The sequence below is a fragment of the Sphaerisporangium krabiense genome (assembly GCF_014200435.1).
In the GTDB taxonomy this organism is placed as follows: Bacteria; Actinomycetota; Actinomycetes; order Streptosporangiales; family Streptosporangiaceae; genus Sphaerisporangium; species Sphaerisporangium krabiense.
In genome coordinates, this window is record NZ_JACHBR010000001.1 from 4,331,026 (window position 1) to 4,444,058 (window position 113,033).

Annotated in this window: 108 protein-coding genes and 1 tRNA gene (2 of these 109 only partly in view); 70 read left to right on the forward strand and 39 right to left on the reverse strand. The window is 72.6% G+C overall.

The genetic code is table 11. The features are described 5' to 3' along the window. Positions 1–212 carry the beginning of a DMT family transporter gene (locus BJ981_RS19185; protein ID WP_184612685.1) on the reverse strand. Its footprint begins 670 nt before the window's first position, so the window shows 212 of its 882 coding nt (coding positions 1–212); the start codon lies at positions 210–212; the stop codon falls past the left edge of the window. A 254-nt stretch (positions 213–466) separates the two neighbouring features. On the opposite strand from BJ981_RS19185, the gene BJ981_RS19190 reads away from it, so the two are divergent. Continuing rightward, a complete protein-coding gene (locus BJ981_RS19190; protein ID WP_184612686.1) occupies positions 467–826 on the forward strand; it encodes a VOC family protein in 360 nt (119 codons plus the stop codon). 300 nt (positions 827–1,126) lie between these two features. Beyond that, the gene (locus BJ981_RS19195) at positions 1,127–1,993 is read left to right on the forward strand and encodes a DMT family transporter (RefSeq protein ID WP_239139235.1); all 867 of its coding nucleotides are present in this window, start codon (positions 1,127–1,129) and stop codon (positions 1,991–1,993) included. Here the strand turns inward: BJ981_RS19195 and BJ981_RS19200 are convergent. Next, positions 1,968–3,113: an FAD-dependent monooxygenase gene (locus BJ981_RS19200; RefSeq protein WP_184612688.1), complete on the reverse strand. Its 1,146-nt coding sequence runs from the start codon at positions 3,111–3,113 to the stop codon at positions 1,968–1,970. The genes BJ981_RS19195 and BJ981_RS19200 overlap by 26 nt on opposite strands. A gap of 70 nt (positions 3,114–3,183) precedes the next feature. On the opposite strand from BJ981_RS19200, the gene BJ981_RS19205 reads away from it, so the two are divergent. From BJ981_RS19205 to BJ981_RS19215, 3 genes are all read left to right on the forward strand, one after another. Next, positions 3,184–3,819: a TetR/AcrR family transcriptional regulator gene (locus BJ981_RS19205; protein ID WP_184612689.1), complete on the forward strand. Its 636-nt coding sequence runs from the start codon at positions 3,184–3,186 to the stop codon at positions 3,817–3,819. Positions 3,820–3,880: 61 nt separating this feature from the next. Then, the gene (locus tag BJ981_RS19210; RefSeq protein WP_184612690.1) at positions 3,881–4,867 is read left to right on the forward strand and encodes a phosphotransferase family protein; all 987 of its coding nucleotides are present in this window, start codon (positions 3,881–3,883) and stop codon (positions 4,865–4,867) included. Next, positions 4,867–6,078: an acyl-CoA dehydrogenase family protein gene (locus BJ981_RS19215; protein ID WP_184612691.1), complete on the forward strand. Its 1,212-nt coding sequence runs from the start codon at positions 4,867–4,869 to the stop codon at positions 6,076–6,078. The genes BJ981_RS19210 and BJ981_RS19215 overlap by 1 nt, the downstream gene beginning before the upstream one ends. A 24-nt stretch (positions 6,079–6,102) precedes the next feature. Here BJ981_RS19215 and BJ981_RS19220 read toward each other — a convergent pair whose 3' ends face one another. Beyond that, entirely contained in the window at positions 6,103–6,756 is a 654-nt protein-coding gene (locus BJ981_RS19220; protein WP_184612692.1) for a TetR/AcrR family transcriptional regulator, read from the reverse strand. Between the two features lie 225 nt (positions 6,757–6,981). Here BJ981_RS19220 and BJ981_RS19225 point away from each other — a divergent pair, with 225 nt between their 5' ends. Continuing rightward, complete coding sequence (locus tag BJ981_RS19225) at positions 6,982–7,746, forward strand: nuclease-related domain-containing protein (RefSeq protein WP_184612693.1); 765 nt, start codon at positions 6,982–6,984, stop codon at positions 7,744–7,746. Between the two features lie 160 nt (positions 7,747–7,906). After that, complete coding sequence (gene pdhA / locus BJ981_RS19230; protein WP_184612694.1) at positions 7,907–8,998, forward strand: pyruvate dehydrogenase (acetyl-transferring) E1 component subunit alpha; 1,092 nt, start codon at positions 7,907–7,909, stop codon at positions 8,996–8,998. A 127-nt stretch (positions 8,999–9,125) separates the two neighbouring features. Here the strand turns inward: pdhA and BJ981_RS19235 are convergent, their stop codons facing one another. Beyond that, positions 9,126–9,701, reverse strand: coding sequence for a TetR/AcrR family transcriptional regulator (locus tag BJ981_RS19235; RefSeq protein ID WP_184612695.1), 576 nt, complete (start codon positions 9,699–9,701; stop codon positions 9,126–9,128). Between the two features lie 127 nt (positions 9,702–9,828). On the opposite strand from BJ981_RS19235, the gene BJ981_RS19240 reads away from it, so the two are divergent. Further along, positions 9,829–11,268, forward strand: coding sequence for a DHA2 family efflux MFS transporter permease subunit (locus BJ981_RS19240; protein ID WP_184612696.1), 1,440 nt, complete (start codon positions 9,829–9,831; stop codon positions 11,266–11,268). A gap of 104 nt (positions 11,269–11,372) precedes the next feature. Beyond that, positions 11,373–11,449: transfer RNA gene (locus tag BJ981_RS19245), tRNA-Lys, on the forward strand. Positions 11,450–11,630: 181 nt separating this feature from the next. Here the strand turns inward: BJ981_RS19245 and BJ981_RS19250 are convergent. The 3 genes from BJ981_RS19250 to BJ981_RS19260 are packed head-to-tail and all read right to left on the reverse strand — an operon-like array spanning position 11,631 to position 14,788. Beyond that, on the reverse strand, positions 11,631–12,272 hold the full coding sequence (locus BJ981_RS19250; RefSeq protein WP_184612697.1) for a hypothetical protein: 642 nt from the start codon (positions 12,270–12,272) through the stop codon (positions 11,631–11,633). A gap of 12 nt (positions 12,273–12,284) precedes the next feature. Beyond that, complete coding sequence (locus tag BJ981_RS19255) at positions 12,285–13,157, reverse strand: 5'-methylthioadenosine/S-adenosylhomocysteine nucleosidase family protein (protein WP_184612698.1); 873 nt, start codon at positions 13,155–13,157, stop codon at positions 12,285–12,287. Further along, on the reverse strand, positions 13,154–14,788 hold the full coding sequence (locus BJ981_RS19260; protein ID WP_184612699.1) for an AbeC-like domain-containing protein: 1,635 nt from the start codon (positions 14,786–14,788) through the stop codon (positions 13,154–13,156). Before BJ981_RS19260 ends, BJ981_RS19255 begins: the two co-directional genes overlap by 4 nt. Before the next feature lie 163 nt (positions 14,789–14,951). Between BJ981_RS19260 and BJ981_RS19265 the strand changes: the two genes are divergently transcribed. The 6 genes from BJ981_RS19265 to BJ981_RS19290 all read left to right on the forward strand — a co-directional run bounded on the left by BJ981_RS19265 (position 14,952) and on the right by BJ981_RS19290 (position 22,174). Next, positions 14,952–15,683, forward strand: coding sequence for an NUDIX hydrolase (locus BJ981_RS19265; protein WP_184612700.1), 732 nt, complete (start codon positions 14,952–14,954; stop codon positions 15,681–15,683). Between the two features lie 168 nt (positions 15,684–15,851). Further along, positions 15,852–16,595: a vWA domain-containing protein gene (locus BJ981_RS19270; RefSeq protein WP_184612701.1), complete on the forward strand. Its 744-nt coding sequence runs from the start codon at positions 15,852–15,854 to the stop codon at positions 16,593–16,595. Between the two features lie 23 nt (positions 16,596–16,618). Then, the gene (locus BJ981_RS19275; protein WP_184612702.1) at positions 16,619–17,566 is read left to right on the forward strand and encodes a protein phosphatase 2C domain-containing protein; all 948 of its coding nucleotides are present in this window, start codon (positions 16,619–16,621) and stop codon (positions 17,564–17,566) included. Next, entirely contained in the window at positions 17,563–19,059 is a 1,497-nt protein-coding gene (locus tag BJ981_RS19280) for a protein kinase family protein (protein WP_184612703.1), read from the forward strand. The genes BJ981_RS19275 and BJ981_RS19280 overlap by 4 nt, the downstream gene beginning before the upstream one ends. Continuing rightward, on the forward strand, positions 19,056–20,540 hold the full coding sequence (locus tag BJ981_RS19285; RefSeq protein ID WP_184612704.1) for a DUF4407 domain-containing protein: 1,485 nt from the start codon (positions 19,056–19,058) through the stop codon (positions 20,538–20,540). The genes BJ981_RS19280 and BJ981_RS19285 overlap by 4 nt, the downstream gene beginning before the upstream one ends. A gap of 8 nt (positions 20,541–20,548) precedes the next feature. Next, entirely contained in the window at positions 20,549–22,174 is a 1,626-nt protein-coding gene (locus tag BJ981_RS19290) for a serine/threonine-protein kinase (protein WP_184612705.1), read from the forward strand. On the opposite strand, the gene BJ981_RS19295 is transcribed toward BJ981_RS19290, so the two are convergent. After that, entirely contained in the window at positions 22,089–23,273 is a 1,185-nt protein-coding gene (locus BJ981_RS19295) for a helix-turn-helix domain-containing protein (RefSeq protein WP_184612706.1), read from the reverse strand. The genes BJ981_RS19290 and BJ981_RS19295 overlap by 86 nt on opposite strands. A gap of 461 nt (positions 23,274–23,734) precedes the next feature. Here BJ981_RS19295 and BJ981_RS19300 point away from each other — a divergent pair, with 461 nt between their 5' ends. After that, entirely contained in the window at positions 23,735–24,868 is a 1,134-nt protein-coding gene (locus BJ981_RS19300) for an acetate and sugar kinases/Hsc70/actin family protein (protein WP_184612707.1), read from the forward strand. A 127-nt stretch (positions 24,869–24,995) separates the two neighbouring features. On the opposite strand, the gene BJ981_RS19305 is transcribed toward BJ981_RS19300, so the two are convergent. The 4 genes from BJ981_RS19305 to BJ981_RS19320 all read right to left on the reverse strand — a co-directional run bounded on the left by BJ981_RS19305 (position 24,996) and on the right by BJ981_RS19320 (position 27,173). Continuing rightward, positions 24,996–25,340 (reverse strand): TraR/DksA family transcriptional regulator, encoded by a 345-nt coding sequence (locus BJ981_RS19305; protein WP_184612708.1) that lies wholly within the window; start codon positions 25,338–25,340, stop codon positions 24,996–24,998. Positions 25,341–25,495: 155 nt separating this feature from the next. Beyond that, positions 25,496–26,287 carry a rod shape-determining protein gene (locus BJ981_RS19310; RefSeq protein ID WP_184612709.1) on the reverse strand — a complete coding sequence of 264 codons (792 nt, stop codon included), beginning with the start codon at positions 26,285–26,287 and terminating at the stop codon, positions 25,496–25,498. Continuing rightward, entirely contained in the window at positions 26,284–26,607 is a 324-nt protein-coding gene (locus BJ981_RS19315) for a hypothetical protein (RefSeq protein WP_184612710.1), read from the reverse strand. Before BJ981_RS19315 ends, BJ981_RS19310 begins: the two co-directional genes overlap by 4 nt. 191 nt (positions 26,608–26,798) lie before the next feature. Then, positions 26,799–27,173, reverse strand: coding sequence for a hypothetical protein (locus BJ981_RS19320; protein WP_184612711.1), 375 nt, complete (start codon positions 27,171–27,173; stop codon positions 26,799–26,801). Between the two features lie 345 nt (positions 27,174–27,518). Here BJ981_RS19320 and BJ981_RS19325 point away from each other — a divergent pair, with 345 nt between their 5' ends. Together BJ981_RS19325 and secD are read left to right on the forward strand one after the other, a co-directional pair. Next, positions 27,519–27,875, forward strand: coding sequence for a hypothetical protein (locus BJ981_RS19325; protein ID WP_184612712.1), 357 nt, complete (start codon positions 27,519–27,521; stop codon positions 27,873–27,875). 34 nt (positions 27,876–27,909) lie between these two features. Further along, on the forward strand, positions 27,910–30,156 hold the full coding sequence (secD, locus tag BJ981_RS19330) for a protein translocase subunit SecD (protein WP_184612713.1): 2,247 nt from the start codon (positions 27,910–27,912) through the stop codon (positions 30,154–30,156). A 46-nt stretch (positions 30,157–30,202) separates the two neighbouring features. Here secD and BJ981_RS19335 read toward each other — a convergent pair whose 3' ends face one another. Then, on the reverse strand, positions 30,203–30,943 hold the full coding sequence (locus tag BJ981_RS19335; protein ID WP_184612714.1) for a metallophosphoesterase family protein: 741 nt from the start codon (positions 30,941–30,943) through the stop codon (positions 30,203–30,205). Positions 30,944–31,244: 301 nt separating this feature from the next. On the opposite strand from BJ981_RS19335, the gene BJ981_RS19340 reads away from it, so the two are divergent. Next, positions 31,245–32,591: a M20/M25/M40 family metallo-hydrolase gene (locus tag BJ981_RS19340; RefSeq protein WP_204070261.1), complete on the forward strand. Its 1,347-nt coding sequence runs from the start codon at positions 31,245–31,247 to the stop codon at positions 32,589–32,591. A gap of 166 nt (positions 32,592–32,757) precedes the next feature. After that, entirely contained in the window at positions 32,758–35,415 is a 2,658-nt protein-coding gene (alaS, locus tag BJ981_RS19345; RefSeq protein ID WP_184612716.1) for an alanine--tRNA ligase, read from the forward strand. A 95-nt stretch (positions 35,416–35,510) separates the two neighbouring features. Here the strand turns inward: alaS and BJ981_RS19350 are convergent, their stop codons facing one another. Continuing rightward, positions 35,511–35,753, reverse strand: coding sequence for a hypothetical protein (locus BJ981_RS19350; protein ID WP_184612717.1), 243 nt, complete (start codon positions 35,751–35,753; stop codon positions 35,511–35,513). A gap of 207 nt (positions 35,754–35,960) precedes the next feature. On the opposite strand from BJ981_RS19350, the gene BJ981_RS19355 reads away from it, so the two are divergent. Beyond that, positions 35,961–37,169, forward strand: coding sequence for an exonuclease domain-containing protein (locus BJ981_RS19355; protein WP_184612718.1), 1,209 nt, complete (start codon positions 35,961–35,963; stop codon positions 37,167–37,169). A 12-nt stretch (positions 37,170–37,181) separates the two neighbouring features. Here BJ981_RS19355 and BJ981_RS19360 read toward each other — a convergent pair whose 3' ends face one another. The 7 genes from BJ981_RS19360 to BJ981_RS19390 all read right to left on the reverse strand — a co-directional run bounded on the left by BJ981_RS19360 (position 37,182) and on the right by BJ981_RS19390 (position 44,880). Continuing rightward, positions 37,182–38,876: a DUF2326 domain-containing protein gene (locus BJ981_RS19360; protein ID WP_184612719.1), complete on the reverse strand. Its 1,695-nt coding sequence runs from the start codon at positions 38,874–38,876 to the stop codon at positions 37,182–37,184. After that, positions 38,866–39,117 (reverse strand): ABC-three component system middle component 6, encoded by a 252-nt coding sequence (locus BJ981_RS19365; RefSeq protein WP_184612720.1) that lies wholly within the window; start codon positions 39,115–39,117, stop codon positions 38,866–38,868. The genes BJ981_RS19360 and BJ981_RS19365 overlap by 11 nt, the downstream gene beginning before the upstream one ends. After that, on the reverse strand, positions 39,101–40,033 hold the full coding sequence (locus BJ981_RS19370; protein ID WP_184612721.1) for an ABC-three component system protein: 933 nt from the start codon (positions 40,031–40,033) through the stop codon (positions 39,101–39,103). The genes BJ981_RS19365 and BJ981_RS19370 overlap by 17 nt, the downstream gene beginning before the upstream one ends. A gap of 83 nt (positions 40,034–40,116) precedes the next feature. Beyond that, entirely contained in the window at positions 40,117–41,835 is a 1,719-nt protein-coding gene (locus tag BJ981_RS19375) for a class I adenylate-forming enzyme family protein (RefSeq protein WP_184612722.1), read from the reverse strand. Continuing rightward, a complete protein-coding gene (locus BJ981_RS19380; protein ID WP_184612723.1) occupies positions 41,808–43,145 on the reverse strand; it encodes a cytochrome P450 in 1,338 nt (445 codons plus the stop codon). Before BJ981_RS19380 ends, BJ981_RS19375 begins: the two co-directional genes overlap by 28 nt. Next, the gene (locus tag BJ981_RS19385) at positions 43,142–43,807 is read right to left on the reverse strand and encodes a sulfotransferase family protein (RefSeq protein ID WP_184612724.1); all 666 of its coding nucleotides are present in this window, start codon (positions 43,805–43,807) and stop codon (positions 43,142–43,144) included. Before BJ981_RS19385 ends, BJ981_RS19380 begins: the two co-directional genes overlap by 4 nt. After that, positions 43,804–44,880 (reverse strand): alpha-hydroxy acid oxidase, encoded by a 1,077-nt coding sequence (locus BJ981_RS19390; RefSeq protein WP_184612725.1) that lies wholly within the window; start codon positions 44,878–44,880, stop codon positions 43,804–43,806. The genes BJ981_RS19385 and BJ981_RS19390 overlap by 4 nt, the downstream gene beginning before the upstream one ends. A 110-nt stretch (positions 44,881–44,990) precedes the next feature. Here BJ981_RS19390 and BJ981_RS19395 point away from each other — a divergent pair, with 110 nt between their 5' ends. Next, the gene (locus BJ981_RS19395; RefSeq protein WP_184612726.1) at positions 44,991–45,476 is read left to right on the forward strand and encodes an RNA polymerase sigma factor; all 486 of its coding nucleotides are present in this window, start codon (positions 44,991–44,993) and stop codon (positions 45,474–45,476) included. 6 nt (positions 45,477–45,482) lie between these two features. On the opposite strand, the gene BJ981_RS19400 is transcribed toward BJ981_RS19395, so the two are convergent. Together BJ981_RS19400 and BJ981_RS19405 are read right to left on the reverse strand one after the other, a co-directional pair. Continuing rightward, entirely contained in the window at positions 45,483–46,004 is a 522-nt protein-coding gene (locus BJ981_RS19400) for an SgcJ/EcaC family oxidoreductase (RefSeq protein ID WP_184612727.1), read from the reverse strand. A 13-nt stretch (positions 46,005–46,017) separates the two neighbouring features. Beyond that, positions 46,018–46,626, reverse strand: coding sequence for an SgcJ/EcaC family oxidoreductase (locus tag BJ981_RS19405; protein ID WP_184612728.1), 609 nt, complete (start codon positions 46,624–46,626; stop codon positions 46,018–46,020). Between the two features lie 271 nt (positions 46,627–46,897). On the opposite strand from BJ981_RS19405, the gene BJ981_RS19410 reads away from it, so the two are divergent. Together BJ981_RS19410 and BJ981_RS19415 are read left to right on the forward strand one after the other, a co-directional pair. Beyond that, positions 46,898–47,791 carry an NAD(P)-dependent oxidoreductase gene (locus tag BJ981_RS19410; RefSeq protein WP_184612729.1) on the forward strand — a complete coding sequence of 298 codons (894 nt, stop codon included), beginning with the start codon at positions 46,898–46,900 and terminating at the stop codon, positions 47,789–47,791. A 58-nt stretch (positions 47,792–47,849) separates the two neighbouring features. Then, positions 47,850–48,605 carry an SDR family NAD(P)-dependent oxidoreductase gene (locus BJ981_RS19415; protein WP_239139236.1) on the forward strand — a complete coding sequence of 252 codons (756 nt, stop codon included), beginning with the start codon at positions 47,850–47,852 and terminating at the stop codon, positions 48,603–48,605. Between the two features lie 53 nt (positions 48,606–48,658). On the opposite strand, the gene BJ981_RS19420 is transcribed toward BJ981_RS19415, so the two are convergent. Then, positions 48,659–49,348, reverse strand: coding sequence for a hypothetical protein (locus tag BJ981_RS19420; protein ID WP_184612731.1), 690 nt, complete (start codon positions 49,346–49,348; stop codon positions 48,659–48,661). A gap of 827 nt (positions 49,349–50,175) precedes the next feature. Between BJ981_RS19420 and BJ981_RS19425 the strand changes: the two genes are divergently transcribed. The 12 genes from BJ981_RS19425 (at position 50,176) to BJ981_RS19480 (ending at position 65,160) form a co-directional block, all read left to right on the forward strand. Continuing rightward, the gene (locus tag BJ981_RS19425; protein ID WP_184612732.1) at positions 50,176–50,832 is read left to right on the forward strand and encodes a DUF11 domain-containing protein; all 657 of its coding nucleotides are present in this window, start codon (positions 50,176–50,178) and stop codon (positions 50,830–50,832) included. A gap of 73 nt (positions 50,833–50,905) precedes the next feature. Further along, positions 50,906–51,580 (forward strand): UdgX family uracil-DNA binding protein, encoded by a 675-nt coding sequence (locus BJ981_RS19430; protein ID WP_184612733.1) that lies wholly within the window; start codon positions 50,906–50,908, stop codon positions 51,578–51,580. Positions 51,581–51,790: 210 nt separating this feature from the next. After that, the gene (locus BJ981_RS19435; RefSeq protein ID WP_204070263.1) at positions 51,791–52,804 is read left to right on the forward strand and encodes an AAA family ATPase; all 1,014 of its coding nucleotides are present in this window, start codon (positions 51,791–51,793) and stop codon (positions 52,802–52,804) included. Further along, entirely contained in the window at positions 52,804–54,672 is a 1,869-nt protein-coding gene (locus BJ981_RS19440; protein ID WP_184612734.1) for a hypothetical protein, read from the forward strand. Before BJ981_RS19435 ends, BJ981_RS19440 begins: the two co-directional genes overlap by 1 nt. Continuing rightward, positions 54,669–56,057 carry a CHAT domain-containing protein gene (locus BJ981_RS19445; protein WP_184612735.1) on the forward strand — a complete coding sequence of 463 codons (1,389 nt, stop codon included), beginning with the start codon at positions 54,669–54,671 and terminating at the stop codon, positions 56,055–56,057. Before BJ981_RS19440 ends, BJ981_RS19445 begins: the two co-directional genes overlap by 4 nt. Continuing rightward, positions 56,054–58,897, forward strand: a complete 2,844-nt coding sequence (locus BJ981_RS19450; RefSeq protein WP_184612736.1) for a tetratricopeptide repeat protein — start codon at positions 56,054–56,056, stop codon at positions 58,895–58,897. Before BJ981_RS19445 ends, BJ981_RS19450 begins: the two co-directional genes overlap by 4 nt. Positions 58,898–59,079: 182 nt before the next feature. Beyond that, on the forward strand, positions 59,080–59,598 hold the full coding sequence (locus BJ981_RS19455) for a DUF6879 family protein (RefSeq protein WP_184612737.1): 519 nt from the start codon (positions 59,080–59,082) through the stop codon (positions 59,596–59,598). Between the two features lie 148 nt (positions 59,599–59,746). Continuing rightward, a complete protein-coding gene (locus BJ981_RS19460) occupies positions 59,747–60,271 on the forward strand; it encodes a truncated hemoglobin (RefSeq protein ID WP_184612738.1) in 525 nt (174 codons plus the stop codon). Next, positions 60,268–61,956 carry an FAD-dependent monooxygenase gene (locus BJ981_RS19465; RefSeq protein ID WP_184612739.1) on the forward strand — a complete coding sequence of 563 codons (1,689 nt, stop codon included), beginning with the start codon at positions 60,268–60,270 and terminating at the stop codon, positions 61,954–61,956. The genes BJ981_RS19460 and BJ981_RS19465 overlap by 4 nt, the downstream gene beginning before the upstream one ends. Before the next feature lie 52 nt (positions 61,957–62,008). Next, complete coding sequence (locus BJ981_RS19470) at positions 62,009–63,127, forward strand: GNAT family N-acetyltransferase (RefSeq protein WP_184612740.1); 1,119 nt, start codon at positions 62,009–62,011, stop codon at positions 63,125–63,127. Then, positions 63,124–64,392 (forward strand): MFS transporter, encoded by a 1,269-nt coding sequence (locus BJ981_RS19475; RefSeq protein ID WP_184612741.1) that lies wholly within the window; start codon positions 63,124–63,126, stop codon positions 64,390–64,392. The genes BJ981_RS19470 and BJ981_RS19475 overlap by 4 nt, the downstream gene beginning before the upstream one ends. A gap of 36 nt (positions 64,393–64,428) precedes the next feature. Then, positions 64,429–65,160, forward strand: coding sequence for a PIG-L deacetylase family protein (locus tag BJ981_RS19480; protein ID WP_184612742.1), 732 nt, complete (start codon positions 64,429–64,431; stop codon positions 65,158–65,160). Positions 65,161–65,481: 321 nt separating this feature from the next. Here BJ981_RS19480 and BJ981_RS19485 read toward each other — a convergent pair whose 3' ends face one another. Next, the gene (locus tag BJ981_RS19485) at positions 65,482–65,859 is read right to left on the reverse strand and encodes a hypothetical protein (RefSeq protein WP_184612743.1); all 378 of its coding nucleotides are present in this window, start codon (positions 65,857–65,859) and stop codon (positions 65,482–65,484) included. 256 nt (positions 65,860–66,115) lie between these two features. Between BJ981_RS19485 and BJ981_RS19490 the strand changes: the two genes are divergently transcribed. Together BJ981_RS19490 and BJ981_RS19495 are read left to right on the forward strand one after the other, a co-directional pair. Further along, positions 66,116–67,375 carry an alpha/beta fold hydrolase gene (locus tag BJ981_RS19490; RefSeq protein ID WP_239139237.1) on the forward strand — a complete coding sequence of 420 codons (1,260 nt, stop codon included), beginning with the start codon at positions 66,116–66,118 and terminating at the stop codon, positions 67,373–67,375. A gap of 153 nt (positions 67,376–67,528) precedes the next feature. After that, complete coding sequence (locus BJ981_RS19495) at positions 67,529–67,825, forward strand: hypothetical protein (protein ID WP_184612744.1); 297 nt, start codon at positions 67,529–67,531, stop codon at positions 67,823–67,825. Here the strand turns inward: BJ981_RS19495 and BJ981_RS19500 are convergent. Beyond that, positions 67,813–69,303: an MFS transporter gene (locus BJ981_RS19500; protein ID WP_184612745.1), complete on the reverse strand. Its 1,491-nt coding sequence runs from the start codon at positions 69,301–69,303 to the stop codon at positions 67,813–67,815. The two genes, BJ981_RS19495 and BJ981_RS19500, sit on opposite strands and share 13 nt — an antisense overlap. Positions 69,304–69,413: 110 nt before the next feature. On the opposite strand from BJ981_RS19500, the gene BJ981_RS19505 reads away from it, so the two are divergent. From BJ981_RS19505 to BJ981_RS19520, 4 genes are all read left to right on the forward strand, one after another. Continuing rightward, the gene (locus BJ981_RS19505; RefSeq protein ID WP_184612746.1) at positions 69,414–69,854 is read left to right on the forward strand and encodes a MarR family winged helix-turn-helix transcriptional regulator; all 441 of its coding nucleotides are present in this window, start codon (positions 69,414–69,416) and stop codon (positions 69,852–69,854) included. Between the two features lie 160 nt (positions 69,855–70,014). Then, on the forward strand, positions 70,015–70,506 hold the full coding sequence (locus tag BJ981_RS19510) for a MarR family winged helix-turn-helix transcriptional regulator (RefSeq protein WP_184612747.1): 492 nt from the start codon (positions 70,015–70,017) through the stop codon (positions 70,504–70,506). A gap of 332 nt (positions 70,507–70,838) precedes the next feature. Next, the gene (locus BJ981_RS19515) at positions 70,839–72,281 is read left to right on the forward strand and encodes an MFS transporter (protein WP_184612748.1); all 1,443 of its coding nucleotides are present in this window, start codon (positions 70,839–70,841) and stop codon (positions 72,279–72,281) included. Continuing rightward, positions 72,278–72,841, forward strand: a complete 564-nt coding sequence (locus BJ981_RS19520) for a MarR family winged helix-turn-helix transcriptional regulator (RefSeq protein ID WP_184612749.1) — start codon at positions 72,278–72,280, stop codon at positions 72,839–72,841. Before BJ981_RS19515 ends, BJ981_RS19520 begins: the two co-directional genes overlap by 4 nt. Here BJ981_RS19520 and BJ981_RS19525 read toward each other — a convergent pair. The 3 genes from BJ981_RS19525 to BJ981_RS19535 form a co-directional block, all read right to left on the reverse strand. Beyond that, complete coding sequence (locus BJ981_RS19525; protein ID WP_184612750.1) at positions 72,822–73,856, reverse strand: family 2 encapsulin nanocompartment cargo protein polyprenyl transferase; 1,035 nt, start codon at positions 73,854–73,856, stop codon at positions 72,822–72,824. The two genes, BJ981_RS19520 and BJ981_RS19525, sit on opposite strands and share 20 nt — an antisense overlap. 172 nt (positions 73,857–74,028) lie before the next feature. Next, the gene (locus BJ981_RS19530; RefSeq protein ID WP_184616244.1) at positions 74,029–75,414 is read right to left on the reverse strand and encodes a family 2B encapsulin nanocompartment shell protein; all 1,386 of its coding nucleotides are present in this window, start codon (positions 75,412–75,414) and stop codon (positions 74,029–74,031) included. A gap of 109 nt (positions 75,415–75,523) precedes the next feature. Then, entirely contained in the window at positions 75,524–76,912 is a 1,389-nt protein-coding gene (locus BJ981_RS19535) for a family 2B encapsulin nanocompartment shell protein (protein ID WP_184616245.1), read from the reverse strand. Between the two features lie 680 nt (positions 76,913–77,592). Between BJ981_RS19535 and BJ981_RS19540 the strand changes: the two genes are divergently transcribed. From BJ981_RS19540 to hypE, 16 genes are all read left to right on the forward strand, one after another. After that, complete coding sequence (locus tag BJ981_RS19540) at positions 77,593–79,605, forward strand: erythromycin esterase family protein (RefSeq protein ID WP_184612751.1); 2,013 nt, start codon at positions 77,593–77,595, stop codon at positions 79,603–79,605. A gap of 30 nt (positions 79,606–79,635) precedes the next feature. Beyond that, positions 79,636–80,316, forward strand: coding sequence for a dienelactone hydrolase family protein (locus BJ981_RS19545; protein ID WP_184612752.1), 681 nt, complete (start codon positions 79,636–79,638; stop codon positions 80,314–80,316). Positions 80,317–80,473: 157 nt separating this feature from the next. Then, positions 80,474–81,184 carry a D-sedoheptulose-7-phosphate isomerase gene (locus BJ981_RS19550; RefSeq protein WP_184612753.1) on the forward strand — a complete coding sequence of 237 codons (711 nt, stop codon included), beginning with the start codon at positions 80,474–80,476 and terminating at the stop codon, positions 81,182–81,184. Then, complete coding sequence (locus tag BJ981_RS19555) at positions 81,181–81,447, forward strand: HypC/HybG/HupF family hydrogenase formation chaperone (protein WP_184612754.1); 267 nt, start codon at positions 81,181–81,183, stop codon at positions 81,445–81,447. The genes BJ981_RS19550 and BJ981_RS19555 overlap by 4 nt, the downstream gene beginning before the upstream one ends. Beyond that, a complete protein-coding gene (locus BJ981_RS19560; protein ID WP_184612755.1) occupies positions 81,440–82,177 on the forward strand; it encodes a D-sedoheptulose-7-phosphate isomerase in 738 nt (245 codons plus the stop codon). The genes BJ981_RS19555 and BJ981_RS19560 overlap by 8 nt, the downstream gene beginning before the upstream one ends. An 81-nt stretch (positions 82,178–82,258) precedes the next feature. Further along, positions 82,259–83,335, forward strand: a complete 1,077-nt coding sequence (locus BJ981_RS19565; protein WP_184612756.1) for an NADH-quinone oxidoreductase subunit B family protein — start codon at positions 82,259–82,261, stop codon at positions 83,333–83,335. 1 nt (position 83,336) lies between these two features. After that, positions 83,337–85,121 (forward strand): nickel-dependent hydrogenase large subunit, encoded by a 1,785-nt coding sequence (locus BJ981_RS19570; protein ID WP_184612757.1) that lies wholly within the window; start codon positions 83,337–83,339, stop codon positions 85,119–85,121. Continuing rightward, a complete protein-coding gene (locus BJ981_RS19575; protein ID WP_204070666.1) occupies positions 85,111–85,683 on the forward strand; it encodes a NifU-related iron-sulfur-binding protein in 573 nt (190 codons plus the stop codon). Before BJ981_RS19570 ends, BJ981_RS19575 begins: the two co-directional genes overlap by 11 nt. Beyond that, positions 85,680–86,327 carry a DUF5947 family protein gene (locus BJ981_RS19580; protein ID WP_184612759.1) on the forward strand — a complete coding sequence of 216 codons (648 nt, stop codon included), beginning with the start codon at positions 85,680–85,682 and terminating at the stop codon, positions 86,325–86,327. The genes BJ981_RS19575 and BJ981_RS19580 overlap by 4 nt, the downstream gene beginning before the upstream one ends. Next, positions 86,320–86,979, forward strand: coding sequence for a DUF6084 family protein (locus BJ981_RS19585; RefSeq protein WP_184612760.1), 660 nt, complete (start codon positions 86,320–86,322; stop codon positions 86,977–86,979). The genes BJ981_RS19580 and BJ981_RS19585 overlap by 8 nt, the downstream gene beginning before the upstream one ends. Then, complete coding sequence (locus tag BJ981_RS19590) at positions 86,976–88,307, forward strand: hypothetical protein (protein ID WP_184612761.1); 1,332 nt, start codon at positions 86,976–86,978, stop codon at positions 88,305–88,307. Before BJ981_RS19585 ends, BJ981_RS19590 begins: the two co-directional genes overlap by 4 nt. Beyond that, positions 88,304–88,990, forward strand: coding sequence for a hydrogenase maturation protease (locus BJ981_RS39770; RefSeq protein ID WP_204070667.1), 687 nt, complete (start codon positions 88,304–88,306; stop codon positions 88,988–88,990). The genes BJ981_RS19590 and BJ981_RS39770 overlap by 4 nt, the downstream gene beginning before the upstream one ends. A 2-nt stretch (positions 88,991–88,992) precedes the next feature. After that, a complete protein-coding gene (locus BJ981_RS19600) occupies positions 88,993–89,385 on the forward strand; it encodes a hydrogenase maturation nickel metallochaperone HypA/HybF (RefSeq protein WP_184612762.1) in 393 nt (130 codons plus the stop codon). Continuing rightward, a complete protein-coding gene (locus BJ981_RS19605; protein WP_372437025.1) occupies positions 89,360–89,611 on the forward strand; it encodes a HypC/HybG/HupF family hydrogenase formation chaperone in 252 nt (83 codons plus the stop codon). Before BJ981_RS19600 ends, BJ981_RS19605 begins: the two co-directional genes overlap by 26 nt. 6 nt (positions 89,612–89,617) lie before the next feature. Then, positions 89,618–90,787: a hydrogenase formation protein HypD gene (gene hypD / locus BJ981_RS19610; RefSeq protein WP_184612764.1), complete on the forward strand. Its 1,170-nt coding sequence runs from the start codon at positions 89,618–89,620 to the stop codon at positions 90,785–90,787. Continuing rightward, complete coding sequence (gene hypE, locus BJ981_RS19615; RefSeq protein WP_275422333.1) at positions 90,784–91,848, forward strand: hydrogenase expression/formation protein HypE; 1,065 nt, start codon at positions 90,784–90,786, stop codon at positions 91,846–91,848. The genes hypD and hypE overlap by 4 nt, the downstream gene beginning before the upstream one ends. On the opposite strand, the gene BJ981_RS19620 is transcribed toward hypE, so the two are convergent. The 6 genes from BJ981_RS19620 to BJ981_RS19645 all read right to left on the reverse strand — a co-directional run bounded on the left by BJ981_RS19620 (position 91,778) and on the right by BJ981_RS19645 (position 97,467). Then, entirely contained in the window at positions 91,778–92,596 is an 819-nt protein-coding gene (locus tag BJ981_RS19620; RefSeq protein ID WP_184612765.1) for a glycosyltransferase family 2 protein, read from the reverse strand. The genes hypE and BJ981_RS19620 overlap by 71 nt on opposite strands. After that, entirely contained in the window at positions 92,571–93,884 is a 1,314-nt protein-coding gene (locus BJ981_RS19625; protein ID WP_184612766.1) for a hypothetical protein, read from the reverse strand. The genes BJ981_RS19620 and BJ981_RS19625 overlap by 26 nt, the downstream gene beginning before the upstream one ends. Continuing rightward, positions 93,881–95,554, reverse strand: a complete 1,674-nt coding sequence (locus tag BJ981_RS19630; RefSeq protein ID WP_184612767.1) for a PEP/pyruvate-binding domain-containing protein — start codon at positions 95,552–95,554, stop codon at positions 93,881–93,883. The genes BJ981_RS19625 and BJ981_RS19630 overlap by 4 nt, the downstream gene beginning before the upstream one ends. Next, positions 95,542–96,525, reverse strand: a complete 984-nt coding sequence (locus tag BJ981_RS19635; protein ID WP_184612768.1) for a hypothetical protein — start codon at positions 96,523–96,525, stop codon at positions 95,542–95,544. The genes BJ981_RS19630 and BJ981_RS19635 overlap by 13 nt, the downstream gene beginning before the upstream one ends. A gap of 65 nt (positions 96,526–96,590) precedes the next feature. After that, positions 96,591–96,731: a hypothetical protein gene (locus BJ981_RS19640; RefSeq protein ID WP_184612769.1), complete on the reverse strand. Its 141-nt coding sequence runs from the start codon at positions 96,729–96,731 to the stop codon at positions 96,591–96,593. A 22-nt stretch (positions 96,732–96,753) separates the two neighbouring features. Beyond that, a complete protein-coding gene (locus BJ981_RS19645) occupies positions 96,754–97,467 on the reverse strand; it encodes a nucleotidyltransferase family protein (protein ID WP_184612770.1) in 714 nt (237 codons plus the stop codon). A gap of 318 nt (positions 97,468–97,785) precedes the next feature. Between BJ981_RS19645 and BJ981_RS19650 the strand changes: the two genes are divergently transcribed. The 6 genes from BJ981_RS19650 (at position 97,786) to BJ981_RS19675 (ending at position 102,547) form a co-directional block, all read left to right on the forward strand. Continuing rightward, positions 97,786–98,223, forward strand: a complete 438-nt coding sequence (locus BJ981_RS19650) for a hypothetical protein (RefSeq protein ID WP_184612771.1) — start codon at positions 97,786–97,788, stop codon at positions 98,221–98,223. 93 nt (positions 98,224–98,316) lie between these two features. Continuing rightward, entirely contained in the window at positions 98,317–99,351 is a 1,035-nt protein-coding gene (locus tag BJ981_RS19655) for an LLM class flavin-dependent oxidoreductase (protein WP_443729022.1), read from the forward strand. A 105-nt stretch (positions 99,352–99,456) separates the two neighbouring features. After that, positions 99,457–100,326 (forward strand): DUF4328 domain-containing protein, encoded by an 870-nt coding sequence (locus BJ981_RS19660; protein WP_221314734.1) that lies wholly within the window; start codon positions 99,457–99,459, stop codon positions 100,324–100,326. 60 nt (positions 100,327–100,386) lie between these two features. Next, entirely contained in the window at positions 100,387–101,043 is a 657-nt protein-coding gene (locus BJ981_RS19665) for an SDR family oxidoreductase (protein ID WP_184612773.1), read from the forward strand. A gap of 100 nt (positions 101,044–101,143) precedes the next feature. Then, positions 101,144–102,019, forward strand: coding sequence for an alpha/beta fold hydrolase (locus BJ981_RS19670; protein ID WP_184612774.1), 876 nt, complete (start codon positions 101,144–101,146; stop codon positions 102,017–102,019). A gap of 18 nt (positions 102,020–102,037) precedes the next feature. Next, positions 102,038–102,547, forward strand: coding sequence for a 2-thiouracil desulfurase family protein (locus BJ981_RS19675; protein WP_184612775.1), 510 nt, complete (start codon positions 102,038–102,040; stop codon positions 102,545–102,547). A gap of 13 nt (positions 102,548–102,560) precedes the next feature. Here BJ981_RS19675 and BJ981_RS19680 read toward each other — a convergent pair whose 3' ends face one another. After that, positions 102,561–103,793, reverse strand: coding sequence for a DUF4032 domain-containing protein (locus tag BJ981_RS19680; protein ID WP_204070668.1), 1,233 nt, complete (start codon positions 103,791–103,793; stop codon positions 102,561–102,563). Positions 103,794–104,253: 460 nt separating this feature from the next. Between BJ981_RS19680 and ngcE the strand changes: the two genes are divergently transcribed. From ngcE to BJ981_RS19710, 6 genes are all read left to right on the forward strand, one after another. Further along, complete coding sequence (gene ngcE / locus BJ981_RS19685) at positions 104,254–105,705, forward strand: N-acetylglucosamine/diacetylchitobiose ABC transporter substrate-binding protein (protein ID WP_184612776.1); 1,452 nt, start codon at positions 104,254–104,256, stop codon at positions 105,703–105,705. 54 nt (positions 105,706–105,759) lie between these two features. After that, a complete protein-coding gene (locus tag BJ981_RS19690; protein ID WP_184612777.1) occupies positions 105,760–106,665 on the forward strand; it encodes a carbohydrate ABC transporter permease in 906 nt (301 codons plus the stop codon). A 2-nt stretch (positions 106,666–106,667) separates the two neighbouring features. Then, positions 106,668–107,573, forward strand: a complete 906-nt coding sequence (locus BJ981_RS19695) for a carbohydrate ABC transporter permease (protein ID WP_184612778.1) — start codon at positions 106,668–106,670, stop codon at positions 107,571–107,573. A 148-nt stretch (positions 107,574–107,721) separates the two neighbouring features. Continuing rightward, entirely contained in the window at positions 107,722–109,854 is a 2,133-nt protein-coding gene (locus BJ981_RS19700) for a M6 family metalloprotease domain-containing protein (protein WP_239139676.1), read from the forward strand. Positions 109,855–110,028: 174 nt separating this feature from the next. Beyond that, entirely contained in the window at positions 110,029–110,607 is a 579-nt protein-coding gene (locus tag BJ981_RS19705) for a carboxymuconolactone decarboxylase family protein (protein ID WP_184612779.1), read from the forward strand. A gap of 114 nt (positions 110,608–110,721) precedes the next feature. Next, positions 110,722–111,015 (forward strand): 4a-hydroxytetrahydrobiopterin dehydratase, encoded by a 294-nt coding sequence (locus BJ981_RS19710; RefSeq protein WP_184612780.1) that lies wholly within the window; start codon positions 110,722–110,724, stop codon positions 111,013–111,015. Positions 111,016–111,055: 40 nt separating this feature from the next. Here the strand turns inward: BJ981_RS19710 and BJ981_RS19715 are convergent, their stop codons facing one another. The 3 genes from BJ981_RS19715 to BJ981_RS19725 form a co-directional block, all read right to left on the reverse strand. Then, on the reverse strand, positions 111,056–111,568 hold the full coding sequence (locus BJ981_RS19715) for a GNAT family N-acetyltransferase (protein WP_204070669.1): 513 nt from the start codon (positions 111,566–111,568) through the stop codon (positions 111,056–111,058). 149 nt (positions 111,569–111,717) lie between these two features. Beyond that, positions 111,718–112,485, reverse strand: coding sequence for a TetR/AcrR family transcriptional regulator (locus tag BJ981_RS39240; RefSeq protein WP_184612782.1), 768 nt, complete (start codon positions 112,483–112,485; stop codon positions 111,718–111,720). A 248-nt stretch (positions 112,486–112,733) separates the two neighbouring features. Further along, positions 112,734–113,033, reverse strand: partial view of a spermidine synthase gene (locus tag BJ981_RS19725; RefSeq protein WP_372437027.1) — the end only. Its footprint extends 552 nt past the window's final position; only the last 300 of its 852 coding nucleotides appear in the window; the start codon falls outside the window, past its right edge — the gene reads right to left on this strand; it ends in the stop codon at positions 112,734–112,736.

Sequence of the window (113,033 nt, forward strand, 5' to 3'; positions counted from 1 at the left end):
GTTGTCCAGCGGGGCCGCGCCGCGGCGACCCGCGCCACCCGCGCCGCGGCGAACATCACCGCGGCCCCGAACACGAACCGCCAGAACGACACCGCGACCGGCCCGAGGCCGCTGACCTGATAGAGGACGGCCGCCGCCGGCCCGCCCGTGCCCCAGATGACGGCGGCGACGGTGACGTACAGCAGACCCCGCGATACGGAGACATGCGTCATGAAGGTCTCTCCAAGGAAGTGGTCGGAAACGTCCCGCGAAAGCGGGCGGCAACCACCCACCGAGCCCCGGAGGGCCCGGCTCCATGGAGAGGGACCGCCCGCTAGCGGGCGGTCGGGGGAGAGACGATCAGAGTCGGACGCATGGCGGTCAGGGTAGCCACCCCGCCCGCCCCCGGGCCATCGGTTATCGCGCCGGCGGAACCCCGTCCCATACCTGACGGCGGGTGACAGGTATGGGGGGCAGGATGGGGGCCATGACGACGAAAGCACAGTTCATCGCGGTGACGCTCGACTGCGCCGAGCCCAAGGGCCTGGCGGACTTCTACGCGAAGATCACCGGATACGACAGCCAGTACGCGGACGAGAACTACGCGTTCATCGGGGACGGGACGCACGCGATCGGGTTCCAGCGGGTCGAGGGGCGGGCGCCCGCCTCGTGGCCGGGGCCGGCCAAGCAGTTCCACCTGGACTTCCGGGTGCCGGACGTCGACAAGGCCGTGCGCGAGTACGTCGAGCTCGGGGCCGTCAAGCCGGAGTTCCAGCCGGGGGACGGCTGGGTCGTCCTCGCCGACCCCGAAGGACACCTGTTCTGCGTCTGCCCGGAACGCTCCTGACCTCCGGGGCTCCGCCCGGCCGCGTACCGGGGGCCGGACGCGCGTCGAGCCCGTCCGGGGCGCGGGGGCGCGGGCGGGCCCGGCCGCCGGCGGGATCGTGAGAAGGTCGTAGCCCGCCGCCGAGGCCGGGTCCCGCGGCCGCACCGAACCGGTGAGGTTCCATGACCGTCATCGCGATTGGGGAACGTGGTACCCGGTTTGTCCCTAAGCTGACGGGGTGTTCCCTGTGATGCCCTCCCACACACCCCACCCCGGCCGTTCGAAAGCCGTCGCGGGCGGTCGCCCGTGATGTGGCTGGGCGTGTCGATCGCGCTGGTCGGCGCGCTCGGGTACGCCGGAGGCGCGGCGATTCAGCAGCACGAGGCGGTCCGCGGCGGCGCCACCTTCAAGCTGGTCAGGCGGCCGCGATGGTGGATCGGCGGCGCCATCGGCTTCGCCGGCGCCTCCCTGCACGCGCTGGCCCTGAGCTTCGCCCCGCTGGTGCTGGTCCAGCCGGTCAGCGTGACGACGCTGGTCTTCGCCGTCCCGCTCGCCGCGGTGCTGCACGGCAGGCGTCCGCACCGGGCGGAGATCCTCGGCTCGATCGCCGTGTCCGCGGGGCTCCTCGGCATCATGCTGCTCGTCCCGCAGAGCCATACCCGCCCCGAGCTGTCCACGCGCGGGGCGCTGTGGTTCCTGGCCTGCATCGGCGTCGTCGTGGCGCTGTGCGAGCTGTTCGCGCGGCGGGCGCGGGGCACGACCGCCAAGGCGCTGGTCACGGCGATCGGCGCCGGGGCCGTGACGGCGGCGGTGTCCACGTTCGTCCGGGTCGTCGGCGGCGGCCTCGACGGTGACCTCTCCCGCCTGTTCCACTGGTTCACGCTGGTGATCCCGGTGCTGCTCGTCATCGCCGTCATCCTGTTGCAGAAGTCGTACGCGGTCGGCCATTTCAGCGTCGCGTACGCGGGCGTGCAGGTGATCGACCCGGTCACGTCCGTGCTGGCGGGCGTGATCCTGCTCGGCGAGCCGGTGCCGACCGACCCGGCGAGCATCATCCCCGCGCTGATCTCCGCCGCGGTGCTGATCGGCGGCACGATCACGCTCGGGCGTTACAGCCCCGACCCCTCCACGCTCGCGTGTCACGTGGAGGCCCCCGTGCCCGTCACGACGCGGGCGGGCGCCAGGTGAACACGTCGTCGAACTGACGCAGGGACACGTCCCCGGCGAGGCGGCCGGCCAGCGTCATCACGGTGTCACGGGCGCGGACGGCGAGCGGGTTCGACCATTGGGTGAGACGGCAGAGCGTCCAGGACCTGCGCATGACGCCCGCCGTGCGGGCCCGCCGGGCCGCGGTGTAAGGCGCGAGATCCACGGGCGCCGCGCCCGGGGCGCCGGCGACGTGCGCGAGCACCACGGCGTCCTCGATCGCCTGGCAGGCGCCCTGGCCCATGTTCGGGGTCATGGCGTGCGCCGCGTCGCCGAGCAGCGCCACCCGGCCCGCGTGGAAGGCCGGGGGAGGCGAGGGCAGGGCGAAGATGTCGTGTTCGAGGATCTCGTTTTCCCGCGCCGCGGCCAGCAGCCGGGGGATCGGGTCGTGCCAGCCGGAGAACAGGGCGGTCAGCCGCCGCTTCCCGCCCGGCACGTCGGCCGCCCGGCCCGCCGGGGCCGTGGCGTAGCAGTACACCAGGCCGTCGGCCAGGGGCATGACGCCGAAGACCTGGCCGCGTCCCCACGTCTCGCTGCTCCGCAGGTCTGGTTCCGGGCTCGGCACGACGACGCGCCAGCTCGTCACGCCCGAGTGGACCGGGGCCGGGTGTGAGGGGAAGAGGGCGCGGCGGACCGCCGAGTTGATGCCGTCGGCGGCAACGATCAGGTCGGCGTCCAGGTCTCCCTGTCCGGTGACGACCCGGCCGGTGCCCGGGTCGGCGGTCTCGACGGACGTGCCGAGGCGCAGGGCGCCCGCGGGGAGCCTGCGCGCGAGCAGGTCCACGAGCGTGGCGCGCAGCAGCAGCACGGTGGGGTCGCCGAAGCGGGCCATCACGGCCTCGGCGCTGGTGCGGAGCAGCCATCGGCCGTCGGAGGCGCGCACCCCGGCCTGGCCCTGCATGGCGGCGAGCTCGCGCACCTTGTCGCCCGCGCCGATCGTGTCCAGCGCCTTGAGGGCGTTCGGCGCGACGGCGAGACCGGACCCGACGGGTTCCAGCGAGCCCGCCCGCTCGCAGATTGTGACGTCCCACCCCTTGAGGGACAGGGCCACGGCGGCGGTCAGGCCGCCGATCCCTCCGCCGATGACGACCGCGCGGGACATCGCCGCCTCCTTGACTACACCTGTAGTAACTACGGATGTAGTGATGCTACTACACCTGTAGTCTGGTGCCATGCGCAGGGAGGATGTCATCGCGGACGCGGCCATCACGTTGCTGGTCGAAAGGGGGATGCGCGGGCTCACCCACCGCGCGGTGGACGAGCAGGCCGGGCTGCCCCTCGGGTCCACCTCCAACCTGGCCCGCACCCGCGCGGCCCTGCTCGCGCTCACCCTCGCCCGCCTCACGGACCTGGAGGAACGCCAGTTCGCCCTGTTCCCGGCCGGGGAGACCCGGACGCCCGTCCCTCTGCCCGACGGCCCCGAGCGGCTCGCCGACCTGGCCGCCCACATCCTCCACGTCCAGCTCACCAAGGGCCGCCACACCACCGTGGCCCGCTACGAGCTGGCCCTGGAGGCCACCCGCCGCCCCGAGCTGCGCGAGGTGTACGACAAGGCGGGCGCCCGCTTCCGCGACCTGGCCACCGCCGTCCTCGCCGCCGCCGGCTCCCCGGACCCGGCACGCCACGGTCACCGCCTCGTCGCCTACGCCGAGGGCCTCCTCTTCGACGCGATCGCCGGCGCCGGCGTGACCCCCGACCTCGACGACCTCCGCACCGCGATGCGCGAAATCCTCCACGGCATGCTGAACTCCCGAAAGATCCCGCCAGAACAGCCCCAGCCCCCGCGCCCTCACGCCGCGACGCCGTGAGTACTGACAGCCATACCGGCTGGTCGGTACACTCCGAGCGTCGGATGAGTTAGGGAGCGCGATGCCCGCGAACATCGGGACGAGTCCGCCGGGGCTGGACCTCGGGCGGCTGCGGGAGCGTCTCGCGGCGCATGGACTGGCCGCGGGGACGCTCACGGCGGAGGTCATCCACGGCGGCAAGTCGAATCTGACCTACCTCGTGCGCGACGGCGACCGCGGCTACGTCGTGCGCAGGCCGCCGCTCGGGCACGTGCTCGCCACGGCGCACGACATGGGCCGCGAGTTCCGCGTGATGACGGCGCTGCGCGACACCGGCGTGCCGGTCCCGCGCACCTACCACCTCTGCGAGGACCCGGACGTCATCGGCGCCCCCTTCTACGTGATGGAGTACGTCGAGGGCGACCGTCCCCCGGCCACGCCCGCGCTCGACGCGGAGCTGGTGGCGGTCCTCGCCCGCCTGCACGAGGTGGATCCCGCGGCCGTAGGGCTGGACGGGTTCGGCCGTCCCGAGGGCTTCCTGGAGCGCCAGGTCCGCCGGTGGAAGCGCCAGCTCGACGCCTCCCGTGGACGTGACCTGCCGGGCATGGACGCCCTGCACGACCGGCTGGCCGGCACGGTGCCCGTCACGCAGCGCCACGCGATCGTGCACGGCGACTTCAAGCTCGGCAACACCATCATCGCCGCCGGCCGGGTCCGCGCCGTCCTGGACTGGGAGATGTCCACCCTGGGCGACCCTCTGACCGACCTCGCCCTGTTCCTGCTGTACGCCGAGTTCGAGGCCCTGGACATGGGGGAGGGGGCGCGGGCGGGGGAGCACATGCCCGGCGCCGAGCTGGCCCGCCGGTACGCGCGCGGCACCGGCCTGGACCTGTCCCGCCTCGGCTGGTACGTCGCCCTGGCCTGCTTCAAGCTGGCGGTGATCGCCGAGGGCATCCACGTCCGCCACGCGCGCGGCCTCACGGTCGGGGACGGCTTCGACGACATCGGCGGGCACGTCGCCCCGCTGGTGTCCCACGGACTGCGGGCGCTGGAGTCCCAGGAGGGCTGATGGATTTCGGGTTCGACGCCACCACCGAGGAGCTGCGCGCGCGGCTGACCGCCTTCATGGACGAGTGCGTGTACCCGGCGGAGGAGGAGTTCGAGCGGCAGGCCGCCGGCAGCGGCTGGAGCCCCCCGCCGCTGCTGGAGGACCTCAAGCACGAGGCCCGCCGGCGCGGCCTGTGGAACCTCTTCCTGCCCGGTGAGCACGGCGCGGGCCTGACGAACCTCCAGTACGCCCCGCTGGCCGAGATCATGGGCCGCAGCCCGCGCGTCGCCCCCGCCGCCACCAACTGCGCCGCCCCGGACACCGGCAACATGGAAGTGCTCGCGATGTTCGGCTCGGAGCGGCAGCGCGGGACATGGCTGGAGCCCCTGCTGAACGGCGAGATCCGCTCGGCGTTCGCGATGACCGAGCCGGACGTCGCCTCCTCCGACGCCACCAACATCGCCACCTCCATCGTCCGTGACGGCGACGCGTACGTGATCAACGGCCGCAAGTGGTTCGCCTCCGGCGCCATGAACCCGAACTGCGCGATCTTCATCGTCATGGGCAGGACCGCCCAGGACGGCCCGCCGCACCGCCGGCAGAGCATGGTGCTGGTGCCGCGCGACACCCCCGGCCTGACCGTCCGGCGCGGCATGCACGTGTTCGGGTACGCCGACGCCGACCACGGCGGGCACGCCGAGCTGCTGTTCGAGGACGTCCGCGTCCCGGCGGGGAACCTGATCGGCGAGGAGGGCGGCGGCTTCGCCATCGCCCAGGCCAGGCTCGGCCCCGGACGGATCCACCACTGCATGCGGCTCATCGGCATGGCCGAGCGCGCGGTCGAGCTGACGTGCGCGCGTGCCCTGCGGCGCACGACGTTCGGCACGCCGCTGGCCCGGCAGGGCGTCGTCCAGGACTGGATCGCCGAGGCGCGGGTCAGGATCGAGCAGCTGCGCCTGCTGGTGCTCAAGACGGCGTGGCTGATGGACACGGCCGGCAACCGCGGCGCGCACACCGAGATCCAGGCCATCAAGATCGCCACCCCGCGCGAGGTGGAGTGGATCCTCGACAAGGCCATCCAGGTGCACGGCGCCGGTGGCGTCAGCCAGGACTTCCCGCTGGCCGGGCTGTGGGCGGCGGCCCGTTCGCTGCGGCTGGCCGACGGGCCGGACGAGGTGCACAAGCGGTCGCTGGCCTACCGCGAGCTGAAGAAGCACATGCCCGCCGAGTGAGGTCCCCGGCCCGGCCGTCGCGGGTCAGGTCTCGGGGACGGGGCGCAGGGAGGCGAGCAGGAGGTCGGCGAAGTGGCGTCCGACGGCCACGCCCGGCAACGCCCCGTCCGCGTGGTACCACGAGCCCAGGTGGTGCACGGAGCCGAAGAAGAAGTCCACCACCAGGTCGGCGGGCACGTCGGCGCGGAAGACCCCCTCCCGCTGGCCCTCGGCCACCAGGTCGCGGAACCGCTCGTGGTAGCGGCGTCGCTCGGCCCGCACGGCCTTCCGCGTCTCGGGCGCGAGCTGGTGCATCGACCTGAAGAAGATCTTGGAGTCGTCGAGGTTCTCGACGGTGGTCGCCACGACGTCCACGGCCGCGTCGTACACGCGCCCGGCGACCGGGCCCGGCGCGTCGGCGAACCGGTCGAGCCGCTCGGTCTGCAGGCGCAGCACCCGGGCGTAGATCTCGCGCAGCAGGTCGTCCTTGGAGTCGAAGTAGTGGTACATCGCCCCCTTGGTGACCCCGGCCGCGGCCACGATCTCCTGCACCGAGGTGCTCTCGAAGCCCCTGTCGGCGAACAGGCGCGTCGCCGCGCCGAGCAGCCTGCCGCGCACGGGCTCGTCGCCGCCCGCCCTGCCCCGGGTCGTGCCGCCCGCCTCCTCGCCGGCGGCCCGCCGTCCCCCCTCGCGCGCCATTCCGCACGCCTCCCTGAACGTCCTGTCCCCCCAGCGTACTGAGTGGTCGGTTAACGGGCCGGGCCAAACGCGACACAGGGCCGCCCATAACACCCGAGGGCGTGATTCACGCACATTCGCGCTGTGTCGTCAGTGGGTTATTTGCGTAACCTTTGACGGTTGGAGCCCCTGGTTGGGTATCCACCAAACGTAATCCGTCTGAGCCCGAAATCGTGGGGGTTTCCGGTGCCTAATGGGTCCATCTACGTGCCGCCCGACGACAAGTTCAAGTGGGGTTCGCCATCGGTGATGTACGAACTCCGCTGGCGCGAGACCCGGTCCGAACGCCGTCGCAGGCGTCACATCATGGCCGGCGCGGGGTTCGTGCTCATCACCGCGCTGTCGTTCTACCGGTCCTTCCCGATGCCGTTCCTCATCGGGCTCCTCGGCGGCGGCGCGGTCTGGGTGGCCGACGCCTTCGTCTCCTGGCGGATGTTCGAGGCCACCGCGGTGTGGCGCGGCAAGCGCAGCGGCGCCACCCGCACCGGGCGGCTCCTGCGCCGCAAGCTCGGCTCGCACGGCTACCGCGTCCTGGACGGCCGTGCCGTGCCGGGCAAGGCGTCCATCGACCACCTGGTCATCGGGCCGGGCGGCGTGTGGATCCTCGACAACGAGGCGTGGCCGCCCGACACCGACATCGCCGCCTACGGAGGCAAGCTGTTCTTCGGCGAGAGGTCGGGCGGCTCGGTGGCCAAGCCCCTGGTGGAGGCGGCGGCGTCCATGGCCGAGGTCCTGTCCAAGGAGTCCGGCGTCCCCATCCAGATCACGCCGCTGCTCGTCGTGCACGGCGGACGCGTGGTGAACGGGGTGGTCAGCGCCGAAGGTCTCACGCTGTTCCGCCCGCGCAAGGCCGCCAAGTGGATCGTCGGGGACGCGCACGCCGAGCTCACCGAGGAGCAGGTCGAGGTGCTCGCCCGCACCGCCGCGCGCATCCTGCGCCGCATGCTCTGAGCACGAGTCGGGTGTCGACGCCGGGCACTCCGCCAGACCTGGCTATATTTGTGCCCGGCGATCACCGTCGCCGCCCTCCTCTCCCCGCCGTGCCTCGCTCGGTCACCCCCTGCGGCGACGCACACGCCGGGACCGATGAGTGAAAGGCAGGCACGCTCACATGGAGTCGACCACCCCGGGCACGCAGGCCACTTCCGACTACGTCCAGCTCCTGGCCCCCGACGGCACCCTCGGCGAGCATCCGGACTACCCGTTGGACCTGACCCCGGCCGAGATCACGTCCCTCTACCGCGATCTCGTCCTCGTCCGCCGCTTCGACCAGGAGGCCGTCGCCCTGCAACGCCAGGGCGAGCTCGGCCTGTGGGCCTCGTGTCTCGGCCAGGAGGCCGCGCAGATCGGGTCGGGGCGCGCCCTGACCGACGCCGACATGGCGTTCCCCACCTACCGTGAGCACGGCGTGGCCTGGTGCCGCGGCGTGGACCCGGTCGACCTGCTCGGCATGTTCCGCGGCGTCAACCACGGCGGCTGGGACCCGGCCGACCACAACTTCCACCTCTACACGATCGTCATCGGCAGCCAGACCCTCCACGGCGTCGGGTACGCCATGGGCGTCCAGCGCGACGAGGCCGAGGCCGCCGTCCTCGCCTACCTCGGCGACGGCGCCACCTCCCAGGGCGACGTGAACGAGGCGTTCGTCTGGGCGGGCGCGTTCAACGCGCCGGTAGTGTTCTTCTGCCAGAACAACCAGTGGGCGATCTCGGCGCCGATGGAACGGCAGTCGCGCATCCCCCTGCACCGCCGCGCGGACGGCTTCGGCTTCCCCGGGATCCGGGTGGACGGCAACGACGTGTTCGCCTGCCTCGCCGTCACGCGCAAGGCCCTGGCCGACGCGCGCTCCGGCGCCGGTCCCACGCTGATCGAGGCGTACACCTACCGCATGGGCGCGCACACCACCTCCGACGACCCGACGCGCTACCGCCTGCGCGAGGAGCTGGAGATCTGGAAGTCCCGCGACCCGATCGCGCGCGTGCGGGCCCACATCACCGCGGGCGGGCTGGCCGACGACCAGTTCTTCCGCGAGGTCGACGCCGAGGCCGACGAGCTCGGCAGGCACGTGCGCAAGCGCTGCCTGGAGATGCCCGACCCCGACCCGATGGCCATGTTCGAGCACGTCTACGTCGACCACAACCGCCTCGTCGAGGAGGAACGGCGCCAGTACGCCGCGTACCTGGAGAGCTTCGGCGACGAGTGAGCCGGCGGCCCGGCGCCGCCGCCCACCGCCGAGAATCGCACCGCCCGGAACCTTCCGGCGGTGCGATTCTCGTCTGACCGCCCGGCCGCCGGCCGCGCGGAGCGGATCATGGGGGAGAGGGCCGCGGTCAGCCGTCCACCGGGCGCAGCCCGTCGCGGAGCAGCGTGAGAATGCGGGCGGCCCGCCCGGGGTCGGCGTTCTCCGCCACCCAGCCGATCGCGGCGGCGGCCGCGAACAGGTCCTCGGGTTCCACGTCGGCGCGCACCTCGCCGGCCTCCTGGGCCCGGACGAGCAGTCGTGTGGCGGCGTCGACCATCGCGGCCGAGGTGGCGTGCAGCTCCGACTTCTCCGAGTGCAGCGCGGTCAGCACCGATCGGGGCAGCCCGCACCACGCGGACGAGCGCGCGGAGAACCGCTCCAGCCACGCGGCCAGCGCCTCGATCGGCGACTCGGCGTCGAGCGAGTCGTCCGCCGCCGCGCGCAGGCTTTCGAGGCCGTCGCGGAGCGCGGCCTCCAGCAGTGCCTCGCGGGTGGGGAAGTGCCGGTACAGCGTCCCGATGCCGACGCCGGCCCGGCGGGCGATCTCCCGCAGTGAGGCGTCGGTGCCCTCCTCGGCGAAGGCGGCCCTCGCCACCGCCAGCAGGGCCTCGCGGTTGCGGCGGGCGTCGGCCCGCAGCTCCTCTCCCGTTTCCTGTCCCGTCACGTGCCTTTCCCTTCCCCGCAGCGAACCGGAGCACTGCCCCCCTTGTTAACCGGAGCGGTGCTCTGTATATTTCCGGAGCGGTGCTCCGTATATCAAGGCGTTCTCCGTACAGAGAGAGATCCTCCTGATGACCGCAGAAACCGACCAGACCTCCCCGCCGGCGCCGGAGAGCATGAGCTTCTCACCCCGCCTGCGCGGAGTGATCGTGGTGACGACCCTCGGCGGGTTCCTCGCGCTTCTCGACTCGACGATCGTCAACGTGGCGTTGCGAAGCCTGTCGATCAGTATGCAGGCGCCCCTGGCCACGATCCAGTGGCTGGTCACCGCGTACCTCTTGGCCCTGGCGGCGGTCCTGCCCGCCTCGGGCTGGCTCGCCGGCCGGTTCGGCGCCAAGAACATCTACATTCTGGCCGTCACCCTCTTCACCGCCTCCTCGCTGGCGTGCGCGCTGTCCGGCACGGCCGGCCAGCTCATCGCCTTCCGCGCGGTCCAGGGCGCCGCGGCCGGCATCGCCGTGCCGGTCGCCCAGATGATCACCGTACGTGAGGCCGGGCCCAGGCTGATGGCCCGCGTGATGAGCGTCAGCGGCGTGCCCACGATCCTGGCCCCGATCATCGGCCCCACCATCGGCGGCCTGCTCCTGCGGCACGCCGGATGGCAGTGGATCTTCCTGATCAACATCCCCATCGGCCTGATCACGGTGGGGATGTCCTTCCGGCTGCTGCCCCGCGACGACCACGAGGAGGCCGGTCGCCTCGATGTCCTCGGGCTGCTCGTGATCGCCGCGGGCGGCGTCGCCGTCACCTACGGCCTGGCCCAGATCGGCCGCGCGGGACAGGTCGGCTCGTCGGTGGTGATCTGGACCGTGGTGGGCCTGGCCCTGGTGGCGCTCTTCGTCATCTACGCCCTGCGCGCCGCCAACCCCCTGGCCGACCTGCGCCTGTTCAAGAACCGGGTGTACGCCGCCGCGTCGGTCACCGGCCTGTGCCTGGGCGCGGCCGTGTACGGCGCGATCATCCTGATGCCGTTGTACTTCCAGATCGTCCGGCACGAGGACGCGGTCGCCACCGGCCTGCTGCTCATCCCGCAGGGCACCGGCGTCGCCGTCGCGCTCTGGTACGGCGCGCGACTGATCGACAGGCTGGGCAGCGGCCGCACGGCCCTGATCGGCGGCCTGATCAGCGTCGTGGCGACGATCCCCTTCGTGTTCATCGAGGCTGACACGTCCTACTGGTACCTCGGGGCCGCCATGGTCGTTCGCGGATTCGGCGTCGGCGCCATCGCGATCCCGGCCACCGCCGCGGTCTACCGGGCCGTCCCCCCGGCCTCGATCAAGGACGCCACGGTCCAGCTCAACGTCGTCCAGCGGATCGGCGGCTCGCTCAGCACCGCGTTGTTCGCCGTGGTGCTGCAGACCCGGCTGGACGCCGCGACCACCCCGGCCGGCCAGGCCGGCGCCTTCGGCGTCGCCTTCTGGTGGGTGCTCGGCATCGCCGTCGGCGCCACGGTCCCGACCCTGCTCCTCGTCTCCGCCGAACGCAGGGCGGCGCGGGCGGCGGCGCCCTGACCTCTGCTGGCACCGCCAAGCCGTCCCGGCGCCGTGCTCTCGTGCGCCCGGTAAGCGGTCGTACGGCGTGGCTCGCGAGGTGCGCTAGTCTTGTCCTGCTTCTGGCGCCGCTAGCTCAGTTGGTCAGAGCAGCTGACTCTTAATCAGCGGGTCCGGGGTTCGAGTCCCTGGCGGCGCACCATTGCCCTGGGCATTTTCCCCGCTATGGAAGATGCCTACAGTCGTTAATCGGCAACAATGACGGCGTGTCCGTCTGGCGCTCGACGTTGTCGTCAGTTGTCGTAAACGCAGCCATGGTGGCCAGTGTCGGGTTCTGAGTTTGGAGACCGTAAGTTTCGATCTCTTCACCATGGTCGGTGAGTTCAGACATGGCTCCAAGCTGTGGTGAAGAGATTAAGAGCATAGTCGTACATCAAGCCGGGGCGGGGTGCCAAAATGCAGGGAGAGTCACGACCGTGGGCCGCCCGACGGTAGAGAGTCAGAAAGGCGACGCGATCGGTGATCACCACTCGGTGCAGGTTGGGCAGGTTGTAGCGGCGCATTTCGATGTTGCCCCTGTCGGCGGCCACCTGGTTGATGTAACTGGCATTGATCTCGACCTGTTCGGCCAGCATTCCGCAGGAGAAACCCGGGTCGATGCGCCGGATCTCATCCTCACGCCACTCCAGCCACGATGCTGGGTGATGCTCGGTGTCTGGTAGGAGCACCTGAACGAAGTCTAGACGACGTCCTTCGTCCTCCCAGAGAGCGGCGAACCCGCCGCGGGTGAGTTCATTTCCTCGACCGGTGAGCACTCGTACCCAGCGGGCCTTGCTGAGCTCAGCAGCGAGATCCTCAGTGGCGACGCGCTGTCGTTGATATATCCGGCAGATCCCCAGGCCGGTGAACCGGGATAGAAGTAGGGTCGGCCAGGAGCGCATGCGAGGAGACAGTGCTATACCGCCCATTATGGCGATCATAGAGGCGACGAGCGAGCTGACCACTCCGATCACGAACTCTTCCATCGGAACTCCGAGTCATGTGTGACATGGAAGGTATGGTATTAGAGAGCGCAATACATCGGCGGCATGTTGAGCTGCGGTTTTCTGTATGGCGTCGTTCTTGTTTTCATCCGAGTGGTCGGAGACTCCGCGGATCACCACCCAACCATGAATCTGTGACGAGTTGCCGCGCTCGTGAAATGCCTGAGTCAGGCCGCCGGCTTCCATGTCGACCACAGAAATATTGTCGTTGTAGTGTTTGAGATATCTCCTGATCTCGGACTCGGCGTCTGCGATAACGGCATCGCCGGTTCCGATGATGCAAGATAGGACGCGATACTCGTGATCTTCATATGTGAACCGTGCCGGTTCGCCATGCTCTACGAAGAAGCTATTAACGGCGTTTCCTATAATGGCAGGCGTCTCACGGTCCTCGCCTCGGCGCTGGACCTGACCAGCGGTTTCCTTTCGGAGGTCGTAGTAGACGGCTCGTGTTCCAATGGCGACATCGCCCGCTGAGATGTCCGGATAGAATCCGCCGCCGATGCCGACGAGTGCGATGACGGCTGGTCGGAAGGTCTCTCTGAGATTCTCGAAAGCTGCCATCGTTGATCGCTGGCCCTGGCCAAGCGCGCGGATCATCGCCACTCTGGTGACTACACCATGTAGGTTGGTTGTTCCATGCCAGAAGGGAACGCCGTTCAGAGATTGATGTCTGAGTCCGAGAGCGTCTACGACCGCCTTGGCCTCCGAACCTTTGATTGTTATCACGCCTACGTCCGCGCGTCGGCTGATCGTGGCCTCTAACGGATGTTGATGGAAGACTGTCGCGCCATCACCGATCGCGGCGCCGCTGATAGTCATATGGCCGCCCCGATTGATTATTCCGCTATTCTTGGACCAGGTCATGTGTGTCCTCCCCCTGATGTGCCACCGAAGGATTCAGGTAAGTCTATTCTCATCGCATTGGCTCCGACGGCGGAGTTGTTGACGTTCATCGACTCGCCGAAGTTCATGATCCCAGTGTTGATGATGTTGGTGGCACGCTCCTCGAACTCCGAAATGTCGACCTTGTGCTCCCGCAGGAAATCGGTAGCCGCCTTGAGTAGGCGGTCCTCGATGAGTTTCAAATGGTCTGAGATGAGCGTGCGGTCGAGTTGGGCCGACTCCCACGGCATTCGCTTCTCTTCCCGCACGCTGAGTTTCGCTCCTATCTTTACCCCACGCTTGGGGTATAGAACACGCGTTCGTCGTGCTCGGAAGGCTCCCAGTAGAACGGTGGGTAAGTGAATAAGGCGCCATGCCTGCATGACATCGATGGGGAATTCCGTTAGGGATCGAGCCGCAGATCGGAATATGGCGGCAATTCCCTTCTCGCCATACTCATCAAGGATGTGATATTCATCCGGCGTGCGCGTGAGCGCGCAAGCGGCGAAGTCGAGGCTGAGTGCCCGGCCCTTGACCGTCACTCGTAGAAAAACGGTTGTGACCGGCTCGCCTAATAGCGATGTTCGTATCTCCAGGAAGTGGTGGAATCGGTCGAATGGCTGGTCGATGATAGCGTCAATCTCGCATGTATCAGGCTGGTCATGCAGCCAGCGGCGCTCGGGGTCGACATCAGCCTCCGCTATATAGATACGGTCTGCTCTTCCGAAGTCGGGGAGACTGGTGGCGTCGCCCTGCCCGTCGAGCTTTTCCATCTCCTTCTTCAAATATGCGATCAGCTCATGCGCCTTGAAGGGGAGAGGATCAAATTCTCGGTCCGCTGTTCGGCCTTCACCTGCCTGCAACAAGTGAATGTTGAGTGGCGGGTTCCAGCGGTGGATGAGCCGTCCCGCTCCGACGAATGGCTTACGTGAGTCGTCCAGAGCCAGGATGTCACGGAAGTCATCCGGTTTCGGCTCCTCTTTGGGAGGCCTGCTGTAAATCACGAACGGATGGTGCTGCTGTTCGTCGATCGCCCGATAGCGGCGACTATATGGCGCGGGTAGCGGGCTCTTGGCCGTTCGGTGCAACGCGCTGCGTTGGGCGGCGCCCCAGCCGCACGCGACGAGGACGGTCAACATCCCCATGAGCCCTGCCTGCTGAAGCAACTGGGGAAGCGGGATGTGAGTCACGCCAGCGATGACGGCAACGGCGACGACCAGAACACCGCTACTGGTGCAGGCGAGCTTCAGCGCACGGAGACGCTGTGTCAGGTCCTCTGACTGGCTGTGCCAGCGGGCGCGTCCCAGGAAGCGGTCCGCGCGCTCCTGTGCCTTCAGCGGTATCGCGATCAGTGCGCTTTTGACCGCAACGGCAATAGACCAGCACAGTCCGAACAACGCCGTTACTGTGGCGGCCACCGCGGTCGCCCATACAAGACCTCCAACGAAGATCGCGACAATCGTCGTCCACTTCAGCGTCTCCAAGCGCCACGCTCGCCAGGCGTGCACGACGACCGGCACCAGGTCAAAGCCATAGGAGGGCGCGACCATGTGCTTGGAGTCGTTGTAGACGCGGCGGATGACCATCTCACGAAACTCGCGATCGAGATACACGCCGGCACAGAGATACCGCGTCGCCTTCGAGTCGGCTGCCCCCGTGCCGCTCTCGAGACGTACCGTGCGCGATCGGGCCATGAGCCCCTCCGGTCGTCGTTAAGGTAACTCTGACCATAAGTGGGGTCGCGACTTACAGTCAACCGGACCTTTAATGGAAGGCATGCAAACGACAGTCCGGCACCGTCCGCCCGCCTCTCTGACCGCAGCCGTCGATCTGGTGATCTTCACGGTGCGTGATGCTCAGCTTCAGGTTCTGCTGATCGAGCGCGGCAACACGCCTTACCAGGGGGAGGCGGCGTTGCCGGGCGGATTCGTCCGCGAGGGCGAGGCGCTGGACACGGCCGCGCAGCGGGAACTACAAGAAGAGACCGGAGTCGTCGGCAGCTCCCTACACCTGGAGCAACTGCATGCCTATGGCGATCCCGGTCGTGACCCCCGGGGTCGCATTATCACCATCGCCTACCTCGCACTCGGCCCCGATCTTCCCATACCCCAAGCCGGCACCGATGCGATCGCCGCCCACTGGACCCCGGTGTCCTCCATACTCGACGGGCAGGTTCCGCTCGCCTTCGACCATGAGGGGATCCTGCGTGACGGGCTGGAGCGGGCCAGATCCAAGCTGGAGCACACCACAATCGCGACCGCCTTCTGCAGGGAGCCCTTCACCATTGCTGACCTGCGCCAGATCTACGAGGCGGTGTGGGGCATCGCCCTCGATCCCAGCAACTTCCGCCGTAAGGTCATGAAGACCAGAGGCTTCGTCGTACCTATCGGGGAACGACGGCTCCCTGATGTCGGACGCCCTGCCGCCCTGTTTCGCCGAGGAGTCGCCGAGACACTCACCCCGCCGTTGACGAGATCGGGCGCGTCGACTTCTAGCCTGCCGAGTTGACAGCGACGTCCCAGCGACTCCATCGCCGCGAGGTCTGTGTGCGTTGGTTCTGTGTGCTCCGTCATTTGCGCACGGGCGCAAGGAGCGTAACTCGCCATGTTGTGCTACTCGTCGAACGAGAATGTCGGGCATCCAGTCCGGGTCGGGGGGCAGCGGAGAGGGCGCGAGATGAGTGTCGAGCGGGTCGCGGAGCGTGGTGGGGTCGAGCCGGGGCAGCTGGTCATGCCCTTCTACCTGGTCTGTGACGTGTCGTATTCCATGTCGTCGGACATGCGGGCGCTCAACGACGGTGTGGAGCGGCTGCGGCGGGCCATCATCACCCAGCCCGTCGTCGACGACGTCGCGCAGATCTCGATCATCACCTTCTCCGACAGCGCCAAGGTGCGCATGCCGCTCGCGCGGATGAGCGAGACCACCGTGCCCACGCTGTCGCCCGAGGGCGGCACCAACTACGGCGGCGCGTTCCGCGAGCTGGCGCGGGCCATCGAGCAGGACCGCAGGGACCTCAAGGCGCAGGGCTACAACATCTTCCGCCCGTGCGCGTTCTTCCTGAGCGACGGCGAACCCCTGGACAGGGACTGGCAGCAGAGCTTCGCCGGCGCCCTCACCTACGACAAGGCGACCGGCGCCGGCATGAAAGCGCACCCGATCTTCGTGCCGTTCGGGTTCAGGGACGCGCCCGAGGACGTCCTGCGGCGGCTCGCGTACCCGCCGCAACGGGGCAAGTGGTACCACTCGCGCGACACCGGCGTCGAACAGGCGCTCAACGGCATCCTGGAGATCATAATGAAGAGCATCATGTCGTCGGGCATGAGCGCGGGCACCGGCCGGCCGACCATGATGCTCCAGGCGCCGCCCGCCGGCTCCGGGATCGCCCACGGCGAGTCGGAGTACAACGAGGACTACATCTGACCGCCTGGAGGACCATCCACGCCATGAGCGACACCCGGTCCGCGCATCCGCGCGTCGGGGCCTCCCCGTTCTCCATCGGCGACCCGGGCCGCGCCGGGCTGGAGCTGCCGGCCGGACGGCCCGGCGCCCTCGTCGGGCAGTCCGACATCGAGGTCAGCGCCGCCACCCTGCCCGGCGTCCTGATCCGCGCGGCCACGATCCGCGGCCTGCTGCACCGGGCCGGCGACGAGCCGCGCCAGGACGCGTTCGCGATCGCCCGGCACGAGACCGGCGCCGGCGCGTGGGCCGTCGCCGTGGTCTGCGACGGCGTCGGGGCGCTCGGCCGCTCCGACGAGGCCGCCACGCTCGCCGGCCGCCGCCTCGCCGAGCTCGGGGCGGCGGGCGTGCCGTGGCCGGAGGCGTTCGCCGTCGTCAACGAGGAACTGCACGCGTACGCCGAGCAGGTCCGTGCGGCGGGCGGCGGCGACGCCTCCCGTGACGGCATGGCGACCACGGCCGTGGCCCTGAGCGTCCACCGGGACGGGCCCGGCTGGGCCGGCGAGGTCGCCTGGGTGGGGGACTCCTCCCTGTGGCACCTGGACGCCGCCGGACGCTGGACCGACCTCACCGACACCAGGGAGCCCGGCCAGGAGGGCGACGAGGACGAGGGTCCTTTCCACTCGACGAAGGTCCGGCCGATGCCCTCGTCCGGCGGTTCGTGCGCCACGCGGGCCGTCCGGGTCTCCGGCGGCGCGCTGTTCGTCATGTCCGACGGCATCGCCAACCCGCTGGACTGGTGCGAGGACGTGCGCGAGACGCTGGCGAAGTGGTGGGCGCGGCCACCCGACCCCTTCACCTTCGCCGCGCAGGCGGCCTTCGCCCGCAAGACGCACGTGGACGACCGCACGGTCGTGGCGCTCTGGCCCGATGACGACGATGACCAGGGTGACGACGAGGGCCACGCCGGCGGCGGCCCGGAGACGGCGGGATGAGCGTGCGCGAGGCCGATCTCGGCTCACTCACCTACATCGCGGAAGGCGCGTTCGCCAAGGTCTACAAGGTCGAGGGCTACACCATGCCCGGCGATCGGGCGCCGCTCGCCTACAAGCGGTTCACCCAGGCGTACGACCAGCAGGCCAGGTCGGCGGCCGCGACGGTCGCCTTCCGCGACGGGCTGAGCTCCCGGGAGCGTGACGACCTCGACCGGTTCAGCACGTGGCCGAGGGCCCTGGTGGAGGACAGGCCCGGCAACGTGAGCGGCCTGCTGATGGCGCTCATCCCGCAGGAGCTGTTCTCGCGCTACCTGGACGAGAACGGCGCCCTCGGCTCCCGGCCGCTGCTCATGGAGTACCTCATCTCGACCGCCGAGCAGCGCGCGCTGGCCCAGGTGGACCTGGACGACGTGCCGCTGACCGAGCGCCTCATCCTGCTCGCCCAGCTCGTCTACGTCATCGCGCGCCTGCACAGGCACGGCTGGGTCTTCGGCGACCTCAGCTTCCGCAACGTCGCGTTCGGCGTGAACCCGCCCCGGCTCATGCTGCTGGACTGCGACGGCGCGGCGTCGCTCACCGACGACCGGCGCAGCCAGGCCTCCACCCCGTTCTGGCAGCCGCCGGAGTGCCCCCACGCCGGCGACCGGCAGGACGACGTCTCCGACGTCTACAAGCTCGGGCTGGCGATCCTGCGCTGCCTGACCCCGGGCAAGGGGGCGGCCACGACCACCTCGGTGGAACGTCTCGCAGGGGAACTCGACGACGAGGGCGCCGGCCTGCTGGCGCGCGCCCTCTCCCGCGACCGCGCCGTCCGCCCCGCGGCCAGGGAGCTGTACGCCTACCTCAAGCGCACGGTGACGCGCAGGACGGCGCCGCCCCGGGTCGTCCGCATGGAGCTGCTCACCCCGTACCGGGTGCGCGGGCAGGACGTGCGCGTCGAGTGGGAGGTCGAGGACGCCGACGAGCTGGAGGTGAGGGTGGGGCAGGCCGCGCCCGTCACGCTCGACCCGGCCGCGCATCCCGGCGGGTACGTCTTCCGGCCCGCCGAGTCCGGGCGGCTCGTCGTCGTGGCCCGTAACCGGTACGCCGAGGTCACCGTGGACCTCGGCGACCTCGAACTGTACGAGCTGCCGCCGTTCGACGCGAGCATGGCGAGACTGCCCCGCGTCCCGGCGCCGCGGCTCGAACCGTTCCGTCCGCCCGTCGCGGCGGCGGCCCTTCGCGGGCGTCCGCGGATCACGGTGGGCTCCGAGGTCGTCACGATGCCGTCCCTCGGCGTCTTCCGGTTCGTCGAGGGCCTGCGGCCCGTCGATCCGGTCCCGATGCCGCCGCACCCGCTGCGCGGCCTGATCGCCGCCGTGGGACGGGACCGGGCGTCGGCGTTGCAGGAGGCCGTCACCCGGCTGCACGGGACGGTCGCCGCCGGCGTCGCCCGGCGGTCGGCGGGCGGCACGGGAACCGGGCAGGGAACAGGGACGGGAGGTGGATCATGACGGTCGGCGGCCTCCTCGCCCGTCTCGGCGGCGCGGACCCGGAGATCCTCGAGAAGGCGCCCTCGGAACGGCCCAAGTTCGTCCAGATGGCGATCGTCCTGCTGACCACGGCGGGGCTCGCCGTCGTCTCCATGGCCTTCGCGCTGCACGACGGCCTCAAGGTGGACTGGGGCTGGTCGGTGGTCTTCGGCCTGCTCTGGGGCGCCGTGGTGCTGAACCTGGACCGGCTGCTCGTCCTCAGCATGGCCGACGTCCAGGGCAAGGGACGGCTCTTCCTGATGGCCGTGCCCCGGCTGCTCATGGCCGCCGTGCTCGGCGTCGTCATCTCCACGCCCCTGGTCCTGCGCGTCTTCGCCGGCAGCATCGAGGTGCAGATCGCCAGGAACCAGTTGGAGTCCTCGGCGCAGCTCGGCTCGCTCCAGGACAAGAGCGCCGAGAAGATCCGGCTCGACCAGGTGAGCAAGAAGATCGCCGCCGACCAGGCCGTCCTCGCGGGCGCGCTGCCGCAGGACTTCACGAGCCCGCGCCTGCAGGCGGCCCGTCAGGACGTGACCACCCTGGAGGCGAACCTGGAGACGGCCCAGCGCAAGCATCAGGAGAAGTACGAGGAGATGCAGTGCGAGCTCTACGGCGAGGGGCCGCGCTGCAAGGGCGCCTCCAGCCGTAAGGGGCGGGGGCCGCTGTGGCGGGAGAAGCAGAAGGCCGCCACGGACGCCGCGGCCGAGGTCGGTTCCGTGCAGAGGCGGCTGAGCACGGCGCGGAACGAGGCGAAGAAGGCGGAGGACGCCCTCGTCGGCGAGCGGTCGGCGGCGCTGAAGAAGGCCCAGGACGACGCCCGCCGGGACCTCACCGCGCAGCAGGCCGAGTACGGGCGGCTGTCCGCCGTGCTGCGGGAGCAGTCCGAGGACTCCACGTCCGCGAACCTCGCCGACGACAAGCTGCCCGCCCAGATCAAGGCGCTGTTCGACCTCGGCTCGCGGGACGACGCGCTCGGCTACGCGCACCTGGCGGTGTTCGCGCTGTTCTTCATGGTGGAGATGCTGCCCGTCACGGTGAAGGTCCTGCTCAAGCTCGGGGGCGAGTCGCCGTACGACCTGGTCGCCAAGTCCCGGGCGGACGAGCAGGTCGACGCGGAGCGGCTGCGCAGGAGCAACGACCGGCGCCGCGCGGAGAAGGCCTCGCGCGACGAGGTCACCGTGGAGGAAGGCAGGGCGCGCGTCATGCTCGCCCTCGAAGAGGACATGCGCACCCGCGAGGAGGCGCTCGGCAGGCAGGCCAACGAGCACGTCGCCGCCGAGATGGGCAAGATCCTCGACGTCGCCCTGCGGGAGTGGAGCGATCAGGTCAAGGCCAGGCTGGCCGAGGCCGTTCCCGGCGCCGGGGCCGGTCCGCAGTCCCCGCCTTCTGGGCTGAACGGGGCCAAGGTGGCCGGCACGCAGACCACGAACGTGACCGGCCTGCCCGACGACGACGATCTGTGAGGACGGGGATGCCGGGCGCACTGCATTCCACGGGCTGCCTGCTGGTCGTCGCCTGCCACGGCGACATCGCCGCCGTGCTCGCCCCGGTGATGCGGGAGGTCGAGACCCGGCTCCTGCTGTCTCCCATGCTCGGCGACTTCGTGGAGTTCCGCCCGCTCGACCTCGGCCCCCGCCCTCGGGAGGACCCCGGCGACCCGGCGGTGCGCGGGGACCCTCGCGGGGGCCTGCCTTCGGTGGTGGCGAGGGTCGTGGAGGAGCTCACGCGGCCGGCCAGTGGCGCGGGCGTGAACTACTTCGGGTTCGTGGTGATCGACTGGTCGGCCGAGGACGTGTCACGGCTGCTGGAGGGCTGCCGGGCCGACCCGACCATCGGCGCGCTCCCGTACCGGTCCCGCGGCATCGCGAGCGTGGGACGCGTGGACGGCGTGGTGCTGCCGTCCGCGGGCGCCTGGACCCACGGCACGCTGGCGGACGAGCTGCGGCGCTTCGCCGACGACCTGCTGCACCACTTCGCCGGCGGACAGGTCGCCGGCCTGAGCCCCGCCGACCTGGCGGTCCTGCGAAGCGCCCGCGAGCCCACCGCGGCCTTCGGGACCGTGCGCGGCCCGGCGGAGGCGGCCCGCGATGAGCTGGACCGGGTGCTCGACCTGCGTCCACGCCTGGACGAGGCGCCGTGGTTCCCACCCGTCGCGCCCGCCGAGGCGAACGGAGGGGAGGTCGTATCCGCCGAGCCGTACGGACCGGACGGGGGCGAGACGCCCGCCGGAACGGACGCGGCTCCGGACGGTGCGGCCGTTCGGCACGACGCCGGGGGACAGGGCGGCGAGGTCGTCAGGTGGGACGAGGCCGTGCCGCGTCCTGCGGTAGAGCCCGAGGCGGGGCGGATGGGGGCGTTGCGGCGTCTGGCCGGGCGGTTCCGGCGCGGCGGGGCCGATGCCGGTGAGGGACCGGCCCGCGCGCAGGCCGGTCCGCCGGGACCCGGCGCCGAGCGGCTGGCCTACCTGGTCCTCCTGGACGGCCCGAACGCCGTGGACACCCGGGTGTGGCGGCGCGGGCGGGACCTGGTGCTGGACGTCGCCGGGCGGCTGGCCGGGCGCCGGGAGGCCGCGTACCTGGTCCGCCTCCTGCCGGGCCCCGGGGACGGACCCGCGGGCGAGTTGACGCCCGCGCACGCGGTGGCCGCACGCATGATCAGGCGATCGCCGTGGTTCGACTTCGGACCGGCGCTCGCCCGGTTGCGCGTCCTCATGCGCCGCGACCTGGCCGCCGTGGACCCGGACCGATCGGACGGACCCGGTGAACCCCGGCGAGCGAAGGACACCGATGGCCCCGGCACGCCGGTCGTCGTGGTGTTCGCCGCGTACGTCCCCCTGGCCGACGCGGTCACCGTGGGGGAGTACACCGGCCTGGTGGGGGAGGCTCGTGTCGTGTGGGTTCTGCCCGACGGGGCGGCGCCGCTGCTGTCGGAGGACTTCACGCCGGACGGGGTGACCGTGCTCGGCGACCACCCCGACGCCGCCGAGGACGTCGCCGCTCTGATCGGGACGGTCACGCCGCCTCGTCACGGCGGCGCAGCTCCGCCACGATCGCCGCGCGGAGCGTCTCGGCCGCGGGGTGGGCCGGATAGCGACTGAGCAGCGAGGACAGCCTCTGGAGCTGGCCGGCCGCGGTGGCGGACCTGGTCTGGCGCGCGCAGGCGAGGGCGGTCGCGCCCGTCTCGATGGCACGTTCCACCTGCCCGGCCTCCGCGTGCGCCCGGGCCAGCCGCGCCCCGAAGAGGCCGCGCAGGCGCGCGCCGTACTCGGGCAGCTCCGCCACCGCCTTCTCCAGCACCTCGGCCGCCTCGCGGAACTCGCCGAAGCGGTAGAGGCACCACCCGTTCACCAGGGCGGTCGGGTCGAGGACGGTGGAGGGCCCGTAGGCGCCGGCGTGGAGCCCGCCGGCGCGCAGCGCCTCGCCCGAGGCGTCCAGGTGCGCCCGGCACGCCGCGCGCTCCCCGATCATGGCGTACGCCTGGGCGGCCCGGTGGTGCGCCAGCCCACGGGTGCGCGGCGCCGCGCCGTCGTGCCCGAGCGCGCGCTCGGCATACCCGAGGGCCTCCATCGCGTTGCCGGCGTACATCTTCATCTCGGCGTGCCGCACCATGGCGTACGCGACCGCGTCACGCTCACCGGCGCGTTCGCCCAGCCGGGCGGCCTCGTCGGTCAGCCGGACGGCCGCGTGCGCGTCGGCGGAGTCCTGCGCGAGCCAGCCGGCGAGCTCGGCGGCGCGCGCCGCCAGCGGCAGCAGCAGCTCGCCGCCGGGCCAGTCGGCGTAGTGGGCGGCCACCCGCATGATCGTGACGGCGTCCCGCGACGCCGGCAGCCCGAACCCGCCGGCTCCGTCCCGGTGGACCTGCGTGAACCGCTGTTCCAGGATCGCCAGGAGGTCCTCGACCGGACGCAGCGCCAGCGCGTCGCCGTACTCCACGGGGACGGGCGGCTCCGGGGGGACGGATGGTGGGACGTCCCGCTTGCCGGGGGTGTCCGGGACGAGTGACGCCAGCGTGCCGTTCGCGTCGAGCCTGGCGTCGCAGAGCCGCGCGAAGTCCGGCTGGACCGTACGCTCGCCGCGTTCGATGCGGCTCAGGTGGCTTGGGGAGGTATGCACGAGTTCCGCGACTGCCTGCAGGGTCAGCCCGCGCTCTTCTCTCAGGTTCCGGAGGGCGGCGCCGAATCTGGGGAAAATGCTCATGGGAGTCCTGACGGTAGCGACGCCGTCGGGCTGGGCCCCGTACCAGCCGGCCGCGTCGATCGTGCGGTCACTCTCAACATAAACGCTCATATACCGGCGTGGCTGCCCTTGGGGAAATCCAGGATAACCGCCGTATTTACCCCTTTTGTGCGGTCGTCTCGGGTTTGCGCAACACGGGCTGGGCTTGCGCAGGGACTCTCTCCTGGTGGCAGGCCGGTCGCGTCACGATCCTGTCCCTACGCGCTGTGCCGGGCGACGGCGGGATAGGGGGGCGGCAAATGGCGACAAGAAGCCATAAAGTCGTCGCCGCAGTTGAATTCCATGCAGACGGTACGCGATTCGCCTGGTCCGCCGTATCAGCGATAAATCATGACATGGAGCCGATAAACCGCACTTTCTCCGCATACCCTCCTGGATATCAGCATATCTCCCGCAAGCCCGGCCTCGGCGCACGCGACGAGATGCTCCGGCATGCCACGGCCCTCCTCAGCGAGGCGCGCGCCGCGGCCGTCAAGGCGATCAGCGCCGCCGGATACCGCGAACGCGACATCCGCTGGTGCCTCACCGTCCCCGCCGCCTGGCACGAGGACGGCGAGCGCGCCCTGCGGCGGGCCGCCGGGGACGCCGGGCTGCCCGCAGGCCAGGAGCGGCTGCTGCTGTGCCCCGAGCCGGAGGCCGCCGCGCTGTACTGCCATCTATGGATGACCGGGGGACCCGCCCGCGAACCGCTGGGCCCCGGTGCGAACGGGTCACGGTTCGTGGTGGTCCACTGCGGCGGCGGCACCGTCGGCCTCGCCGCGTACGAGACCTCCGGCGACGGCTCGGGGAGGATCGCGCTGCGCGAGATCGGCGAGCCCGCCGGCGGGCACGGGATCCTCGTACGGCCGCGCGAGGGGGAGGAGCTCCTCGACCGGGCCCTCGACGGCATCGTCGTACAGATCCGGACATATCTCGCCGAGCTCGGCCGGGAGGACGGGGCTCCGCTCCCCGAGACCCTGCTGCTCGTCGGCGGCTTCGCCGCCTCGCCCCACCTCCGGGCCCGCCTCCGGCGCGAGTTCGGCGCGGACCACCGGATCCTCGTGCCCCCGGACCCTTCGCGCGCCGTGGTCGAGGGCGCCGTCCACCTCGCCGCCCGGCCCGAGATCGTCATCGCGCGCAGGTCCCGCTACACCTACGGCTTCGAGATCGCCCTGCCGTGGGAGGAGCACCGGGACCCGCCGGCGCGGAGGATCCGCAGCGGCGAGGGGGAGGCGCTGTGCGCGGGGCGGTTCGAGATCGCGATCCGGCGCGGCGACGACGTCACGGCCGGCGCGCCGTTCCCGTACACCGTCTCGCCGACCCAGGTGGAGCAGACGTCGGTCCGGGTCCGGATGATGCGCACCCGCGACCCAGCCCCCCGCTACGCCGACGAGGAGGGCTGCGAGCAGATCGGCGAGCTGACCGTCGACGTCAACGGCTCCACCGGAAGACCTCTGAAGGAACGCGTCCTGCTCCTGCTCCTCTCCTTCGGCCCCTCCGGCGTCCGGGCGGAGGCCATCGACCCCATCACCGGCGAAAGATCCCAGCTCAGCACGTACCACCACCCCACACGCTGAGGTCCCCGGCACCTCGCCGCGCCGTTCGCGCCGTCGCCTCCCCGGTCGCGGGCCGGGGCCACGTGGTCGCAGGCCCCGGCCGTCGCCCCGCTGCGCGGACGTGTCCGGTCGCGTGGACGAAGCGAGATCAGGCGGCTTCGTAGCGGCGCTGGCAGTCGATGCAGCAGCGGGCCAGAGGGCGGATCTTGAGGCGGTCGAACGGGATGACGGTCTCGCAGTGGGTGCAGCGGCCGTACGTGCCCGCGGTGATCCGGTCCAGGGCCTGGGTGAGCTCGGCGATGGCCCGGTCGGCCGCGGTGAGGGAGACGAGCAGCTCCCGCCAGGTGTCGTCGGCCCCGCTGCCGGTCTGCGCCTCGGCCCGCAGGCCGAGCAGGTGACGGCTGCGCCGCTCCAATTGCTCCTGCAGATCCTGACGCAGCGCCTGCAACTGCACGCTGCTCAGGTGTGACGAGGGCCTGCGGGTGTCGGTCATGGCGAAGGTTCCTCTCTCAAGGTCTGACGTCGGATGGCACACAGAGCCGCCCGGGCGGGCGTCGCCCCGGGCCCGGACCGCTCGAGGGCAGCGGTCACCCAGGGACGGCGGTCGTCCCGAGTTGGTGTTCGTCCGAGATCGGTGGTCGTGCCGGGTCAGTGAGCGTGGCGGGTGAGTGTGCCGTGGCCGGTGAGGCGGGCCGCGAGGGCCGGTTGCAGGCACAGGCGGGTGAGGCCGCGGATGGTCGCGTGCTGGGGATCGGGCACGGCGCTGACCGGCATGCGGAGTGCCGTCCGCAGGCGGTGCAGCAGTTCGGCCTGCTGGGCGCCGCCCCCGGTGACCACCAGGCCGCCGGTGCGGACGGCCTGCCGTAGACGATCGGGTAACCCGCGCAGCAGGCCCGTGGTCATGGTGACGACGCCGTCCAGCGCGTAGGCGGGCAGCCCGGCGCTGGTCGTGGCGCTGAGCTGGAGCGCGGCGGCGTCGACGATCACACTGTCGCGGATGGCGACGGCCTCCACGATCCCCGCCCCCACGTCCAGCAGCAGCGACGGCCGGGAACCTGCCACGTCGAGGCCGGCGCCGACGGCCGCGGCCAGCGGCTCGTCCACCAGGGTCACCGCGCAGCCCGCCGCCTGAGCCACCACGGCGTGCAGCGTCCGGCGATCGTTCGGCGACGCGGCCACCGGCACCCCGGCCAGCACCCGCTCCACCGGCCGGTCGCCCGGCACCATGGCGTCCTGCATCACCAGGCGCAGCAGGCGCAGGCAGGCTTCCGGGTCGGTGACCATGCCGTGCCGGACGGGCCGCACCTGGCCCTCCACCCCGATGCCGGCCCGCCGGACGACCGACGACCGGTCGGCGATGGCGAACCCACCCGACCACAACGACCGGGTACGCGCCGTCCCCAGATCCAGCGCCACGAAGTCCCGCCGCGGGGCGGTCACGCCGGCGCCTTGCGGTGACGGGCGCCGGCGCAGCCCTCGCAGGCGGACCGTTCGGGCCACCGCCGCAGCTGCTCGAACGGGATCAACGCGCCGCAGCGCCCGCAGGTGCCGTAGCGGCCGCGGTTCATGCGCTCCAGCGCGGCCTCGATCGCGGCGACGCGGCCGCGCGCCGCGGCCCGGTGGGCGGGGTCGGCCACCGGGCGCGACTCCGCGACGGCGGTGGCGAGCTGGTCGTGCAGCAGTCCGCGCAGTTCCTCCAGCCGCGCCAGATGCCGCTCGTAGTTGCGCAGGTGGACGTGGACAGATGTGACGTTGGCCATGACAGGATCGGCTCCTAGCGTGCGCCCGTGACAGGGCCCGGCCTCGTCCGGCATGCGGGACCGTTCCGGCATGCGGGAGTGGCCGCGGCGACGTCTCCGGTCGCGGGGCGGGGGCACGAGGCGCGCGAACGCGGCCAGGCCCCACGGCACGCGGACGGCCGGAGACACCGGAAGGGATGGGAAGGCGTCGGCTAGGTCAGCGGCGGGCTGCGCGACCCCGCGGTGCGGTGCGCGAACTGCTGCGGATCACGGACGGCGTCCGTGCCGGAACGCGGCGACGCCTGCGGCGACGGATGGGCGGCCTGGCCGTCGCGCTCGCCGCGCAGCGGCGGCCACAGCGACAGCACATGGTGTTCACGCGTGTTGGCGGCCTGTGGCGGGAGGCTCGGCAGCTCCGTGTCCCAGGCGTCCTGATTCCATGACGTGCTGGAGGACAGCCCGCGAAGCTCCGTCCCCGCGCCGCTCCACTGCCGCGAGAAGCCGGCCAGCAGCAAGGACAGCAGGACCAGGCCCATCACGCCGACCAGCGCGATGGACCCTCTGGATGTTCTCCATGGCCCTGTCATAAGCCCGACCATAGCCCAGACAACGACAAAAGGCATGCCCACCCGGTTCCGCCGCCCAAAGGCCCGCGACGGGCCCTGGCGGCTCCGTGTCCCGCGGCTGAGGTGGCCCGCTCATGGGTGCGGGAACCCCCACGGCAAGGTACGGTGGCGCCCAACGGCACCTACGGGCCACAGCGCGGCCCTCGGACGCCGCCCCGCCGCCGGCCCCACGGGCGCGCGCGGCCACATCGCGGCCATCGGACCGCCCAAGCAACCGTCGGATCGCTCACGACCGACAACCACCACCACCCGCCGGCGAAACGGCGGATGGTGGTCGTTGAGCTCGCTCGCTGATCAGGAGGGGATGTGCGCAGGAGACTGCCCGCCGTTCTGCTCCTGGTCCTGTCGGTCTTCCTGCTGAGTCCGGCGCCCAACGGGGCGCACCCGGCCGCCACCACGGCCTCGGTGACCTTGTGGAGCGCGCCCGTCGCGCACGACAGTCCGGACGCCGTCGCGCCTCGCCTGCACGCCGTCCCCCCGCCCTTCCACGCCTCCGGCGGCGGCGCGCCCGCCGTGCCGCTGTGGCCGGTCGCCCCGGCCTCCCCCGAGGAGCCGGGCGCGGGCACGCGGCCCGTCACGGCCGCTCCGGCGCCGCACGCCGTGGCGCCGGAGTCGGTCGCGCGCCGCGCCCCGGCACGAGCTCCGCCCTCCACGACGCGCTGACGTCCCCTTTCTTCGACAGCCCGTGGAGGCTTCCATGTCACGTGCGCCTTTGTGGCGCGCGGTGGCGGCGTTCGTCGTCGTCGCCACCGCATTGCTCCTCACCGTCAGCATGTCGCCACGCCTGGGTCTGGATCTGCGCGGCGGCACGCAACTCGTCTTCGAGACCCGCGACTCTCCCACGGCCAAGGCCGACGGCGAGGCCACCGACCGCGCCCTGGACGTGCTGCGCCGCCGCGCCGACGCGCTCGGCGTGGTGGACCCGACGCTGGTCCGCTCCGGGGAGCGGCGCATCATCGTCGAGCTGCCCGGCGTGCTCGACCCCCGCCAGGCCGCCGAGGTCATCGGCAAGACCGCGCAGCTCACCTTCCACCCGGTGCTGGGGCAGGCGGACGGCTCCGGAGGAGCGGGGCAGGTGCTGGCGGACGAGTCCGGGCGGTCCCTGCGGGTCGGCCCCGCCGCGATCACCGGGGACGGGGTGGGCGACGCCGCCGCCAGGAACGACCCGCAGCTCGGACTGGGCTGGTCGGTCACCGTCGACTTCAGGAACGCCGCCGCGTGGCGGGACCTGACCGGCGCGGCCGCCTGCCACGATCCCGGCGACCCCCGGCGCCGCGTCGCGATCGTCCTGGACAACAAGATCATCTCCTCGCCGCAGGTCGACCCGAGCGTGCCCTGCCGCACCGGCATCCCCGGCGGATCCACCCAGATCAGCGGGTCGTTCACCTACCAGGAGGCAGAGGACCTCGCCGTGCTGATCAAGGGCGGCGCGCTGCCCGTCCCGCTCGACCTGATCGAGCAGCGCACCGTCGGCCCGACCCTCGGCGCGCAGGCCATCGAGGCCAGCGCCAAGGCGGGCGTCGCGGGCGTCCTGCTCACCGCGCTGTTCATCGCCGTCACCTACCGGCTGGTCGGGCTGCTGGCCACCGTCGCGCTCGCCGCGTACGGGCTCATCTCCTACGCCGCGCTCCTCGCCCTCGGCGCGACGCTCACCCTGCCGGGCCTGGCCGGGTTCGTGCTGGCCATCGGCATGGCGGTCGACGCCAACGTGCTGGTGTTCGAGCGGGCCCGCGAAGAGTACGCCCGCGCGCCGCGCCGAGGGTTGCGCGCCGCCCTCGCCCGCGGGTTCGCGGGCGCCTGGAGCGCCATCGCCGACTCCAACATCACCACGCTCCTGGCGGCCGGGCTGCTGTTCTGGCTGGCCTCCGGGCCGGTCCGCGGCTTCGGCGTGACGCTGGCCATCGGCGTGGTCGCCTCCCTCGTCTCGGCCATGCTCATCACCCGCGTCCTGACCCACCTGGTGATCGGCAGGACCGGCCCCCGCCTGTCCGGGCTGGCGACGCAGGGCCGGGTCAGGACCTGGATCACCCGGCGCGCCCCCGACCTGATGACCCCGGGCAGGCGCTGGCTCGCCCTGGCCGCCGCCCTGGTCGCCGTGGCGGTCTGCGGGCTGGTCGCCCACGGCCTGAACTTCGGCATCGAGTTCACCGGCGGCCGGATGATCGAGTACACCGCCACCCGGCCGATCGGCCCGGAGGCGGCGCGGCAGGCCGTGACCGAGGCCGGGCACGCCACGGCGAACGTCCAGACCTCCGGGACCACCGTCTCCGTACGGGCCGGGCAGATCAGCGCCGACGACGTGGCGCGCATCGAGCAGGCCCTCGACGCCCGGCTCGGCGAGGTGACCAAGCAGCGCGACGAGCTCATCGGCCCGAGCCTGGGCGAGGAACTGCGCCGCAACGCGCTCGTCGCGCTCGCCGTGGCGCTGGGGGCCCAGCTCGTCTACCTGGCCTTCAGGTTCCGCTGGACGTTCGGCGCCGCCGCGGTCCTGGCCCTGGTCGTGGACGTGGCCGCGGTCGCCGGCCTGTTCGCCTGGCTGGGCAAGCCGATCGACGGGGTCTTCCTGGCGGCCATGCTGACCATCGTCGGCTACTCGATCAACGACAAGGTGGTGGTCTTCGACCGCGTACGGGAACTGTGGCAGGCGGACAGACGGGCGCGCTTCCCCGCCATCGTCAACGCCGCGATCCTGCAGACCGTCCCGCGCACCGTGAACACCGGCCTCGGCGCCCTGTTCATCCTCGGCGCGCTGGCCGTCTTCGGCGGCGACACCCTGCGCGACTTCGCCATCGCCCTGATCGTCGGCATCGTGGCCGGCACCGCGTCGTCCTCCTTCGTGGCCGGCCCCCTGGCGATCGAACTCGAACGCACCAGCAAGCGCCCTCCACCCCAGCGACCCGCGCCGCGCACCCGCCGCCGCGAGGGCACGGGAGCCGTCGTGTAGACCGATCACGCCGCCTTGGCGGGAAGGCGGGCCGATCAGGGACGGGTCAGCGTCGCTCGGCTCTGGCGAACTCGGTGAGGGCTTCGGTGTCGGAGTAGGTGGTGGTGACGTACTCGGCGGTCCAGTCGCCGATGCCGGGGAAGGTGCTTTCGGTGAGCAGGCGGGTGGCGGTGGCGGCGGGGTCCAAGGGGGTGCGTCGTAGGGTCACCGCGCCGGTGGCGCCGTCCAGCAGGGCCCAGTGGGCGCCCGTCGTGCCGTAGGGCATGCCGACCGAGCCGGGGTTGACCACGAGCTTGCGGTCGACGAGGCGGACGAAGGGCATGTGGGTGTTGCCCAGGACCACGGTGTCGGCCGTGACGCCGGCCAGGACCTCCGTCCAGCGGGCGAGCGTGCTGTCGACCAGGATCATCTCGTCGTCACGGCGCGGGGTGGCGTGGACGAACAGCGTGGCGCCGAGCCGGTCCAGGTCCAGCACCTGACGGTCGGGGAGGGCGGCGAGCAGGGCGATCTGGTCGTCGCGGAGCCGCTCGGCCGCCCACTGGCTGATGGGGTACGGCGAGGGGCGGCCCTGGCGCGCCTCCACCAGCTCGCGGTCGGCGTTGCCGTTCACCCACAGCGCCCGCGGGCCCAGCGAGACCAGCAGGTCGAGCGTCTCCACCGGCTGGGGGCCCGCGGCCATGTCGCCGGTGAGCACGATCAGGTCGGCGGAGGCGACCTCGGGCTCGGCGAGCACGGCCTCCAGGGCGGGGAGCACTCCGTGGATGTCGGACAGGACGGCCAGGCGCATGCCCCCACTCTGCCCGCGAAGGCCGCCCGCGCGGGCCGGTGTTCGCGAGGGGCGATCGGCGGCGAGCGGACGCTGTGCCCGGCACGGCCGCTCGCGCGGGCCGGTGTTGGCGAGCGAGCGGGGCCGGGACGCGTTGGTCGGCCGGGGGGACAGGTTGACAGGGATCGCGGACTGGTGGGTGGACTTGGTGTCATATTGAAGATTGATTTGAGAGATGGAGAACCCCTCGAAGTCGCGGGCCGCGGCGAGTCGGCGCGCGTTTCTTTCCGCTTCCGCTGTTTCGGCCGCTGCCGTGCCGTTGATGGCGGGGCCGGCAGCGGCGGGTGACGGTCGTGTTCCGGGGCCGGGGCGTCCCGTCACACGGCAGCGGCCCGGCAAGGAGCTGCGCGAACTGCTGGCAGAGATCGACCCCGGCCGGATCGAGGCCACGGTGCGGCGGCTCGTCGGGTTCGGCACCCGGCACACGCTGTCGAGCCAGGACGACCCGGCGCGCGGCATCGGCGCGGCCACGGCCTGGGTGTACGCGCGGTTGCAGGCGGCCGCCGCCGCGTCGGACGGCCGCATGACCGTGGAACGGCAGTCGTTCGTCCAGCCGGTCTCCCCGCGCGTCCCCGCGCCCACCACGATCACCAACGTGGTCGCCACGCTGCGCGGCGACGCCTCCCCCGAGCGGGTGTACGTGGTGACCGGCCACCTGGACTCGCGGGTCACCGACGTCATGAACGCCACCGACGACGCCCCCGGCGCCGACGACGACGCCTCCGGGGTCGCGGTGGTGCTGGAGCTGGCCCGCGTCTTCGCCACCCGCCGCACCCGCGGCACGCTGGTGTTCGCCGCGGTCGCGGCGGAGGAACAGGGTTTGTACGGCTCGGCGCACATGGCCGCGCGGCTGAAGGCGGCGGGCGCGGACGTGCAGGCCATGTTCAGCAACGACATCGTGGGCGCCAGTTCGGGCTGGGACGGCACCCGTCCCGACCCGCGCACCGTGCGGCTGTTCGTCGAGGGCGTCCCCACCACCGAGACGCCGGCGGAGACGTCGATCCGGCAGTCGACCGGCGGCGAGAACGACGGCCCCTCGCGCCAGCTCGGCCGTTTCGTCCAGAACGTCGCGCAGAACGACGCGACCGGCATGGACGTGCGGGTGATCTGGCGGCGCGACCGGTTCCTGCGCGGCAGCGACCACATCTCGTTCCTGCGCGAGGGCTACCCGGCGGCGCGGTTCACCGAGCCGAGGGAGAACTACGACCACGAGCACCAGGACGTCCGCGTCGTGGACGGGGTGCAGTACGGCGACCTGGTGGAGTTCCTGGACTTCGGGTACATCGCCCGCGTGGCCAAGGTGAACGCGGCGACGCTCTACTCGCTGGCGCAGGGGCCGGGCACGCCGAAGAACGTCCGGATCCTCGCGGCGGACCTCGGCAACGACACCACCCTCGTGTGGGACCGCGGCACCGACGCCGGCCTGGCCGGGTACGAGGTGGTGTGGCGGGAGACCACGGCCCCCGACTGGACGCACGCCATCGACGTCGGCGACGTGACCAGGGCGACGATCGACATCCCCAAGGACGACGTCCAGTTCGGCCTCCGCGCCCGGGACCGCGACGGCCGGCGCGGCCCCGTCGCCTTCCCCAAGGTGGTGACCTCCTAGCGGCCACCCGCCGGTCCCGCGTCCGCGCCGCGGGGGAGCGATCCCCTGCGGCGCGGCGCGTTCCGGACGCGGCCGTAAATCGTTTGGACAGCGCGTTCGGGCGCGGGCCACCATGAGACATCCCGTGGCAGTCAGGGACCACCCGAGGTCAGAAAGGACCCCCCTCATGGAGTCGGCCGAGATCCGCCGCCGTTATCTGCGCTTCTTCTCGGAGCGCGCGCACGCCATCGTGCCGTCGGCGTCGCTGATCGCCGACGACCCCACCCTCCTTCTGGTCCCGGCCGGCATGGTCCCCTTCAAGCCGTACTTCCTCGGCGAGGCGAGGCCGCCGGGCCCGCGCCTGGTCAGCGTGCAGAAGTGCGTGCGCACGCCCGACATCGAGGAGGTCGGCAGGACCACCCGGCACGGCACCTTCTTCCAGATGTGCGGGAACTTCGCCTTCGGCGACTACTTCAAGGAAGGCGCCATCACCTACGCCTGGGAGCTGCTCACGACGTCCGTGGCGGACGGCGGCTACGGGCTCGACCCGGAACGGCTCTGGGTCACCGTGTACCTGGACGACGACGAGGCCGAGCGCATCTGGCGCGAGAAGATCGGCGTGCCCGCCGAGCGCGTCCAGCGTCTCGGCATGGGCCCGAACTTCTGGTCCATGGGCGTCCCCGGGCCGTGCGGCCCCTGCTCGGAGATCTCCTACGACCGCGGCCCCGAGTTCGGGCCGGAGGGCGGCCCCGCCGTCAACGACGAGCGGTACATGGAGCTGTGGAACCTCGTCTTCATGCAGTACGAGCGCGGCCCGGGCCAGGGCAAGGAGGACTTCCCGATCCTCGGCGAGCTGCCGTCGAAGAACATCGACACCGGCCTCGGGCTGGAACGCCTCGCCATGGTCCTGCAGGGCGTGCCCAACATGTTCGAGATCGACACCTCGCGCGTCGTGATCGACAGGGCCACCGAGCTGACCGGCGTCCGCTACGGCGCCGACGAGTCCTCCGACATCGCGCTGCGCGTGGTGTCCGACCATATGCGCACGTCGGTGATGCTGATCGGCGACGGCGTCGTCCCCGGCAACGAGGGCCGCGGCTACGTCCTGCGCCGCGTCATGCGCCGCGCGATCCGCACCGCCCGCCTGCTCGGCGCCACGGGCCCGGTCGTACGCGACCTGGTGGACACGGTCATCGGGTCGATGGGCGCGCAGTACCCCGAGCTCGTCGCCGACCGCGAGCGCGTCGAGACGGTCGCGCTCGCCGAGGAGGCGGCGTTCCTCAGGACGCTGAAGGCCGGCACGGCCATCCTGGACTCCTCGGTCGCCGAGACCAGGGCCCGGGGCGGCGCCGTCCTGTCCGGGGACGAGGCGTTCCAGCTTCACGACACCTGGGGCTTCCCGATCGACCTCACGCTGGAGATGGCGGCCGAGCAGGGCCTGTCGGTGGACGAGGACGGCTTCCGCCGCCTGATGAGGGAGCAGCGCGAGCGCGCCAAGGCCGACGCCAGGGCGAAGAAGACCGGCCACGCCGACCTGTCGGCCTACCGCGAGGTCGCCGGGCGCACCGACTTCACCGGGTACGCCGCGACCGAGGGCGAGGCGACGGTCGTCGGCCTGCTCGTGGACGGCGTCCCCTCGCCGGCCGCGGTCGAGGGCGACACGGTCGAGGTCGTCCTGGACCGCACGCCCTTCTACGCCGAGGGCGGGGGCCAGCTCGCCGACCAGGGCAGGATCCGGCTCGGCTCCGGCGCGGTGATCGAGGTCCACGACGTCCAGCGGCCGGTCCCCGGCGTGATCGTCCACAAGGGGGTCGTCCAGGTCGGCGAGGTGGCGGTCGGCGCGTCCGCCTACGCCGCGATCGACGTCGCGCGCCGCCGCGCCATCGCCCGCGCGCACACCGCCACCCACCTCACCCACCAGGCGCTGCGCGACGCCCTCGGCCCGGCCGCGTCCCAGGCGGGCTCGGAGAACGCGCCCGGCCGCTTCCGCTTCGACTTCGGGTCGCCCTCGGCGGTGCCCGGGTCGGTGCTGGCCGACGTCGAGCAGAAGATCAACGAGGTGCTGTCCCGCGAGCTGGACGTCGAGGCCGAGGCCATGAGCCTGGAGGAGGCCAGGTGGCAGGGCGCCATCGCCGAGTTCGGCGAGAAGTACGGCGAGCGGGTGCGCGTCGTCACGATCGGCGACTTCTCCAAGGAGCTGTGCGGCGGCACGCACGTGCGCAACACCGCCCAGCTCGGCCTCGTGAAGCTGCTCGGCGAGTCGTCGATCGGCTCGGGCGTGCGCCGCGTCGAGGCGCTGGTGGGCCTGGACGCCTACGGCTTCCTGGCCCGCGAGCACACGGTCGTCGCCCGGCTCCAGGACCTGGTCAAGGGCCGCGCCGAGGAACTGCCCGAGCGCGTCGCGGCGATGCTCGGCCGGCTCAGGGACGCGGAGAAGGAGATCGAGAAGTTCCGCGCCGAGAAGGTGCTGCGGGCGGGCGCGGGCCTCGCGCAGGGGGCCAAGGACGTCAAGGGCGTCGCGCTCGTCGTCGGGCGGGCCCCGGACGGCACGGACGCCGACGACCTGCGCACGCTGGTCTTCGACGTGCGCGACCGCCTGGGCGGCGGGCCGGCCGTGGTCGCCCTGTTCGCCGCGGCGAACGGCCGCCCGCTGACGGTCGTCGCCACCAACGAGGCCGCCCGGGAACGCGGCCTGGCCGCCGGCGAGCTGGTCCGCGCCGCGGCCGCGACGCTGGGCGGCGGCGGTGGCGGCAGGCCGGACGTCGCCCAGGGCGGCGGCCAGAACGTCGAGGCCATCCCCGAGGCGATGACGACCGTCGAGCGTTCGGTCACCGAGAAGGCGTGATCCTGCCGGGAGGGTCACGGCCCTGGCCGTTCCGGAAAGGTCCTTCCCGCGCAGGGACCGGCCGCGCGCGGCCGGTCCCTGCGCGGGTGGTGCGTCTAGTGCATCCAGAGCTCGTACCAGGTGCCGTATCCCGGGATCTGGTGGGCCTCGCAGATGTAGACGGGGCCGAAGATGACCGCCTTCTCCTTCCCGGCCTGATGGCAGGCGTCCAGGGTCGGATACAAGCCGAGGGAGAAGAATCCGGGCGGGCCCGCGAGAGCGGGTGTGGCGGGTCCGGCGAGCAGGCTCGTGATCGCCAGTGCCGCCGCGGCGGCCAGTGTGACAAGTCGTGCTTTCATGCCTGGCACTCCCTTGTTCTCCACACCGGAGCACCTGCCGGCTCGGCGCCGTCCGGGGTCCGGTCACGGTAAGTGCCCTGAACGTAACCCTTACTGTAAAGAAACTCAACAATTAACTTCGGGCCCCGATTTTCAAGCGGAATCTCCCCGATAAGGTGCGCGATCGGGGGGAATCCCAGGGATTGGTTCACCGAGAGGGGCCTGCCGATGCGCGAGCACGGGTACGCCGTGGTCGATGTGGAGACGACCGGGTTACGGCCGGGGTGGCATGACCGAATCGTGGAAGTGGGCGTCGTTCAGGTGGACGGCTCCGGGCGGGTCACCGGCGAGTGGGGCACGCTGGTCAACCCCGGGCGCGACCTCGGCCCGCAGCGCATCCACCGCATCTCCGCCGCCGACGTCCGCCACGCCCCGTCCTTCGCCGACGTCGCCGGCACGGTCGCGGACCTGCTGCGCGGGCGGGTCGTGTGCGCGCACAACCTGCCCTTCGACCTGCTGTTCCTGTCGAGCGAGTTCGCCCGCCTCGGGGTGGAGGCGCCGCTGCGCCCGGAGGAGGGCGTGTGCACGATGCGGTGGGCGCCGCACTTCATGCCCGGGGCGCCGCGCAACCTCGCCGGGTGCTGCGCGCTCGCGGAGGTCGACCTGAGCGGCCACCACGACGCCGTCGTGGACGCCCGCGCCGCCGCCGGGCTGCTCGGCCACTACATCGCGCGCGCGGGGGAGCGGGTGCCGTGGCACGACCTCTTCGCGGCCTCGGCGGCGGCGCGCTGGCCCGGCCTGCCCGGTTCGGCGGCGGTCCCGGTGCGGCGCGGCGTGTCCGCCGACCGCGACACCCCTTTCCTGGAGCGCGTCCTGGACAGGATGCCGCGCGTCCCCGAGCCCGCCGTGGCCGACACCTACCTGGCCCTGCTCGACCAGGCGCTCCTGGACCACCACATCTCCCCGACCGAGGCCGACGCCCTGGTGGACTTCGCCGCCCTGATGGGGCTCGGCCGCGCCGACCTCGGCCGCCTGCACCTGGACTACCTGGCCGCGCTGGTCCGGGCGGCCAGGGCGGAGGGCGAGGTGACCGGCGCGCACCGCGAGGAGTTCGCCCACGTCACGCGCCTCCTCGGCCTGCCGGGCGACGCGGCCGCGCGGGTCGCGGCGGAGGAGGGACGGCCACGGCCGGGCGTGCCGTTCCGGCTGGAGCGGGGCGACATGGTGGCGTTCACCGGCGAGACCGAGGAGCAGCGGGCGGTGTGGGAGGAGCGCGCCCGCGCCGCCGGGTACGTCCCGCACCCGCGGGTGACCCGGCAGGTGCGGCTGCTGGTGGCCGCCGACCCCGACACGCTGTCGCGCAAGGCCCGCGCCGCCCGCGTCTATGGCGTGCCGATCGTCACCACCGAGGCGTTCCTGCGCATGACCGGCCGGTAGCGCTCGCCCGGGTCAGTAGCGCACGCCGAACAGGCCGCCGTCGTCGCGCGCCTCGGTCATCTCCGCGCACACGTGGTGGTCCAGGCCGGGACGGGTCCGCAGCGCGTCCTCCAACCGGTCGGAGTTGAGCGCCGTGACGTACTGCAGCCGCTCCGCGGCGCAGACCTCCGCGGCGAGCGCCAGCGCCGCGGCGACCTGGCCGGTGTCGACGTGCTCGAAGACGTGGCTGTCGTGGACCAGGAAGTCCGGGCCGTGCCCGGCGCGCTTGGCCGTCACCGCCATGCACAGGTCGAAGCAGAACAGCGCCATGCAGCGGACGCCGGACGTCGCGTTCCCGCCGATGGCGGGCGCGAACTTGTAGCCGGAGCGCCCCGCCTCGATGGTCAGCGCCGCCGGGCGCGCCTCGCCGTACAGGCGGCGCGCGAACGCGGCGAACATCCGCGAGACCTCCCTGACGTGGTCGCGCCGGTCGTGGAGGTCGGCGTTGATCTGCAGTTCCAGCTCGGCCGACCGCATCTGCAGGTGCCTGCTGCTGTTGCCCCAGCGCTCGACGATGGACCGGCGCTCGACCAGCTCGCTCAACCGGCCGTCCAGGACGGCGAGCTGCCGCTGCAGCTCGGCGTAGGTCTCGAACGCGCCGTCCGCCGTCAGCAGGCGCATCAGCTCGGCCCGCTCCCGGTCCAGGTCGGCGAGTTCGGCACGTTCGCGGGAGATCTCGCCGAGCAGCCGGACGCGCTCGGCCTCCAGGTACCCGCGCCGGTTGGCGACGACGGACCTGTGGAACGCCTCGACCTCCTCGAACCGCCGGACGACCTGGCCGGGGAGCGCGATGGCCAGCTCGTCGAAGACCTGGCGCAGGTAGCCGCGGTCGGGCAGGACGTCCCCGTCCTCGGAGATGGCGGCCTCGACGTCCTTGACGCCGCGCTCGGTGACCACCAGGTGGTCGTTGATCTCGCGGATCCTGCGGCTCAGCTCGTCGGCGCGCTCCCGGTGCCAGGCGTAACGGCCGGCGACGCGGAAGTCCACCATCTCGCCGGCCAGGGCCTCGCGCCGGTTCTGCAGCGCGCGGATCTGGGCGTCCAGGTCGTTGCCCCGGCCGAGGGCCATGCCCATGACGGACTCTTTGGCGATCTTCCGCAGCTCGCGCAGGTCGCGGCCGGTCTCGCTCACCTCGCGCACCTTCGTCACCAGGCCGACGTCCAGGGCGAACAGATGGGCCAGCATGGGCTGGGTGTCGATGACGCGCTGCTTGCGGTGCGTCTCGGTCGGCGAGGAGAACCCTCCGGCGGTGACGTCGCGCAGGTAGTAGGCCACCAGGGAGCGGAAGGACGGCTCGCCGCCCCCGCCCGTCAGCCCGAACAGGCCCTTGCCGAGGTAGCCGCGGAACTTCTGCAGCCGCATCGCCACCTCGTTGACCTGCGCCGACGCCAGGTTGCCCGCGCTGCGGGTGATCGTCCTCGGCTGGCCGAACAGGTCCAGGGTGAGGCCGAACTCCGCGTGCGCCAGCTCGGCGCGGCGCAGCGGATGCCCCGGGCGGACGTCGGCGCCGAGCAGGAAGTCCAGGACGCGGACGAAGCTGGTCTTGCCGACCGGGTTCCTGTCCTCCCTGCCGGCCGTCCTGCTCCTGCGGGCGACGGCGATGTTCAGGCCGTCTCGGAAGTCCGCCTCCTTGAACTCGGGGAGGTCGCTCTTGAGCTCATGCAGCACGGCTCTTCCTCATCAGCTCTCCATTACGCTGCTCGACGGCCCCGAGCGCGTAAAGGACGTCCAGGGCCAGCGAGAACCACCAGAACGGCAGTGCGGATCGCATTCCGCGGGCCGACCGCCACTCCAGCACCCGATCCCACACCACGCTCACGGTGCCGGGACGTTCGAGCTGGATCAATATCTGCGCACCGACGGCGAGCAGTGCCTGGTCGGTTGGTATGGCCTTAGAAGGAAGCAGCACGGCTTTGCTCCCCCGGCGCCTCGAATATCTCACATTTCTCGAAGAAATGGGTGACCACCATGAGGGCCGCGCTGCGCTGCTGCGCCTTGTCGGCGTACCCGCCGCCGCGGAACGCCTCGACGACCAGGTCGTCGCACAACGCGTGGAACACGGCGTCCGGCGATTCGAGGAGCGCGCGGTGCCCGGCGAAACGCGCCCGCAGGTTCTCCGAGACCTGGGCCTGTTCCCCGGGAGAGGCGAAGGTGAAGTAATAGCGGACGTGGCCGGTGTGCACCTGGAAACGCTTGATGAGATCGGCGACCTCGGGGCCGAAGCCGTTGTGCTCGATCTTCCCGTGCGCGACCTCGCCCACCGGGTCGAGCCCCGGGACCAGACGGGTCCTGGCCAGCGACTCTACGCACCGCGCGATGTAGCTCATGCCCGCGGGATGGTCCGACGGCGGCGAGCCGGTGATCGTCGCGAGCCGCTCGCGCGGCAGGAAGGCGCAGTGGTTCCACAGGACCTGGGGCGGCCACACCTCGATGCGCACGGACCCGCGATGCTGGCGGCGTAGTTCGATGACGGCGCGGGCCGCCATTTCGGGCAGTCCATTCGCGTTGTTGTGTACGAACGCCCACCTGTCCATGCTGTCACCCCAGTATTTCAACGCCGTGGTGAAATCAGTCTCGATCTTCCTCGTCACGTAACGCTGATTCGGATTCCCCGCCCCGTAGCAGGCCAGCATGAGACCGCCGACCCATCCGTCACATCCTTTGTCCCCGCGCCCGGAGGGGTCGACCGCCACGAAGTCGCCAGGATGAACCGCGTGCATGAGGTCATTGACGAACGCCTGCCATTCGAAGCCGGTCTTCCTGGTCGACAGAGATATGAACTGACTGTGGAACCAGGCCCTGTCCTGGTCGTCGTGTGAACTCATCGGTTCCTCGGGTACGCGCATATCGGCTGCGCCCACTAGGCCCTGACCTGACAATAACTCCGGACGCCGTGAAGGGCGGATGGTCAGAATGGTGAGTTCTCCGTCGGTGAATCCGCAGGAGGGTCCGCCGGCGAACCGGCCGGTGGAACAGGCGGCGGGACCGCGCGCGTGACCGGACCCGTGGGCGGGCCCGGCGCGGGAACGAGCGCGGCGAGCGCCTCCTTGTCGGGCTTGCCCGCCGGGGTCAGCGGGATCGCGCCCACCACCGTGATCGTCCGCGGCACATGGCCGGCGCTGAGCGAGCCGCGCACCAGCGCGAGCAGGTCCTCGCGGCCGACCGGCGCCGCGGGCACGACGAAGGCGTGGAACGCCTCACCCGTCTCGGCGTCCCCGGCCCCGAGCACGCACGCCTCTGCCACCGCCGGGTGGCCCGCGAGCACGCGCTCGACCGCGCCTCCGTGGCAGACCTCGGCGTTCACCATGATGACGTCGCGGCTGCGCCCGCTCAGGTGGAGCAACCCGGTCGGGCCGAGATATCCGAGGTCGCGGGTGTGCAGCCAGCCGTCCCGCAGCACCTCGGCGGTCTCCTCGGGCGCGTTCCAGTAGCCGCTCATCATGTGCGGGCTGCGCACCCAGATCTCGCCGACCTCGCCCGGGGCCACCGGCGCGGAGCCGTCCCGGCGCAGGCCGACCTCGACGGCGGGCAGCGGCCGTCCCACCGACTCGCGCGCCGCGGGCTCGCGGGCGAGGTCGTCCGGCGTCAGCATCGAGATCACCCCGGCCTCGCCCTGGCCGTACCCCTGCCACACGATGGGGCCGAGCCGCCGCACCGCCTCGGTGAGCAGGCCGGGCCCCGCGGGGGAGCCGCCGAGGACCACGGCGCGCAGGCTGCCCACGTCAACGGGCCGCTCGTCCAGCGCGGCGAGCATGAGCCGCAGGCGCGGCGGCGGCACGAGGATCGCGGTGAGGCGGTGGCGCTCGATCGCGCCGGGCAGCAGAGGTTCGGGGTCGTCGCCGGACGGCAGGACGGCGGCGCCGCCCGCGATGAGGCAGCGGCCGAGGTAGGTCATCATGACGGGCCCGGCGAGGCTCTCGGAGATGAGGCAGCGCCCGAACCCGGTCATGAGCTCCGCGAGCGGGGCCGGCCACCGCTCGCGGCGATAGGCCAGGGTGAACGCGTGGTAGGTCTGCGCGCACGCCTTCGGACGGCCGGTGCTGCCGCTGGTGAACGTCAGCCGCGCGATGTCGCCGGAGCGTCCCCGCGGCGTGAGGTCCGCCGCCTGCCGGACGGCGAGCAGGTCGGTGGCGTGCGGGCTCGGCCCGAGGGACAGTTCCCGGGGACCCGATGCGTGCGGGCTCGGCCCGGGGAAGAGGGCCCGGGGACCGGGCGCGTGCGGGCTCGGCCCGGGGGACAGGGCCTGGAGACCGGGCGCCGGAGGCCCGCCGGGGGAGGTCACCACGGCGTCGAAACCGAGGCCGAGCGCGTACTCCGTCTGGCGCGGGCTCCAGCCGGGACGCAGCGCCGCCACGCGGCAGCCGAGCGCGTGCGCCGCCAGGTGCGCCGCGTACGCCTCGGGCGTGAGGCCGGTCGCCATCGCGACCCCGCGCCCGGGGCCGAGCCCGGCGTCCCGCATCCCGGCGGCCAGCCGTGCGGCGAGGTCCAGCACCTCGCCGCACGTCACCGCACGCCCGCCCTGCAGGAACGCGACCCGCCCCGGCGACGCGCGCAGCGCGCCGAGCACCGGCCCGGGGAAGACCTCCTCGCCCTCCTCGCTCACGCCGTCCGCTCCTGGCTCGGGCACGCCGACTCCTGCGAGGCGGCGGCGAAGTGGCGCCGGCACAGCTGTCGCCTGCGCGCGTCCCACACCATGTAGGTGCCGAGCACGAGCTGCGTCAGCGCGCGTCCCACGTCCTCCCACCGGTCGCGCACGCGCATGAACGCCAGCGCCGCGCCGCGCCACCACGGCCGGGCGCCGCGCGGCAGCACCAGGCACGGGCCCCGGTTGGGCAGCGAGCGGGTGTGCGCGGCCGAGGTGTGGAAGTCCAGGCGGGGCAGCAGCGCGGCGACGACGGCGCGCATGGCCAGCGGCGCGAGCCGCCACGCCGGGCAGGGCCGGTTGGCCGCCACGCCGAACGGGATGTGGTTGGCCTCGCGCACGGACAGCGTCTCCCACCGCGCCGGGTCGAACCGGTCGGGGTCCGGGAACCCGGTCCGGTGGAACTCGGGGTAGTTGAAGCACAGCACCGTCCCGGCGGGCAGCGTGGTGCCGCCGTCCAGCGCGATGTCGGCCGAGGTGACGCGGTGCGCGATCCCGAACAGCGGGTACAGCCGCAGCGTCTCCTCGATCACGTTGCCGAGCGGCGCGGGGTCGCGGGCCAGCGCGTCCTGCGTCTCCCGGTGCCGGGCGAGGGTCATCAGCACGTGGGCGGTGGCCTCGGACTGCTGCACGACGGCCGTGTTGAAGAACGTCCCCTGCAGGTACAGCGCCTGCTCGACGCGGGTGAGGCCGCCGGGCGGCGGGTGGCACGCGTCGTCGAGGCGGGTCAGCAGGTAGCGGGTGAGACGGTCCCTGCGCTCCATGTGGCGCAGGCCGCAGCCCTTGAGCGCGGTGACCACGTCGTCGGCGTTGGCCACGATGAGGGCGCGCGCCTCGGCCGGGCACTCCTCGCCGAAGACCAGCTCGTAGAAGAACTCCGCCCACATCGGCATCAGCAGGTCGCGCAGCCGCACGAACCCGGACGGGCGCAGCCGCCCGGCGGCCCGCGTGGCCATCGCCGTCACCCGCGCGGACGGCAGGCCGAGGAACGCGCGGGTGGCCCGCGCGACCCGCTCGTAGCGCTCGCCGGGCTCCAGGTGCTCCTGGTGGACGTCCGCGCCGGGGGACAGCCAGTACCAGAACAGGTCCGACAGCGCGGCGCCCCTGCTGCGCCCGTCGGCGGCCGGGTCGGCGTACACCCGGCGGAACTGCTCGACCGGGACGAGGTCGCCGGGCACGGGGACGCCCTCGTCGCCGTTGATCCTCGTGAAGAGCCACATGCGCAGGCGGACGACGACGCGCGGCAGCCAGTACGGCAGGCTGAGCACCAGGGCGGCGGCGGCCGGCGCGATCATGACCGCCGCCTGGACTCGGCCATCCTCGCCTCGACCCGCCCCCAGAACCTGCCGGGGTCGTTCAGGTGCGGGTACTCCTGGTCCGGCACCGGCACACCGAGGAACGCGCACAGCGGAGCCCATCCCGAGCCGGGCTCGCAGACGAGCAGCCGTTCGGCGGGCACCTCGGCGCGGACGGCGGCGTTGTGCTCCTCGTAGACGGCGATGGCGCGCTCGCGGTCGGCGAAGCCGCCGCCGAAGAAGCCGTCCCAGATCATGCGCCGGTGGAACCGCGTGAACACCTCCATGCCGGGGACGACGCGCAGCGCCTCGCGCGCCCGGGGGTCGGAGGAGGTGCCGAACATCGGGTAGATCGTGCGCGCGACGCTGTCGTACCACCCGTCCGGCTCACGCACGGTCAGAATGATCTTCGCGGCCGGGAAGGCGGCGGTCAGCTCGCGCCAGAACGCCGCGCCCGGCCAGTCCACGCTGGACTCGTAGCCCGCGAAGACGGCGGACCAGTCGACGGCGTCGCCCCGGGCCGCGGCCTCCCACAGGGCGAGCCGGTCGGGGTGGTCAAGGACGTGCCGTCCGTGGAAGCACGGCCCGAGGCCCAGGGTCTCCAGGGCCGCCTTCAGGGACAGGGTGCCGGTGCGTCCGACACCCACGCCGATGACCTTCATCGGCCACCACCTTCCACGACGAGATCACGGGGAACCGACAGGGGAGAGTCGCACCCGCACAGGGTGAGCGCGTTGACCAGCTCGGCGCGCAGCAGGGACAGCACGCGGGCCACGCCGTCCTCGCCGTCCACGGCGAGGCCCCACAGGACGGGACGGCCGACGGCCGCGGCGCTCGCGCCGAGGGCCAGCGCCTTGACGACGTCGGTGCCGCGCCGGACCCCGCCGTCCAGCACGAGCGGGATCTCCCCGCCCACCGCGTCGGCGATGACCGGCAGCCGGTCGATCGAGGCGGGCGTGGTGTCGAGCTGCCGCCCGCCGTGGTTGGAGACGATCAGCCCGTCCACCCCGCGCCGCACGGCGAGCCGGGCGTCCTCGGGGTGCAGCACGCCCTTCAGCACGATGGGCAGGCCGGTGATCCCGCGCAGCCAGTCCAGGTGCCGCCAGGAGATCTCCGGGGAGAGCACGACGCCGCGCACGTCGCCGCCGATCTCGCGCAGGTTCTCGCAGCGCATGCCGGGCGGCAGGTCGTGGAAGCCGTTGCGGTCGCCGCGCTCGTTGCGCCCGAGCGCGGGGGAGTCGACGGTGACGACGAGCGCCGTGCACCCGGCCGCCTCGGCCCGCCGCACGACGGCCTCGGTGAAGCCGAGGTCGGGCTGCACGTAGAGCTGGAACCACAGCGCGGCGTTCTCGTCCACCTTGCGCGCCTCGCCGGCGACCTCCTCGATCGCCGTCGTGGCCAGCATCGCGGCGATCATGACGACGCCGGCCCCGGCGGCGGCGCGCGCGGTGGCCAGCTCGGCGCCGGGGTGCGCGAGCCGGTGGAAGGCGGTCGGCGCCATCAGCAGGGGCATGGACGTCCGGTGGCCGAGCACGGTCGTCTCCAGGCCCGGCGGGCCGAGGCCGCGCAGCACGCGCGGCACCAGGCACAGGCGGCGGAAGGCGGCCTCGTTCGCGGCCGTCGTGACCTCGTCCTGCGCCCCGGAGGCGAAGTAGTCGTAGAAGACGGGGTCGAGCGCGTCGCGCGCGGCGTGCTCGAACTCCCGGACGTTGACAGGCCCTCTGACAGACTTCACAGCGGTAATACGAAATCAGGGGTATGGCGGGATTCATAGGGGTTGAACCGGCCTGATCCTTGATCCGTCAAGTAAACGTGGCGCTCTCGGATGAGGCTCTCGTCGCGGGCATGGCCTCAGGGGACGCGCACGCCGCCACGGCGTTCGTCCGGCGGTTCCAGGCGCGGGTCCTCGGCATGGCGAGGAGCGTGGTCGGCGACCCGGACCTGGCCGAGGAGATCGCGCAGGAGGCGTTCGTGCGCGTGTGGCTGCGCGCGGCCGGCTACGACCCCGGCCGGGGCCCGGTCGCGGCCTGGCTCCTCACGATCACGCGCAACCTCGCCGTGGACGCCGCCCGCCGCCGGCGGCGGACCGAGCCGGACCTCCTGCCCTGGCCGCTCGCGCCGCCCGCGTCCCCCCTCTTCGACGACGGCGCGGGGGACGGCCTCGCCGCGGCCCTGCGGGCACTGCCGCCGGAGCAGAGCCGTCCCATCGTCCTGTCGGCGGTCTACGGCCTCACCGCCAAGGAGATAGCCGAGTGGGACGGCGTGCCCCTGGGCACGGTGAAGACGCGGATCCGCCTGGGGCTCGCCAAGCTCAGGGACAAGCTCGGCTGAGGGCCGTCACCTCGGCGGATTGACCAGCGTGTTGTGGAAGGACCGCACCAGCCACCGGCCGGAGTCCTTCACGACCAGGCTCGTGTTCCACGACAGCGTGTTGGGGTGGCAGCTCGTCTCCTTGGCGAAGAAGACGCAACCCTTCCTGATGATGTAGGCCAGCGTGGGGGACAGCATCTGGATCTTCTCTTCCAGCGTGATGATCCGGCTGTTCTTCAGCTGGGCGCCGAGGTAGCGCTGGAAACGGGTCCCGATCTCGCGGCCGGTGTGGATGTGCTCGCCGGTGACGTTGACGAAGTCGGCGTCCGCGGTGTACGTCGCGCCGTACGCGTGCCCGTCCCCGCGCGCCCAGGCCCCGGCCTGGCGTTCCCAGAGCTGGGCCAGCGCGACGCGGTCGGCGTCGCTCGGGCCCGCGGCGGGCACGGGGTCCGCGACGGCGGCGGAGCCGGGCATGAGCGCGGCGCCGAGCCCCAGGGCGGCCGCGCAGACGGCGCGGGCGGATCGCCTCGTTCGGTGATGGGTGTCCATTCGTGTCCCCCGGTCATTCCGTGGTGTCGAAGGCGGCGCCGAAGTGGCCGCCGGCGCTCAGCGGCGTGGCCGCGGCGCCGTGGTCCTGGACGAGCGTGTTGTGGAAGGACGTGACCAGCCACTGGCCCGCCTGCTTGACGACGACGCTGGTGTTGATCGAGAGGCGGCCCGGGCGGCAGGCCGTCTCGCCGCCGTACAGGACGCAGTCCCTGCGCACGATGAGCGCCGTGGTGGGGGAGAGCCTGCGCACCCGTTCGTCCAGCCGCAGGATGCGGGTGTTCTTGAGGTCGTGGTCGAAGTAGTGCTGGAGCCGCGCGGCGATGACGCGGCGGTCGTGCAGGTGTTCGCCCTTGATGTTCACCAGGTCGGCGTCCGGGGTGTAGACCCTGGCGTAGGCGGCGCCGTCGCCCCGTGCCCAGGCCTCGGCCTGGCGTTCCCAGACGCGCCGCAGCGCGAGCTGGTCGGGGTCCTGCGGGACGGCGGTCGTCGGGCGGGAGGCGGCGGGACCCGTCGCGTCCGGTGTCACGGCGGCCGTCGGTGGCGTGGAGGTGACGAGTGTGGCCCCGAGGCCGCCGATGAGCGCCAGACGGACCGTTCTCGTGGTGTGTCGACGAATGTCCATGCGTGCCCCCGTTCAACGTGCGCTGGAGCAAACGTATAAGCGCTTCCTCTCATTGATGGCTTGACGGGATCATGCGCCTTCTGATGATTCGGCAACCTGTGCGTACAGGTGCGCCGGTCGCAGCCTGTCTTGCGTGACTTCATGAGGTATTCCCGGAAGCGCCGCTTTCGGCACCTAAGTGGGGATTTTTGGATTCTGTACCATTTTCGTCCTTCGTCCGGTGTGTCCGTCTTGTGCATGGGGGAGGAACGGCGGCGAGGGGGAGTGACATATGCAGATAGCAGTCCTGGGAATGGGGAACATGGGCCGGGCGGTGGCCCGGCGGCTCATCGAGCACGGAACCGAGATCACCATCTGGAACCGGACACCGGGCAGGGCGGCCGAGCTGGTGCAGGCGGGCGCGACCGAGGCCGCCACGCCGGCGGATGCCGCCAAGGGCGCCGACGCGGTGCTGATGTCCCTCGCCGACGACCGCGCCGTCCTCGATGTGGCGGGACGGCTCGCCGACGCCACGCAGACGGGCGACGGGGCCCCCGTCCTCGTCGACATGAGCACCGTCTCCCCGCAGACCTCCCGCCTGCTGCGGGACGCGGAGCCCGGCCGCGGGTTCGTGGCCGCCCCGATCATCGGAGCCCCCCAGACCATCGCGCACGGCCGGGCGACGGCCCTCGTCGCGGGCGAACGGCGCCTCGTCGACCGGCTGGAGCCGGTGCTGTCCCAGATCTTCCACGCCCACACCTACTGCGGCGAGGACCCCGGCGCCGCCACCACCTTCAAGCTGCTCAACAACTACCTGCTCATCTCGGCCATGGCCGTCGTCGCGGAGGTGGTCGCCGCCGCCGAGGCCGCCGGGCTCGACACCGAGCTGCTGCGCGGCGAGCTCCACCAGTGGCCCACCGTCCCGCCCGCGCTCCTCAACCGCATCGACGACACGGTCGGCGGCGACCACCACGGCTGGTTCAGCACGCGGCTCGGCGCCAAGGACGTGCGGCTCGTCGCCGAGGTGGCGGAGTCCAACGGGCTGCCCCTGCCCATCGCGCGGCTCGTCGAGAAGCGTTTCGAGGAGGCGGCCCGCCACACCTCGGCCGAGGCCGACATCGCCGCCGTCGTGGAACTGGTCCGCGCCGAACGCGGCCCCCGACCGGTGACCGCGGCTCATGGGTGACCGGCCCACGCCGGACGGCCTTCGCGATCACGGCCGGGGCGGCCTCCGTGAGACCGGCGTGACCGGCGATGCCCGGGACCGCCCGGTGACGGCGCTGGTCACGGGCGCGAACCAGGGGATCGGCCGCGAGATCGCCGCCCGGCTCGCCGGGCTCGGCATGACCGTCCTGCTCGGCGCCCGCGACCCGCGCAGGGGCGAGGAGGCGGCGCGGGCCCTGCGCGCGGCCGGCGGCGACGTGCGAGCGGTCCTCCTCGACGTCACCGACGCCGTGTCGATCAAGGGCGCGGCCCAGCACGTCGGCGAACGGTTCGGCGTGCTGGACGTGCTGGTCAACAACGCCGGCATCCTCGGCGACCCCGCCGGGCAGGCGCCCGGCACGGCCGAGCTGGACGTCGTCAGGCAGGTCTTCGAGACCAACGTCTTCGGCGTGATCGGCGTGACCACCGCGATGATCCCGTACCTGCTGCGCTCGCCCGCGGGACGCGTCGTCAACGTCACGAGTGGCCTCGGGTCGCTGACGCTGATGAGCGAACCCGAGGGCCTGTTCGGCGGGCGCCCGGCCTCGGTGGCCTACGTGCCGTCCAAGACCGCGCTCAACTCGCTGACCGTCCAGTACGCCAGGGAACTGCGCCCGCACGGCATCCTGGTCAACGCGGCCGACCCGGGCCTGTGCGCGACCGCCTTCACCCGCGGCGTCCCCGGAGTCACCCGCACCGCCGCGGACGGCGCCGCCATCGCCGTCCGCCTGGCCACCCTCCCCGCCGACGGCCCCACCGGCGGCTGCTTCGGCGAGTCCGGCCCGCTCCCATGGTGACGGCCCGCTTTTGAAACGATCGGGCCGCCCCTCCGCGGGTGGCGGCCCGATCCCTACCGTTTCGTAAGGCTCTTTCTCCCGCGGCGGGTCGTCAGGCGGATGAGGAGGGCGCCGAGGAGCAGGCAGGCGCCGGCTGCGGTCAGGGTGAGGGCGAGGTCGGTGCCGGTGAAGGGGAGGTCGCCGGGCCGTGCGGGGGCGGGGCCGGTGGGCGGGTCTGCGTCGGGGGAGCCGGGGCCGGGCTTGCCCGTGGTGTCGCCGAAGGGACCGGGGCCCGTTCTGCCGGTGGTGCCGCCGGTGGTGCCGGTGTCGTGGGAGGTGGTGCCGCCTTCGGTGAGCTCGGTGACCTCGTTCCCGGTGATGACGGTGACGCCGTCGTCGCGTCCGCCGGGCCGGCCGGGCGTTCCCGGGGCGCTCGCCTTCTCGGAGGTGCCGCCTGGTTTCTCGGGAGTGCCGCCCGGCTTCTCAGAAGTGCTGCCCGGATCCTCAGGGGGGTCTCCGGGGGGCAGGACGCGGACGGTCACTCCCACGGAGCCGGGGTCGGTGCGTCGTGGGGCGGGGGCCGGTTGTGGTGCCGTGGGGTGGCGGGCGCCGAGGGAGGACGCGGTGGGTGGGGACGTGGACGGCAGGCGGTGCCAGAAGGCGCCGGTGCCGGTGGTGGCCGAGGCGGTCATCGTCGCGAAGAAGGTCAGCGCGATCGCGGTCTCGATGCCCAGTAGGACCGGCGTGAAGCGTCTACCCATCATTCCCCCAAATGGCACCGGCGACCGGGTAATTTGCCATTGACCGAATATCTTTGCTCTTTCAGGTTTTACCCCCTTTCGTGGGCGCTCTCACCGTCATGACGGCCTATCTCCCGCCATCTCCGCTCCTATTCTCCGGGTGGATTCTCCCGCGCAAGCGGCAGACGAGATCTACGCGATGAGAACAAATGGAAGCCGTTACAGCGGAATTTGACGTGTCATTCCAACGATGCGCCGCCGCTCGCCAGGCGCATGGGCGTCCTGCTCGGAGCCCTGTCCGTGGCCAGTGCGCAGTGTCCGCCCGTCCTGGCGGCGTCACGGCCGGTTCCCGACTTCTCGCCGCGGGTGAGCCCGACCCGCCTGCTGGTCCCCGCCGGCATGACCTCCGTCGCGCAGTGCCGGTCGACCGGAACCGTGAATTTACCAGGCATAAGCCGGGCGAGTGCGTTTGCGGCGGCGGAGAAGCGGTGATCACCGCCAATATAACGCGATTCTGTGGGGCCATATGTCCAATTTTGAAAGTCCCATGCCGTGCTCGTGGGCCTGGCCATGGCCGAGGGCGATACCGAGTCCACGGTGGCGAACGTCGTCGTCACGGCCTTGATCACCCTGATCGGGGTCACGCCGTCGTTCACGCTCGCCGATCATCGACTACGTGGCCGACACCCTGTAACGCCGGCCGGGGCGGCGCGCTCCCGTGAAGACGCGCGGCGCGTCGACGGTGATGCCTGCGGAGAAAGGCTCTGTCGGCATCTACCATTCTCGAAAAGGGGAATCCGTCCGCACGCGGCCCGCGTGGCAGAAATCCATCACCGTAAAAGGTATTATTCATGTTTTTTCACGTCACACCGGTGCGCCCGGCCGCCGCGCGCGGTGCCCGCGCCGCCCGCCCGCTCCGCGCCGTCGTGCTGAGCCCGCTCGCCGCCGCCCTCGCCGCCGTGCCCGTCGCGGCGGCCGTGGTCCCCGCGCACGCCTCCGTGCCGCACCCGGCCGAGCCCGCCTACGCGCTGCGCATCGGCATCGACAACGGCCAGACGAGCGTCCGGCCGGGCGACCGCCTCACCTACACGATCCAGGTCAGCAACACCGGCGCCAAGGACTCGCCCGACCTCGTGCTGAAGCAGGTGGTGCCTCCGGGGCTGAAGGTGCTCTCCTCCACGCCCGAGGGCAAGATCTCCCGGGACGTGATCGCCTGGCGGCGCGCCGTGCCCGCGGGCAGGACCGACCGGCTCAGCGTCGCCGTCGAGGTCGGAAGCTTCCCCGCCCAGCTCCGGCGGCTGGCGGCCGTCGTCTGCGCCTCGGTGAAGCACGAGAAACGCCCGATCGTCTGCGCCACCGACCTCGACCGCCTCCCCTCCGCGGCCCCGCCGTCCGAGCGCGCCTCCGTGGGAGCGGGGCTCTGGTGGGCGCTCGGCGCGGTCCTGGCGGTGCTCGTCGCGTTCCTCGGGCCGCGGGCACGCCGGGCGCTGCGGCGGGCGCGCCCCTAGGGATGCGCCGGTCGTTCGCGGGTACCCGCCCGCCGGGGCCCGGCACGCGGGCGCCGGAGGGGAGGACGACGCCGTGACCACCGCCGACGGAGAGGGCTACGACGCCTCGCCGTACGTGCCGCAGGGCGCCGACCTGGACGAACTGCGCGCCGCCGCCGCGGACTGCCACGGCTGCCCGCTCTACCGCGACGCCACCCAGACCGTCTTCGGCGAGGGCGACCCCTCGGCCCGCGTGCTGCTCGTCGGCGAGCAGCCGGGCGACCAGGAGGACCGGCAGGGCCACCCGTTCGTCGGACCGGCCGGGCGGGTGCTGGAACGCGCGCTCGGCGAGGCCGGCGTCGACCCCGGCGACACCTACGTCACCAACGCCGTCAAGCACTTCAAGTTCGACTTTCGCGGCGGCGGCAAGAAGCGCATCCACAAGCCGCCGAGCCTGCGCGAGATGGCGGCCTGCCGGCCGTGGCTGGCCGCCGAGATGCGCCTCGTCCGGCCCGAGGTGGTCGTCGCGCTCGGCGCCACCGCGGGGAAGACGCTGCTCGGCCCCGCCTTCCGGGTCAGCGACCGGCGCGGCGTGCCGGAGCCCTTCCCCGGCGAGAAGCCGGAACTGTGGCGGCAGGTCATGGGGGAGGGCCGCGCCTGCCTGGTCGCGACCATCCACCCCTCGGCGGTGCTGCGCGCCGACGACCGCGAGGCGATGTACGCGGGCCTGGTGTCCGACCTGCGCCGCGTCTCGGACGCCCTGCGCTGAGCCCCGAGCCGAATCCCTGAGCCGAGTCCCCGCGCTGAGCCTTTCCCCGCGCGGGCGGGTATCCGGCTGTCTACGCTAGGTCAGGGACGATCCCGCGCGATCCCGTGCACACTTTGCGTGTCGGGCCCTCGCGGGGACCGAGGGGACGGCCGCCCGGCCCACCCCCGGAACGTCCCTCGGGGGACGACCGGTCACGGTGAAGGAGGGGTCTTGGGCGAAGGGGCGGCATCGGCCGGGGAGCCGGCCACGGCCGGCGGATCGGATCCGGGACGGGAGGAGGGCGCGGCCGAGGCGTTCCCCATCCTCCCCTACAGCTACGTCGTCGGGCAGGACGCGCTGTGCCGGGCCCTGGAGATCGCCTACGTCGTGCCCGCCGTGGGCGGCGTCCTGGTCAGCGGCGAACGCGGCACCGCCAAGTCCACCACCGTGCGCGCCTTCGCCCGCATGATGTACGGCGAGCTGCCGGTCACGCTCCCGATGAACGTCACCGACGACCGCGTCATCGGCGGCTGGCGCATCGACGCGCTGATGGCGGGCAGGACCGAGCCGCAGCCCGGCCTGCTCGAACACGCCGGCCGTCAGGGCATGCTCTACATCGACGAGGTCAACCTCCTGGACGACCACATCGTCAACCTCATCCTCGACGTCGTGTCCACCGGCCTGCTCGTCGTCCAGCGCGAGGGCCTGGACCGCCCCGAGATCCCGCTGTCGTTCACGCTCGTCGGCACCATGAACCCCGAGGAGGGCACGCTGCGGCCCCAGCTCCTCGACCGCTTCGGCCTGCTGGTGCCGGTGGCCGCGGAGCCCGACCCGATCGTGCGGCGCGAGATCCTGCGCACCGTGCTGCGCTTCGACGAGGAGCGCGCCCGGCCGTCCTCCGACTGGCTCGACCAGGGCGCCGCGCTGGACCGCGAGCGCCGTGCGACGATCGCCGCCGCGCGCGAGGCCGTCCACGACATCCGGCTCGACGACGACACCGTGTCGCTGTGCGCCCACGTCGCCGCCGAGTTCCACGTCGCCGGCCACCGGGGCGAGATCGTCATGGCCCACGCGGCCCGCGCCGTCGCCGCGCTGCAGGGCCGCACCACCCTCGTTCCCGGCGACGTCCGCGCCGTGGCCCCGCAGGCCCTCATCCACCGCCGTCGCGAGGCCGCCTACGGCGACGGCCTGGACTGGACCGACAAGGACCAGGACCGCCTGGACAAGGTCATCGACGAGGCGTGATGCCCGACCACGGCACCGACCCGCTCCCCGGCTCCCCGCCCCCGGGCGTACGGGAGCGGGTCGCGACGGGCCTGGCCTGCGCCGCGGTCGAGCCGAGCCTGGCCGGGATCCTGCTGTTCGACCTCGACGCCGACGTGATCCTTCCCGTCGTGCGCTGGTTCGCCGGCCTCGCCGAGGTCTCGCCGGCGCCGGTCATGCTGGGCGCGACGGCCACCGACGACGACCTGTGGGTGCGCGTCCGCCCGTACCCCGGCGAGGCGGGCGGGTTCCGCCTGGAACGCGGACCGCTGGTGGGGGAGGGGCGCGCTCCGCGCGTGGTGGTGGTGCCCGACCTCGCGCGCCTGGGCGCCGCCGGGGCCCGCGCGGCGCTCGCCTCCATCGGCGCGGACGTGACGCACCTGGAGCACACCGGCGTCCAGGCCCGGTGGCGCCCCCGGGACCACTGGATCGCCTGCTGCCGCCGCGACGAGGTCGGCCGGGTCTCCCCCCACCTGCTGGACCGCTTCGCGCTGCGCCTCGACGCCGCCGGGCTGAAGCGGACGGCCGGGCGGGACGTGCTGGACGAGCCCGACCCCCGATGGCGGCGGGCCGTGCGCGCGGGGCGGGTGCCCGGCACCTCGCGGGACGCCGTCGAGGCCGTCGTGGCGGCGCTGTCGCCGGCCGGGCCGCGCCGGGACCTCGCGCTCGGGCGCGTCGCGCGGGCGCTGGCCGCGCTGCGGGACGACTCCGTCGTCGAGCGCGAGCACGTCGAGCAGGCCGCGCGCCTGACCGGCGTCTTCGCGGCGGCGCGGCAGGACGGCCCGCGCGACCCCGCGCAGCCCTCCCCGTCCCCGGCGGCGGGTGCGCAGCCCGACGGCGGGCAGGAGCAGGGCCCGCGCCCGGTCGAGGTGCCCGCGGGCGAGGCCACGCCGCTGCCGTCCGGGCCGCTGCCCGCTGTCGAGACGCCGCGCGAGCCGTACCCCGAGGACCACGCCGACCCCGACCACGACGCCTACCCTTTGCGGCTGCCCCCCTACCGCCGCGCCGGCGGCGGCCCGGCGCGCGGCCACCCCATCGGCACCCGGCCCGCGCGCGACCTCAGGGACATCGCGGTCGCGGCGACGCTGCTGGAGGCCGCGAAGTTCCAGGCCGTCCGCCGCGAGGAGCGCGACGGGCCGTGCCGGGACGGCGACCGGCTGCTCGTCGAGCCCGTGGACCTGCGCGGCCACCGCAGGGCTCCGCGCCCGGGAAGCCTGCTCCTGCTGCTGCTCGACCACACCTGCCACCGGGGCTGGGACTGGTACGAGCCGCTCGCGCCGTATCTGCGCTGGGCGTACGCGGCCCGCGCGCCGGTCGCCGTGGTCGAGGTGGGCGCGGCGGACGCGCCCGACGAGCTGCGCGCCGAGATGTTCGCCGCGCGCGGCGTGCTCGACCCCCGGGTGGCCACGGCCATGGAACGCCCGCCCGGGCGCGCCACGCCGCTCGCGCACGGCCTGACGCTGGCCGGGCGCGCCCTGCGGCACGGCACCCGGCAGGGCGACGCGGCGATCGTGGACGCGCTGCTGGTCGTCGTCACCGACGGGCGCGCCAACGTGCCCCTCGCCGCGGGCCTGGCCGGGCGCATGCCCGAGCGGGTGGCGGCGGAAGGCGTGCAGGACGCCGTCGAGGCGGCGCGCCGCATCAGCGCCCTGCGCCGGGTGCGCAGCGTCGTGATCGACCCCGGCCCCCGCCCCGGGGCCCACCTCACCGCGGCCCTCGCCGCCGCTCTCGGCGGCACGCTGATCCCCGGCGTCCCCGCCGACCCGCCCGGGACGGCCTCCGGCGGCGGGCCGGGATCGGCCGCCGCGGACGGTGATCCGCGATCGGCGGTCCGGGGGGAGGACGGATGACGGCCGAGGGACGCCGCAGGTTCTTCGGGGCCGTCTTCGGCTCGTCACGACGCACGAGCGCCGGCCCGGCGGCCCCCGCGCCCGCCGCGCCGACCCCTCCTCCCGGCCCGCCGGCGCCGTCGCCCGCCCCCCATCCCGTCCCCCCGGCGGGCTCCGGACCGGAGACCGCCGGGACGCTCCCGCGGACCCGGGGCGCGGAGGCCGGGGACGCGGGGGAGGCGCGGGCGCGGGTGGTCGCGGACGCGGGGGACCCGATGGTGTTCGACGTCATCGAGGCCGACCTCGGCGCGGGGCTGCCGGAGGGCATGGCCCTGCTCACGGTCGTCCCGGTCCCCCAGGAGGGCGGCGCGCCCGGCTTCCGGCTGCGCGGCGTCTGCTGCTGCGGCGAGGCCGCCGAGTTCGCCGAGGTCTACGGGCGCCCGCGGCTGGACCTCGGCGAGCTGGCCTCCGAGGGGGGCGAGCTGCCCGCCGACGTGCTGAGCTTCATGCAGATCTGGTCGCGGCCGAAGGCCGAGCTGACCCGCTGGCTGGACCGCCGCATCTGCGCGCACGGCGAGCGGCTCCAGCTCGTGATCTGGGACGACACCGGCTACCGCATCCCGTGGGAGCTGTTCTGGCTCGACTACGACGGCGGCAGGTCGGAGGGGTGGCTCGGCGGCGTCGTCACGCTGACCCGGTGGCTGTCCATCCGCACCCCCTGGCCGGAGACGGTCCGCGACTACCGCTCCGCGCACACCTGCACCGGCCCGGTGGCCGCGTACGTCGAGCCCCGGATGCCCCAGGACCACGCCCTGCTCACCTCCTACCACGTGGAGCGGAGCGCCGACATGCCCGCCCTGGCCAAGGCGTTGCGCGCGCACGGGACCGCGCTCGCCTTGATCTACGTGGCCTGTCACGGCCGGTTCGGCGACCAGGTGACCGAGTCCGCCCTCGGCGGTCTGCCGCTGAAGCACGCCGACACGATGAAGTTCCTGCGGCTGCGGTCGGCGGCGACGCTGGTGTTCCTGAACGCCTGCCAGTCGGGCGCGCTCGGGTACGACACCGACCGGTTCAACGACCGGGTGCTGCGCGGGTTCGCGGAGGTGTTCCTGCGCTCGGGCGCGGCGGGCGTGCTCGCCACCAGCGGGAACGTCGGCGACCGCGAGGCGTGGAAGATGGCGCGTGAGCTGTTCCGGTACATGCGCGAGCACCCGGGCCGCCCGGTGGCGGAGGCGCTGCGCGAGCTGCGGGCCCGCGCCGCGACGCTGTCCCCCGCCGACCTGGCCGGCGTGTCGGGGAGGGCGGCCGATGAGGAGCTTATTCCGCTTTTGTATAGGTTCATGTACGTCTATTACGGGAGCCCGCGCACGCTGGTGACCCCGGACGCGGCCTTGGGGGCGTCATGAACGGTGCCGTGCCCGGTGGGGCCGCCGCCACCTCCGGTGCCCGGCTGCGCCTGGAGCCCGTGGTGAGCTGGCCGCGCGACATGGCCGCGGGACGGCCGCACCTGGTCGCCGTGGACCTTCGCCTCGCGGGGCCGCCGGAGGAGTGGCCGTACGACGAGGAGGAGTTCGCCTTCACCTGCCTGCTGGACGGCTCGCAGGCGTTCTCCGTGGCCGCGCTGCGGGACGCCGCGGTCATCGTCCACCGCTTCGGCGGCTCCTACGGCCCCGCCGAGTTCCTGGTCACCCCGGAGGCGGGGCCGCGCGACCGCGCGCTGCTCCTCACCATCGTCACCCCGCGCGGCGTGATGATCCGCACCACCGAACTCCCCGTCCGCGTCCACGCCGAGCCGCCCGCGGGCATCCCCGTCCCGACCTTCCCGGTCATGACCGGCCTCGCGGTCGCCGAGGCGGAGGGAAGCGGCCTCTACTACGACGACGGGTTCCCCGGACGGTCCCGGCCGGCCGAACCGGCACCCGCGGAAGACGCCGGCGTCTCCGGCGACGCCGACGGCCCGCGCCGCGTATGCGTCGCCGTGGACATCGCGAGCCTGAGCGCCCTCTCCGACGAGGACCAGGCCGACCGGCACCGCCGCACGTCGGCGGTGGCGACCGCGGCGCTGCGCGCGGCCGGCCAGGACATGGGCGAGTCCACCATCGCGGCGCAGGGCGACGGTGTGGTGGTCGTCCTTCCCGAAGAGATCGACATCGTGCGGGTCGTGCCGCGGTTCCTCTACGGACTGCGGGTGGCGCTGCGACAGGAGAACCGGACGGCCGTCGCGGACGAGCGCCTCCGCCTGCGGGTGGCGCTGGCCGCCGGACCCGTCTCCGACGAGCCCGTCGGGATCAGCGGTACGACGGTCCTGCGCGCGCTCCAGATGGCCGGGTCCTTACAGGGCGAAAGGGCCCTGGACCGCGCGCCCGGCCGCGATGTCGTGGTGATCGTCACCGACGAGCTGTACGAGGGCGCCGAGGGCGACCGCATCGCCGGCCGGGACGCCCCCCGGTTCTCCAGGGTGCTGAGCACCGTCATGGGCGTCGCCGAGATCATCTGGGTGGCCGTCCCGCCGCCACCGGAGCTCGACGAGTTCCCGGAGGCAGGCGAGTTCCCGGAGGCAGCCGAGTTCCCGGAGGCAGGCAAGTTCCCGGAGGCCGCCGAGTTGATCGAACCCGACGAGGTGACGCGGGAGCCGGAGGTCCCGGTACCCGAGGAGGTCGCGCGGACGCCGGGGCCCGAGGACGCCTCGGGAGCCGTTCGCACTCCGGAGGAGGACGGCGACCAGCCGCCGCTGACCCAGGCCGAACGCCACTACCGCACCAGCCTCGCCATCGCCGAGCGGCTGGTGGCCTCCGATCCCGCCAACGTCGAGGCGCAGCGGGACCTGAGCATCGCCCACATCAACCTGGGCAACCTGCTCAGCGCCCGCGGGGACCTCGACGGGGCCGAGCCGCACTACCGTGACAGCCTCGCCATCGCCGAGCACCTCGCCACCACGCATCCCGCCAACACCCAGTTCCGGCGGGACCTCAGCATCTCGCACAACAACCTGGCGAACCTGTCCAACGCCAAGGGCGACCTCGCCGGGGCGGAGCCGCACTACCGCAGCAGCATCACCATCGCCCAGCGGCTCGTCACCGACGACCCCGCCGACACGCAGGTGCAGCGCGACCTCGGCGTCTACCACAGCAACCTCGGCGACCTGCTCACCGCCTCCGGCGACCTCAAGGGGGCCGAGCGCCACTACGGCAGGAGCCTGGCCATCGCCGGGGTCCTGGCCGACGCCCACCCCGCCGACGCGCAGGTGCAGCGCGACCTCAGCGTGTACTTCAACAAGGTGGGGGACGTGCTCGCCGCGCGGGGCGACCTCACGGGGGCGGAGAGCCACTACCGTAACGGCCTCGTCATCGCCGAGCGCCTGGCGTCCCAGGATCCGGACGGCGGCGAGGCGCAGCGCGACCTGAGCATCTCCCACAACCGGGTCGGCGACATGCTCATGGCCCGGGGCGATGTCACCGGCGCCGAGGACCACTACCGCGCCGGCCTGGCCATCGCCGTGACCCTCCTGTCCCGGGACCCCGGCGGCGCCGTGGCACGGCGCGACCTCACCATCTCGCACAACAAGGTCGGCGACACGCTGAGCGCCCGCGGCGACTTCGAGGGGGCCGAGTCCCACTACCACGCCGGCCTGGCCCTCGCCGAGGCGCTCGCCGACCTCGATCCCGCCAGGTCCGAGGCCCAGCGCGACCTGAGCATCTCGCACAACAGCCTGGGCGACCTCTACACCCGGCAGGGTGACCTGACCCGGGCCGAGACCCACTTCCGCCAGGCGCTGCGGATCGCGGAGCGGCTGGTCGCCCAGGATCCCTCCCGTCCGGGCAACCACCGCGACCTCGGCATCTACCACAACAAGCTGGGGGACGTGGCGCTGGCGCAGGGCTCGGCCGAGGACGCCGCGCGGCACTTCGGCACGAGCCTGGCCATCACCGAGCGGCTGGCCGCGGACGACCCGGGCAACCCCCAGCTCCAGAGGGACCTCAGCGTCTACCACAACAAGGTCGGGGACGTGTACGCCACACGCGGGGCCTACGACGCGGCCGAACGGCACTTCCGCGACGGCCTGGTGATCGCCGAGCGGCTCGCGGCCAGGGACCCGGGCAACGTCCAGGCGCAGCGCGACCTGAGCATCTCCCACAACAAGCTCGGCGACGTGCTCAGCAGGCGGGGCGAGCCCGGGCAGGCCGCGAGCCACCACCGGGCCGCGCGGCGGGCGCTGAAGGGCGAAGAGGGCAACGGCGCCGGTTGACGGAACGCCCCGCGTGGGGGTCCGGCGGGGGCAAGGAGAGCAACCTGCGAGAAGACAAAAATTCTGGGGCACTGTCACGATTTGTGTCCAGGCGAGCGGGCTGTCCGGTCCAACATTCGCCTTCTATCCGAACACCGAGCGCGTGATCCGGTTCGGATGACGGGGCTCGTTACGGAGGTCACATGACGACGACGACCGTCCCGAAGTTCGAGGAGCTCATCGCCGGCACCGAGTTCTCGGCGATCCACCTGGAAATGCGTGACATGTACACCCCCAAGGGCGCGGTGTACGTGGACTGGAAGGCCGGAATCCCCATCGAGTACGACCGGCACGGCGGCTGGGTCGAGCTGGTCGGCGCGGCCGTGGCCAGGGGAGTGGACTGGCGGCGCGCCCGCGTCGTCTCCGAGCCGGTCACCGACTTCATCGAGTACGAGTACGAGACCGCGACCATCGTGAACGTCCCCGCCGGGGAGAACGTCCGGTGGCTGCCGCGCCGCCTCGCCTCCGACCTGATGCTGCCCGGCAACGACTTCTGGGTGTTCGACAACCGCCTGGTCAGGTTCACCCATTTCGCCGGCGACGGGTCCTACGGCCCGCACGAGCTGAGCGACGACCCGGCGCTCGTGAAGAACTGCGTCGACGCCTTCGAGGCCGTCTGGGCGCGCGCGATCGACCACAAGGACTACACCCCCGTCGTCTGACGCGGCGCCACGCGCGTCCCGTCCCCCCGGCCCCCGCGCGCCCCGCGGGCGAGACCCGGCGGCGGGACCGCGCATCCCGACCAACCCCGTGGCCGTGCCGTCCCCGTGGCGCACGGCCACGACCGGCAGCGGCCGACGGGAGTACGACATGCCATCCAAAGCCGTCCCCGAGCACGACGGAAAGGTGCTCATCGTCGCGGACGAGGGAGTGAGACCGGCCGAGCACATGACGCCGGCCGAGGTGGACAAGAAGGTCGGCGACTTCTACGCCGGCATCGGCGGCGAACCCTTCTTCCGGGCGCTGGCCACGCGGTTCTATGAGCTGGTGTCACGGGACGAGGTGCTGGTCCCGCTGTTCCCCGTGCACGACTGGGCCAGGCACGCCGAGCGCCTGACCGCCCACTACGTCCAGATCTACGGGAACAACGACCTCACGGCCGCGTGGGACCCGCGCCTGCACCAGGCGCACAGCCACATGCTCATCACCCGGGAGCAGCGCCTGCGCTGGCTCGCGCTGATGAAGGAGGCCGGCGCCTCGCTGGGCGCGCCCGAGCCGCACTTCACCGAGTTCCTCACCATCATGAAGATCGCCAGCGGCGAGATGATGGCCGTGTCCCGGGGCGCCGCCATCGCGCGGGGCGTCCGGTTCCACTGGGACGGCACGCCGCGATGACGCCGCGGACACCGAACCGCGTCGCCGTCGTCGGCGCGGGCGCCGCGGGCGCGTTCTTCGCCCTCGAACTGTCACGGCTGCGCCCCGGCATCGCCATCGACCTGTACGACAGGGACGAGAGGTCGGCGGGCGCGGGCATCGTGATGTCGTGGGAGTTCGCCGAGCGGGTGCGCGCCGTGCACCCGCGCGCGTTCGCCCTTCCCCCGGAGGCGATGGCCACCTGGGACCGCACGCTCACCCTGGCCGGCGAGGACCGCGTCTGGTCGGGCGCGTACGGCATGTTCGGCCTGACCCGCCGGGTCTTCCACGAGCACGTGCGGGCGCTGGCGTGCGAGCCGCCCACCGTGACCTTCCACGCCCGGGACGTGACCGCCGACCCGGGCGGCCATGACCTGCTGGTCGTCGCGGACGGCGCGAACAGCCGCCTGCGCGCGGCCCGCGACCACGGCACCGTCACCACGCACGGCCGCACGGTGTTCCTGTGGATGAGCACGCCCGCGGTGCTGGAGCCCACGTTCGTCCTCAAGTGCGTCGGCGCCGGCGTGCTGATCGTGCACGCCTACCCGCACGGCGCCGCCGAGAGCACCTTCATCGTCGAGGCCGACCCGGACACGCTGCGCTCGCGCGGCCTGCTCGACCGGCCGCTGCACGAGGTCGAGACGATCCTCGCCGGCGTCTTCCGCGACGAACTGGACGGCGCGCCGCTCACCGCGCGGACCGCGGGGTGGCGGCCCTTCCCGACGGTCGTCAACGAACGCTGGCACCACGGCCGCGCCGTCCTGGTCGGCGACGCCGCGCACACCGTCCACTTCTCCGTCGGCTCGGGCACCGCCCTGGCCATCGACGACGCGTTCTGCCTGGCCAGATCGCTCGCCGCCTGCGACTCCACCGACGACGCCCTCGCCGAGTACGCGCGGACCCGGGCGCCCGTGGCGGCGGAGGCGCAGGCCGAGGCCGGGGACAGCCAGCGCTGGTTCGAGACGCTGAGCCGCCGCGACCGGCTGCGCGGCGCCCAGACGGTCTTCGCGCTGCGCAGCCGCAGGGACGCCAACACCTTCGCGCGGCTCGGCGCCCGCGACCCGGAGTTCGTGGCGCGGGCCATGGAGACGTACGCGGGCCGTCCCACCCGGGCCGAGCCGGTGGACGTGCCGCTCACCGTGGGGGACCTCAGGCTGCGCACCCGGATGGTCGCCGCGGGCCTGGAGCGGGACGCGCCCGTGCTGCTCTTCCCCACGGCGACCGGCGACCGCCCGTGCGTGGTGACCCGCGACGCGCCCGCTCCGCCCGCTCCGCCCTGCGTGCTGGTGACCCCGGACGGCACCGCCGACCCGCGGGAGCTGCGCGCCGCGGGGGCGTCGGCCGTCGGGCTGCTGGTGTCCGGGGACGAGCCCGTGGCGGACACGCCGGCGCGCGGGTTCGACTTCGTCGCCGTCCCCGCCGAGACGGGCGCGGGGCGGATCGCCAGGACCGGGCTCGCCGACCGCGTCCGCCACGAGAGCGACCTGCCCGTGCTGCTGCTGTCGGCGCAGCGGCTGTCCCGCGACGAGATCAACACGTTGCTGCTGGCCGGGCGCGTGGACATGGTCGCGTGCGTGGACGCGCGCGACCTCTCCCGCGGCGCGGATTCCGGGGACGGATCGCGCATTCTGGAAGATGCCGCCGTGCGAAGCGGGCCGGAAGAGTGAGGGGAATGGGCGGACGCCACCCCGACAGTCCTCCGCGGTCAAGGGAGGCACGGTGACCACGACGACACCCGGCCCCGTCGCGCGGACCGCCACGCGGTTCGAGGTCCGCGAGGGGCTGCCCGCCGGCTGGGACGCCCACATGGGGGACGCCCCGGCGAGCCTGAGCGCCCGCTGGATCGGCCTGGCCCAGGCGAGGATCCCCGGCGGCCTGCGCACCTTCGGCCTCTACGAGGACGACCGGATCGCCGTCGCGTTCTGCGGCGGCGTCCAGGACGCCCCCACCGGCCACCCGAGGTTCGACCCGTACGCGGTGCTCAGCGGCGCGTCGGCGACCGACGACGTGGCGCTCGCCGCGCGGGGCCCGCATCCGTGGAAGGGCGCGGACCCGGCCGAGGTGTTCCCCTGCTGCCTGGTCATGTTCCCCAACTACGAGACCGCCCCCGCCGGGCACGGCGCCCGCGACCACGCCCTCGCGGGCCGGTTCGTCGCCGGCCTGGACGCCTGGGCCAGGGACAACGGCGCCCGCAGCGTCGCCTACCTGTACCTGCGGCCCGACTACCCCGAGTTCGCCGGCGCGCTGCGCGAGGCCGGGTACACGACGATCCCCATGGTCGAGCGCTGCGACATGCGCGTCACCTGGACCGATTTCGACGGCTACCTCGCGACGCTCAGCCGCAACCGGCGCACGGCCGCGCGCCGCGAGCTGCGCGAGACCCGCGAGCGCGGCATCGTCGTCGCCGAGCGCCGCGTCACCGACGAGGAGCCCGAGCTGGTGCGGCTGCGCTGCAACCTGATCGCCAAGTACGGCGGCACGCCCGACCCCGAGCGCGAGGCGTTCTCGCTGCGCTACCTGCGCGACCACTTCGGCGCCGGCGACCTGCTGCTCATCGAGGCACGCAGGGACGGGGACCTACTGGCCTTCAGCCTGTTCATCCGGGACGGGGCGAGCTGGTCGGTGCTCATGAACGGCACCGACTACGACGACCCCGACGCCTCGTTCACCTACTTCACCACGATGTTCTACCGCCCCGCCCAGCTCGCCCCGGCGGCCGGCGTGCGCACCATCGGGTACGGCATCGGCACGATCGACGCCAAGCGTTCCCGTGGATGCCGGACCAGCACGCTCCAGGCCGCCGTCCGGGCGATCGACCCGATGGGAGTGACGACGTGACCGCCACCGCGCCCCCGGAAACCCCCACCCCGCCCGCCCCGGGCAGGTTCGCCCGGCTGCTGCCGCCGCCCGGGCCCGGCCGGATGCTCGTCGTCTGCTCGGCGGTGGCGAGCGTCGGCAACGGCCTCTACCTGTCGGGGTCGGCCATCTACTTCATCCGCGAGGTCGGCCTGTCGTCCGGGCAGGTCGGGCTCGGCCTGTCGCTGGTCGGGCTGATCAGCCTGCCGATCAACGTGCCGCTCGGCTACCTCGCCGACCGGTTCGGCCCGCGCGAGGTCACGATCCTGACCACGCTCACCAAGGTCGTGGCGCTCATCGCCGCGATGTTCGTCGCGAACTTCCCGATGTACCTGCTGGTGGTCGGCGTGCTCGGCGTCGCCGACAGCGGCGGCCAGGTCGCCAGGGGCGCGCTGATCTCCGGCCTCATGGGCAGGGAGGGCAGGGTCGCGCTGTCGGCGTACCTGCGCTCGGTGTTCAACGCGGGCTTCACGCTGGGCGTGCTCGGCGCGGGCATCGTCATCGCCTTCGACACCCGGCCCGCGTACCTGTCGCTCATGCTCGGCAACGCCGCCGCGATGGTGCTGGCCGCGATCCTCTACCTGCGGCTGCCCCGGGTGCCCGGCACGCGCGGCGAGAAGAAGCGCGAGGGCGGCGGCTGGCTCGCGCTGCGCGACTGGCCCTACCTCGCGGTCGCCCAGGTCGCCGGCATCGCCCGCCTCGGCCCCACGCTGGCCGCCGTCGGCCTGCCCGTGTGGCTGGTCACCCGGACCGACGCGCCCCGCGCGCTGGCCGCCTGGCTGTACGCGATCAACACGCTGATGGTCGTGCTGCTCCAGGTCCGCGCCGCCCGCGGCGCCGACACGGTGCCCGGGGCCGCGCGCCTGCAACGGTGGACGTTCCTCGGGCTCGCGGGCGCGTGCGTCGTCACCGGCCTCGCCTCCGGGGCGCCGCCCCTCCTCGCCACCACGATCATGGTGTTCGGCATGGTCGTCTTCACGCTGGGCGAGATCTGGGGCGAGGGCGCCCGCTGGGGCCTGCGGTACGAGCTGGCCCCCGACCACGCGCAGGGCCAGTACGGCGGCATGTTCTCGACCGGCGACGCGCTGGCCGCCATCGCCGGGCCCACGCTGGTCACCGTCCTGCCCGAACGCTTCGGCCTCGGCGGGTGGATCGCGCTGGCGGTGATCTTCCTCGTCGGGCTCGCCGCGAGCGGCCCGGTGATCCGCTGGGCCGAGCGCACCCGGCCGCGGTTCGTCACCGCATAGGACCCTGCTCAGCTCACGCGGGAAGGTTGGTGGATCATGCCGGAGCCGTACGCCCCCATGCCCGACGACTGGGGGCGCGCGCTCGCGGTCGTCGCGCACCCGGACGACCTGGAGTACGGCCCGGCGTGCGCGGTCGCGGCCTGGACCGCGGCGGGCAAGGACGTCGCCTACCTCATCGTGACCCGGGGGGAGGCGGGCATCGACTCGCTGCCCCCCGAGCAGGCCGGGCGGGTGCGCGAGCGCGAGCAGATCGAGGCCGCCGCGATCGTCGGCGTGGAGCGGGTGGAGTTCCTCGGCCACCGGGACGGCGTCGTCGAGTACGGGCTGCCGCTGCGGCGGGACATCGCCGCGGCGATCCGCCGGTTCCGGCCGGAGGTCCTGATCGGGCTCAACCACCACGAGCGGTGGCGCAGCGGCGACTGGAACTCCCCCGACCACCGCAACGTCGGCGTCGCCCTGCTCGACGCCGCCGGCGACGCGGGGAATCGCTGGATATTCCCCGAACTGGCGGACCAGGGCCTCGCGCCGTGGCCGGGCGTGCGCTTCGCGGCCATGGGCGGCTCGCCGCACGCGCGCCACGCGGTCGACGTCTCGGGCAGCCTGGACAAGGGCGTCGCCGCGCTGGAGGCCCACCGCTCCTACCTCCCCGCGCTCGGCCCGGAGCATCCGATGTCCGACGCGCGCGGGTTCCTGGAGGCCAAGACCCGCAGGTTCGGCGAGAGATTCGACGGGGTTGCCTGCATCGCCTTCGAGGTCATCGGGATCTGAACAGGCCCCGAGCACGTCGGTGCGGGCACGGAGGCGGGTGGGGGGATTCCCGCCTCCGTGCCCGCACGGCCGGCATGGTCTCCGTCGCTCCTTGTCTCGCGGGGTTCGCGGTCGCGGATGTCAGCGCGGGGCCGGGGAAGGCGGCCGGCGGCTGGTGGCGCGCGGGGCGGGGGAGGACGCTCACGCGAGGCCGGTGGGCCGTCGGGAGAGGGGCTGCGACGGCCGGGGGGACGGTTGGGGGGACGCCGCCCCCGCCGCGCGCCCGGGCCGCGGGCGGCCGGATCGTGGGAGGTCACGTCGCCGGCCGGCGTCGTGGCGTCGTCAGTTGAGCTGCCGCTTGTCCCACACCTTGGGCAGGTCCCAGACCTCGGACACGTCCCAGACGGGCACGCGGTCGAAGACCCGGGACTCGTCCCAGACCTCGGGGAGGCGTCCGGGCGTGAACGCGTCCCACACCGTGAGGCCGTCCCACACGTCGTGGGCGTCCCAGACCCTCAGGCCGTCCCAGACCTCGAGGGGCTCCTCCGCGGAGTCCCAGACCCGGTAGGCGTCCCAGACCTCCAGCGCGTCCCAGACGTCGAAGGCGTCCCAGGTCTCGTAGTGGTCCCAGACCTTCAGGTGGTCCCAGACCTCCTGCCGGTCCCAGACCGTTGGGTCGCGGCCGAGGGCGACGCCCGTGGAGATGACGGACACAGTCATTTCGCGATCCCTTTCCCTTCTGTTTCCCGTTCGACTTCCTTGCGTTGAGTCAACTGTGCGCCCCGGCACGGTCCCTGTTCCAGATGGACGACGTTCAGGAAGTTGTCCGCGAAGAACCGCTTCCTGCCAGCGGCACGCTGGACCTTTCGGCGCGCACGTTATTCAATGGCGCTTCGCGGGGCACGGAGCGTACGGTCGGGCGCGTGGACGGCGTGCGGACAGGGTGGCGGGCCGTCCGACGGAAGGAATCCACCACATGATTCACATGCCGGGGATGGCGGTCACCGACCACCACTTCAGCGTCCCGCTCGACCACGCCGACCCGGGCGGGCCCGGCATCACCGTCTTCGCCCGCGAGATCGCCGACCCGGCGCACGTCGGGCAGGACCTGCCCTTCCTGCTGTACCTCCAGGGCGGCCCCGGCGGCAAGTCGCCCCGCCCGCCGCGCCCCGACGGCTGGATGACCCACGCGCTGCGCACGCACCGCGTCCTGCTGCTCGACCAGCGCGGCACCGGCCGCAGCACGCCGGTCACCGCCGCGACCGCCGCCCGCCTCGGCGACGACCTGGCCGCCTACCTGCGCCACTTCCGCGCGGACGCGATCGTCGCCGACGCCGAGCACATCCGCCGCGCCCTGTGCGGCGACCGTCCGTGGGAGACGCTCGGCCAGAGCTACGGCGGGTTCATCACGCTGACCTACCTGTCGAAGGCCCCCGAGGGGCTGCGCGCCTGCTACGTGACCGGCGGCCTGCCCGGCCTCGCCGCGACGGCGGACGAGGTCTACGCGCGCACCTACCCCCGCGTCAGGGACAAGGTCGAGCGCTACTACGCGCGCTACCCCGGCGACGTGGCCACGGTCGCGGCCATGGCCGCCCACCTCGCCGAGCACGACGTGCGGCTGCCCGACGGCGACCGGCTCACCGTGCGCCGCCTCCAGACGCTCGGCATGGCGCTCGGCATGAGCGACGGCGCGGAGCGGCTGCACTGGCTGTTCGACGAGGCGTGGGACGGCGCGGCGCCGTCGGACACCTTCCTGCGCCAGGTCATGGCGCTGACCGCGTTCGCGGACCAGCCGCTGTACGGAGTGCTCCAGGAGGTCATCTACGCCCAGGGCGGCACGCCGACCGCCTGGGCGGCCGAGCGGGCGCTCGCCTCGCGCCCGGAGTTCGCGCCCGGGGCCGAGCCGCTGCTGTTCACCGGCGAGATGTTCTACCCGTTCATGTTCGAGGAGTTCAGCGGGCTGCGCCCCTTCGCCGGGGCCGCCCGCGCGCTGGCCGAGGCGCGGGACTGGCCGCCGCTGTACGACCCCGGGCGGCTGGCGGCCAACACGGTGCCGGTGGCCGCGATCGTGTACCACGACGACATGTACGTCGACGCCGAGCTGTCGTTGCGCACCGCCAGGTCGGTGGGCAACCTGCGGCACTGGGTCACCAACGAGTGGGAGCACGACGGCGTGCGGGCCTCCGGCGACCGGGTGCTGTCCCGCCTGATGGACCTGGCGGCGGGACGCCTCTGACCGGCCGCCCGGGGCCGGTGGCGGCCCGCCCGCGTCCGTGTCGAACGGAGCACGGCCGATATTCGCCCGGACTTCACCTCAGGGCTATTTGAGTCCGTATATTTCGTGGAAAATAACCATATAGCGGTGCCCACCTGGCGAGGGGCGGTTCGGATGGGCGACCTGGACGTGGCTTCCCCGGCCGCGCCGGCCGGTCACGACGTGCGCGGATCGTGCGCGGACGACGGGACACTGGCGGCGCTGATCGGCGCGCTGGGCGAGAAGGGGATCAAGGTCCGGGTGCTCGACCGCGCCCGGCACCCCGGCGACGGCGAGCCCGCGGTGCACACGGTGTACGTCGAGTGCGAGCTCGACGGCACCCTCTCCTGGGGCACGGGCGTGGGCGCCAACGACGCCGTCGCCTTGTGCAAGGGCGTCGCGAGCGCGCTCGGCCGCGCCTACCCCGCCTGAGCGCCGTCGGGTCGCTCCGGCCCCCGCCGGGCGCCGCCTCCTATGACGAGGAAGACGACGACGGCCGCCAGGCACAGGAACGCGGACGCGGAGAGGCCCGCCACGCCGAACCCGTGGACGGCCGCCTCGGCGGGTTCGCCCGGACGGGCCCGCAGGTGGCCGGCCGCGGCGGTCGCGGCGACCGTGCTGAGCAGGGCGGTGCCGAGCGAGGCGCCGATCTGCTGCGAGGTCATGACCATGGCTCCGGCCACGGCCGTGTCGGCGCCCGCGCCGAGCGTCGCGGTGCTGTTGGCGGTGACGAGCAGCCAGCCGCTGCCGAGTCCGACCAGGAGGAACACCAGCAGCACGCCCGGCCGGTAGCCGCTGTCGGTGCGCAGCGCGCCGAGCAGCGCGAGTCCCGCGGCGACCGTCAGCAGACCGGGGCAGAGCAGCAGCCGCACCGGCACCCGCGCCATGAGGGGGCTCACCAGCCGCCCGCCCGCCATGAGCCCGGCGGTGAGCGGGAGGTAGGCGAGGCCCGCCCGCACCGGCGGATAGCCGAGCACGTTCTGCAGGTAGAAGGTGAGGAAGAACAGTGCGGCGAAGATGCCCGAGGCCACGCCGAACACCGCGAGGTAGGACCCGCCGCGGCGCCGGTCGAGCACCACCCGGAGCGGCAGCAGCGGCCGCGCGGCCCGCGCCTGCGCCAGAACGAACGCGGCCAGCGTGAGCAGGCCCAAGGCCAGCGCGCCGAGCGTCACCGCCGCGCCCCAGCCGTCGGTCTCGGCCCGGGCGAAGCCGAACACCAGGGCCATCAGGCCGGTGGTGGCGAGCAGCGCCCCTGTCACGTCGAGGCGCACGCCCCCCGCCCGCGGGGCGGGGCGGACCGCGTAGAGCACTCCGGCGGCGGCGAGCCCGGCGATGGGCAGGTTCACGTACATGCACCAGCGCCAGTCCAGGTGGTCGGTGAGCAGGCCGCCCAGCACGACGCCGAGACCGGACGAGCTGCCCATGACCGTGCCGTAGATCCCGAACGCCCGGCCGCGCTCGGCCGAGCCCTCGCCTGAGCCGGACACGGGGAAGGACGCGGCGAGCGTGGCCAGCACGGACGGCGTCAGCAGCGCGCCGAAAACGCCCTGGAGCGCGCGCGAGGTCAGCAGCATCGCCGGACCGGTGGCCGCGCCGCCGAGGGCGGAGGCGAGGGCGAAGCCGGTCAGCCCGAACAGCAGGGCGCGCCTGCGGCCGAGCAGGTCGGAGAGCCTGCCGCCCAGCAGCAGCGGGCCGCCGTACCCGAGCGCGAAGATCGTGACCACCCATTGGCGGGCGGGGTCGGACAGTTCGAGCGATCTCTGCACGGACGGCAGCGCGATGTTCATGACGGTCAGGTCCAGGCCGATCATGAGCTGGGCGACCGCGACCGCGGCGAGCGCCCACCAGCGCCGCGGGGCGGGGACGGCGGTGTCCGAGGGGCGCCGGGACGAGCCGACGGATGTGGTCATCGAAACCTCACAGGGGACGTCACAGGAAACCATTGGTTCGTCCAACGTTGGTCCGGCCAACGATAACAACATCCGTGGGCCGCGCCAACGAGTTTGGCTAGACTTCCGGCATGCGGAGAGCGCCCACCCGCCTGCGAGGCAAGCCGACCTGGCTGATCAACAAGATCTCGCTGCACGCCCAGCGGCTGATCGCCGAGGCCGTGGCCCCTCTCGACGCGCGCGCCTACCACTTCGCGTTGCTGGCCGCGCTGGAGGAGTACGGGCCCGCGAGCCAGGCCGCCCTCGGTCACCGCTGCGCGATCGACCGCAGCGACATGGTGGCCATGGTCAACGAGCTGGCCGAGCAGGGCCTGGCGGTGCGGTCCCCCGACCCGGAGGACCGGCGGCGCAACGTCATCACCATCACGCCGGCGGGCCGGCGGCGCCTCGCCGAACTCGACGCGGCCCTCGCGGAGGCCCAGGACCGGCTGCTCGCCCCCCTGTCAGAGGCCGAGCGCGGCCGGCTCGCGGACCTGCTCGGCCGCGTCCTCGACCATCACACCCCGCCCTGAGGCCGCTCGCCGGCGGCTGGTGCGACCTGTCGGCGAGGGGACCCGGGGGAGTGGGGTAGCCGTTCGGAGATCGCGGCGGAAGTATTCTCTTGGGTGCAGGGTAATTAACCTCACTAAGGAAAGCGTTTCAGCTAGCCAAGGGAAATGGGATGGGATACCAATGGCGGAGAAGTCCCGTTCGCAGCTGCTCGCCCTGGTCCACGAGGCGATACGTGCCTACACGGCCGGCGCCGTGCTGCACAGCCAGGCCGTGGCCGACCGGCTCGGGTTGAACGCCACCGACTCCCGCTGCCTGGACATCCTGCGCCGCACCGGCCCCATCACGGCCGGCCAGGTCGCCGAACTGACCGGGCTGACCACCGGCGCGATCACCGGGGTCGTGGACCGCCTGGAGAAACCCGGCTACGTCCGCAGGGTCAGGGACGAGGAGGACCGGCGCCGCGTGATCATCGTGCCGGTCCCCGAGGAGGAGCTGCCCATCGACGCCTGCCTGCGGGACATCGGCCGCCGCCTGGAGGAGTTCCTGCGCACCTACACCGACGAGCAGCTCGCCGTGATCCTGGACTTCCTCAGCCGGTCCGCGGAGATGGCGCCCAGCGGGATCACCGCCATCCGCGACAAGGCCGCCCGCCTGACCTCCCCGGCGACCTGACCTCCGCGGCGGTGCCCCGCCCGTGCGGCCGGGGCCGCGCCCGGTGCGGGGCGGTTCCGTGGCGGGACGGGGGACAGCCACGAGCCCGCGGCCGGCCGCTGTCCCCCTGAGCGCGGCGACGGCTGAGCCCGGCCCGAACGCGCTGCGCGGCACCCGGCCGGCGTTCCATGACGGAGCCCGCCGCGGGTGACCGGCCGTCGCACGCCCCCCCGATCACCGTCCTCCCCGTGCGCGGGTGTGCATAGCACCAGGTCATACGCATAAATCAGCCTATTGACGGCATGAGTTGTACTGTGGAAATCGTTGTACTCCTACAACGATCGTGGAGGGCCGTGACCGCACCCAGCCGCCGCAGGCGGACGCTGATCCTGTTGATCTGCTGCATGAGCCTGCTGATCGTCGGGCTGGACAACACGATCGTGAACGTCGCCCTGCCCGCCATCGAGCGCGACCTGCACGCCCCCGTCTCCGGCATGCAGTGGACGGTCGACGCCTACATCCTCGTGCTCGCCTGCCTCCTGCTGCTGTCCGGCTCCACGGCCGACCGCATCGGACGGCGCCGCACCTTCCAGCTCGGCCTGGTGATCTTCGCGGTGGGTTCGCTGCTGTGCGGGCTCGCCCCCAGCCTCGGCTGGCTGATCGCCTTCCGGGTCCTCCAGGCGATCGGCGGCTCCATGCTCAACCCGGTCGCCATGTCGATCATCACGAACACCTTCACCGACCCCCGCGAGCGGGCCCGCGCCATCGGCCTGTGGGGCGGTGTGGTCGGCGTCAGCATGGCGCTCGGTCCCGTCGTCGGCGGCGCCCTGGTGGACACCTCCAACTGGCGCGCGATCTTCTGGATCAACGTGCCCGTCGCGATCGCCGCGATCGTGCTCGCCGCCCTGTTCGTCCCCGAATCCCGTGCGCCGCACCCCCGCCGCATCGACCCGGTCGGGCAGATCCTGGTCATCCTGGCGCTCGGCTCGCTGACGTACGGCATCATCGAGGCGCCCGGCCTCGGCCTCGGATCCCCGCCGATCATCGCGTCGTTCACCGTGGCCGCGGTCTCGTTCGCCGCCTTCCTCGCCTACGAGCCCCGGCGGCGCGAACCTCTCATCGACCTGCGCTTCTTCCGCAGCGCCCCCTTCTCCGGCGCCTCGGCCATCGCGCTGTGCGTGTTCGCCGGGTTCGGCGGCTTCCTGTTCCTCAACACGCTCTACCTTCAGGACGTGCGCGGCCTCTCCCCGCTGTCCGCCGGCCTCTGCACGCTGCCGATCGCCGCGATGGCCGTGGTCTTCGCCCCCCTGTCGGGGAAGCTGGTCGGCGACAGGGGCCCGCGGGCGCCTCTGGTCATCGCGGGGGTCGCCATCTGCGCCGGCGGGCTCATGCTCACGCCGCTCACCGCGCACACCCCGCTGCCGTGGCTGCTCGCCGCCTACGCCGTGTTCGGCCTCGGGTTCGCCATGGCCAACGCGCCCATCACCAACACCGCGGTCTCCGGCATGCCGCGCGCACAGGCCGGGGTGGCGGCGGCCATCGCCTCCACCGGCCGCCAGGTCGGGCAGTCCTTCGGCGTGGCGATCGCCGGATCGGTGCTGGCCTCCGGCCTGGCCGGATCGTCGCACGCCGGGTTCGCGCACGCCAGCCGGGCCGGGTGGTGGATGGTCGCGGGGTACGGCGCCATGGTGCTCGTCCTCGGCCTGTTCACCACGGGCAGGTGGGCGAAGGCCACCGCGGAGCGCACCGCCTCCTGCCTGATCGCGGACGGCGTCCGGCCCCAGGCCGTGTCATGACCGATCCCAGCACCCCGGGCACGCCCGGCGTCCCGGAGGAGGCCGGAGACCTCGCCGCGCGCGTGTGGCGCGAGATGCGGGCGATGGTGCTGGACCTGCACGACCGCCGCAGACAGGTCTGCGCCGCGCTCGGCATGAGCTTCATCAGGGCCAAGGCCCTGCGCCGCCTGGCCGCCGGGCCGGCGACGCTGCGGCGGCTGGCCGCCGACCTGGCCACCGACGCGCCGTACACCACCGTGATCGTGGAGGATCTGGTGCGGCGCGGGCTGGTCGTGCGCGAGGTGGACCCGGGCGACCGCCGCCAGAGGATCGTCACGATCACCGAGGCGGGCGCGCGGGCCGCGGCGCTCGCGGACGCGATCCTGAGCGAGCCGCCCGCACCGCTGCGCGCCCTCGACCCCGCCGACCTCGCGACCCTGCACCGCGTCCTGCGCACCCTCACCGGCCCGCACGGCCCAGGCGGTGTGGCCGGCCCGGACGGCTCGGACGACCGGGACGGCGCGGACGTTCCCCGTGATTCGGATGGTCCGCCGACCCCGCTCAGTGGTCGCGGTGGGTGATCAGGTGGGCCAGCGCGCGCAGTTCGGTGGCGGCCCCGGGCGTGGGTGAGGCCGCCGCGAGGTGGCCCAGGGCCTCGCGCAGCAGCTCGCCGGCCTGCTGCGTGCTCCAGGCGCGCCCGCCCGCCAGCTCGATCAGCTCGGCGGCGCGCACCAGGTCCGGCCCGGCGGGCGGCTCCTCCCTGCCGTACAGGGCGGCCAGCTCGTCCCCTGCCGGGGACCCGGAGGACAGCGCGGCGACCACGGGCAGCGACTTCTTGCGGTTGCGCAGATCGGAATGGATGGGCTTGCCGGTGACGGCGGGGTCGCCCCAGATGCCGAGCAGATCGTCCACGAACTGGAACGCCAGGCCGAGGCGGTCGCCGAACGCCCGCAGGCGCTCCACCCGCTCGGGCGCGGCCCCGCCGAACAGCGCGCCGAGCGCGCAGGAGGCCCCGAGGAGCGCGCCGGTCTTGGACTCGGCCATGCTCAGGCACTCCTGGAGGCTGACGTCGCCGCGCGTCTCGAAGGAGGTGTCGGCGCCCTGCCCGTCGATCAGGTCGAGGACGGTCGCGCCGAGCAGGCGGCCCCCTTCGGGGGCGGCGGGATGGCCGCTGGCGGCGAGCACGTCGAAGGCGAGCGCGAGCAGGGCGTCACCGGCCAGGATCGCCGGGCTGACCCCGAACAGGCTCCACGCCGTCGCCCGGTGCCGCCGGGTCAGGTCGCCGTCCATCACGTCGTCGTGCAGGAGCGAGAAGTTGTGCACCAGCTCGACGGCGACCGCGGCGGGCACGGCCGTGCCGGCGTCCGCGCCGACGGCCTCGGCGGACAGCAGGGCCAGCGCCGGGCGGACGGCCTTGCCCCCGCCGCCCACGGCGGCGGCGCCGTGCCGGTCCAGCCAGCCGAAGTGGTAGCCCGCGACGCTCCGCATCGACGGGGGCAACGACTCGACGGCGCCCCGCAGCGCCGGACCGGCCTGGTCGCGGCTCCAGGCCAGCACTTCGTGTGCCTGACGCCCCGTGGTGGTCACTTCGACCATGCGCGCCCCTTCCCGCCCGGCACGCCCGGGAGGCCGGGTACGCCGGGAAAGCTTGTCGTGGACTTCATCACACGCGCCCGGGCCGATCGCTGCCATGTCATCGCGAACCTGGTGCCCTCACTGAGCGGCTGAAGTGGCCGGGCGCGTCCCGTTCTCCTGACGGCCGGGCCGGTCAGTGGCCGATCTCGACGTTCTCCAGGATGCCGAGGGCGTCGGGGACCAGGACCGCCGCGGAGTAGTACGTGGAGACCAGGTAGGAGACGACCGCCTGCTCGTTGACGCCCATGAACCGGACCGACAGCCCGGGCTCGTACTCCTCCGGCAGGCCCGTGTACCACAGGCCGATCACGCCCTCGTCCTCCTGCCCCGTGCGCATGACCAGGATCGACGACGTGCGGCTCTCGCTGATCGGGATCTTGTCGCAGGGCAGCAGCGGGACGCCGCGCCAGGACGCCACCGTCCGGCCGTCGACCTCGGTGGTCTGGGGGTAGACGCCGCGGCGGCTGCACTCGCGCCCGAACGCGGCGATCGTCAGCGGATGGGCCAGGAACAGGTGCGACCGCCTGCGCCGGCAGAGGAGCTCGTCGAGGTCGTCGGGGGTTGGGGGGCCGGTGCGGGTGTGGATGCGTTGTTTGAGGTCGGCGTTTTGGAGGAGGCCGAAGTCGGTGTTGTTGATGAGTTCGTGTTCTTGGCGTTCGCGGAGGGCTTCGATGGTGAGGCGGAGTTGTTGGTGGGTTTGGTTCATGGGGTGGTTGTAGAGGTCGGCGATGCGGGTGTGGATGCGCAGGATGGTTTGGGCGACGGAGAGTTCGTATTCGCGGGGGGTGGTTTCGTAGTCGACGAAGGTGCCGGGGAGGTGGGGTTCTCCGGTGTGGCCTGAGGTGATGGTGATGGCGGCTTCGCCGTGTTTGTTCTGGGGGTGGCGGGGGGTGTTCTGGTGGTTTTGGAGGTGGGTGGCGAGGGTGAGGTTGATGGCGAGGAGTTGTTGGAAGTCTTGGCGGGTGAGGGTGAGGGTGGTGGTGGGGGTGACGGCTTGGATGGTGTGTTCCCAGGTGGCGTCGCCGGTGGTGGTGAGGGTGTGGTCGCCGTAGTGGTCGCCGTCGGCGAGGGTGGCCAGGATGGTGTTGTCGCCGTAGGGGCCGGTGCCGATCTTGTTGACTTTGCCGTGGGCGATGAGGATGAGGCGGTCGGCGGGTTGGCCGGTTTGGGTGATGGCTTCGCCGGTTTGGTGGTGGTTTTGGGTGAAGCGTTGGGCGAGGGCGTGGAGGGTGTCGTCGTCGTCGAAGTGGCGGAGGAGGGGGAGTTCGCGGAGTTCTTGGGGGATGACGTGGATGTCGGTGCCTTGGCTGGTGAAGCTGAGGCGGCCGTCGCCCAGGGCGTAGGACAGGCGGCGGTTGACGCGGTAGGTGCCGCCGCTGGTGTGGATCCAGGGGAGCATGCGCAGCAGCCAGCGCGAGGAGATGTTCTGCATCTGGGGCTGCGATTTGGTCGTCGTGGCCAGGTTGCGGGCGGCCGCGGTGGCCAGTGCCTGCTGGGCCTGGTTCTCGCCCGGCGTCATATCGGTTGTCTCGGTCACAACCCACACCACCAATCCGTGGAAAGGACAAGGGAAGGACGCCGTGGCGCGGGCCCGGTGCGGGCCCGCGGGCGGCGTCGGCGGTCGTGGCTCAGTGGCCGATCTCGACGTTCTCCAGGATGCCGAGGGCGTCGGGGACCAGGACGGCGGCCGAGTAGTAGGTGGAGACCAGGTAGCTGATGATGGCCTGGTCGTTGACGTTCATGAAGCGGACCGACAGGCCGGGCTCGTACTCGTCGGGGATGCCGGTCTGCCACAGGCCGATGACGCCCTGGTCCTGCTCGCCGGTGCGCATCAGCAGGATGCTGCTGGTGCGGCTGTCGGTGACGGGGATCTTGTTGCAGGGGAGCAGCGGGACGCCGCGCCAGGAGGGGATGGCGTGGCCGTGCAGGTCGGTGCTCTGCGGGTAGACGCCGCGGCGGCTGGCCTCGCGGCCGAACGCGGCGATGGTGAGCGGGTGCGCCAGGAAGAACGCCGGCTCCTTCCACACGGTCGCCAGCAGGTCGTCGAGGTCGTCGGGGGTTGGGGGGCCGGTGCGGGTGTGGATGCGTTGTTTGAGGTCGGCGTTGTGGAGGAGGCCGAAGTCGGTGTTGTTGATGAGTTCGTGTTCTTGGCGTTCGCGGAGGGCTTCGATGGTGAGGCGGAGTTGTTGGTGGGTTTGGTTCATGGGGTGGTTGTAGAGGTCGGCGATGCGGGTGTGGATGCGCAGGATGGTTTGGGCGACGGAGAGTTCGTATTCGCGGGGGGTGGTTTCGTAGTCGACGAAGGTGCCGGGGAGGTGGGGTTCTCCGGTGTGGCCTGAGGTGATGGTGATGGCGGCTTCGCCGTGTTTGTTCTGGGGGTGGCGGGGGGTGTTCTGGTGGTTTTGGAGGTGGGTGGCGAGGGTGGGGTTGATGGCGAGGAGTTGTTGGAAGTCTTGGCGGGTGAGGGTGAGGGTGGTGGTGGGGGTGACGGCTTGGATGGTGTGTTCCCAGGTGGCGTCGCCGGTGGTGGTGAGGGTGTGGTCGCCGTAGTGGTCGCCGTCGGCGAGGGTGGCCAGGATGGTGTTGTCGCCGTAGGGGCCGGTGCCGATCTTGTTGACTTTGCCGTGGGCGATGAGGATGAGGCGGTCGGCGGGTTGGCCGGTTTGGGTGATGGCTTCGCCGGTTTGGTGGTGGTTTTGGGTGAAGCGTTGGGCGAGGGCGTGGAGGGTGTCGTCGTCGTCGAAGTGGCGGAGGAGGGGGAGTTCGCGGAGTTCTTGGGGGATGACGTGGATGTCGGTGCCTTGGCTGGTGAAGCTGAGGCGGCCGTCGCCCAGGGCGTAGGACAGGCGGCGGTTGACGCGGTAGGTGCCGCCGCTGGTGTGGATCCAGGGGAGCATGCGCAGCAGCCAGCGCGAGGAGATGTTCTGCATCTGGGGCTGCGATTTGGTCGTCGTGGCCAGGTTGCGGGCGGCCGCGGTGGCCAGTGCCTGCTGGGCCTGGTTCTCGCCCGGCGTCATATCGGTTGTCTCGGTCACAACCCACACCACCAATCCCTGAAGCAATGAACGGGGGACAAGGGATCCATCGGATTTACTCGGCCGCGAAGGCCGTGCGCAGTGAGTTGATGCCGTCGGCGCCATATCGCCGATTTCCGCCGGCGTGTGACCGGCGGACGCCCCGGTGGCCGGACGACGGACGGGTGCGATTCCGTGTCGCCGGTCGCCGCCTTACAGAGGTCGATCGAGAAAGACGTACGCCAATTGCCGGACGATACTTCCGGCTGTTCGTCGTGCTCGGGGGAGTGACTTTATCGAGAGGGGGGTGACGGGCGGTCTTTCGATGCTGCGTATGGCGCCGGACCGCTGTAATTATGCGGTGCCGATCTTTCGCGTGTCAATTCCGTGTCCGCCGCCCGCCGGGCTGCGGCCCCCGATATTCGGATTGCCCGGTAAAGCCGGGTGAGTCAGTTATTTCTGAACACTCCCCTGCATTTCACTGTTGTATGGTCAAATGCCGCTTCTCCCGCTGTCGGGGAACGCCCGTGACGGCCCCGGGGCACGGCGAAGAGGCGCCCGCCGCCCGGGAAGCGTAGGCTCGGGAAGGACGGCCCAGGTCCGCCCGGGAGGCGCCGGCGGTGCACACATCCGCGGCGCAGGTGCGCAGGGCGGCCCGCATCAGAGCACGTTGGGGGCCACCCATGTCCGACCACCTGTTCCGCGACCGCAGGGACGCGGGCCGCGCGCTGGCGGGACTGCTCGACCGCTACCGGGGCGAGCCGGCGCTCCTCGTCCTCGCCCTGCCGCGCGGGGGCGTCCCCATCGCCTACGAGGTGGCCAGAACCCTCGGGGCCCCGCTCGACGTCTTCCTCGCGCGCAAGCTCGGCGTGCCCGGCCAGGAGGACCTGGCGATGGGCGCGGTCGCGGGCGACGGCGTGCTCGCGCTCAACGACGACGTCATCCGGGGCCTGGCCATCCCCGCCGAGGTGGTCGAGCACGTCGCCGACTGGGAGGGCCGCGAGATCCCCCGGTGGGAGCGGCACTTCCGGCAGGACCGCCCGGCCCCGGCGATCGAGGGCCGGGTGGTGATCCTCGTCGACGACGGGACGACCACCGGGGCCGGCCTGCGCGCCGCCATCAAGGCGCTGCGCCGGCGGCGTCCCGTGCGCGTCGTGGTCGCCGTCCCCGCCGTCGCGGAGGCCACCTGCGAGGAACTGGCCGCCGAGGCGGACGAGGTCGTCTACGCCACCACCCCCTCGCCGTTCTTCGCCGTCGACCAGTCCTACTGGGACTTCGCCGAGGTCACCGTGGAGGACGTGCGCGACCTGCTGCGCGCCGCCGCCGAGTCGCTGCCCGCCAGGGCCTCGACGCCGCTGCCGGGGGAGATCACGGCGGTCCGCGCGGAGGCGCTCCCGACCCAGGACGGGGTCCCGCACGCGGACGCGCTCGCCGACCTGGTGGGGGACGCCCGCCTGGTGCTCATCGGGGGCGCCTCCCACGGCACCCACGAGTTCTACGCGGCCCGCGCGGCCATGACCCGCAGGCTCATCGAGGACAAGGGCTTCTGCGCCATCGCGATCCAGGCGGACTGGCCGGACGCCTACCGGGTCAACCGGTACGTCCAGGGGCACGGCAACGACGCCACCGCCGAGGAGGCGCTGCGCGGCTTCCAGCGCTTCCCGGTCTGGATGTGGCGCAACGTGGTGGTGCACGACTTCGTCCAGTGGCTGCGCGACCACAACGACAGGGAGGCCGAGGAGCGCGGGGACAAGGCCAGGTTCTACGGGCTGGACCTGTACGGCATCCACAAGGCGATGCGCGAGGTGGTCGCCCACCTGGACCGGATCGACCCGTCGGCGGCGGCCCGCGCGCGGGAGCGCTACGGCTGCTTCGACCACCTGGGCAGCGGCGAGGCCCAGGCGTACGGGTTCACGGCGGCCTGCGGGGCCGGGGACGCCTGCGAGAGCGAGGTGATCGGCCACCTGGTGGACCTGCGCAGGCGGGTGCCGGAGTCCGAGCGGCGGCAGGGGCTGCTCGCCGAGGACGAGCTGTTCTACCCCGACCTGAGCAGGCGCGCGCTGGAGTCGGCGCGGGAGTACTACCGCTCGATGTTCTCGGGCCGCATCGCGGCGTGGAACCTGCGCGACCGTCACATGGCCGACACCCTGGACGCGATCCTGGAGAACCTGTCCCGGCGCAGGGGCAGCCCGGCGAAGATCGTCGTGTGGATGCACAACGCGCACGTCGGCGACGCGCGCGCCACCGAGGCGGCCTGCCGCGGCGAGATCAACGTCGGCGGCCTGGTGCGTGAGCGGCACGGCGAGGACTGCCGCCTGATCGGCCTCACCACCTACACGGGGACGGTCACCGCGACCGGACGCTGGGAGGGCCCCGCCGAGCGCAGGTGGCTGCGGCCCGCCCTGCCCGACAGCGTCGAGGAGCTCTTCCACGAGGCGGGGGAGAAGGAGTTCCTCACCGCGTTCCGCGTCGCGCCGCGCACCGGGGACGTGCTGGGCTCGGCGCGCCTGGAGCGCATGGTCGGCGCGGTCTACCGCCCGCGCTCGGAACGGCGCAGCCACTACTTCCGCGCCCGCCTGCGCGACCAGTTCGACGCCGTCATCCACATGGACGAGACCCGGGCCGTGGAGCCCCTGGACGGCAGGGCGCACTGGAGCGAGGGCGAGCTTCCCGAGACCTATCCGGCGCGGGCCTGACCGGGCCGCGCCCGGGACGAGGAGGACCCGATGGCCGTCACCGAAAGCATCCAGATCCCCGCCGCCGGGGTCGCCCTCGGGGCGGACGTCGTCGTGCCGGCCTTCGCCCACGGGGTCGTGGTGTTCGCGCACGGCAGCGGCAGCGGCCGGCACAGCCCCCGCAACCGCCGCGTGGCCGCCGACCTCCAGGTCGCCAACCTGGCGACCGTCCTGGTGGACCTGCTGACCCTCGAGGAGGAGCGGGTCGACGCGGTCACGGCGGGGCTGCGGTTCGACATCGGGCTGCTCGCGGAGCGGGTGATCGCCGTGACGGACTGGGTGCGCGGGCACGGGCCGACCGCCACGCTCGGCGCCGGCCTCTTCGGCGCCAGCACCGGCGCGGCGGCGGCGCTGGTGGCGGCGGCGGAGCGGCCCGCCACGGTGCAGGCCGTGGTGTCGCGCGGCGGGCGCCCGGACCTCGCGGGCGACCACCTGCGCGGGGTGACCCAGCCGACCCTGCTGATCGTCGGCGAGCTGGACCCGGTGGTGATCGAGCTGAACCGCGAGGCGCGTGAGCTGATCCCCGGGGAGACCTCCTTCGCCGTCGTGGCGGGCGCCACGCACCTGTTCGAGGAGCCCGGGGCCCTGGAACAGGTGGCACGCCTGGCCCGCGACTGGTTCGTCCGGCATCTGCGGAGCGTGCCGCGTCCCCAGCCGCACCCCTGGGAGTGACCACCGGAAGATCGTTGATCGGACACCCTGGGCGTACCGGGGTGAGACCGCCTAGGTGTGGCGATCAACCCTTTACTCCATGTTGTCCCGCTTAGGGTGTCGGTCCGCTGCGTACGCACCGTAGCCTGACGACTACGGTACATAACGGAGCGTACACATGCCTGTGACATCGAGCACGCGCCTGGCCGTCGGCGAGGCCTTCGCCCGGCGGGACGCCGCGGGACGCCGGTTGGCGGAGGACGCCGAGCGCATCGCGCGAGCGTGCCGTGACATGGCGGCGCGGTTCCACCGGGGCGGAAAGCTGATCGTCTTCGGCAACGGGGGCGCGGGCACGGACGCCTCGCACGTCGCGGTGGAGTTCATGCACCCGGTGATCGTGGGCAAGCGCGCGCTTCCGGCCATGGCCCTCGGCAACGACGCCGCCACGGTCACCGGCGTGACCGCCCGCGAGGGGTTCGCCGAGGTGTTCGCCCACCAGATACGCCACTGGGCCGACCCGGCGGACATCGCGCTCGGGATCTCGCCCGACGGCGCGTGCGCCAATGTCCTGCGCGGGCTGGAGACGGCCCGCGAGCTCGGCCTGTACACGATGGCGCTGCTCGGCGGCGACGGCGGCGCGGTGGCGCGGAGCCCCGCCGTCGACCAGGCGCTCATCGCCAGGTCCTGCGACCCGGCGGTGGTGAAGGAAATCCACGTCACGACCTACCACGTGCTGTGGGAGCTGGTCCATGTCTTCTTCGCCCAGACCGTCCCGCCCGGGTCCGCCGGGTCCGAGACCGGTGAACCCGAGACCTCCGCGCGCACGGCGGGACGCGCCGGGCGCGCGTCCGAGGGCGATGGTGACCGCGATGTGGAGGCGGTGAGATGAACGAGCGCGTGAACCGCCTCGCGGACGCCTGCCTGACCTGCTCGGACGAGGCGCTGCCCGCCCGGGTGGTCCGGCCGTCGGGGCCGGGCCTCGCCGTGGTGGAGATCGAGGGCGCCGAGGAGGAGGTCAGCGTCGCGCTGGTCGACGCCGGGCCCGGCGACACCGTCCTCGTGCACGCCAAGGAGGCCATCGCCGTCATCACCAGAGGCGGCGCACGCGGGCACGGGCATGGCGGGCAGGGCGGGCAGGGCGGACATGGCTGAGGAGACGCGCCCGCAGGTGGTGCGCCGGCTGTACCCGTTCCTGTACGGCGGCCCGGCCGCGCGCGGGGACGAACCGCCCGGGGACGGCGACCAGGCGCGCCGCGCGGACGGGCACGCGGTCTGGTCCACCGAGGTGAAGGCCGACGAGATCGTGCGCCTGCGCCGCCAGGTCGGAGACATGTACGCCGACCGGCTCGCCGCGTGCGCCGAGCAGATGGCCGAGCGGTTCGCCGCGGGCGGCAGGCTGTTCACCTTCGGCAACGGCGGCAGCAGCACCGACGCCCAGGACATGGCCACCTGCTACCTGAACCCGCCCCACGGCCGGCCGCTGCCCGCGCTCTCGCTCACCACGGACGTCGCCGTGGTGACCGCCCTGTCCAACGACGTCGGCTTCGACATCGTCTTCGCGCGCCAGATCGCGGCCCTCGCGCGGCCCGGCGACATGGCCGTCGGTCTGTCGACGAGCGGCGGCTCGCTCAACCTCGTGCACGCGTTCCAGGAGGCCGGCCGCCGGGACATGCTGACCGTGGGCCTGGCCGGCTACCAGGGCGGACGGCTGGCCGAGCTGGCCGAGCTCGACGTGCTCGACCACCTGTTCGTCGTCCCCTCCTCGTCGGTGCACCGCATCCAGGAGGCGCAGACGACCGTCTACCACGTCCTCTGGGAGATCACCCAGCAGGTCCTCGGCTCCGCGGCCGCGGCGCGGCCGCCGGGGGCCGCCCTGCGATGAGCGGAGCCGCGCGGCTCCGGTGACCGCAGGCGATCGAGGCCGGCCGAAGGGCCGGGAGAACGGGGAGAAGGGGGAGGCGGTATGGCGACGACGGCGAAGCAGACGGGGAACGCGACGCGGGAGCGGGACGAACCCGTCGTCCACATCCTCTGGATCAACGCCGGGATGAGCTGCGACGGCGACTCGGTCGCGCTCACCGCGGCGCTCCAGCCGCCCATCGAGGACATCGTCCTCGGCGCCCTGCCCGGGCTGCCCAAGGTGGAGGTCCACTGGCCGCTGATCGACTACTGCAGCGGGCCCATGCAGGGCGCCGACGCCATGATCGAGTGGTACTTCCTGGCGGCCGAGGGCGGCCTGGAGCCGTTCGTGCTGGTCGTCGAGGGGTCCATCCCGAACGAGTCGATCAAGCAGGAGGGCTACTGGTCCGGGTTCGGCAACAACCCCGAGACCGGACAGCCGATCACCCTGCCCGAGTGGCTGGACCGGCTCGCGCCGGAGGCCACGGCGGTGATCGCGGCGGGCACCTGCGCGACGTACGGCGGCATCCACGCCATGGCGGGCAACCCGACCGGCTCGATGGGCCTGGCCGACTACCTCGGCTGGGAGTGGCGGTCCAAGGCGGGCATCCCCATCGTCAACGTGCCGGGCTGCCCGATCCAGCCGGACAACATGTCCGAGACCCTGCTGTACCTGCTCTACCAGCTCAACGGGCAGGCGCCGATGATCCCGCTGGACGAGGCGCTGCGCCCGACGTGGCTGTTCGGCAAGACCGTCCACGAGGGCTGCGACCGGGCCGGGTACTACGAGCAGGGGCAGTTCGCCGTCGAGTACGGCTCGCCGCTGTGCCTGGTCAAGATCGGGTGCTGGGGGCCCGTCGTCAAGTGCAACGTCCCCAAGCGCGGGTGGATGAACGGGATCGGCGGCTGCCCGAACGTCGGCGGCATCTGCATCGCCTGCACGATGCCCGGCTTCCCGGACAAGTTCATGCCGTTCATGGACGAGCCGCCGGGCGCCCGCGTGTCCTCGACGGTCAGCACCATGTACGGCGGCGTCATCCGCAGGCTGCGCGACATCACGCTCAAGACCGTCGACAAGGAGCCGAAGTGGCGGGCCAAGGGCCGCGCGCTGCTCACCGGATACAAGGCCCCGTGGAGCTGAGATGACCACCTCGAAGGAGCGGAAGAGCGACCTGGTCGAGATGGCCTGGGACCCGATCACGCGCATCGTCGGCAGCCTGGGCATCTACGCCAAGATCGACTTCGCGCAGAAGAAGGTCGCGGAGTGTCACAGCACGTCGTCGATCTTCCGCGGCTACAGCATCTTCATGAAGGGCAAGGACCCCCGCGACGCCCACTTCATCACCAGCCGCATCTGCGGCATCTGCGGCGACAACCACGCGACGTGCTCGGTCTATACGCAGAACATGGCCTACGGCGTGCGCCCGCCCGCGCTCGCCGAGTGGATCATCAACCTCGGCGAGTGCGCCGAGTACATGTTCGACCACAACATCTACCAGGAGAACCTGGTAGGGGTCGACTACTGCGAGAAGATGGTCCGCGAGACCAACCCCGGCGTCATGGAGCTCGCCGAGCGCACCGAGTCGCCGCACGCCGCCGAGCACGGCTACCGCACGATCGCCGACATCATGCGCTCGCTCAACCCGATGGAGGGCGAGTTCTACCGCGAGGCGCTGGTGATGAGCCGCCTGTCCCGCGAGATGTTCTGCCTGATGGAGGGACGGCACGTCCACCCCTCGACGCTGTACCCCGGCGGCGTCGGCACGGTCGCGACCGTGCAGCTCTTCACCGACTACCTGACCCGGCTCATGCGCTACGTCGAGTTCATGAAGAAGGTCGTGCCGATGCACGACGACCTGTTCGACTTCTTCTACGACGCGCTGCCCGGCTACGAGCAGGTCGGACGGCGCCGCGTGCTGCTCGGCTGCTGGGGCGCGCTCAACGACCCCGCGTACTGCGACTTCACCTACGAGAACATGAACGCCTGGGGCCACAAGATGTTCATCACCCCGGGCGTCATCGTCGACGGCAGGCTCGTCACCAACGACCTGGTCGACATCAACCTCGGCATGCGCATCCTGCTCGGCAGCTCCTACTACGAGGACTGGCAGGACCAGGAGCCGTTCGTCACCCACGACCCGCTCGGCAACCCGGTCGACATGCGGCACCCGTGGAACCAGCACACGATCCCGCGCCCGCAGAAGCGCGACTTCAAGGACAAGTACAGCTGGGTGATGTCGCCGCGCTGGTTCGACGGCGAGAACATGCTCCCGCTGGACACCGGGGGCGGCCCGATCGCCCGGCTGTGGTCGACGGCGCTGAACGGCAAGGTGGACATCGGCGTCGTGAAGGCCACCGGCCACAGCGTGCGGATCACGCTGCCGAAGACGGCCACGCTGCCGGAGAAGACCCTGGAGTGGTCGATCCCGCAGTGGAACGGCGAGCCGCTGTCCAACACGCTGGAGCGCAACCGGGCCAGGTCCTACTTCCAGGCGTACGTCGCCGCGTGCGCGGTGTACTTCACCGAGCAGGCCCTCGACGAGGTCAGGCGGGGCCACAGTCAGACGTGGGAGCCGTTCGAGGTGCCGGACGAGGCCATCTCCTGCGGGTTCACCGAGGCCGTGCGCGGCGTGCTGTCCCACCACATGGTGATCAGGAACGGCAGGATCGCCAACTACCACCCGTATCCGCCGACGCCGTGGAACGCCAGCGTCCGCGACAGCAACGGCGTCCCCGGCCCGTACGAGGACGCCGTGCAGAACACGCCGATCTTCGAGGAGAACCCGCCGGGCGACTTCAAGGGGATCGACATCATGCGCACGGTCCGCAGCTTCGATCCCTGCCTGCCCTGCGGGGTGCACATGTACCTCGGCGGCGGCAAGGAACTGCGCAAGATTCACAGTCCCCATGCGTTCGGTGCGAGCTGAGCCGCGCGGCGCCGCGCGCCGTGAGGACGGGCCCGCGCTCGACGTGCGGCGGGCGGGCGAGCGCGCCGAGGCGCTGATCGACGAGCTGGCCGCGCTCGCCGACCCGGGTGCCAGGGACAAGGCCGAGGAGCTGGTGCGCCTGCTCGTCGGCCTGTACGGCGCCGGGCTGGAAAGGATGCTCGGCGCCGTGGTGGAGTGCGACGCGGCCGAGGTGCTGCGCAGGTTCACCGCCGACGAGGTCGTCTCCGGCCTGCTCGTCCTGCACGACCTGCACCCGCTCGGCACCGACGAGCGCGTCCGCGCGGCGCTGGACGGCGTGCGCGGGCGCGTCGGGGACGGCGTCGAACTGCTCGGCGTGGACCGCGGCGGCGGGCAGGACGTCGTACGGCTGCGGATGGCCGGCCAGGGGTGCGCCTCCACGCGGGCCGCGGTCGCCGGGGCCGCCGAGCGCGCGGTCCTGGCCGCCGCGCCCGAGGTGGCGCGCGTGGAGGTCGAGCAGGCGGCCGAGGCGCGGCCGCTGCTGCAGATCGGGCGCAGGCCGCCCGCGGAGCCCGCGCCGTGACCGCCAGGCCCGCGGGCCCGCCGGGGCTGCGCCGCTTCCGCGAGCCCCCGCCGCCGGAGACGCCCCGCTGCGAGATGTGCGCCGAGCCGCTGGAGGAGCGGCACGGCCACGTGGTGAACGTCCAGACCAGGGCCCTGCTGTGCACGTGCAGGGGCTGCTCGCTGGTCATGCCCGGCAGCGGCCCGGGGGCGCGCTACCGCGGCGTGCCCGAGCGCCACCTGCTCCTTCCGGGGTTCCGGCTGACCGCGGCCGACTGGGAGGCCCTGCAGATCCCGGTACGCGCCGCGTTCTTCTTCCCCCACTCGGTGCTCGGCCGGTACGTGGCCTTCTACCCGAGCCCCGCGGGCGCCGCCGAGTCGCTGCTCCCGTTGGACGCCTGGGACGACGTGCTCGCCGCCAACCCCGAGGCGCCCCGGCCGCTGCCGGACGTCGAGGCCTACCTCGTCGACCGGGGCCCCGAGCGCCTCACCTGCCACCTGGTGCCGATCGACGCCTGCTACGAGCTGGTCGGGCTCGTGCGCCTGCACTGGAAGGGGTTCCACGGCGGCCCGGAGGCGTGGCGGGCCATCGACGGCTTCTTCGCCGAGATCCGCGCCCGCGCGGAGGCCGAGGCCGGGGTCTACGGGGAGGGCCGTCGTGCCTGAGACACGGGAGACGCCCGCCGGGTCCGAAATCGGGTTCCGGTGCCTGGGCGTGCGCGCCGACCCGCACGCGGCGTCCCCCACGCTGTGCTTCCGCCTCGGCGTCCACGAGCCCGTCGGCGAGTCGGTGCACGCGATCGCGCTGCGCGTGCAGATCAGGATCGAGCCGGCGCGCCGCCGCCACGACCCCGCCGAGAGCGAACTGCTGGCCGACCTCTTCGGGCACCCCTCCCGGTGGGGCGACACGCTCAGGCCCTTGCAGTTCGCCACCGTCTCGCTCATGGTGCCGCGGTTCACCGGCTCCACCGAGGTGGACCTGCCCGTCCCGTGCAGCTACGACCTGGAGGTCGCCGCGGGCAAGTACTTCGCCTCGCTCGACGACGGGGAGGCGCCCCTGCTGCTGTTGTTCAGCGGCACGGTGTTCGCCAGGTCCGGCGAGGGGTTCACCGTGCGCCAGGTGCCGTGGCACTGCGAGGCGCGGCAAGGGCTGCCCGTGGCGGTGTGGCGGGAGCTGATCGACCGCTACTTCCCCGGCAGCGGCTGGCTGCGCCTGCACCGCGACACGCTGCGCGCGCTGCAACGGTTCAAGTCCGACCGCACCCTCGCCACCTGGGACGAGACGGTCGAAGCGCTGCTGAAGGAGGCGCGCCGATGAGCGTGGCCATGGACAACGCCCGCAAGGTCGCCGACGCCGTCCTGTACGAGGGCTACCTGCTGTACCCGTACCGGGCCTCGGCCGCCAAGAACCGGGTGCGCTGGCAGTTCGGGGTGCTCGTCCCGCCCGCCTACACCGCGACCTCCGAGCCCTCCTCCAGCGTGACCGAATGCCTGCTCGACGGCGCGGCCAACGCGCTGGTGCGGCTGCGCCTGCGGTTCCTGCACGTCAAGGAGCGCCGGGTGGAGCGCGCGGACGGCGGCGGCTTCGTGCCCGTGGACCGCCTGGACACCGGCGAGCGCAGCCATCTGACCTTCGACGAGGCCACCGAGCGCGAGGTGGAGCACGTGCTCGCCATGCCCGCCCTGCTCGGCGTGGAGCGCACGGTGACCGTGCGGGTGCCGGGGGACCGGTCCGAGGAGGCCGTCCTGTCCGGCGCGGGGGAGCCGCTCGGCCGGGTGGTCTGCGAGCACCGGCCGCTGCACGCCGTGCTGGACGTCACGGCCGAGGCCGGCGCCGGCCCGCACGGGCTGGTGAAGCTGCGCGTCCGCACGCGCAACCTCACCGGCTGGACGGGCGACGGCACGCGCGATCAGGCGCTGCGGCGCTCGCTGGTCGCCGCGCACCTGCTCATCGGCGTCACCGCGGGCCGGTTCCTGTCGCTGTCGGACCCGCCGGAGTGGGCGCGCCCGGCCGCGCGGGGCTGCGTCAACGAGAACACCTGGCCGGTGCTGGTGGCCGGGCCCGGCGGGCGCGACGCCGTGCTGTCCTCGCCGATCATCCTGTACGACCACCCGCGCGTCGCCCCCGAGAGTCCCGGCGACCTGTGCGACGCCACCGAGATCGACGAACTGCTCCACCTGCGCACCCGGACGCTCACCGAGGAGGAGAAGCGGGAGGCGGCGGCCACCGACCCGCGCGCCGCCGAGATCGTCCGCCTGGCCGGCGAACTGCCGCCGGAGATGATGGAACGCCTGCACGGCGTGATGCGCCACGAGCCCGCGACACCGTGGTGGGACCCGGCCGCCGACGCCGCGGTGTCGCCGGACACCGACACCGTGACCGTCGCCGGCGTCGAGGTCGCCAAGGGCAGCCGGGTGCGGCTGACGCCGGGCCGGCGGCGCGCCGACGCCCACGACATGTTCCTCGCGGGCAGGACCGCGCGCGTGGAGGCCGTCCTGTCCGACGTGGACGGCGCGCCCCACCTGGCCGTGACGCTGGAGGAGGACCCCGGGGCCGACCTGCACCGCTCGCACGGCCGCTACCTGTACTTCGCGCCGGACGAGGTCGAGCCGCTCGCGGAGCCTTCGGGGAAGGGGAGCGCGTGAACGTCCTGGTGGCCGGGGTGGGCAACGTCTTCCTGGGCGACGACGGCTTCGGCGTCGCGGTGGCGCGGCGGCTGGCCGGCGCGGACCTGCCCGCCGGGGCCGTGGTGCGCGACTTCGGCATCCGCGGCGTCCACCTGGCCTACGAGCTGACCGGCGGCGCCTACGACGGCGCGGTCATCGTCGACGCGGTCGCGCGCGGCGGGCGTCCGGGCACGCTGTACGTGCTGCGGCCCGAGCCGGCCGAGGCCCCGCCGGTGTTCGCCGACGCCCACGACATGACCCCCGACGCCGTGCTGGCGCTGTCGTCCGCCCTCGGCGGCGCGCCCGGGCGGGTGCTGGTCGTCGGCTGCGAGCCGCGCGACCTCTCGCCCGGCATGGACCTGAGCCCCCCGGTGTCCGAGGCGGTTGGCCCCGCCGCGGACCTGGTGCTCGAACTGGTCGCGGACCTGGCCGAGGAACCGGCCACGGAGAAGGTCGCGGAAAAGATCGCGGAACGGAGAGCCGCGGCGCCGTCCGGCGCCGCGCGGAGGGAGGACCACCATGCTGAAGCGTCTCGTGATGATCTCGGCGCTGGTCGCGGCCGGCGTCATGGTCTACCAGTCGATTCCGGACATCAAGCGGTACATGAAGATCCGGAGCATGTGACCGGCGCGGGCATGTCCCAGGAAACGGGGGTGAACTGATCGTGCACGAGTTCGGGATCGCCGAGTCGATCCTCGCCGCGGTCGAGGGCCGCGCGGACGGCCGGCGCATACGCCGGGCGCGCGTCCAGGTGGGCGCGCTGCTGCGCGTCGCCGAGCCCTCGCTCAACGACGCGTTCTCACTGGTCGCCGAGGGGACGGTCGCCGAGGGCGCGCGGCTCGACCTGGTGACGGTCCCGGTGCGGCTCACCTGCCGTGCCTGCGCCGGGACCGCCACGTCGGTGGACCCGTACGCGGTGTGCCCCCACTGCGGGGACACCGACGTCGACGTCGAAGGGGGCGACGACCTCGTCCTCGAATCCATCCAGCTCGCGGAGGCGGCGCATGTGCCTGGGAATTCCCGGGGAGATCGTGGAGATCCTCAAGGATCGTCCTGACCTGGCGACGGTCGACGTGAGCGGGGTGCGGCGCGCCATCAACATCGGCCTGCTGGAGGGGGAGCCGCTCGCGCCGGGCGACTGGATCCTCATCCACGTCGGCTTCGCGCTGTCGAAGATCGACGAGGCGGAGGCCAAGTCGGCGCTGGACTTCCTCACCGGCATCGGCCAGGCCTACGAGGACGAGATCGCGGCGCTGCGCGACTCCATGATCGAAGAGGGGTGAGGCGCGGTGCGCTTCGTCGACGAGTACCGCGACGCGGCCAAGGCCAGGGCCCTGGCCGCGAGGATCGCGGCGCTGTGCGAGCCCGGCCGCCCGTACAAGTTCATGGAGGTCTGCGGCGGCCACACCCACACCATCTACAAGCACGGCCTGGAGGACCACCTGCCCCCCGCGGTCACGCTCGTCCACGGGCCGGGGTGCCCGGTGTGCGTGATCCCGATGGGCCGGGTGGACGACGCCGTCCACATCGCCGAGCAGCCCGGCGTGATCATGACCACCTTCGGCGACATGATGCGCGTCCCCGGCGGGCGCGGCACCTTCCTGGAGGCCACCGCCCGCGGCGCGGACATCCGCATGGTGTACTCGCCGCTGGACGCGCTGAAGATCGCCCGCGAGAACCCGGACCGGCGGGTGGTGTTCCTCGCGATCGGCTTCGAGACCACGGCCCCGTCCACGGCCATGACGGTGCTGCGCGCGCGGGCCGAGGGTGTCACGAACTTCTCGGTCTTCTGCAACCACGTGATGATCATCCCGGCCATCAACGCCATCCTGGACTCGCCCGACCTGCGGTTGGACGGGTTCATCGGCCCCGGCCACGTCTCGGCGGTGATCGGCTGCCTGCCGTACCGCTTCATCGCGCGCGACCACGGCAAGCCGCTGGTCGTCGCGGGCTTCGAGCCCTTGGACGTGCTGCAGGCGGTGTACCAGAACCTCGTCCAGCTCGCCGAGGGGCGCGCGGAGGTCGAGAACCAGTACGCCAGGGTCGTGCCGTGGGAGGGCAACCTCAAGGCGCTGGCCGTGATCGACGAGGTGATGGAGGTGCGCCCCACCTTCGAGTGGCGCGGCCTCGGCTTCATCTCGGAGTCGGCGCTGCGGATGCGCGACGGGTACGCCGAGTTCGACGCCGAGCGGGTGTTCGGCGTCCCCGGCGTGCGGGTGGCCGACCCGCAGGCGTGCCAGTGCGGCGAGGTCCTGAAGGGCGTGCTCAAACCCTGGGAGTGCAAGGTATTCGGCACGGCCTGCACACCCGAGACGCCCATCGGCACGTGCATGGTGTCGTCGGAGGGGGCCTGCGCGGCCTACTACAACTTCGGCCGGTTCTCGCGCGACCGGGTGCGCGAGGCGACGCTGACCGGGACGGCGCCGACCGGGACGGCGGGGGACGGGGAGCGGCCGTGAGCGGCGAGGAGCAGGTGCTGGAGCGGATCGAGCGGGTACGCCGCCGCAAGCCCCGCGTGCGCGAGGAACTGGTCACGCTCGCGCACGGCGCCGGGGGCAAGGCCACCCGCACGCTCATCGAGGCCGTCTTCCTGGAGGCGTTCTCCAACCCGCTGCTGGCCCCGCTCGCCGACGGCGCGGTCGCCGACGGGCTGGCGTTCACCACCGACTCCTACGTGGTGACCCCGCTGTTCTTCCCCGGCGGCGACATCGGGGACCTCGCGGTCAACGGGACCGTCAACGACCTCGCCATGTGCGGGGCCCGCCCGTCGTACCTGTCGGCGGCGTTCGTCCTGGAGGAGGGCTTCCCCGTCGAGGACCTGCGCCGCGTCACCGCCTCGATGGCGCGGGCCGCCCGGGACGCCGGCGTGCCGATCGTCACCGGCGACACCAAGGTCGTGCAGCGCGGCAAGGCGGACGGCTGCTACATCACCACGGCCGGGGTCGGCACCGTGGACCCGGCGGTCCGGCTGCGCGCCTCCGCCGCGCGGCCCGGGGACGCGGTCATCGTGTCGGGGCCGATCGGCGAGCACGGCGTCACGGTCATGCTCGCCCGGGGCGAGCTGGACATCGAGGCCGACCTCGCCTCCGACACCGCCCCGCTGGCGGGCCTGGTCGCCTGCCTGCTGGACGCCTGCCGCCAGGGAGAGGTGCGCTGCCTGCGCGACCCCACGCGGGGCGGCGTGGCGACGGTGCTCAACGAGATCGCCGGGGCGTCCGAGGCCGCGGTCGTGCTCGACGAGGACGCCGTCCCGGTGCGTCCGGCGGTGCGCGGCGCCTGCGAGCTGCTCGGCATCGACCCGCTGTACGTGGCCTGCGAGGGACGCATGATCGCCGTCGTGGACCCGGGCGCCGCGCCCGCCGCGCTGGACGCGCTGCGCGCGCACCCGCTCGGCGCGGGCGCGGCCGTGATCGGGCGGATCGCGCAGGACCCGCCCGGCCTGGTGCTGCTCAGGACCTCCTTCGGAGGGACGCGGATCGTCGACGTGCTCGTGGGCGATCCTCTGCCCCGCATCTGCTGAACACCCGGTCGCGGCGGGCCGGGCGCAGCAGGGTGCGCACCCGCGCGGCCAGCAGCCCGCCGGCCATGCCGGGGGCCATGAGGGCGATGAGCACGGCCGACGCCCACGGCAGCTCGCCGCCGCCGCCCTTCCACCGCACCGGGTGCCCGGCGACCCGGTACCCCCGCGCGGCCAGGGTGTGCAGGAGCTCGACGTCGAACGCCCATGACCGCCACGACGACCTGGCCAGCCCGGCCCGCGCGGCGGCGCGGGTCATGACCTTCAGCGGCGTCTGGGTGTCGCGCACGGGCATGCGCGGGAACAGCAGGCGCGTCAGGCGGATGAACCCGTTGGTCTTCGCCCGCCGCGTCGCGCTCCAGTCGTGCTGGTCGCGCTGCGCCACCAGGCAGTCGGCCTCGCCGTCCCGCACCCGGGCGACCATCGCGCGCATGTCGTCCGGCCCCGCCTCCCACCCGTGGTCGGCGTCGAGGTAGCAGACGACCCGGCCCCGCGCCTCGGCGAGGCCGTGCCGGACGGCGGCGGCCTTGGCCCCCGGCGCTTCGAGCAGCCGCACGCGGGCGTCCACGGTCAGCGCGTAGGAGCGTGTCGCGGCGGCGGCGGGGCCGGGCGTCGCCGGGTCGGTGACGACGAGGATCTCCGAATCCGGCCAGGCGGCCCTGACGACGTCCAGGGTCGCGGTCATGCCGGTGTGGCCGCCGCGCACGGGGATGACGACCGACAGCTCAGGCTCGGGGGCGGGTGACGGCATCGACGCAGGTCTCCTTGTAGTTCGCCCAGGGCAGCAGACGGACGACGGGGCGTGCCACGCCGGTCGAGGCCAGCGAGGCCACGGTCAGCTCCAGGTTCGCGACGCCGTCCCGCCACAGCCGGGCGTCCAGCGGGGTGTTGGCGGGCAGCCAGGACGGGTCGGGCAGGCCGGGCGGGGCCGCCACCGGGCGGTCATGCGCCCACATGGGGATGCCGTGCCCGACGAGGTTCCCCGTCAGGTCGCCGTGCGGGCCGGGCACGACGAGGTAGGAGTGCGTGCGGTCGGCCCCCACCACGAGCGTCGGGCGCGCCTCGCCGTCCGGCCCGGTCAGGGGCTGGATGCCCCGCCCGGAGCGCAGCCTTCCCGGCCGGTGCTCGTACCAGCCGTGGCCGGTGTGGCGGAGCAGCCGTGGCGCGGCGACGCGGCGCGGGCGGTGGCGCTCCAGGGCCGCCAGGATCTCCTCGGCGCACAGGTGCCGGGTCGCGTAGCCGTACAGGACGGCGGTGTCGGCGAACCGCAGGAACGTCTGGGACAGCGGGTCGCTCGCCGGCAGGCCGAACAGCTGGTGCTCTCCCACCAGGCCCGGCTCGACCAGGCGCAGGTCGAGGCAGCGCCCGGCCATGCGCCCGAACAGGTTCTCGTAGGCCCAGGCCCGGATCGCCGGCGCCCCGGTGTGCACGACGACCACCAACTCCCCGTCCACCACACCGCTCATGTCGGGCATGTCGAGGGGCTGGGCGGTGTAGAAGGCCACGAAATGACCGGAGACCGACCCCGCGTGGTCGGCCAGGAGCCGGCGCAGGCCCGCGTCGAACAGGCCCGCGTCTCCGCGCAGCCCCGGCGGCTGCTCCGCCCCGGGGCCGGGGTCGTATCCGGTGGGGTCCGGCAGCGCGGTCAGGCCGCCGTCGAGGACCGCGTCGACGTCGACGTCCGGCGCGATCCTGCCGGGAGAGGTGACGCCGATGGCCGCTCTGACGTCGGCGAACACGTGCCTGGCGCGCTCCCGGCTCCAGCCCGCCGGGTCCACGCCGGTGGCGATCACGGCGAAGCCGCAGGCGATGTCGGTGACGGCGGTCGGGTAGACCATGGGGTCGTCGGCGGACGTGGTCACCGCGACCCCGGTCGGGACGCCGAGCGTCTTGGGCGCGACGTCCGCCCACACGTCCACCGCGGTGACCGTGGGCAGACCGGCCACCCGGTCGATCACCCGCCGCAGCGGCGAGGCGTCGAACCGCCCGGTGAGATACGCGTCGGCATGCACCACCACGGGCGCGGACACCACGCTCACCGGCCCTCCCCGGTCGAGCCGGGTGGCGAGGGCGGTCCGGGGGGCGGCGTGGACGATGGCGAGAGGATCAGCCGTTGCCGGGTCACGTGGGTCGTGGGGTCGCCCGCCCAGAGTTCGTGAGGGAGGGGGCGGGGGGCGGAGAGCCATCGCACGAGTCCGCCGCCGGCAAGGGGGCTCACCTGGGCCGTCTCTTCCGTGGGTTCGCCGTGCGGGAGCAGGACCCCCAGCACGCCCTGCCGGGTGAGCGCGCCGGGGTCGGCCAGGAGGGGGCGTGTGCGGTGGTCGACGGCCAGGACGCACGGCTCAGGGACGGCGGGCGGCCTGGAGACGACCCGCGGTCCCCGCGATGTGGGAGGCGGCCGGTGCGCGGGGGCCTCGGGCGGGAGCCCGCCGGGGTCGAGGAGGAGCAGGCCGCGGTCGCCGTCCACGGTGACGAGGTCGCCGTCCCTGACGACCTCGGGCGCCGTGAGCAGGCCGGTCACGCAGGGCTTGCCGAGTTCGCGGGCCACGATCGCGGTGTGGCACAGCAGGCCGGAGTCGGCGCACGCGATCGCGGCGGCCTTCACCAGCGCGGGCACGAGCTCGGGACGCGCGGGACCGCAGACCAGGACCCCGCCGTCCGGCATGCGCCCCGCGTCGCCCGCGTCCAGGATCACCGCCGCCGCCCCCGACGCGGCCCCCGGCGAGGCCGCCTCCCCGGCCAGCACCCGGCCACGGGAGGAGGGCTCTCCGGCAAGCGCCGGATCGCCGGAGGGCGGTGGGTCGTGAGGGAGCGGTGGGCTGCCTGGGGGCGATTCGGGGGTGGGAGCGGACGGAGCGGTGGCCGGGCGGGCTTGGAGGAGCCAGAGGCGGCCGTGGTGGTCGCGGGCCCATTCCACGTCCAGGGCGTCATGCCGGAGGACGTGGGCGGCCTCGCGCCCGAGTTCGCGCACCGCGGTCACGCCGGGCGGGTCGAGGGCCGGAGCGCGGCCGGTCGCCGTGGACGGGCGCGCGTACACCAGGTGGTCATCGCTGAACACGAGCTTGGACCGGCCGCCGGCGGGCCAGGAGATCCACTCGCCGGGCGGCAGACCGGCCTCCTCGGGCGCGGCGGGCAGCGCGACGACGTACTTCTCCGCGATCCGCTCGCCCCGTCCGGTGTGGACGTCCGGCCGGACCTCTCCGTTCACCAGCAGGACGGCCAGCCCGAGCGTGGCCTCGATCCGCCAGTCCTCGCCCCAGCGGGTGAACAGCACCCCCGCGCTCCACGGCCGGATCGCCGGCTGCACGAGGACGGCCGTCCCCGTGGGCGGCGGCAGGCCGCGCGCGGCGGCGTACGCGGTCACGGCGGGCCCGGAGGCCGAGGCGCGCACCTCCGCGACGGCGCGCCCGAGCGCCGCCACGGCCGGCGCGGCGAAGCGCGAGGCGAACAGCCCGGCGAAGCTCGCGTGCTCGCCGTCCTCGGCCGGCGCCGAGGAACGCACCACCACGCCGTGCGGCGCCCGCGCCCGCGCCCACGCCGCGATCTCCCCGACCAGGGCGGCCGCCCGGCCCTCGGCGACGGCGGTGACCTCCTCGACGTCCAGGACGATCCCCGGCGGCACCGGCAGCCCGGCCCGGGCCAGGACGGCGAGCGCGACGGCCTTGCCCCCGTGGCGCGACGGGTCGCCGGCCTCGATCAACGCGCGCACGCGACCTCCTCGAACGCGGCGGCGAACCCGTCCAGCGTGAGCGTGAACGCGTCCCAGCGGTGGGTCTCGGCGAGCAGGCGGAGCGCCCGCAGCAGGCGCTGCTGGGCGACCTTGCGGAACTCCTCCTCGTCGGCGGCCAGCTCGCACACCACGCCGATCGCCTGGGTGGTCTCGTGGGCGGCGCGGTCGCCCGCGCAGGCCAGCAGCGCCGCCGCGTACAGGTCGTCGCGCCGGGCGGACGCGCGGCGGTGGCTCTCGCGCAGCGCGGACACCTGCGCCGTCAGATGGTCCTCCCCGTCGCGGGCCAGGCGCTCCAGCAGGGCCGAGGCGTGGCGCGGGTCCTCCCATGGGGTCGCCGCGAGCCCTTGGCGCTGCAGGAAGCCGCCGCGCCTGGCGAAGGTCTCCGCGTCCGCGTCCGCGGCGCACTCCAGCAGCCAGGCGTGCACGTCCAGCAGGTGGGCGGGCTCGGCCGGGACCATCTGGGCGAGCAGGCAGGCGCGGGCCGCCGTCCTGTCGCCGAGCACCGCGCTCAGGTGGTCCTCCGCGCGCTCGCGGGGGAGCAGCCAGTTGAGGGTGTGGAACGCCATCACGGCGTCCGTCGCCGCCGCGAGGTCCCGCAGCGGGGGAGGCGGGGCGGCGCCCGCGAGGTGCTCCTCCAGGAGGGCGAGCCCGGCGGTGAGCACGCGCCGCGCGTCGTCGAACGCGGCCCGCGCGGCGAGGGCGCCGTCCAGGGTCAGCAGCCGGTCGCGCACCGCGGCGCAGAAGGGGTCGTAGCGTGCCGCGGGGACGTCGACCACGCCGGGGCGGCGGACGCGGCCGAGCGGCACGGGGTCGTCCAGCAGCACGCGGGGCGCGACGCGCAACCCCCTGCCGTACAGGTCGTACTCGACGAGCGCGCCGCGGCCGGCGGCGCCCTCCATCAGGTCGATCTCGTAGTCGCAGATCACCAGGTCGCGCCAGCGTATCTCCATGAGGCCCTCCCGCTCGTGGACCTCCGGGGGCGGCGGAGCGCGGCCGCCCCCGGACGTCGCTCAGGTCATCCGTTCAGGTCGGTGGCCGGCTCGGAGACCTTGACGGGCGGGAGGGTGGGAGTGGTGTCGGGTCGCGTCTCGGCGGCACGCGCGAGCATCGCGACGAATCGGGCGAGCTTGGAGTCGGCGAGCATGACTTCCGCCATGGCGGACTCTCCCTTCGGGAGGTCACCAGCCCAGCCGGCTGACCTCCTCGGTTGCCTCGTTGACGTCCTTGATCGTGTCCACGCCCCGCCAGTAGCCGTTGATCTTGTAGGCGGCGAGCCGCTTGTCGACCGCGAGCTGCGGGAACGTGGTGTCCTCGTGGTCGCCCTTCTCCGGCAGCAGCGGGATCACGTCCGGTTCGAAGACGTAGATGCCGCCGTTGATCCAGTACGGCAGGCGCGGCGACTGGACGAACCCGACGATGCGGTCATGGTCGTCCAGGGTCGCGATGCCCCACGTGGTCCGGTACTGGGCGAGGGCGATGGTGGCCATCGCCGCGGCGGTGACGTGCCGTTCCACCATCTCCTCCAGCGGGAAACGGGTGAGCACGTCGCCGTTGAGGGCCAGCCACCGGTGGCCGCGGCTCGGCAGGTGGTCCGCGGCAAACCGCAGCGCCCCGCCCCGGCCGAGGGGTTCCGACTCGGCGGCCACCTCGATCTTCATCGGGTAGGAGTGGCCGCCGAGGTGGTCCTGGAGGACGTCGGCCCGGTAGCCGCACGACACCACCACATGCTCGATGCCTTGCGCGGCGAGCCAGTCCAGCTGCCAGTCCAAGATCGTCCGCTCGGCGACGGGGATCATCGCCTTCGGGCGGTCGTCGGTGTAGGGCCGCAGCCGGGTCGCCTGGCCACCGGCCAGGATGACGGCCTGTCGTACGGTGTTCGTGTCGGTAACCATGGGCGAACCTTAGCCCCGACCGGGGTGTGCTATCCGACGTGCCGTCGATCGCGGTCACCGTGCCCTCCGGCTCGGCCGCGGCCGTCACCGGCCCGGCGTTCCTGTGGTCACGTCCGCCCTCCGCGCGCCATGTCGGGAATGTGATCGAGCGACTACCTTGCGTAGCGGGGGTTCTGGACACATGATGCGCCCGCGACGCGGGTCTGGCAAGAAGTTCTTCGCCGGCCCCCGCCGGAGAGGCCCGCCGCGCGCCGCGGCCCGCCGTCGCGCATCCACGGGCGCGGGCCTGGGTAGGTCCACATATGCGAGGAATCCGCGATGGATGACGTGCGCAACGGGGGTGACGACGTCATGACCACGCCACTCGGGACGGAGAGCGCCGGCCACAGGGTCGACCTGGACGAACTTCGCGGGAAAGTGCGCGCGCAGGTCGCCATGGCGGGGGATCGCGCGTTCGCGAGCCCGCCGCTCGGCGACAGCCGTCCGCCGCGCGTCGTGACCGAGGTCGAGCGCGAGGGGGTGCCCTCGACCGACACCGAGGCCACCGCGCCCCTGGGCGTCGGCCCGAGCATGACCGGCAGGGCCGAGAAGATCGCCCAGCGCGAGAAGGAGCCGGGACTGAAGAAGCAGGGCGTCGAGGGACCCGCGCGGCGGCCGCACGGCACGTCCGGGCCCGAGCGGCACACGGGCGTCGGGGTCCAGGACACCGTCCACGAGGACAGCCCGACCATGGTCGCGGGCGACCAGGGAGGCTGACCGGCCCCGTCCGCGCCGCGCGCGGCCCGGCTCGGTTCGAGGTGTCCCCCGACGGGGGGTGATCTACGGCCGTGCCGGTGGCACAGTTGAGCCGTGGCGGACGACGTGCGCATCGGGGTCTTCCTCCTGGCGGCGGGTTTCCCCGGGCGGGACCACGGGGAGGTGCTCGCGGCCGCGGTGGACACCGCCGTGGCCGCCGAGCGGGCCGGGTTCGACGACGTGTGGATCGCCGAGCATCACTTCATGTCCTACGGCGTGTGTCCCTCGGCCGTCACCCTGGCCGGGTACGTCCTCGGCAGGACCGAGCGCGTCGGCGTCGGCACGGCGGTGAGCGTGCTGTCCACCCGGCATCCGGTGGCGCTGGCCGAGGAGGCCGCCCTGCTGGACCGGGTGTCGGGCGGCCGGTTCCGGCTCGGCGTGGGGCGCGGCGGCCCGTGGGTGGACCTGGAGGTGTTCGGCAGCGGTCTGGACCGCTTCGAGAACGGTTTCGCCGAGAGCCTCGACCTGCTGCTGGCCGCGTTGCACCGCCCCCGCGTGTCGTCGGACGGCCCGGCCTTCCGGTTCCGCGAGGTCGAGATCGTGCCTCGGCCCGGCGGCACGCTCCTGCCCGTCGTGGCGGCCACCTCGGCGCACACCGCGCGCCTGGCCGCGTCCCGGGGGCTCCCCCTGCTGCTCGGCATGCACGTCGGCGACGCCGAGAAGGCCGCCATGGTCCGCGAGCACGCCGAGGCCGCGGAGGCCGCCGGTGGGGCGCCCGGGCGCGCGGGGCATGTCGCGGCCGGCGTCGCCTACGTGGCCGACTCGACCGCCGAGGCGGTGGCGGCGATGCGGAGGTCGCTGCCGCGGTGGCTCGCGCCCGGCCTGGCCGGGTACCGTCCCGTCGACGACCGGCCGTACCGTCCGCGCGACGCCCACGAGTACGCCGACCTGCTGTGCCGCCTGCACCCGGTCGGCTCGCCCGCCCACTGCGCGGACACCATGATCGCCACGATCCGGCGCACCGGCGTGCGGCACCTGATCCTTCTGGTGGAGGGGGCGGGCGACCCGGAGCTCACCCGGGCGAACGTGGCGCGGCTGGGCGCGGAGGTGCTTCCCGCCGTACGGGCCGCATTTCGACATTCTCCGTAAATCAGCCGATAAAACGATATTTCACAAAAAGTGGGATGACGGGTAAGGGGGGTGCACCCTACCATTGGCCTCCTTTCCCGTGGTATATGCCGATTTGGAGAGCCGATGGCCTGCCCGCAATGCGGATACGCGTTACCCTCCGACGCCGCCTTCTGCCCCACCTGTCACCGCCCCTCCGACGCGCACGCGGGCGTCCCCGCGGATGCCCGTGCCACCGGCGGCACGGCCTCCGTGGCGCCGCCCGTCCAGGGTGTTCCGGTTCCTCCGCCGGGCCCTTCCCCGTGGGAGGCGTTGTACGGCCCGGCCGTGCCCGCGCGCGCGGTGCGCCCCATCCACGGGCTGACGGTGGCGGTGACGGCGACGCTCGGCCTCTGGTGCCTGACGGCGCTGTTCGGCGGGGTGGTCGCCGTGTCCCGCGTGATCGTGATCGGCTCCGTGCTCGACGGGGAGGACGTGGTCCTGGGCGCGCTCGACGCCGGCGACGACCTGTGGGCTCTGAGCTGGTTCGCCAAGGTCCTCACGCAGGCGGCGGCCGGGGTGGTCTTCGTGGTGTGGCTGTTCCGCGCCCGCGCCAACGCCGAGGCCATGAGCCCGCTGCGGCACCGCTACGCCACGTTGTGGCTGGTCTTCGGATGGATCCTGCCGGTGGTGAGCCTCTTCGTGCCCAAGGGGGTCGTCGACGACATCTGGCTGGCCTCACAGCGGGGGCCGGTCACCGTGCGCGGGCGCCGTCCCGGCCTGGTGCGGCTGTGGTGGACGTCGTGGCTGTGCTCGACCTTCGTCGCGTGGACCGTCCAGCGTGTCTTCTTCCGCGGGGAGGACCTCGGCGACCTGCGCGGCGCCGCCGTCGTCGAGGTGGTCGCGACCGCGGCCGGGCTCACCGCGGCCGTGCTGGCGGTCCTGGTCGTCCGCCGGATCACGGTTTTCCAGGAGCTTCACCGCACCGCGCCCGCCGCGGGCCCGGGTGCCGCATGATTTGAGTGCCGGGACACACGGCAGGGGATGACCGGCTCAGGCGATCGAAGGGCGGCTCGTATGCGTGTGGTCATCGCGGGGGGACATGGCAAGATCGCGCTGCGTCTGGAGCGCCTGCTCGCCGGGCGCGGCGACGAGCCGGTGGGGCTGATCAGGAACGCCGCGCACGTGGCCGACCTGGAGGCGGCCGGGGCCCGGCCGGTGCTCTGCGACCTGGAGGGCGCCGGGGTCGAGGAGGTCGCCTCCCACCTGCGGGGCGCGGGCGCGGTGGTGTTCGCGGCCGGCGCCGGGCCGGGCAGTGGGGCGGCGCGCAAGGACACCGTGGACCGCGCGGCCTCGGTGCTGCTCGCGGACGCGGCCGAGCGGGCGGGCGTGGCGCGGTTCGTGCAGATCTCCGCGATCGGCGCGGACGCGCCGCCCCGCGCGGGCTCCGACGAGGTCTGGGCCGCCTACGTCCGGGCCAAGGGCGACGCCGAGGACGATCTGCGGGCGCGCGACCTGGACTGGACCATCCTGCGTCCGGGCGGGCTCACCGACGCGCCGGGCACGGGCAGGGTGCTCCTGGACGAGCGCGTGCCGCGCGGCACGGTCACCAGGGACGACGTCGCCGCGGTGATCGTCGCGCTGCTGGACACGCCCGGCGCCGCCGGCCGCACGCTGGAGCTGGTCCAGGGCGGCGTCCCGGTCGAGGAGGCCGTGGCCAGGTACGCCCGCTGACCCCTGGGACGCCCGCGCCGCCCCGGGTCCCTCACCAGGGGGCGCCGGACACGCCGGGGCGGCCTTGTCGGCACGGGAAACCGAATGTCACTCTGGTCGCATGAACCGTGTGACGGTCAACGGCGTCGACCTGGCCTACGACAGCTTCGGCTCCCCCGGCGGGCGCCCGCTGTTGCTGATCATGGGCCTCGGCGCGCAGATGATCCAGTGGGACGAACGGCTCTGCGCGATGTTCGCCGAGCACGGGCACCACGTCGTCCGCTTCGACAACCGGGACGCGGGGCTGTCCACGCACCTGCACGCCGCGGGCGTCCCCGACCTCGGCCAGGCGCTCGGCGGCGGGCCCGTGGCGGCGCCGTACCTGGTGGAGGACATGGCCGACGACGCCGCGGGGCTGCTGGACGCCCTGGGCTGGGAGGGCGCCCACCTGCTCGGCGTCTCGATGGGCGGCATGATCGCGCAGTCCTTCGCCGCACGGCACCCGGCGAGGACGCGCAGCCTCACCTCGGTCATGTCCACGCCGTCGCCGTACGTCGGCGCGCCGACCGAGCGGGCGCTGGCCGCGCTGCTGTCCCCCTCGCTGCCCGAGCGCGACGCCGTCGTGCGCCGGGCGGTGGAGTCGGCCCGGGTGCTCGGCTCGCCCGGGTACCCGATGGACGAGGAACGGGTGGCCGCGCTCGCCGCGCGGGCCTTCGACCGCTCCTACGACCCGGCCGGGTTCGCCCGCCAGTTCGCGGCGATCCTCGCCTCGGGCGACCGGACCCCCGCCCTGCGCGGGCTGTCGGTGCCCGCCCTGGTGATCCACGGGGAGCGCGACCAGCTCATCCAGCCGGCGGGCGGCGTGGCGACGGCCGACGCGATCCCGGAGGCCAAGCTGCTGACCTTCCCCGGCATGGGGCACGATCTGCCCGAGCCCCTCTGGCCCGACATCGTGTCCGCGGTCTCCGAGCTCACCGGGCGCGCCGAGGCCGTCTAGGGCCCGTACCGTGGAGGCATGGAGAGGATCCTCGTCAGCGCCTGCCTGATGGGGCGTGCCGTGCGCTTCGACGGCCGCGCCAAGAGGCTGGACGACGCGCTGCTCGCCCGCTGGCGCGACGAGGGCCGCCTCGTGCCGTTCTGCCCCGAGATGGAGGGCGGGCTGCCCGTTCCGAGGCCGCCCGCCGAGATCGAGGGCGGCGCGGGCGGGGCCGCGGTGCTGGCGGGCCAGGCCCGCGTCCTCACGCCGGCGGGCGCCGACGTCACGGCGAACTTCCTGGCGGGCGCGCACGCCGCGCTGGCCGTGGCGCGGTCGATGGGCGTCCGGGTCGCCCTGCTGAAGGAGGGCAGCCCGTCCTGCGGGAGCCTGCGCGTCCACGACGGCACCTTCCGGGGCCGGGTCGCTCCCGGGGCCGGCGTGACGGCCGCGCTGCTGGAGGCCGGCGGGGTGCGCGTCTTCGGCGAGGACCGCCTGGCGGAGGCCGCCGCCCACGTCGCCGGGCTGGAGGAGGCGGCGGGCACGGTTTGAGCGCCACCCCGGTCTAGAGACCGGTGGGGTCGGGTTCCGGGCCGCCGATGATCGCCTTCTCGTCCGGCTTGAAGATCAGCACGGTGTCGATGTAGGAGGCCAGGGCGGCCTCCAGGCCGACGTCGCGGCCCGCGGTCTCGGACATGTACCAGCGGTGGTCGAGCACCTCGTGGAAGAGTTGCGCGGGCTCCAGCTTGCCGCGCAGGTCGGGCGGGATCGCCGTCACGGTGGGCTGGAAGATCTCGGCGAGCCAGCGGTGCGCCACGATCGCCTCGTCCTCGTGGCGCAGCCCCTTGGCCACGCGGAAGGAGTCGAGGTCGTTGAGCAGTCGCCTGGCCTGGTTCTCCTCGACGTCGAGCCCGGTGAGGCGCAGCAGGCGGCGCTGGTGGTGGCCGGAGTCCACGACCTTGGGCCGCACGATCAGCCGGGCGGTGCCGGCCTTGCGCCTGACCATCATCTCGGCGACGTCGAAGCCCAGGGAGTTGAGCCGGCGGATGCGCTGGTCGATGAGGTGCCATTCGACGTCCTCGACGATCTCCTCCTGGGTGAGCTCGTCCCACAGCCGGTGATAACGGCGGCACAATTGCTCGGCGAACGCGAGAGGGTCTATCGAGGAGTGCAGGAAACCGCCCGCCTGCAGGTCCAGCATTTCCCCGTAAATATTGATATGAGCGACTTCGATGTCGTAATTGCGCTGCCCTTCGCTGAGCACGGGATGCAGTTCCCCGGTCTCGGCGTCCACCAGGTACGCCGCGAACGCCCCCGCGTCCCGCCGGAACAGGGTGTTGCTCAGCGAGCAGTCGCCCCAGTAGAACCCGGCCAGGTGCAGCCGGACCAGCAGGACGGCCAGCGCGTCGAGCAGGCGGATCAGCGTGTCCGGGCGCAGGGTGCCCGACAGCATGGCCCGGTAGGGGAGCGAGAACTGCAGGTGGCGGGTGATCAGTGCGGAGTTCAGCGGCTCGCCGCCCGCCTCGCGCCTGCCCGTCACCACCGCCACGGGCTCGACGGCCGGCGCGTCCAGCCGGTTCAGGTCCCAGAGGAGCTGGTACTCCCGCTTGGCGTACCGCTCGCTGATCTCCTTGATCGCGTACACCCGTCCGGACAGCCTGGCGAACCGCACGATGTGCCGGGAGATGCCCCGGGGGAGTGTGACCAGGTGGTGCTCGGGCCACTCTTCGAGGGGGACGTCCCAGGGCAGGCGGATGAGATCGGGATCGCTGGGGGCGCCGGTCATCTGGAGCGGCAATGTGCTCCTCCATGTCGGGGTTGTCGGATTCGACGGTAACCGTTCCCGGCGCGGGACGGCGAGCCGGTTCACAGGTCGGACATCAGGCGTACATTTCCCTCTGCGACAGGGCGGCCGCCGCGCGGACCCGCGGAGCCGTCCAAGATCGCCGCGAGCTCCGGAGGCAGACCGGTGGCGGCCCTGACAGCCGATCTTCGCTGTGCTGGTCTAGACCGGGTCAAGAGGGTGTCGATTTGGCCTCAATTTGTGACTTTTTCGGCCGGTGACCTGTGCCGATGCTAGGTTTCACGGTAGCCGCGGCAGGGGTCGGACACGGCCGTTGGTCGCGGGGCGAGTGCTGGTCGGCTACAGCTCGATCACGGGTTGGCCCATACCACTTGACCCCGGCCAGGGATGGACGTACGTTCCTCAAACGTTTAGGAAACTTTCCTAATTGATTGGCCCCATTCCTGGAGGGTTGATGACCAACTCCGCAGGCTCCCCCAAAGACATCACCCGGCGGCAGATGCTCCGCCGTATCGGCCTGACCGCCCTCGTCGCGGGACCGGCCGGCAGCATGCTGGCCGCCTGCGCGACGGGCGGCAGCAGCTCCGAGGCCTCTCCGAGCGCCGCGCCGAGCGCCGCCGCGACCTCCGCGCAGAATCCTTTCGGAGTCAAGGCGGACGCGCCCCTCGAAGTGGTGATCTTCAAGGGCGGACTCGGCGACAGCTACGCCAAGGACGTCCATGAGCCGATGTACAAGAAGACGTACCCCAACGCGACGATCAAGCACGTCGCGACCCAGCAGATCGCCCAGACGCTGCAGCCCCGCTTCGCCAGCGGCGACGTGCCGGACTTCATCGCCAACTCCGGCACCGACCTCATGGACAACGGCGCCCTGCAGAGCGAGGGCCAGCTCCTCGACCTGACCCCGCTGTTCGAGGCCCCGTCCATCGACGACCCGAGCAAGAAGATCAAGGACACGATCCTCGCCGGGACGGTCGAGTCGGGCCTGATCGCGGGCAAGCCGTTCATCCTGAACTACGTGTCCAGCGGCTACGGCCTCTGGTACAACACCAAGCTCTTCCAGGAGAAGGGCTGGGCGCCGCCGAAGGACTTCACCGAGTTCAAGGCGGTCTGCGAGAAGATCAAGGCCGCCGGTCTCACGCCGTACGCCTACGCCGGCAAGAACGCCTCGTACTACCAGTACTGGATGATCCTCATCACCGCCGCCAAGGTCGAGGGCAACCAGGTCCTGCTGGACATCGACAACCTGGTCGACGGCGCCTGGCTGAAGGACTCGGTCAAGCAGTCCGCCGCGGCCTGGGCCGAGATCGGCAAGTACATCGACAAGAGCTACGAGGGTCTGATCCACACCGAGGTCCAGACCCGGCAGAACCAGGACAAGGTCGCGTTCTACCCGTCGGGCTCCTGGCTGGAGAACGAGCAGAAGTCCAACACCCCGAAGACCTTCGAGTACGCCGTGGCGCCGACCCCGAGCCTCACGCCGTCCGACAAGATGCCCTACGAGGCCATCCGCGTCGCCTCGGGCGAGCCGTACATCATCCCGGCCAAGGCGAAGAACACCGCCGGCGCGCTGGAGTACGCCCGCATCATGCTCTCCAAGGAGGGCGCGAAGGGCTTCACCGAGAAGTCCGGCAGCCTCACCGTCGTCAAGGGCGCGGCCGAGGGCCTGTCGCTGTCCCCGGGCATCAAGAGCCTCAACGACGCGATCGGCGCGGCGGGTGACAACATCGTCACCTACAGCCAGTTCGAGAACTGGTACAAGGAGCTGGAGACCGAGCTGCGCAAGCAGACCAACTCCCTGATGTTCGGCCGTATCTCCGCCGACGAGTTCTGCGCCAACATGCAGAAGAAGGCGGACTCCGTCAAGGCCGACTCCTCGATCACCAAGCAGAACCGGACGGTGTAGTCGATCATGCGGCATGGCGACGTCGGGGGCGCCGGAAGGGTGGCCTCGAACAGGATGAGGAAGTACGGGTTCATCTTCTCGTTCCTCGTGATCCCGGTGATCCTTTATGCGATCTTCGTGATCAGCCCGTACTTGCAGGCGTTCTACATCTCGCTGACCAACTGGCGGGGCATCTCGGCGAATCCCCAGTTCATCGGGTTCGAGAACTTCACACGCCTGCTGGGCGACGACGTCTTCTGGGCCGCGGTGCGGCACCACGCCGTCTTGCTGGTCGCCATGCCGCTGATCACGATCGCGATCGCGTTGTTCTTCTCGTTCCTGCTCAACGTCGGAGGGGGTAGCAAGAGCGGGAAGATGGCCGGGGTCCGCGGGTCGAAGTTCTACCGGGTGGTCTACTTCTTCCCGCAGGTCCTGGCGGTGGCGGTGGTCGGCGTCCTGTTCCAGGCCATCTACCGCCCCGACAACACCGGTGTGCTGAACGGCCTGCTGGACCTGGTCGGCCTCGGCCCCGTGGGCTGGCTCATCGACACGAACCTTGCCCTGTGGTCGATCATGGGTGTGATCATCTGGCAGGGCGTCGGCTTCTACGTGGTGCTGTTCTCCGCCGGCATGGCGGCCATCCCGAGCGAGGTCTTCGAGGCGGCGGCCCTGGACGGCGCCGGGCGCTTCCGGCTGTTCTTCAGCATCACGCTCCCGCTGATCTGGGACACCATCCAGGTCGGCTGGGTGTACCTGGGCATCGCGGCGTTCGACGCCTTCGCCCTCGTGCAGGTGCTCTCCGTGGACCGCGGCGGCCCCGACAACGCCACCACGGTCCTCCCTCTGGAGATCTGGCGCACGGCGTTCACCTTCTCCAAGTTCGGCTACGCCTCGGCGATGGGTGTGGCCCTGTTCTTCCTGACCATCACGTTCGCGGCGCTGAGCCTGCGCGTGACGCGTCGTGAAAGGATCGAGGTCTGAGAATGGCGACCCAGACCGACGCGTACCGGGCGGCGCCCGCGCGCGCCACCTCCCGGCGCAGGCAGAAGAAGAACCAGCTCGGCGCCTTCGGCGCACTCTCCCACATAGCCCTGATCGTGTGGGCCATCCTGGTCATCGGCCCGATCCTGTGGACCTTCCTGGCCTCCTTCAAGACCAACCCCGAGATCATGGGCGACGCGCCGCTCGCCATGCCCCAGGACTTCAGCTGGGCCTCATGGGGACGTGCCTGGGAGAAGGCGCACATCGGGCGGTACATGCTGAACACGGTCCTGGTGGTCGGCGTCAGCACGTTCTTCACGATGCTGTTCGGCTCGATGGCCGCGTACGTGATCGCCCGCTTCCGGTTCCCCGGCAACCGGATCGTCTACTACCTGTTCGTCTCCGGCCTGGCGTTCCCTGTCTTCCTGGCGCTGGTCCCGCTGTTCTTCGTGGTCCGCAACCTCGGCCTGATCGACACCCACCTCGGCGTGATCCTGGTCTACATCGCCTACTCGCTGCCGTTCACGGTGTTCTTCCTGACCGCGTTCTTCAAGACGCTGCCGAACTCGGTGGCCGAGGCCGCGATGATGGACGGTTCCTCGCACACCCGGACGTTCTTCCAGATCATGGTGCCGATGGCCAAGCCGGGCCTGATCAGCATCACGATCTTCAACATCCTCGGCCAGTGGAACCAGTACCTCCTGCCCATCGTGCTGCTCTCGGGCAGCGTCGAGGACAAGTGGCTGATCACCCAGGGCATCGCGAACATCAACACCAACGCCGGCTACGAGGCGGACTGGCCCGGTCTGTTCGCCGCGCTCACCATGGCGATCCTGCCGATGATGATCGTGTACATCATCTTCCAGCGGCAGATCCAGTCGGGCCTCACGGCCGGCGCGGTCAAGTGACCCTTCCGGTCCGAGGGTTCTGAGCGGCCCGTTTCACCATCTGTAGGACATTTCACTCTGATTTTTCCTACAGATGGTGGAAGATCTCCGTCAACGGCGTCTGTAGCGTCCTCCGCTGAACCCCGGCCCCCAGACGGAGGGTTATGCCGTGACGTCGTCGGTCCATCATGCCAAGAGCCGCCGGAAGATCTCCGTAAAGAGACGGCTCGCGCTCCTCTTCGCCGCGATCGTGCTCGGGCCCGCGGGGCTCGTGACCGCCCAGGCCCCGGCCTCGGCCGCGCCGCCGCCCGCGCCCCCGAACCCCTGGCAGGCCGACAACTGGCCGCAGCGCCAGCCCTGGCAGGAACAGGAGCCGTCGGCGCTGTTCAAGGGCAAGCCGGGCGGGCCCGCCGCGATCGACCCGCAGAACTGGAAGAACCCCGACCACATGACGTGGGCCGACTACAAGCCGGTCCCAGGAACGAAGTGGGCGAACCCCGCCGCCAAGGGCTCCAAGCGGACGTTCAAGGGCGCGCTCGTCCTTCTGGACTACCCGAACCAGTCCTTCGTCGTCACCCGGCCGGCGCGCTCGACGGTCTTCGGCAACCCCAGCGTGGAGGCGCACGACGTCCCCCGCGAGCAGGTGGCCGAGTTCTACAAGGACTTCCTCAACACCCCGAACACCCTGAACCGCGGGCACACCATCCACGAGTACTGGATGGAGGACTCGGGTGGCCGGTACGGCGTCGACCTCACCGCGTTCGGCCCGTACCGGATGCCCGGCAAGTCGCACGAGTACGCGATGGAGTTCCAGGCGGGCACCGGGTGCCCGGCCGGGGACACCTGCAACCGCAACATCCGCACCGACGGCCGCGCCGCGTGGGTCGCCGACGTCGGCGCGGACACGGCCGCCGGGTTCGACTTCGTCTTCTTCCTGAGCGCGGGCCAGGACGAGTCCTCCACCTGGCAGGAGTTCGGGTCGATGAAGTTCCCCACCAAGGAGGACGTCACCGACGAGTTCGGCCCGCCGGACCCGAGCCTGCCCAACTGGGCCAGGACCCGGTACGTCGAGTGGACCTCCTGGGCCTCGGGCTCCACCATCTGGCCCAACGCCGGCGGCGGCTCCTCCACCCAGGCCGAGAGCTCCGGCATGAGCGTGTACGCCCACGAGTTCAGCCACATCCTCGGCATCGGCGACAACTACAACAACCCGTTCGGCGTGCCGCCGCGCCGTGACTACTCCGGCCCCTGGGAGATGCTCAGCCGCGGCACCTTCAACGGCCCCGGCGGTCCGCACAGCCGCTGGGTGATCCCGCCCACCGGCGGCTCGGCCATGGGCGCCCAGCACATGCTCCGCAACAAGCTCAAGCTGGAGATGGTGGACGAGCGGAACGTCCTGCGCCTGTCGCGCGAGGCGCTCGCCCAGTCGGGCCTGGTCGTCGCGCGGGTGACGGCCCGCGAGGCGCGACCGGGCGACACCGGCCTGTCCGGCGTGAACATCACCCTCGACAAGGACCGCGCCCCGGCGTGCGACGCCGCCACCGACCCGTACTGCGACGGCGGCGGCTACGACAACTACACGGTCGAGGTCGTGGACCGGATCGGCGCCGACTCCTTCACGCCCGACTCCGGCGTGCTGCTGGCCAAGACCAAGAACGAGGACGACGCGCCGTTCGAATGGGTCGTGGACGCCAACCCCCAGCACATCGGCATGACCGACTACGTGCTGCCCGACGGGACCAAGGTGCCCATCACGATCGGCGACTACCGCCAGCTGTCCGACGCGCTGTTCCACGCGGGCGCCGACTCCGGCAGCGAGTACGAGTACACCGACGAGGGCAACCGCCTGCGGTTCTACGTCATCGACAAGCACCGCGACCGGCAGGGCCTGCTGTCCTACACCGTGGCGGTCCGCTCCCTGGACGGCGCGGGGCCGCAGAAGCGCGGCGTGCGCGTGCTGCCGAGCGCCGCGGTCACCAAGGGCACGGAGTGGGTGGCCTGCGAGCTGCCGCTCACCAACACGGGCAAGGCCGCGGCGCCACGCGGGCAGCACCCCGAGGACGTCTCCGCCTACCTGAAGTCCGACGTCTACCGGCTGTCGGCGACCGTGGACGGCAAGGGCTGGACGGCCTGGCTGCCCAACAAGCTGACCGCCGTCGACTTCGGCGGGACCGCCTCCGTGGTGGTCTACGCGCAGCGGACGCCGGGCGGCAACCACCTCGCCAAGGTGAACCTCACCGCCACCTCGGAGAGTGACCCGTCCAAGACCTCCACCGCCTCGTGCCGGCTGGTGAGCCTCTGACGCACACGTGGCCGGGCAAGGGGGCCGCACCCCCCCTTGCCCGACCCCTGAACACGAGCGGCGAGCCTTTCCCGTCCGCCACTCCGAGGTGATGATGGGACCGTTCTGGATCTTTCGCTCACAGACCGCGCCCGCCGGCCCCGGCGGGCGCGGGCGCGCGTTCAGGAGGCCGACGTGGCGTACATCGAGTTGGGTAACGAGTCCCCGGGCGTCGGCGGGCTCATGGAGTACCGGCCCGAGACCGGCAGGACGCTGAGCCGGCTGGCCGAGACACTGCTCAGGGACGAGGAGACGATCTCCCATCCGGACAACACCCTCACCCGCGGCGAGCGCGAGCTCATCGCCACCTACGTGTCCTCGCTGAACGCCTGCAAGTTCTGTTCCACCTCGCACGCCGCCTTCGCCGCCGCCCAGCTCCCCGGGGGCGCGCAGACGGTCGCCGACACCTGCGGCGACCTCGGCAGCGCCCCGGTGTCGGACAAGCTCAAGGCCCTGCTGCGCATCGCCGGAGCCGTCCAGCAGGGCGGCAAGGCCGTGACCGCGGAGGACGTCGCCGCCGCCCGCGCGACCGGCGCCACCGACCTGGAGATCCACGACACCGTCCTCATCGCCGCCGCGTTCTGCATGTACAACCGCTACGTGGACGGCCTCGGCACCTGGGCCCCCGACGACCCCGCCGGGTACGAGCAGGCCGCCCAGCGGATCGTCGCCGAGGGCTACATGAGCCGCTACGCCGAGACCGCCGGCGCCTGACCTCCGGGCCCCGCCTCCGGCCGGAGGTCTCCGGCCGGAGGCATCCCACCCCGTCGAACTCCGCCGGACGGCGGGGTGGACGAAAATGTCACCGGCCCGTGCGAGACTGGCCGCATGGACAGGCTGGACGACGCGGCGATCATCACCCGGCTGGCCGAGACGCCCGACTGGCGGCGCGAGGGCGACGAGATCCGGCGCACGATCACGGCGCCCGACTTCCGCACCGCCATCGCCATCGTCAACGACGTGGCCGAGCAGGCGGAGCACCTGAACCACCACCCCGACATCGACATCCGCTGGCGGCGGCTGCATCTCGTGCTCACCACCCATGACGCCGGGGGCCTGACCGAGACGGACTTCAAGCTCGCCGCGCGCATCGACGCCATCGCCGCCGACCACGGCGCCTGACCCGCGAGGGGTCACGGCGGCCGGGCGCGCCGTCAGGGACTCAGGCGGGGCCGCCGGGGGATACGCCGGGGGAGCCGTCAGGGGACACGGTCTCGGTGCGATACGGGCGAAGGCCGCGACGGGTGTAGTTGGGCAGCGCGTTCGGGTGGTCCTTGGTGGAGGTGTGCAGCCAGACCCGCCGCACCGCGCCGGCCTCCAGCGGCTCCGTCCGCCACGCCTGGGCGATGGCCAGCGTCAGGGCGTACCCGCCGAGGCCCTTGCCCACGAACTCGGGCAGCAGGCCGAACGTCGTGATCTCCACGTCGCCCCCGGGGTGCGGCTCGATGTCCGTGATGCCGGCGACCCGCGCGCCTTCCATGATCAGCCAGTACTGCCGCCAGGGGTGCGACAGCCACTCCGCCCATTCCGGCGGGGTCCTGGACGCGCTGCGCCAGCCGTGGGGGGCGCCGATGCGCGCCAGCACGTCGGGGATCAGGGGCGAGTCGGCCGCCACGCGTTCGAGCCGCAGCCCTGCCACGGGAGGCGAGGGGCGCAGGTCATCCAGGCTGGTCATTTCCAGATAAGTAATGACTTCTTCCACACCGTGCAGGTTATTCGCCACCGGCCGGGTGGAGGGGGATGTGCCGGCCGCGTGAGGGGTGGGCCGGGCATCGGCTGGGGAACGGGCCCGGACGCGGCCAGCGGGGTAGGGCGGGCCGGAGCCTAGGTCCGCGCGCGCCCGTCGGACCCGGGCGGCGTGAGCGACAGTTCGAGCTGCTCCTTGGCCACGTTCACGGCCGCCTCCAGGTACGAGAGCGTCGCCTGGGCGACCGTGGCCCGCTCATGGGGGGAGAGCTGGCGGCCGGGGGCCAGCGCGCGGTGCAGGGTGTCGGCCAGGAGCTGGGCCGTCCTCTCCTCCGGCAGGCGGTGGTCGGCGGGCATGTGCGGCGGAGCGAGGAAGAACCCGTACAGCGTGGCGCCGATGACGTTGGCCTGCTCGGCCAGGGACAGGTCCGTGCGGACCGCCTGCTGCCCGCGCAGCATGCGCAGGTACGCCTCGGCCAGCGCGCGCATGCCCTCGGCGACCCGCGTCTCGGGCCTCTGGTGGATCAGCTTGCCGAGGACGTTCACGTCACCGAGCAGCACCGCCTTCACGAGAGGCCGCCGGGCCAGGCCGAGCGCCAGGTGGTGGAAGAGCTCACGGACGCTCACGCCCCCGGGCCGCCGGGCGAGCCCGTCGCGGACCTGCTCCAGCAGCCGGACCCGGTCCCGGCGCAGGAGCGCGGTGAACAGCTCCTCGCGCGACTTCCAGTGCAGATAGATCGTCCCCTTGGCCACGCCCGCCGAGCGTGCCACGTCGTCGATCGTGGTCTTGTCGTAACCCCAGCGCAGGAGCAGCTCACCGGCGGTGTCCAAGATCCGGTGGGCTCTCTCCTGGCGCGTGCGCGCGTCCTGTCTGCGCACGCGGGTTTCCATGTCGGGAGTCGTCATGACCTCTCTCGTTCCGCTCGTGACCTGGGCGTCGGGCCCGGTCATGTGGACGTGCTGGACACGAGCGCCCGGCGGAAGGAGGTCCCTGACGGGATTCGCCCCTGGACGCACGTGTCTTATTCGTCCGGAGAGGGGGTTGTGATTGCCGCTGACGAAAAAAGTTCACGGATACTCTGTGCCACTCGCGTCCACACGGCGTGACGGCCCGCGCCCACGGCGTCAGGGACACGCGGGTGGGCCGGCCGGGGTCAGGTGAAGAGGTCGGGCGGGGGGACGGGGGCGAGAACGGCGTCGCCGTCCTTGATGGGCGGGGCGCCGGCGACGAACTTCACCAGGTCGTCCTCGGCGACGCACCGGGCCTGGGTGAGCCCTCCCGCGGCGCGCCGCGTCAGCGAGGCGAGGGGCAGGGGAGCGGGGGAGGCGGCGACGATCAGGTTGCCGAACCTGCGCCCCCGCAGGACGCCGGGCTCGGCGAGCAGCGCGACGTGGCGGAACGTGCCCCGGACGGTCGCGACGACGCGGCGCGCGAACGCCAGCCCCTTGCCGTC

Coding starts and splice junctions, on each gene's coding strand:
- BJ981_RS19190 (WP_184612686.1), top strand. CDS start 467: ATGACGACGAAAGCACAGTTCATCGCGGTGACGCTCGACTGCGCCGAG.
- BJ981_RS19200 (WP_184612688.1), bottom strand. CDS start 3,113: ATGTCCCGCGCGGTCGTCATCGGCGGAGGGATCGGCGGCCTGACCGCC.
- BJ981_RS19205 (WP_184612689.1), top strand. CDS start 3,184: ATGCGCAGGGAGGATGTCATCGCGGACGCGGCCATCACGTTGCTGGTC.
- BJ981_RS19210 (WP_184612690.1), top strand. CDS start 3,881: ATGCCCGCGAACATCGGGACGAGTCCGCCGGGGCTGGACCTCGGGCGG.
- BJ981_RS19215 (WP_184612691.1), top strand. CDS start 4,867: ATGGATTTCGGGTTCGACGCCACCACCGAGGAGCTGCGCGCGCGGCTG.
- BJ981_RS19220 (WP_184612692.1), bottom strand. CDS start 6,756: ATGGCGCGCGAGGGGGGACGGCGGGCCGCCGGCGAGGAGGCGGGCGGC.
- pdhA (WP_184612694.1), top strand. CDS start 7,907: ATGGAGTCGACCACCCCGGGCACGCAGGCCACTTCCGACTACGTCCAG.
- BJ981_RS19240 (WP_184612696.1), top strand. CDS start 9,829: ATGACCGCAGAAACCGACCAGACCTCCCCGCCGGCGCCGGAGAGCATG.
- BJ981_RS19250 (WP_184612697.1), bottom strand. CDS start 12,272: ATGGAAGAGTTCGTGATCGGAGTGGTCAGCTCGCTCGTCGCCTCTATG.
- BJ981_RS19255 (WP_184612698.1), bottom strand. CDS start 13,157: ATGACCTGGTCCAAGAATAGCGGAATAATCAATCGGGGCGGCCATATG.
- BJ981_RS19265 (WP_184612700.1), top strand. CDS start 14,952: ATGCAAACGACAGTCCGGCACCGTCCGCCCGCCTCTCTGACCGCAGCC.
- BJ981_RS19270 (WP_184612701.1), top strand. CDS start 15,852: ATGAGTGTCGAGCGGGTCGCGGAGCGTGGTGGGGTCGAGCCGGGGCAG.
- BJ981_RS19275 (WP_184612702.1), top strand. CDS start 16,619: ATGAGCGACACCCGGTCCGCGCATCCGCGCGTCGGGGCCTCCCCGTTC.
- BJ981_RS19280 (WP_184612703.1), top strand. CDS start 17,563: ATGAGCGTGCGCGAGGCCGATCTCGGCTCACTCACCTACATCGCGGAA.
- BJ981_RS19285 (WP_184612704.1), top strand. CDS start 19,056: ATGACGGTCGGCGGCCTCCTCGCCCGTCTCGGCGGCGCGGACCCGGAG.
- BJ981_RS19290 (WP_184612705.1), top strand. CDS start 20,549: ATGCCGGGCGCACTGCATTCCACGGGCTGCCTGCTGGTCGTCGCCTGC.
- BJ981_RS19295 (WP_184612706.1), bottom strand. CDS start 23,273: ATGAGCATTTTCCCCAGATTCGGCGCCGCCCTCCGGAACCTGAGAGAA.
- BJ981_RS19300 (WP_184612707.1), top strand. CDS start 23,735: ATGCTCCGGCATGCCACGGCCCTCCTCAGCGAGGCGCGCGCCGCGGCC.
- BJ981_RS19305 (WP_184612708.1), bottom strand. CDS start 25,340: ATGACCGACACCCGCAGGCCCTCGTCACACCTGAGCAGCGTGCAGTTG.
- BJ981_RS19315 (WP_184612710.1), bottom strand. CDS start 26,607: ATGGCCAACGTCACATCTGTCCACGTCCACCTGCGCAACTACGAGCGG.
- BJ981_RS19320 (WP_184612711.1), bottom strand. CDS start 27,173: ATGACAGGGCCATGGAGAACATCCAGAGGGTCCATCGCGCTGGTCGGC.
- secD (WP_184612713.1), top strand. CDS start 27,910: ATGTCACGTGCGCCTTTGTGGCGCGCGGTGGCGGCGTTCGTCGTCGTC.
- BJ981_RS19335 (WP_184612714.1), bottom strand. CDS start 30,943: ATGCGCCTGGCCGTCCTGTCCGACATCCACGGAGTGCTCCCCGCCCTG.
- BJ981_RS19340 (WP_204070261.1), top strand. CDS start 31,245: ATGGCGGGGCCGGCAGCGGCGGGTGACGGTCGTGTTCCGGGGCCGGGG.
- alaS (WP_184612716.1), top strand. CDS start 32,758: ATGGAGTCGGCCGAGATCCGCCGCCGTTATCTGCGCTTCTTCTCGGAG.
- BJ981_RS19350 (WP_184612717.1), bottom strand. CDS start 35,753: ATGAAAGCACGACTTGTCACACTGGCCGCCGCGGCGGCACTGGCGATC.
- BJ981_RS19355 (WP_184612718.1), top strand. CDS start 35,961: ATGCGCGAGCACGGGTACGCCGTGGTCGATGTGGAGACGACCGGGTTA.
- BJ981_RS19370 (WP_184612721.1), bottom strand. CDS start 40,033: ATGAGTTCACACGACGACCAGGACAGGGCCTGGTTCCACAGTCAGTTC.
- BJ981_RS19380 (WP_184612723.1), bottom strand. CDS start 43,145: ATGATCGCGCCGGCCGCCGCCGCCCTGGTGCTCAGCCTGCCGTACTGG.
- BJ981_RS19385 (WP_184612724.1), bottom strand. CDS start 43,807: ATGAAGGTCATCGGCGTGGGTGTCGGACGCACCGGCACCCTGTCCCTG.
- BJ981_RS19395 (WP_184612726.1), top strand. CDS start 44,991: ATGGCCTCAGGGGACGCGCACGCCGCCACGGCGTTCGTCCGGCGGTTC.
- BJ981_RS19400 (WP_184612727.1), bottom strand. CDS start 46,004: ATGGACACCCATCACCGAACGAGGCGATCCGCCCGCGCCGTCTGCGCG.
- BJ981_RS19405 (WP_184612728.1), bottom strand. CDS start 46,626: ATGGACATTCGTCGACACACCACGAGAACGGTCCGTCTGGCGCTCATC.
- BJ981_RS19410 (WP_184612729.1), top strand. CDS start 46,898: ATGCAGATAGCAGTCCTGGGAATGGGGAACATGGGCCGGGCGGTGGCC.
- BJ981_RS19420 (WP_184612731.1), bottom strand. CDS start 49,348: ATGATGGGTAGACGCTTCACGCCGGTCCTACTGGGCATCGAGACCGCG.
- BJ981_RS19425 (WP_184612732.1), top strand. CDS start 50,176: ATGTTTTTTCACGTCACACCGGTGCGCCCGGCCGCCGCGCGCGGTGCC.
- BJ981_RS19440 (WP_184612734.1), top strand. CDS start 52,804: ATGCCCGACCACGGCACCGACCCGCTCCCCGGCTCCCCGCCCCCGGGC.
- BJ981_RS19445 (WP_184612735.1), top strand. CDS start 54,669: ATGACGGCCGAGGGACGCCGCAGGTTCTTCGGGGCCGTCTTCGGCTCG.
- BJ981_RS19450 (WP_184612736.1), top strand. CDS start 56,054: ATGAACGGTGCCGTGCCCGGTGGGGCCGCCGCCACCTCCGGTGCCCGG.
- BJ981_RS19455 (WP_184612737.1), top strand. CDS start 59,080: ATGACGACGACGACCGTCCCGAAGTTCGAGGAGCTCATCGCCGGCACC.
- BJ981_RS19460 (WP_184612738.1), top strand. CDS start 59,747: ATGCCATCCAAAGCCGTCCCCGAGCACGACGGAAAGGTGCTCATCGTC.
- BJ981_RS19465 (WP_184612739.1), top strand. CDS start 60,268: ATGACGCCGCGGACACCGAACCGCGTCGCCGTCGTCGGCGCGGGCGCC.
- BJ981_RS19480 (WP_184612742.1), top strand. CDS start 64,429: ATGCCGGAGCCGTACGCCCCCATGCCCGACGACTGGGGGCGCGCGCTC.
- BJ981_RS19485 (WP_184612743.1), bottom strand. CDS start 65,859: ATGACTGTGTCCGTCATCTCCACGGGCGTCGCCCTCGGCCGCGACCCA.
- BJ981_RS19490 (WP_239139237.1), top strand. CDS start 66,116: ATGATTCACATGCCGGGGATGGCGGTCACCGACCACCACTTCAGCGTC.
- BJ981_RS19495 (WP_184612744.1), top strand. CDS start 67,529: ATGGGCGACCTGGACGTGGCTTCCCCGGCCGCGCCGGCCGGTCACGAC.
- BJ981_RS19500 (WP_184612745.1), bottom strand. CDS start 69,303: ATGACCACATCCGTCGGCTCGTCCCGGCGCCCCTCGGACACCGCCGTC.
- BJ981_RS19505 (WP_184612746.1), top strand. CDS start 69,414: ATGCGGAGAGCGCCCACCCGCCTGCGAGGCAAGCCGACCTGGCTGATC.
- BJ981_RS19510 (WP_184612747.1), top strand. CDS start 70,015: ATGGCGGAGAAGTCCCGTTCGCAGCTGCTCGCCCTGGTCCACGAGGCG.
- BJ981_RS19520 (WP_184612749.1), top strand. CDS start 72,278: ATGACCGATCCCAGCACCCCGGGCACGCCCGGCGTCCCGGAGGAGGCC.
- BJ981_RS19525 (WP_184612750.1), bottom strand. CDS start 73,856: ATGGTCGAAGTGACCACCACGGGGCGTCAGGCACACGAAGTGCTGGCC.
- BJ981_RS19530 (WP_184616244.1), bottom strand. CDS start 75,414: ATGACGCCGGGCGAGAACCAGGCCCAGCAGGCACTGGCCACCGCGGCC.
- BJ981_RS19535 (WP_184616245.1), bottom strand. CDS start 76,912: ATGACGCCGGGCGAGAACCAGGCCCAGCAGGCACTGGCCACCGCGGCC.
- BJ981_RS19540 (WP_184612751.1), top strand. CDS start 77,593: ATGTCCGACCACCTGTTCCGCGACCGCAGGGACGCGGGCCGCGCGCTG.
- BJ981_RS19545 (WP_184612752.1), top strand. CDS start 79,636: ATGGCCGTCACCGAAAGCATCCAGATCCCCGCCGCCGGGGTCGCCCTC.
- BJ981_RS19550 (WP_184612753.1), top strand. CDS start 80,474: ATGCCTGTGACATCGAGCACGCGCCTGGCCGTCGGCGAGGCCTTCGCC.
- BJ981_RS19555 (WP_184612754.1), top strand. CDS start 81,181: ATGAACGAGCGCGTGAACCGCCTCGCGGACGCCTGCCTGACCTGCTCG.
- BJ981_RS19560 (WP_184612755.1), top strand. CDS start 81,440: ATGGCTGAGGAGACGCGCCCGCAGGTGGTGCGCCGGCTGTACCCGTTC.
- BJ981_RS19565 (WP_184612756.1), top strand. CDS start 82,259: ATGGCGACGACGGCGAAGCAGACGGGGAACGCGACGCGGGAGCGGGAC.
- BJ981_RS19570 (WP_184612757.1), top strand. CDS start 83,337: ATGACCACCTCGAAGGAGCGGAAGAGCGACCTGGTCGAGATGGCCTGG.
- BJ981_RS19590 (WP_184612761.1), top strand. CDS start 86,976: ATGAGCGTGGCCATGGACAACGCCCGCAAGGTCGCCGACGCCGTCCTG.
- BJ981_RS19620 (WP_184612765.1), bottom strand. CDS start 92,596: ATGCCGTCACCCGCCCCCGAGCCTGAGCTGTCGGTCGTCATCCCCGTG.
- BJ981_RS19635 (WP_184612768.1), bottom strand. CDS start 96,525: ATGGAGATACGCTGGCGCGACCTGGTGATCTGCGACTACGAGATCGAC.
- BJ981_RS19640 (WP_184612769.1), bottom strand. CDS start 96,731: ATGGCGGAAGTCATGCTCGCCGACTCCAAGCTCGCCCGATTCGTCGCG.
- BJ981_RS19645 (WP_184612770.1), bottom strand. CDS start 97,467: ATGGTTACCGACACGAACACCGTACGACAGGCCGTCATCCTGGCCGGT.
- BJ981_RS19650 (WP_184612771.1), top strand. CDS start 97,786: ATGGATGACGTGCGCAACGGGGGTGACGACGTCATGACCACGCCACTC.
- BJ981_RS19660 (WP_221314734.1), top strand. CDS start 99,457: ATGGCCTGCCCGCAATGCGGATACGCGTTACCCTCCGACGCCGCCTTC.
- BJ981_RS19665 (WP_184612773.1), top strand. CDS start 100,387: ATGCGTGTGGTCATCGCGGGGGGACATGGCAAGATCGCGCTGCGTCTG.
- BJ981_RS19670 (WP_184612774.1), top strand. CDS start 101,144: ATGAACCGTGTGACGGTCAACGGCGTCGACCTGGCCTACGACAGCTTC.
- BJ981_RS19675 (WP_184612775.1), top strand. CDS start 102,038: ATGGAGAGGATCCTCGTCAGCGCCTGCCTGATGGGGCGTGCCGTGCGC.
- ngcE (WP_184612776.1), top strand. CDS start 104,254: ATGACCAACTCCGCAGGCTCCCCCAAAGACATCACCCGGCGGCAGATG.
- BJ981_RS19690 (WP_184612777.1), top strand. CDS start 105,760: ATGAGGAAGTACGGGTTCATCTTCTCGTTCCTCGTGATCCCGGTGATC.
- BJ981_RS19695 (WP_184612778.1), top strand. CDS start 106,668: ATGGCGACCCAGACCGACGCGTACCGGGCGGCGCCCGCGCGCGCCACC.
- BJ981_RS19710 (WP_184612780.1), top strand. CDS start 110,722: ATGGACAGGCTGGACGACGCGGCGATCATCACCCGGCTGGCCGAGACG.
- BJ981_RS19715 (WP_204070669.1), bottom strand. CDS start 111,568: ATGACCAGCCTGGATGACCTGCGCCCCTCGCCTCCCGTGGCAGGGCTG.
- BJ981_RS39240 (WP_184612782.1), bottom strand. CDS start 112,485: ATGACGACTCCCGACATGGAAACCCGCGTGCGCAGACAGGACGCGCGC.